This is a genomic window from Bacillus sp. CH_48 (assembly GCF_038008465.1).
Classification (GTDB): Bacteria; Bacillota; Bacilli; order Bacillales; family Bacillaceae_G; genus Bacillus_A; species Bacillus_A thuringiensis_S.
On sequence record NZ_JBBOZF010000001.1, the window covers coordinates 2,512,829 to 2,628,171 of the forward strand.

Genomic DNA, 115,343 nt, shown 5'->3' on the forward strand with positions numbered 1-115,343 from the left:
ATTTGAAACAGGGCTTGGTGGACGTTTTGATTCTACTAATGTTATACACCCTGTTCTCACGATTATTACGAATATCGGTCACGATCATATGCATATTTTAGGGAATACACTAGGAGAAATTGCATATGAAAAGGCGGGGATTATTAAATCTGGTGTGCCGGTAATTACTGGTGTGCAGGACGAAGAAGCTTTGGAAGTCATTCAAAATGTTGCAAAGGAAAACCATGCAAACCTATACGAACTTGACAAGCATTTTACAGCGTTACATAAGCAGTCTAAAGAAGATGGGGAAGAGTTTGATTTTACTTGTCCTTTTGCCGCATTTGAAGATTTGCAAATCTCAATGAAAGGCATTCATCAAGTAGGAAATGCAGCGCTAGCACTTATGGCAGTCATGTATGTAAAAACATATCTATCATTTTTAATTGAGGAAGAGGAAATAAGAACGGGATTACGGGAAGCGTATTGGATTGGGCGCTTTGAAAAGCTGCAAAGTAACCCGGATATTATTATAGATGGTGCCCATAATCCAGAAGGTATTGAAAGCCTTGTGAAAACAGTAGAAGCGCATTACAAAGATAAAAATGTAATAGTTTTATTTACTGCCCTTGGTGATAAACAATTGCATAACATGGTAGGCCAATTAGAAACCATTGCAGATGAAATTATTTTTACAACATTCGCCTTTGATCGTGCTATCTCTGCTGATAAACTTGCATCATATTCACAAAAAGAATCAAAATTAGTTTTTGAAAATTGGAAAGAGGCAATTGATACAAAAGTTGAAATGATAGGAGAAAATGATGTTTTCATCATAACAGGTTCTCTTTATTTCATTTCTGAAGTTCGAAAATATATTCGCGAGAAAAACTAGATAGTCTTTGCTATCTAGTTTTTTGTTCTACAAATGAAGTCAAAAGCATACATATAAGATAAATATATAGGGTTATTTGGCGAATTTCTCTGACAAATATCTCGTTTTTTTGTGAAAGGAATATGATATGATGCGGACAACGATAAGAGGTGAGGTGTGAGTGTATGGACAAGCAATCACGAACGATCTCAGTGAAAGTGAATGGAACAGAAGCGAAGTATGAGGAAAAGAAGAAAGATGAATTTGAATGGATGGTAGTAGAAGGTGAACGACCGAGAAATGTTGTTCCGTTTCAAAAAGCGAAATCGATGTCTGTGGAAAAATACCGAAAGAAGTGGAGTAATACATTAATTGCAATCGTTGCAACCGCAATTATTATCGGTACGGCGTTTGGAATGGGGATGCTTCATTTACTCACCGGACAAGGAACGACAGGAGGAAGTGAAGTAACAGCTTCCAAGCCGACTGGGAATGGAGAATCAAAGGTGGGTGGAACGGCAGGACAAACATCAGAACCAAAAGAAGAAAAACAAAAAGCACAGGTAGGAGTGTCATTGGATCCGATGAAATTATTTTTTGTTCAAGGGGGGCTTTATTCTTCTGAAGAAAAGGGACGAGCAGCTCTTGAAGAATGGAAAGGCAATGGGGGCATTGGAGCTTTGAGACCGAGCGGGGATAAGTATGCAATAGTTGTTGGTATTGCTAGCGATGAACAGGCTATAAATCAATTAATGACTCAGTATAAAAATGATGGTGTCTCCGTTTTAAAAAAGAACTGGGATATAACAGATAAAGCGTTGCTGAAAGATGATAAAGAAGTAGGAACATTTTTAACAAAAGTGCAGCCATTATACACTCATTTAGCAAAATATGCTTCTAGTGTACAAGTTGGTGGAAAAAGCAGCGCAAAAGATATAGAAGCGATTGAAAAAGAATGGAAAGCGATTGAAAAAGAGGGGGAAAGTATGAAGCAAGAAGAAGCAAAGAAACTGTATATGTATACGTCGGTAGCTGTACAAACAGTAAAAGATGGGAAAATGGATAAGGAATCTTTGGTGAAATTAAATCAAGTTATTATTGATGGCCTACTTTCGTATGAAAAAATTGTTTCGTAGAAAGTGAAATGATAGGATAATAAAATGAGTAAGAAAGAAGTACATGTACTTCTTTCTTTTCTTTTGAATTTAGAGCAAAGTGCTTTCTCTATGACAGGAATATAATCGTATGCAATAAAGAATTGTTATTTTAGTTAGAGAAATTAATATTTCTTTCATTTGTGGACAAACTATTCCTTTGATACGATTGATATAAATTGTTCTGCTTCATGTGAGAAAGGAAGGAGAAAATATGAAAAAAATAATTTTAGCTTCAGGATCACCTCGGAGGAAGGAATTGCTTGAGTTAGCTAGCATACCATTTGAAATCGTTGTAAGTGAAGTAGAAGAAACAATTGGTGCATATTCATCGCCTTCTGATATTGTAATGTCGCTTGCCTTGCAAAAAGCATCAGCGGTGGCAGAAAATAATAGTGATCACATTGTGTTAGGTGCAGATACAATTGTTACATATGAGTCGCGTATTCTTGGTAAGCCTTCTAATGAGGATGAGGCGAAAGAGATGTTACAATTACTATCAGGGAAAACACATGAAGTGTATACAGGTGTTGCGATTATATCAAAAGAAAAAACGGTTACTTTTTATGAGCGTACAGAAGTTACGTTTTGGGAGCTAACAGAAGAGGAAATTGATACATACGTCACGTCGAAAGAACCTCTTGATAAAGCCGGTAGTTATGGGATTCAAGGTAAAGGATCTATTTTCGTTCAAAATATTCAAGGGGACTACTATAGTGTAGTTGGCTTACCAATTGCACGTCTCGTTAGGGAATTAAAACAATTTGATATTGATGTAACCCATGCGTAAAATTGCATGGGGTTTTCTTTGAGAGAACAAATAAAGGAGTGGAGAGATGAACGGTATTCGTGATGTTGTAAGAGAAGAACAGCCACGGGAGCGTTTATTGTTAGAAGGTGCCGGAAGTTTATCAAATCGAGAGCTTCTCGCAGTATTACTCAGAACAGGTTCTAAAGAAGAAACAGTGTTAAAGTTATCAGATAAAATTTTACACCAATTTGATGGCTTACGTATGTTGAAAGATGCAACATTAGAAGAGCTAATTAGTATACATGGTATTGGGATTTCAAAGGCATCGCAACTTATGGCAGCCTTTGAACTAGGCAGAAGAATGGTGCGTTTAGAATATCAAAATAGATATAGTATTCGAAGTCCAGAAGATTGTGCGAAATACATGATGGAAGAAATGCGTTTTTTACAACAAGAGCATTTTGTTTGTTTATATTTAAATACAAAAAATCAAGTTCTACATAGGCAAACGATTTTTATTGGAAGTTTAAACACGTCAATTGTACACCCCAGGGAAGTTTTTAAAGAAGCCTTCCGTCGTGCAGCAGCCTCTATTATATGTCTTCATAACCATCCCTCAGGAGATCCCACGCCGAGCCGTGAAGATATTGAAGTAACAAAACGTTTAGTAGAATGCGGCCAGATTATCGGAATTGAAGTGCTAGATCATATTATAATAGGTGACCATAAATTCGTGAGTTTAAAGGAAAAAGGTCATATTTAAGACTATGCTTTTTACTTATTTTGTTTTATAATGTGATTTATGAGTTTTTTGTAGAAATTTATCTACAAAAAGGATAAAGATATAAAAAACGTACTGTTTTTATAATATAAAGTAAGAAAAAATGAGTCCGTGAAAACAAGAAAGGAAGATAAATAATATGTTTGGATTTGGTGGATTTACTCGCGATCTTGGAATAGACTTAGGAACTGCGAACACGCTTGTATATGTAAAAGGAAAAGGTGTAGTTTTACGTGAACCTTCAGTAGTTGCGTTACAAACTGATACGAAACAAATCGTTGCTGTAGGTAGCGACGCAAAACAAATGATTGGTCGTACACCAGGGAACGTTGTGGCACTTCGCCCGATGAAAGACGGTGTAATTGCTGATTATGAAACAACTGCAACAATGATGAAATATTACATTCAACAAGCTCAAAAATCAAACGGTTTCTTCTCACGTAAGCCGTATGTAATGGTATGTGTACCATCTGGTATTACAGCTGTAGAAAGACGTGCAGTAATCGATGCGACTCGTCAAGCGGGTGCTCGTGATGCTTATCCTATCGAAGAGCCATTTGCAGCAGCAATTGGTGCAAACTTACCTGTTTGGGAACCAACTGGTAGTATGGTAGTTGATATCGGTGGTGGTACAACAGAAGTTGCAATTATTTCTTTAGGAGGTATTGTAACAAGTCAGTCAGTTCGTGTTGCTGGTGATGATATGGACGATTCAATCATTCAGTACATTAAGAAAAGCTATAACTTAATGATCGGTGAAAGAACAGCTGAAGCATTAAAATTAGAAATCGGTTCTGCAGGCGAGCCAGAAGGTATCGAGCCTATGGAAATTCGCGGTCGTGATTTAGTAAGTGGTTTACCAAAAACAGTACTAATTCAGCCAGAAGAAATTGCAGATGCATTAAAAGATACAGTAGATGCGATTGTAGAATCAGTTAAAAATACACTAGAAAAAACTCCACCTGAATTAGCAGCTGATATTATGGACCGCGGTATTGTATTAACAGGTGGCGGGGCATTACTACGTAATTTAGATAAAGTAATTAGTGAAGAAACAAAAATGCCAGTTCTTGTTGCAGAAGACCCATTAGATTGCGTAGCAATTGGAACAGGTAAAGCATTAGACAATATCGATCTTTTCAAAACTGCTGCTCGATAATATTGCAAAATAAAAATCAGTGAAATTAAGAGGGTGTGAACGTGCCACAGTTTTTCTTAAACAAAAGATTAATTGTTTTGTTAGTTAGTATTATTCTTCTCGTGGCATTGATTGGAATCTCATTGAAAGAACGGAACAGTTTAACATGGCCAGAGCAGTTTGTTAAAGACACTGTCGGTGTTGTAGAACGTGTATTCCAAAAGCCAGCGAAATACGTAGCTGGATTCTTCGAAAATGTAGAGGATGTAAAGCGCACGTATGAAGAGAATAAAGAATTAAAAGCAAAATTAGATAATTATGCAGGTCTATCAGGGAAAGTAAAACAATTAGAAGATGATAACAAGAAGTTACAAGAGTTAACTGGAAAAAAGGAGTTGCTGAGCGATTATACTGAGATTCCAGCTACTGTTGTTTCTCGTAGTTCAGATAAATGGTACGATTTAATTGGAATTGATAAAGGGGCACAGCAAGGAATTAAAAAAGATATGGCTGTTATGACTTCACAAGGTTTAGTTGGACGTGTGAAAAGTGTATCTCAGTTTACATCATCAGTAGAGTTATTAAGCTCTATGAGCCGAACAAATCGTGTATCTGCTATTGTACAAGGGCAAGAAAATATCTTTGGTTTAATTGAAGGTTACGACAAAGAAAAACACTTACTTCTTTTCACAAAGATTGGTTCTGATGCAAAAGTAGAAAAAGATCAAATGGTTGTAACATCTGGACTAGGTGATATTTTCCCGAAAGGTCTTGTAATTGGGAAAATCGTTGATGTACAACCAGATGCATACGGCTTAACAAAAACAGCTTATGTAAAACCTGCCGCTGATTTAAATGACGTAGAGCATATTATGGTTGCTAAACGTAAAAAGCCTTCAGCGCCATTAGAATAGGAGGGAGAGAAGAGATGATGAAGATTTTAAAAAGAGCAGCTCTTCCTCTTTTGCTCCTTTTTGTGTTTCTATTTGAAAATATGTTTGCTACCATTGTTCCAACAAATGTGTTTTGGAAAGAGAGTATAGCAGCACCGCATTTCTTTATAATCGTCTTATGTTTTATTACAGTGTATTATAGTCCGGTCCAAGGGATTTATTACGGACTATTATTTGGTTTCTTATTTGATACCGTATACACAGAACTTGTCGGTATATATATTTTTGCTTATCCGATTTTAGCTTATTTAGTTTATAGTGTGATGAAAGTACTGCAATTGAATTTATTTATTGTTGTTTCCATCATATTAGCTAGCGTTGTAGCACTAGAGTATTATGTGTATGGATTTTTAACTTTGTTGGGACGTACTCATATGCCAGCGTATGTCTTTTTCACAGATCGTCTCCTTGCTACTTTATTGTTAAATGCTATTTTCTTGTTGATAGTTTGTTTCCCACTGAGACGATATATATTGCGTCTTTCAAAAGCGATGGAAGAAAAAGAAAAAAGGATTTTCTAATTTTATGTCGAATTGAATCGGTGGGGTGAACTTTAGTGGAAGAAAAAAAGCAACAAAATGTAACGATAAAAGGGACAAAAGATGGGATAACGCTTCATTTAGATGATTGTTGTTCATTCTCTGAATTGTTGATAGAATTAGACGAAAAACTTTCTACACATTACTACGATGGTGATGGACGCTCTTTAATTGAAGTGCATGTGAAAGTAGGAAATCGTTATTTAACAGAAGTCCAACAAGAAGAGATTCGTACGTTAATTCGTAATAAAAAGAATCTTGTTGTGGATTCAATTAAAAGTGATGTTATCACTAAAGCAGAAGCAATAGCTTGGAAAGAAGAAACAGAAATTGTCCCTATTTCCAAAATTGTTCGCTCTGGACAAGTTTTACATGTAAAAGGAAATTTGTTGTTAATTGGAGATGTTAATCCAGGCGGAACGGTTATCGCTGGGGGGAATATTTTTGTTGTAGGATCATTAAGAGGAATTGCACATGCTGGGTATTATGGGGATTCGGATGCTGTAATCGCTGCATCTGTTATGAACCCGATGCAACTTCGAATTAGTGATGTGGCAATGCGGGCTCCGGAAGAGAAAGAAGACGGAGCGGAGGCGGCAGAATGTGCGTATATTAATGAGAACAATCACATTGTTGTCGATCGCCTGCAACTTCTCACTCATCTTAGACCTAATTTAACAAAGTTAGAAAGGGGAATTGTATAGCTGTGGGAGAGGCAATAGTAATTACATCTGGAAAAGGCGGAGTAGGTAAAACTACAACGTCTGCGAACATTGGTACGGCCCTAGCGTTATCTGGAAAGAAAGTGTGCTTAATTGACACAGATATCGGTCTTCGAAATTTAGACGTAGTAATGGGGCTGGAAAATCGTATTGTATTTGATCTTGTTGATGTCGTTGAAGGGCGTTGCCGTTTACCTCAGGCTCTTATTAAAGATAAACGTTTTGATGATCTTTATTTATTACCTGCAGCACAAACGAGTGATAAATCAGCGGTAACACCTGAACAAATGGATGAATTAATACAAGTATTACGTCAAGATTATGATTACATATTAATTGATTGTCCTGCGGGGATTGAGCAGGGATTTAAAAATGCGGTAGCTGGTGCGGATAAAGCAATCGTTGTTACGACGCCAGAAGTATCCTCAATGCGCGATGCGGATCGTATTATTGGGCTTTTAGAAAAAGAGGATATTGAACCACCAAAACTTGTTATTAACCGTGTACGTAGTCATATGCTTCATGAACAGGATATGTTAGATGTTGATGAAATTGTACGTACATTGTCAATCGAGCTTCTTGGTGTTGTCGAAGATGACGATGAAGTTATTCGAGCTACAAATACAGGTGAACCTGTGGCGTTGCAACCAAGCGGAAAAGCAGCGTTGGCTTATCGTAATATCGCAAGACGCTTGTTGGGTGAGAATGTACCATTACAAGCATTTGAACAAGAAAAGGTATCGGTATTTGCAAAGGTAAAAAACTTCTTTGGAATCCGTTAAAAGCACTTCGCACATATGCGAAGTGCTTTCTTTTTTCTTCACACGAATATCTTTCTTTCTTAGCTCATACACATGTACAAACTGTATACAACTGTTTCTATTGAAATTAGCTTACGGAAAGAAAGGAGACAGTATGAAGAATAGACGCGTAGAAGAAATTAAAAAGCGGATTGCGAAAAGGAAGGCCGAGCAAGAAAGGATGGAGGAAGAGCAGTATTTTACCGGAGGGAATTTTGGTAGCGAAACAGTATTTATTGAAGAAGGAGAAAAGGAAATTCACCCTTTATTTCGAAAGGAAGTCTTTTTCTTCAAAGTTTTATTATCAGCAATATTAGTTCTTTCGGTTGCTATTTTATATAAGAATGCCCCGTCTTCGTTCGATGGTGCTAAAGCTGTTACAGAAAAAGTGATGAAAGAGGAATTTCAGTTTGCTACTGTAGCGAAATGGTATGAAAAGCAATTTGGAAAACCGCTTGTATTTTATTCACCGAATGAGAAAAAAGAAGGAAGTATTCAGCAAAAAAATTATGCAATTCCTGCTTCTGGAAAAGTAATGCAAGGGTTTCAAAAAAATGGCCAAGGTGTATTTGTCCAAACAGCTACAAATGCAACGGTTGAGTCAGTGAATGAAGGATTAGTTGTTTTTGCGGGTAAGAAAGAGGAACTTGGAAATACAGTTCAAATTCAACATGCAGATGGTACGGAGTCATGGTATGCAAATTTAAACGATATGTCAGTGAAATTATATGATTACGTTTCAAAGAAACAAAAAATTGGAACGGTGAGTAATGATACAAATGATAAAAATGGAAAGTTTTATTTCGCGATAAAAAAGAATGAAAAATTTATTGATCCGATCCAGGTGATATCATTTGATTAAATATAGGGACGTCTTAACGAAAATTTCCGTGCATCCATTATTTTGGGTTATCATTGTCATTGGTATTTTTACTGCACGTTTTAAAGAATTAATACTGTTATTTTGTATTGTTCTTATTCATGAACTTGGGCATGCTCTTGCAGCAGCGCACTATAATTGGCGTATAAAAAAAATTCAGCTTTTGCCGTTTGGTGGCGTGGCTGAGCTTGAGGAACATGGTAATAAGTCGTTGAAAGAGGAACTTGTTGTCGTAATTGCAGGACCGATTCAACATGTTTGGATGATGCTAGTAGGTTATATATTATTTGAAGCCGGTTGGCTGAACGCGGATTTATATTATTTCTTTATGTGGAATAATATAATTATTTTAGCGTTTAATTTACTCCCTATTTGGCCGTTAGATGGCGGGAAAGTATTGTTTAATATACTATCATATCGTTTTCCTTATTTACAAGCACATGGAAAGATGATGAAATTGTCATGTGTTTTTTTTGGTGTAATATTAGGATGGCAGTTACTCTGGAATAGCAATAATATTATGATGTGGGTACTACTCATGTTTTTGGCAGTGTCGTTATATCAAGAGTGGAAACAAAGACGGTATGCCTTTATGCGTTTTTTATTAGAACGTTATTATGGGAACAAAAGAGGAATTGAAAAGATTGCACCTATTGAAGTGCAATCAGAAGATCATTTATATAAGATATTCACAAAATTTCGTAGAGGATATAAGCACTCTATTATCGTCCATGGAAAATATAAAGAACATTACACATTAGATGAAAATGAACTGCTCTATGCATATTTTACTGAAAAACGAACAACTTCATCAGTTGAAGAATTAATCGGTTAGTGTTGACGATAGCACTAACCTTTTATTATTGTAAAAGCAAAGAAGATTATAAAGTGAGGAAATAATTTTGAAAACGTTATATGTGAATTACGCTGGATCGGAAAAGCGCGTTGCAATTGAAGAGAAGAAAAAAATTGTTGAGTTTTTATGGAAACGTAATGAAGAGCAAGAGATTGTTGGGCATATTTATGCCGGACGTATCGTAAGAACAATCGCTGGAATGAACGCAGCATTTGTAAACATCGGTTTAGAAAAACATGCGTATCTTTCATACGATGATGTACCATCTTGTTATCGTATACATGAAGGGCAAGCGATTCTCGTACAAGTTGTAAAAGAGGCAATTGATACGAAAGGGCCTAAATTGACAGCGAATATAGAATTTACCGGGAAATATGTCGTTTATATGCCGTTTGATGAGATGCGCGCTGTTTCTCGGAAAATAAAAAATAATAAAAAAAGACAACAGTTACTCCAAATTGAGGTAGAAGGAACAGGGGGTTACATTTTCCGCTCTGCTTCTGAAAAAGGAGCGATTGAAGAAATACAAGCTGAAATGCAAATGTTACAGCAGTTATATGAAGAGCTAAAAAGAAAAGAGGGCCAAGGAAAGGCGCCGTTATTACTTCATCGACCGGCCACCTTTTTAGATCGTGTATTCCAAGAGAATCCGATTGAAACAATTGAAAAAGTAGTTGTAGATACAAGAAGTATAGTAAAAGAATTAGAGGGGAAGATTGGAAAAGAAAAAGTATCTTTTTATAATGAAAAATCTTCAATGTTTAACCATTTTGGAATAGAGCGTGAAATCGAGAAAGCACTTCAAAAAATTGTATGGCTCCCGAATGGTGCTTATTTAATTGTGGAACAAATGGAGACGATGACTGTAATTGATGTGAATACGGGCAAGTTTACTGGAAAACAGAATTTACAAGATACAGTCCTTCGTACAAATGAAGTGGCAGCTGAAGAGATTGCACGTCAATTAAGACTGCGTGATATCGGTGGTATGATATTAATTGATTTTATTAATATGAAAAGAAGAGAAGATAAAGAAATGGTAAGAGAATGTCTCATGGCTGCTATGCAAAATGATCGCACATATACAAGAGTGCTTGGGTTTACAGAGTTAGGGATTTTAGAGATGACACGTAAACGTAAGAAACATTCTTTACGCGACGTATTACTAGAAGAATGTGTACCGTGCAAAGCGACGGGGTATATGATGTCATATGAGACAATTGCGTATGAGTTAGAGAGAGAGCTAATTACATATGGCAATATAGAGGATGAGGCAGTATTAATCGCTGCACCTAAAGACTTGCAAAAACAATTTTTGCAAAAAGAATTACAAAAAAATATTCCATTTGAAATTTATTTCAAAGATGATATGATCGAAAAGTATGCAATTGTCCGTTTTGGAAGTAAAACAGAAATTGTAGAGCGGAAAAAATAGTTAGCAGAACATTTATTGACAACCGTCTATGATTCATGATAACATCTTTATGTTATAGTTTATAGCACCTAAACGGCTATATGCTACAACCGCACAAGACAGGTTCCCTAAAGGCATATATGTCTACCTCGTTTTTGGCGAGTCTTAGTAATTAAGAGGAGGTGCAAGTATGTACGCAATTATCGAAACAGGTGGAAAACAAATTAAAGTTGAAGCTGGTCAAGCAATCTACATTGAAAAATTAGATGTTGAAGCTGGTGAAACTGTTACTTTTGACAAAGTTCTTTTCGTTGGTGGCGAAAACGTTAAAGTTGGTAGCCCAGTTGTAGAAGGTGCAACAGTTACTGCGAAAGTTGAAAAACAAGGTCGCGCTAAGAAAATTATCGTTTTCAAATACAAAGCGAAAAAGAACAATCGTAAGAAACAAGGTCATCGTCAACCTTACACTAAGCTAGTTGTTGAAGCTATCAACGCTTAATCCAGGTTAACATGATTAAAATTACGATAAGTCGCACGAAATTAGGAAGTATCCAATCATTTAAAATGACTGGACATGCCGATTATGCGCCACATGGACAAGACCTTGTCTGTGCTGGAACTACAGCGGTTGTGTTTGGTTCTATAAATGCAGTGGAAGAACTTTGTAATGTGCAGGCAACTATTGAACTCGGAAGTGATGGCGGATTCTTAACGTATGAATTGCCTAATGATTTAGACGTTCATACAGTAGAAAAAGCACAGATACTTTTGGAAGGATTGGTTGTTTCGCTTAAGACGATCGAACTTGATTACGGAAAGTATATCCGTTTAATAGAAAAAGTGCAGGAGGTGTAACGTATGTTAAGATTAGATCTTCAGTTTTTCGCATCTAAGAAAGGTGTAGGTAGTACAAAGAACGGTCGTGACTCTCAGTCAAAACGTCTTGGTGCTAAACGCGCAGATGGTCAAACGGTTTCAGGTGGTTCAATTCTTTACCGTCAACGCGGTACAAAAATTTATCCAGGTGTTAACGTTGGTCGTGGTGGCGATGACACTTTATACGCGAAAGTTGACGGCGTAGTACGCTTTGAGCGTCTTGGCCGTGACCGCAAACAAGTGAGCGTATATCCTGTTGCTCAAGAAGCATAAGAACTCACGGAAAACTCTAACCTGAGTGCAGGTTAGAGTTTTTCTATATTAAGGGGTATCTAAATGAATGAAAAATGGACAATTATAGATGCATTGCGCCATTCAAGACATGATTGGCTCAATCGTATGCAGATGGTGAAAGGAAACCTTTCCCTTGGAAAAGTGGAAGAAATTCATAGTCTCATCGATCGTTTTGTCCAAGAAGCGAGACAAGAATCCAATCTGATGGGGCTATCAATGCCTTTATTTTCAGAGTGGATTTTAACATATAATTGGAAACAGCAGCCGTGCTTATTGGAGTACGAAGTATTAGGGGAATTACATAACTTATCTCACTTAGATGAGACTGTATGTACATGGACGAATCAATTTTTCTCGATGCTTCAGCATAGTTTAGACGTATATGTTGAAAATTATGTTTGTATCACAATTGAATGTGACGCGGATAATGCTCGTTTCTTTTTTGATTTTCGTGGTAAGCTAACGAGTGTAGAAGAACTACAGAATTGGCTTGCGACCCAAAACAATAAATGGTATTCCATTTCTTATACAGTGCGAGACGAAGAAGTCTCAGTTATATTACAACCAATTGAAAAAGTGTGGTGAAATAATGTTTGTAGATCAGGTCAAGATATATGTAAAAGGCGGCGACGGTGGTAACGGTATGGTTGCGTATCGTCGTGAGAAGTATGTTCCTAAAGGTGGCCCAGCAGGTGGCGACGGCGGTAAAGGTGCAGATGTTGTTTTCGTAGTTGAGGAAGGCTTACGTACATTAATGGACTTCCGCTACCAACGTCATTTCAAAGCTGATCGCGGTCAGCACGGAATGAGTAAAGGTCAGCACGGACGTAAATCTGAAGATTTAATCGTAAAGGTTCCACCAGGAACAATAGTAAAAGATGAAAAAACTGGTCAAATTCTTGCCGATTTAGTAACGCATGAACAAACTGCTGTAATCGCAAGAGGTGGCCGTGGTGGCCGTGGTAACTCACGTTTCGCAACAGCTACGAACCCAGCACCAGAAATCGCTGAAAACGGAGAACCAGGTCAAGAACGTGATGTCATTCTAGAACTTAAAGTACTAGCAGATGTTGGACTTGTTGGATTCCCAAGTGTAGGTAAATCTACATTATTATCTGTTGTATCATCAGCACGTCCGAAAATTGCAGAGTATCACTTTACAACAATCGTTCCGAATCTTGGTGTTGTTGAAACTGGTGATAACCGCAGCTTCGTGATGGCTGACCTTCCTGGACTAATTGAAGGCGCACATGCTGGCGTTGGACTTGGACACCAATTCTTACGTCATATCGAGCGTACACGTGTAATTGTACATGTTATTGATATGTCTGGTTTAGAAGGCCGTGAGCCATATGAAGATTATGTTACAATTAATAATGAATTAAAAGAATACAATATGCGTTTAACAGAGCGTCCGCAAGTTGTTGTAGCAAACAAAATGGATATGCCAGATGCAGAAGAGAACTTACAAGCATTTAAAGAGAAAGTGGGAGACGAAGTAAAAATCTTCCCAATTTCAGCTGTAACGAAACAAGGTGTTCGTGATTTACTATTTGAAGTAGCGAACTTATTAGAAACAACACCAGAATTCCCAATGTACGATGTTGTCGAAGAGTCTGAAGCAAGTGTAATGTATAAATTTGATGCTGAAAGTCTTAAATTTGAAATTACACGTGAAAGTGACGGCACATTTGTTATTTCTGGTTACGATATCGAGAAGACATTCAAAATGACAGACTTCTCACGTGATGAATCTATACGTCGTTTCGCTCGCCAAATGCGCGGAATGGGTATTGATGAAGCGCTTCGTGCACGTGGTGCAAAAGACGGAGATATTGTAAAAATTCTTGAATATGAATTTGAATTTATCGATTAAGACTGCCGAAATATGGCAGTCTTTTTTTTATCCCACTATTTGCCCGTAGAACCTCCACTGATTAAAGTATCACTTTATATTGCAATAGTTAGATTATTATAGGGAAAAATCCCCACTAATTAAATTTTCAATTTATAATGGAAAAAGGAGTAAATGTAGAAGAATTCTTTTATGGGGAGAAAAAGAACATGTATAAAATATTAATTGTAGAAGATGATGAGAAAATTGCGGGAATATTAGAGGAGCATTTAGAAAGGTATGGCTATCAATCATTTAGAGCAAGTGATTTACGTCATATAAAAGATGAGTTTGTAAAAATAAATCCTCATCTTGTGTTACTTGATATTAACTTACCGTACTTTGACGGTTTTTATTGGTGTCGTCAAATTCGTACTGTATCGAATGCGCCGATTATTTTTGTTTCTGCAAGAACAGGGGAAATGGATCAAGTGATGGCGATTGAAAATGGCGGCGATGATTATATTACGAAGCCATTCCATTTAGATATCGTAATGGCAAAGGTGAAGAGTGCGCTTCGCCGTGGCTATGGAGAGTATGCCTCTGCTGCTGAGATTGATTGTTTAGGTGTAAATGGACTGTTGTTATTCCCGTCCCAGCATATCGTTGAGTGGCAGGGACAACAAACTGAACTGACAAAAAATGAGTTTTACTTATTAGAGTGTTTAATGAAACAGGTGAATCAATATGTAACGCGTGAAGAACTGTTAGAAGCTCTATGGGATGAAGTAGCATTTGTGGATGATAATACATTAACCGTAAATGTAAAACGTGTAAGGAAGAAACTAGAAGAGCTAGGCATTAAAAATGCAATTGTAACGAAACGTGGATATGGTTATGCGCTTCTTACGGAGTGGGGCGAAGGGCATGAAGGTTAAAAATTACCTCGTGGATCGCTTTCCTTTAATTCTTTCTTATATTGTTAGCCTTTGTTTATTTGGGCTCGTTTTGCAGTTGCAAAGTCTTTTAGAAAAGAAATCCATTGATTGGAGTACGTGGTTATATGGACTTTTATTAGGAACAGTTGTGTTTACTGTATACCTCATTTACGATTATCGAAAACGGAGTGTGTTTTTAAAGAGGATCGAAAAGTACGTTACTGGCGGAAATACATTACATGACTCTTTACTTATTGATGAATCTTATACATCAGAGCAAGAAATGGTCGTTGAATCTTTTACGTTATTAAGACAGCAATATATGAATGAAATTCATAAACAGCATGCGAAAGAGCAACAGCAAATGATATTTATGAACCAATGGATTCACCAAATGAAAACACCAGTATCTGTTATTGAATTATTGTTGCAGAAGTTTGGCAAAGAGCATCGTGAGGCAAGAGTAACAGTTGAAAGTATCCGTGAAGAAAATAACCGTATACTAAATGGGTTAGATTTAGCGTTACATATGGCAAGACTAGAGCAGTTTGCGAAAGATTATAAGGTAGAAGTAGTAAATGTTATAGATATCGTGCGAGGTATTATTAATGAAAACCGAAAATCCTTCATTCAATCGTCTGTATTCCCGAAAGTGATGTTTGAAGAAGATACTTGTATGGTTGCATCTGATAGAAAATGGCTGAGCATTGCTATAGGTCAAATTGTTGTAAACGCAATCAAGTATACCAAAATTTCAGCGGTAGAGAAAAAAGAAATTCAATTTCAAATTGAAGAGAAAAATCAAAAGGTGTTATTACATATTAAGGACAATGGAATTGGTATTCCAGAGCAAGACGTAAAGCGCATATTTGACCCATTCTTTACGGGAATAAATGGACGTAAAACGAGAGAAGCGACTGGGATGGGCTTATATATTACGAAGGAAATTTGCGATAATTTACATCATGGAATGTATGTTCAATCGGCTGAAGGAGAAGGGACAACATTCACGTTCCAATTTGCAAAAGATGAAGAATATCATACATTGATGAGAAAAATGACAAAACTGTAAGATAACAAAACGTTTTGTAAGGGAAATCACTCGTTTCTTTTTCTTATTTTTCTTATAGTAAATGTAAGAAGAAAACACATAGGGGGATTAGAAATGAGTGTTCTTGAAGTAAAAGGATTAACGAAGGTGTACCAATCAAAAGGTTCAGTAGCGACGACTGCTTTAAACGATATAAATTTTAAAATAGAAGAAGGCGAATTTGTAGGGATTATGGGTCCTTCGGGAAGCGGGAAAACAACGCTTTTAAATTTATTGGCGACAATTGATAAGCAAACTTCAGGTCATGTGCTTGTAAATGGGGAAGAAATTAATCAAATGCGTGCTGCAAAATTAGCGGAGTTTCGCCGTACACATTTAGGGTTCATCTTCCAAGATTTTAACTTACTTGATACGTTATCTATTAAAGAAAACATTATTTTACCACTTGTAATGGCGAAGAAATCTGTAAATGAAATCAATGCGAAAGTACTGGAAATTGCGAAGTTTTTAAACATCGAAGAAATTTTAAATAAAAAAGTATACGAAGTATCAGGCGGACAACAGCAACGTGCAGCAGCTGCGAGAGCGATTATTCATGAGCCTACGTTAATTTTAGCAGATGAGCCGACTGGAAACTTAGATTCGAAGTCAGCAAAATCATTAATGAGCGCGTTGCAAGACTTACATGAACAAAAGAAAGTGACAATTGCAATGGTAACGCATGATCCAGTAGCAGCGAGTTATTGCGAACGTATTCTATTCATTCGCGACGGAGAAATTTTCTCAGAAATACATAAAGGAAGAACGAAACAAGCCTTTTTCCAAGAAATTCTGGACGTACTTGCGATGCTAGGAGGAGAATATCATGAACTTTCGCCAGCTCGCGCTTAATAACGTAAAAGGGAATTGGCGTAACTATAAAGCGTTTCTTATAAGTAGTTGTTTATCGATTGTCGTATTTTTCATGTATGCTTCTTTTATTTATCATCCAGATGTCGTAAGCGGTAATATTAGTATGAGAAAGATGATTACAAAAGGATTAGAATCGATGAATTATATTGTGGTCATCTTCTCGGCACTCTTTATTTTATATGCAAATTCAACGTTTTTACGAGCAAGAAAAAAAGAGTTTGGTCTACTAACATTAATAGGCGGAACGAAATCGCAGCTCGGCCGAATGATTATATTAGAACAACTGATGTTAGGTGGTATTGCAATTGTAGTTGGTATTGGGGTTGGAATGCTTTGTTCAAAATTATTTTTCCAAGCGTTAAGCGTATTATTGAAAATAGATAAGACACTTCCACTCGTTTGGAATAGTAAAGCAGTTCTTATTACAGCTGGTGTATACTTTATTCTATTTTTAATCCTATCATTATTTAGTGTTTGGACAGTAGGACGCTTGCAAATTATTGATTTATTAAGAGAAGCAAGAAAGCAAAAAGTAGAGCCGTTTGCATTTACATGGTTAAGTGTAGTTGGTATAGGATGTATTATTGCTGCATATGTACTTAGCTTCCAAGTAACGTTTCTGAATTTCATCATCCTCTTTTTACCGGTGGTAGGACTGACAATTGGCGGAACGTATTTACTATTTACACAAGGTAGTACAGTTGTATTAAAAGCATTACAAAAAAGAAAGCAATCTTTCTATACGTATCCAAATATGTTTGTTCTTAGCAACCTTATTTATAAAATGAAAGATAATGCTCGTTTTCTATTTGTAATTTCTATTATTACGGCGATTGTATCCTCGGCAGTTGGCACGCTTTACGTATATTTTGAAAATTTGAGTGCGAAAACGGTAGAACTTACACCACATGCTATCTCATATGAGGAAAAGGGGTTAAATACATATAGCCTTATTAATGAAGAAAAGGTACAGGAGCTTGTGAAGAGACACGGGTTTGAAGATGCGCGAAAAGTAACATACATAAAACTACCAGTAACACAGAAAATAACGTTGTTTAATAGTGAACATGAAGTACCGATGACGATTATTTCAGAAAAAGAATATAATGCGGAAGTGCGTAAACAAAAGAGAGAGCAACCTTCAGAAATTCATAATGCAATGGGTAGTGCAACGATGGTTATGGTTGATATGTCAAATGAACTGATGAAGATAGATCGTACGAAACCGTATGAATTTACAATTAACGGACAAAAGCAGTCTGTTCAATTAAATGCCCCAACGCAGTATTCTGTTTTTAATGATAGTGAATATCTCGTTGTAAATGATCAAGATTTTGAGAAATATGCAAAACTCGTACCAGATGAAGAAAAGAGGAAATATTACGGTTATTATATTGAGGATTGGAAAAGTACAGAAGATCTTGTATTAGATTTGAAAAATGAAATTGCACCAGAAAAGCAAGGAGAATTGAGAAATTCAGTGTTTGCGTATAAGGATATAAGAGAAGGTGGAGCAATTACAATGTTCATCGGTTTCTTCGTAGCAGTACTGTTCTTCTTCTTCGCTTGTAGTATGACATACTTTAAATGGTTTAACGATAAAGAACAAGATCGTATTCAATTTAAATCGTTAAAGAGAATCGGTATGACAGATAAAGAAATTCGCAAAATTGCGATTCGACAAATGGGAGTTATCTTCTTTATCCCAATTTTAATCGGTTCCATTCATAGTGGAGTTGCTCTTCATACGTTAGGGAAAATGCTTTATATTGATTTGTGGAAATCAGGTGCGCTTGTAATTGGAGCATACATTTTAGCTTCTGCCATTTACTTTATGATCGCGCAAAGAGGATATTTAAAACACGTAAAAAGCTAGGGGAATCTCTAGCTTTTTGCCTATGTAGTAAGTTACAGGAGGACGATAGATGAACATTCGGCAACTAGCGCTGCAAAATATAAAAGGAAATTGGCGTAATTATAAAGTGTTTTTCTTAAGTAGTTGTTTTGCAATATTTGCTTCTTACGCATATATGTCTGTCATTGTGCATCCATATATGCAAGAGACGATGTGGTATCAAAACGTACGCTGGGGACTTATCATATGTAATGTTATAATCATTTCTTTTTTCGTCATATTTATTTTGTACTCTACTTCTATTTTCATAGAAGCACGTAAGAAAGAATTAGGGTTATATATGTTAATGGGAGCAACGAAGTCTAACGTAATAGGAGTGATTATGACCGAGCAAATTTTAATTGGGGTCTTCGCGAATATTTTCGGTATTGGGCTTGGTATGATATTTTTAAAACTCTTTTTTATGGTATTTAGTATGTTACTGGGGCTTCCGAAAGAACTGCCTGTCATATTTGACGTAAGGGCGATTGGTGTAACATTTATTACATATATAGTCGTTTTTATTCTATTATCTTTTATAAGTGCTTTACGTATATGGAATATAAAAATCATTCGGTTATTGAAAGAATTTCGAACAGATAAAAAAGAGAAGAAAACATCAAAGTGGCTCTGTTTATTCGGTTTTGCTTGTTTAGTGGGCGGGTATGCGTTGGCGCTACAAGTGACGATGGCTACGATAGCGATATACTTTTTCCCTGTGTCTATACTTGTCTTTTTTGGAACGTACTTTTCTTTCGCGCATGGTGCTACCCAAGTGTTAGAAATGATAAAGCGAAATAAAAAGATTATGTATACATATCCGTATTTATTTATAGTGAATCAATTGTCACATCGAATGAAGGAAAATGGTCGCTTTTTCTTTCTGATGTCTATGGCAACGACGTTTGTAGTTACAGCAACAGGTACGGTGTTCTTATATTTTTCTAGCATGCAAGATATGTGGCGAACTGGAGGGATACACTCGTTTTCGTACATAGAAAAAGGTATTTCTACTCATGAAGTCTTTGAAGAAGGTGCGGTTGAAAAATTACTGCATCAATATGAGTATGATGATTTTCAATATATGAGTTTTATTGGAGTGTATGCATCCTTTCAGTCTAATAAGGGAGAAACAACAATAGCACCGCTTATAAAAGAAAGTGAATATAACCAAGAAGCGAGGAAACAAAAACAGAAAACGTATCGTCCTAAAAAAGGTACAGTGACACTCGTTTATTATAATAAATACAATAATTCGAATGTATATAATCAAAAAGAGATTCAATTGCGAGTAATGAATCAACCATATCAATTCGTATTTAACGGTCAGAAAGAAGGTGTTCAATTTAACCATCATCCCTCGTACATTAATGGTCTGTTCTTCGTTATGAATGATGAAGATTTTGACAGTATAGCAAATCAGGTTCCTGATTCTGAAAAAATGATATATAGAGGCTACACATTACCAAATATCGAAAAGACGAAGAAATTAAATGAAGATTTACGGAAACATATGAAACAAGATAATAATGCATTTCGAAGCAATATGGAGTTATATGTAAATATGAAAGAAGGCGGCGATATTACTCTATTTGTAGGCTCATTTATTAGTATATTATTTTTTCTTACTTCATGTAGTATCGTGTATTTTAAATGGTTCCATAATATTGCATCGGACCGAAAGCAGTATGGTGCACTCTCTAAACTTGGAATGACGAAGGAAGAAGTATGGAAAATTTCTCGTTGGCAATTATGTATGCTATTTTTTGCGCCAATTATAGTAGGGAGTATGCATAGTGCAGTTGCGTTATATACGTTTCATAATACGCTTTTTATGGATGGATCATTAAGAAAAGTAGGTTTGTTCATTCTGTTTTATATCGCAGCATGTATCATTTATTTCTTCTTCGCTCAAAGAGAATATAAGAAACATTTAGACTAGCGAAAGCTAGTCTTTTTTTAATATTCGAAATTTGCATAGAAGAATATAAAAAAGTATGGTATAACAGTAAGAAAACGAAAAAGAGGGGAAAAGACGATGATTCGAGTAGGATATTTAGGACCAGAAGCAACATTTACAAATATGGCGGTGAGTCGTTTTTTTCCGGAAGCAGAGCATGTACCGTATCGAACGATTCCAGATTGTATAGATGCAGCTGCAAATGAAAATGTAGACTTCGCAGTTGTACCGTTAGAAAATGCAATAGAAGGTTCAGTGAATATAACGGTTGATTACCTTGTACATGAGCAGCCGCTTTCCATTGTAGGAGAAATTACAGTACCAATTCAGCAGCATTTACTTGTACATCCGCAGTATGCAGAAGTGTGGGATGAAGTATATGCGGTGCATTCTCATCCGCATGCCATTGCACAGTGCCATAAATTTTTAAATGAAGAATTAAAAGGAGTAACTGTTCGAGATATGACATCCACAAGTGCCGCTGCGCAATATGTGAAAGAACATCCTGAAGAGAAAATTGCCGCTATTGCAAATGAAGCAGCTGCAGAAAAATATGGATTAACAATTGTGAGGCGTAGCATTCATACGCATAAAAATAATCACACACGTTTCCTAGTACTCCATAAGAAAAAGAAAGCAGTACTCCCGAATAACGGAGAGAACCGCGGAGAGAAAACGACGCTTATGATAACGTTACCTGCAGATTATGCAGGTGCCCTATATCAAGTGTTATCAGCTTTCGCATGGAGAAAATTAAACTTATCAAAAATCGAATCGCGTCCGATGAAAACAGGTCTTGGAAATTACTTTTTCTTAATCGATGTCGATAAAGCGTATGATGACGTATTATTGCCAGGCGTAACGATGGAACTTGAAGCACTCGGTTTTTCTGTTACTGTGCTGGGGAGTTATTCTTCTTATTGGTTGTAAAGGGAGCTGTTGTTAAACTTGTTTGAAATGAAAAGTTGTTTATCGGTTTGAGGCAGAGTAAGCTATCGATTCTATTGGAGTAAGTGATGTAATTAAGCTAGCAAAATAAAGAAGCCGTCCTAAAAGATATTTTAGGACGGCTTTCTGTTAGGAATAGGTCACTCTTTTGTCGTGTTTTTAGTACGCATCATTACAACTATTATAATAATAGGATTCATCATTGTTCGAATTACCGCAGCAAATACAATTCGTTTGTTGTATTAATAGATTAAGTGTAGATGGAGCTACAGTATCTGAGAAAGTAATACTCAAAACATCTTCTACTAAAAATGTTTTAATATCTCCTGGTGTTAAGGTAAATGTAAGTGGAGAGCGATGGTTTAATCTTGCAATTGTTAATCTAATCGTTGTTGCAAATGCAGGACTGAAACTAAATTTAATAAGTGTCTTATTATGATTTTTAGTGAAGTTTTCAAATACAGTTCGAGGAATTCCAGTTGTTATATCAAGATCTTGAGGGGTATCTTCCGTACCGAAAATAGTATAGTTCTGTATAAAACAGTTAGTTGAATCTGAATTTGAAGAATTACATGGATGATCATTTTTCTTATAATATTTTTTTCCATTTTTTAAGAAGTAATCTGCCATAACTAATCACTCCCTTCATATATAAGGGTTAAAGGTTGTCCATATATAATATGAAATATATTTTTATATGTTTGGACGTGAAGGAAGAGAAAATAAAAATACTCCCATTAGATAAACAGATTTTTATTTTTTATCTGTCTACCTAATGGGGAGCATATCAGAACTTAATACTGTTTTACCTGGTGGGATTCTTTATTTTAACTTCACAAGACGCTCTTCTAACTGACCACGCCAAATATCAGCTAGTTCTGGAACAGCAAGAATTTTTTCTATGCCATCTTTATCTTTTCTATTATGAAAATAGATTTCGTTAGAGAACAACACAGAAATATTGCTCGGTTGACGTTCTAGTAATGTAATTTTAGAATCTTTACGTACAGTACCTTCTTGAAGAACACGGCATAGGTAGCCAGTAAATCCAGTTGCTACAATGCGCGGCAAAATGCCAGGAATACCGAGGCGTTTTGAAATAGTGCTACAAGGTACTCTTGCTTGTGTCACTTGAATGATTGCTTCACCTAGTTGATATGTATCTCCGATGCAAACATCACGCTCTAACATATTTGTTACGGTAATGTTTTCGCCAAATGTGGAAGCTGGAAGCGTAGTTTGAAATTCCTCTTCCCATAGTGCGTAATGCTCGTGTGGGTATACACAAACAGCTCGATCAGGACCGCCATGATGTTTTAAATCTGCTACGTCATCGCCGAGGAATCCATCTTTTGAGAGGAAAGCTTCTTCTGTAAGTTCCTTACATATACCAGTAATCATTTCTTTATCTTCGCTATATTTCATTTGTTTCGGTTTGCCAATGCTAAAGTGAACGAGTTTAATTCCCATAAGTGATCTCCTTTACGATTGATTACAATATTATAGCATTAAAAAAGCACAGAGAATTATAAAAACTCTGTGCTTTACATTAATAAACGAGAAATCCTGCTTTATCCAGTGCCTTGCAAGCAGCATCTAACTTTTCTTTAGAATCGGCCTCAATTGTATGTAAGTGAATACCATCTGTTAGTTGCGAAAGGTAAGAAGCATTTGTGTTTTCTATTTTTTGTAAATATTGTTCTACATCAAAGCGATTACTTACCATAATAGATGCTGTTAAATCGCCGTATACAGGATGCTCAACTTTTACGTCTTTAATCGTAACACCGTGATCAACAAGCATTGTAAGTTCTTGACGTACTTCTGCTGGTTTGTGCTGGCATACGATTACGCGTTCAAAAGCTTGTTGTTTCTCTTGTGGCTTTAAATATAAATAGCCTTGAGCAGTCGCAATAATTGGTTCGTTTCGTGCTTTAAGTAAGGAAATATCTTGCACGATAACTTGCCTACTTACGTTTGTCTTCTTCGATAGTTCATTTCCAGATAACGGCTCATTTGCAGCGAGAAGCCACTGGAGGATAAGCTGTCGTCTTTCTTCACCTAAAATCTTTTTTTGTTCATTTTGTTTCATTATGATTTAACACCTCTATAAAATTGATTTCCAATTGTGTGTAGTGCATGAATAGTAGTATCAATTTGATCTTTCGTTGTTTGTTGTCCGAAAGAGAAGCGGACATATTGTTTGGCCTCTTCATACGTTTTTCCAATTGCAAGCATGGTTTTCGAAGGTTCTTGTTTACCGACTTGGCAAGCACTTCCGGTGGAAATGGCAATACCATGACGATTACATTCTAGCATAGTATATTGACCTTCTATTCCTTTTATTGTAACCCCAACAATATGTGGTAAACAAGAAGTAGAATGACCTTCTACTTCAATTTCTAGCGGAAGTGTTTGTATTTGCTCTAAAAAGTAGGATCGTAACTCTTTAAAACGTAAACTTTCTTCCCATTGAGTTTTTAATATATTTTCAGCAGCTGTTAAAAAAGATGCGATGCCGGGAACGTTAACTGTACCTGGGCGAAATCCTTTTTCGTGAGAAGTTCCTGGAAATACTTGTTCCCAGCGAGATTGCGGATTTATGTAGCAAGCGCCGACACCTTTTGGTCCGTATATTTTATGTGCTGAAACAGAAAGACTATCAATCCCCATCTCAAAAACATGGATAGGCAGTTTACCAAACGTTTGCACACAATCCGTATGAAATAAAACATTATATTTTTTCAAAATTGCCCCGATTTCTGTAATGTTTTGAACGGTTCCGATTTCAGAGTTTCCATGCTGTATACTTGCTAGCACAGTATCTTCTGTAATAGATGCCTCTAAATCTACTAAACAAATGAGTCCGCTTTTATCAACAGGAATTTCAGTGATCGTATAGCCTTTTGATTTTAGAGATTGAAAATAACTTCGAATGGATGCATGTTCCATAGGTGTCGTAATAATATGCTTCTTATTTCGGGCATTTAGAAGTGATTGGATCGCAAGATAGTTTGATTCTGAGCCACCGCTTGTGAAGAATACTCCTTGTTCTTTTCCACCAATCATTTCCGCGAATGTTTTTCGGCAAACTTGTAATAAAGAAGAAGCCGTTCCTCCAATGTCATGTAAACTTTGTTCATTTCCGAAGTATTGAGAAGCTGCTTTCATATATGTTTGTAACGCTTCCTCGCTCATAGGTGTAGTAGCTGCATAGTCAAGATATATCATCATGTAAGTTCCTCTCTCTAGTAAGAGTTACATTTCTTTTACTTTTTAAATGGTAGTGAAAATAAGAATTATAAAAAAACTCTTGTCATTATTTTAAAACTATGTAAATATAGGTGTCAAGACAGTTGAAAAGTGTAAAGTAGGAGGCAACAATTATGCCAAGTGCAGATGTCTTAATTATTGGAAGTGGCGTTGCGGCACTTCGTGTTGCAAAAGAGATTTGTCACGAAAAGAATGTGATTATTATCACAAAGGAGACGAAACGTAATAATAATACACATTTAGCTCAAGGTGGAATTGCCGCAGCGGTAGCTACATATGACAATCCTAATGATCATTTTGAAGATACGTTAGTAGCAGGGTGTCATTATAATAATGAAGAAGTGGTCCGTTATTTAGTCGAGGAAGGGCCGAAAGAAATTAATAACCTTATTGAAAGAGGAATGAAATTTGATGGAGATGAAACAGGTCCTCATCTTGGAAAAGAAGGAGCGCATCGAAAACGTCGTATTTTACATGCAGGTGGCGATGCAACAGGAAAGAATTTATTAGAGCATCTTATTCAAGAAGTAGCTCCATACGTTACGGTAGTGGAACAGGAAATGGTGCTCGATTTTATTATAGAAAAAGATAAATGTGTTGGGGCTTTAACTCGTAACAATAAAGGAGAACTGAAACGTTACAATGCAGATTATACGGTGTTAGCTTCAGGCGGTATTGGCGGTTTATACGCCTTTACTTCTAATGATGAGACAATTACAGGCGATGGACTTGCAATGGTGTACCGTGCAGGCGGAGAGCTTGTAGATTTAGAGTTTATACAATTTCATCCGACGATGTTATACGCGGGTGGGCGTTGTTCCGGCCTCGTGTCCGAAGCTGTTCGCGGAGAAGGAGCTGTTCTTATAAATGGAAAAGGGCAGCGTTTTATGATGGATATACATTCCGAACAGGATCTAGCGCCTCGTGATGTAGTCGCAAGGGCTATTCATGAACAGCTACTTGCGGGTGAAAAAGTGTACTTAAACATCGAAATGATTCAAAACTTTGAACAACGCTTTCCGACCGTGTCATCGATATGTAAAACAAATGGAGTCGATATAAATAAAAAACTTATTCCAGTCGTGCCCGGTACTCATTTTCACATGGGCGGCGTGAAAACGAACTGTGATGGAGAGACGTCTATTCCGAACCTATACGCAGTCGGTGAAGTAGCTTGTAATGGGGTTCATGGTGCAAATAGATTAGCGAGTAATTCATTATTAGAAGGTCTTGTGTTTGGAAAAAGAATCGGACGACACATTTTATCTAGAGAGACAAAAGAAAAGGTGAGCATGCTAGCCGAAAAGGAAGCGAAGTTTATCGTTCTGAATCATTTACCGACGAAAGAAGAAATACAAAAATGCATGATGAAATATGTTGGGATTGTGCGAACAGAGCAAAGTTTATCTTATGCGAAGAGATGGCTTAGTAAGTACGGTGTTCGAAATATGATATTACAACATGATGTTCTTACGAATGAAGAGATAACACTTATTAATATGTTAACGGTTTGTGAGCTTATAGTTGTGTCAGCTCTGCAAAGAGAAGAAAGTATTGGTGGGCATTACCGGAGTGATTATCCAGATAGAAATGTAGGAAAGAAAGAGATTGTTCGAGTAAAGAGAAAACTACAACTTGTGTGATGAGGGGAAGAGGGGCTTTATGAACACGATAAAAGTGAAAGAAGCATTAAATCGATTTTTTTTAGAAGATATAGGAGAAAGAGATGTAACATCTCAGCTTATTTTTCCAGATAACTTGCTTTCAAAAGGAACGTTTCTTTCGAAGGATACAGGGGTCTTTGCAGGACGTTTAGTAATTGAATCGGGATTTAAATTAATAGATGAGAGAATTGAAGTAGAGCTTCATAAAAAAGATGGGGATCTTGTAGAAAAAGGCGAAATCATTGCAACTGTGCAAGGTCCAATTGCATCGTTATTAACAGCAGAGCGCGTTATATTAAATGTTATCCAGCGTATGAGCGGAATAGCGACGATGACGCGTAAAGCGGTTCTTGCTTTAGATAGCAGCCATACACGTATTTGTGATACGCGAAAAACAATGCCGGGGCTACGTATGTTTGATAAGTATGCAGTCGTGTGCGGAGGAGGATTTAATCACCGTTTCGGTTTATATGATGGTGTCATGATCAAAGACAATCATATTGCCTTTGCGGGTTCTATTACGAAAGCTGTTACATCGCTGAAAGAAAAATTAGGACATATGGTGAAAGTAGAAGTGGAAACAGAAACGGAGGAGCAAGTGAGAGAGGCTGTAGCGGCTGGTGCGGATATTATTATGTTTGATAACCGTACGCCAGATGAGATTAGAGAGTTTTCAAAGATTGTACCAAGTGCCATCGTTACGGAAGCATCAGGAGGCATTACAATTGAAGATTTATCGAAATACGGAAAAACAGGGGTAGATTATATTTCACTTGGAGCGTTAACACATTCAGTGAAAGCACTTGATATTAGTTTCAATATTGAAGGATAAGGAAAGTGGCTTAGAGGGGGGAGAAAGGAATATGAGTATTTTAGAAAAAGTGCAACCAATTGAAACGATGTTACCGGAGCGTTATCACAAGATGTCAAAAGAAGATATGGAAAAGCGTGTTCATGAAATTAAAGAAAAAATGGGAAAAATGTTATTCATTCCAGGACATCATTACCAAAAAGATGAAGTGGTACAATTTTCAGATGCAGCAGGGGATTCACTTCAGCTTGCGCAAGTTGCAGCGAGCAATAAAGACGCAAAGTATATTGTGTTTTGCGGGGTGCACTTTATGGCGGAAACAGCAGATATGTTAACGACAGATGATCAAATCGTTATTTTGCCAGATATGCGTGCAGGATGTTCGATGGCAGATATGGCAGATATTGAACAAACAGAAAGAGCGTGGAAAGAGCTCACGAAATTATTTGGAGATACGATGATTCCGTTAACGTATGTGAACTCTACAGCTGCAATTAAAGCGTTTTGTGGTCGTAACGGAGGAGCAACAGTAACTTCTTCTAATGCAAAGCAAATGGTATCTTGGGCGTTTACTCAAAAAGAACGTCTCGTCTTTTTACCGGATCAACATTTAGGAAGAAATACAGCGTACGACTTAGGTATCCCGTTAGATAAAATGGCAGTATGGGATCCGCATACTGATTCTTTAGAGTACGATGGAGATATAGAAGAAATTCAAGTGATTTTATGGAAAGGTCATTGTTCAGTTCATCAAAACTTTACAGTGAAAAACATAGAGAATGTACGAAAAAATCATCCGGATATGAATATTATTGTACATCCAGAATGTTGCTATGAAGTTGTAGCTGCTTCAGATTATGCAGGGTCAACGAAATATATTATTGATATGATTGAATCAGCGCCATCTGGTAGCAAATGGGCGATTGGTACAGAAATGAATTTAGTGAATCGAATTATTCAGCAACATCCAGATAAAGAAATTGTTTCGCTTAATCCATTTATGTGTCCATGTTTAACGATGAACCGAATTGATCTGCCTCACTTATTATGGGCACTTGAAACGATAGAAAGAGGAGAAGAAATTAATGTTATTAGTGTAGATAAACAAGTAACGGCAGAAGCGGTTCTTGCATTAAATCGTATGTTAGAGCGTGTGTAAAGCAACGGTATTCCCGTTGCTTTTTTTCATGCACATAATCATAACGAGAACGAAATGGGCATACATTGTTGTGAAGAAATCATTGCGATTTTTTTATGCTTATTCCACTTCAAATGATATTGAAAATCGAAGAAGTGATGAAAGTGAAAAGAAGTTAACGTTATTTAGAAAGAGTTACTTCATGAGATTTGTTACTTATAGATAAGTTATACAGGAGGGGGAAAATTTGAAAATTCATATCGTGCAAAAAGGGGATACCCTTTGGAAAATTGCGAAAAAGTACGGAGTGGATTTTGATACGCTGAAACAAACAAATACACAACTTAGTAATCCTGATCTAATCATGCCAGGTATGAAAATTAAAGTGCCATCAAAGAGTGTTCATATGAAACAACAGGCTGGAGCAGGCTCAGCGCCTCCAAAGCAATACGTAAAAGAAGTGCAGCAAAAAGAATTTGCAGCAACACCAACTCCGCTTGGAATAGAAGATGAAGAAGAAGTTACGTATCAATCAGCACCAATTACACAGCAGCCAGCTATGCAACAAACACAAAAAGAAGTGCAAGTAAAACCGCAGAAGGAGATGCAAGTAAAGCCGCAAAAAGAAGTACAGGTGAAACCACAGAAGGAGATGCAGGTAAAGCCGCAAAAAGAGATGCAAAAAGAACAGCCAATTCAAAAAGAAAAACCAGTTGAAAAACCGTCTGTTATTCAAAAACCACCTGTGATAGAAAAACAAAAACCGGCGGAAAAAGAAAACACGAAGTTTTCGGTAAATGTATTACCGCAGCCGCCACAACCACCAATAAAACCAAAAAAGGAATATAAAATTTCAGATGTAATAAAAAAAGGAAGCGAGTTAATTGCTCCTCAAATTAGTAAAATGAAACCTAACAATATCATTTCTCCGCAAACGAAAAAAAACAATATAGTATCGCCGCAAGTGAAGAAAGAGAATGTAGGGAATATAATATCGCCGCAAGTGAAAAAAGAAAATGTAGGGAATATAATATCACCGCAAGTGAAGAAAGAAAATGTAGGGAATATAGTGTCACCGCAAGTGAAAAAAGAAAATGTAGGGAATATAGTGTCACCACAAGTGAAGAAAGAGAATGTAGGGAATATAATATCGCCGCAAGTGAAGAAAGAGAATGTAGGGAATATAGTGTCACCACAAGTGAAGAAAGAAAACGTAGGGAATATAGTATCACCAAATGTATCGAAAGAAAATGTAGTTATTCCACAAGTCATACCGCCAAATATTCAAATGCCAAATATAATGCCAATTATGGATAACAACCAACCACCAAATATGATGCCGATTATGGATAACAACCAACCACCGAATATGATGCCAATTATGGATAATAATCAAATGCCGAATATGATGCCAATTATGGATAATAATCAAATGCCGAATATGATGCCAATTATGGATAATAATCAAATGCCGAATATGATGCCAATTATGGATAATAATCAAATGCCGAATATAATGCCAATTATGGATAACAACCAACCACCGAATATGATGCCAATTATGGATAATAATCAAATGCCGAATATGATGCCAATCATGGATAACAATCAACCACCAAATATGATGCCAATTATGGATAATAATCAAATGCCGAATATGATGCCAATTATGGATAATAATCAAATGCCGAATATGATGCCAATCATGGATAACAATCAAATGCCGAATATGATGCCAATTATGGATAACAATCAACCACCGAATATGATGCCATATCAAATGCCGTATCAACAGCCTATGATGCCGCCGAATCCATATTATCAACAACCAAATCCATATCAAATGCCATATCAGCAAGGGGCGCCGTTTGGACCGCAATATACGTCTATGCCAAACACGAATATGATGCCAATGGATAATAATATGCCGCCGCTTGTGCAGGGTGAGGAAGATTGTGGATGCGGAGGAGAAAGTAGACTATATAGTCCACAACCAGGCGGTCCGCAATATGCGAATCCTTTATATTATCAACCAACTCAATCTGCATATGCACCACAGCCAGGAACGATGTATTATCAACCAGATCCACCAAATGTATTTGGAGAGCCCATTTCAGAAGAAGAGGCCGAAGAAGAAGTTTAAAAAGGCGGGAGTATTTCCGCCTTTTTTGCATGCGTGTTAATTAAGGAAATGAAGGGTTTTTATGAAGTGCTAGAAAATTCCCAGTGAAATATTAACAGTGTAAAAACCCTCTCTGTTACTCATCATAAGAGGGAGCTTTTCAGAAGAGAAGCTCATTCTAACAGAGGGGGTTTTTGTATTGAATACGAAAGTAAAAGTGATTGCTGCTTCTTTGTTAGTTACCAGTGCATTAGCTGCATGTGGTACACCAAAAGATAACAACGCAATGGATGGACGTAACTACAATTACGAGCGTACATCTTATAATGATACACACCAGTATCGTGATAATGTAACGCGTAATGATCGCTATACAGATTATGTAACATATAGAAATGGTCGTAACGATACAGGATATAACAATTATTACCGAGATGTAAATTACAACGGTCAAATTGCTAATCCACATCCAACACGTAATATTACAATGAATAATTCATACATTAACAATGATGGTAAAACAGCAGAAAAAATTACAAATCGTGTGAAACGTATGAATAACGTGGACCGTGTGTCTACAGTTGTATATGGAAACGATGTGGCGATTGCGGTAAAACCGCGTAATACAGTGACAAATGAAACGGCGATGGCGAACGAAATTCGTCAAGCTGTTGTAAATGAAGTTGGAAACAGAAATGTCTATGTTTCTGTAAGAAATGATATGTTTACTCGTGTCGATGCAATGAGCACACGCCTACGTAACGGTACAGTTACAAACGATTTTAATCGTGATATAGGAAATATGTTCCGAGACATTCGTTACGGTTTAACTGGTACTATGCGATAGCAAAACAAAAGAGGAAGGGATAGCCCTTCCTCTTCATTCATCGTTGTCTTGTAAACGACGTTTTTTAATAAAATAACTAACGGAGTAAGAAACTAAAAAGCATATGAGGAAAACACTACCTGTTAGAATAGCTTTAAATAGAGGTCTTTCAGGAATGAAAATGAGATAAATAATAGTAATAATAATTCCAATAAGAAGAGAGCGTAAAACAAGCTTGTAATAAGGGGTTAATTTTATTTCCTTTTCGCCTTCTTCTACATCGATTGAAACACTTAACTGTAAATAAGCAAGTAAAATACTCGTAAGCATAAATAATAGCCATAATGGAGATTTCGTAATTTGATCAATTCCTTCAGTGAATCCGATATAGCCTAAAATCTCAACTACCCCAATGTATTGAAAAAGAAAGGCCATACGTATGTTTTTTAACGTTTGAAGAATGAGACGTTCATCCTTTATTTTTTCACAATATTCATCCCCTACTTATTATGATTTCGCTTTTATATCTATTGTAATATATATTACAATTATCAATTTATAATTTACATAAAATAATTTGGATGAAAGAGGAAATAAGATATTTTTATAAACATGTTGCACTTATACTTTATTAATGTTATATTAACAAAGCGATGAGCTAATTTACGTAAGACGAGAGATATGCTTAAGTGCTAAACACGCGAATGTGGTCGCCTGGTCTCTCGCCGTAAACGCATCAAGACGCCTGCTTTGCAGGCGTCTTTCATTTTATATAAAAGTAAATGATACATGCAGATGAGGTAAATGCCTATCTGCATTTTTTATTTTTTCGAAAGAAATGTAATATGGATAAAACCCCCATTTCCGGAAAAACTACTAATGAAAGTTTGATTTTGCCTAGAAGAGGTGAACGGAAATGAAATGGATACTGATTGCGGTGCAAGCTTTCGTTATGATGTTTTGTTTCGTTTATGAAACGAATGTGAAGGCGGAAGGGCCAGTACCAGAAGTAACGAAAAAAGAACCCGAAGTTACAATTTTATTAGAGCGTATGTATGTTGATGGAGAAGTAAGTGAGGAAATACTTACAGAAAAAGTGGTGGATTTAGAAAAGTTTTTACAGCAGTATAAAGAATGGCAGCTCGTTGATCGTGATGATGTACAAATTGTATTGCAAAAGAAAGTTGATGATATTTCTCCGTTATTAAAAACGAGCGGTTATTTTGGCGTGTCAGAGGAAGGGATATTACAAATTTTCAAAGGTGTACCGAAAAGTGATAATGCGATTCACTCCTTCTTCCAAATTGATATGAAAAAGCTTGAGAGTTATGAGCGTGCGAAATTGAAGCGTGGTATTCGGATTAAATCAAAAGAAGGTTTTGTGAGAACGATTGAAAAAATGAAGCAATACGCAGTGCAAAATAAGAAAAAAAGCAGCTCATGGTGAGCTGCTTTTTCTTACTTATTCTTAGCTAAAATTTCTTTTGCGATTTCATCGATTAGCATATCTTTTCCGATTGGATTGAATGCTTTCGTATTGAAGATTTCGTTTGATACTTCATATACATGATTGTTTTTCACAGCTTTATTGTCTTTCCAAACGGCACTGTTTTTGTAGTCTTCGTAAACTTTATCAGCTTCGCCGCCAAAGTTTACAATAAACATTTGATCAGGTTGGAATGCAACAAGACCTTCTAGCGATACTTGCGCCATTGTTTGTTTTAAATCTGTACCTTTTGTTGCTGGAAGTTTTAAGTCATTAAAGATGATGTCACCGTATCCGAAGCTGCCGTATACGCGGAAGTTTTGTGGTGTAACTGCAACGAACATAAAGTTCTCATCTTTTGTTTTCTCTTTAATTTTTTTAGATAAAGAGTCTGCTTTCTTATCGTAGTCTGCAATCCATTTGTCTGCTTTCTTCTCTTCGCCAAATAGCTTACCTACTTCTTTAAATTTACCACGCCAGTCTTCTAAGTTTGTTTCTAGAACAACTGTAGGTGCAACCTTTTCTAGTTGATCATAAATTTTTAATTGACGGTTGTTTAAAATAATTAAGTCTGGTTTTAAAGCAGTAACAGCTTCTAAATCAACTTTAGGTGCCCAGTACCAACCTACTGCTTTTACTCCATCTAACTTATCTGTTAAGTGATTTTGGATTTTATCTTTATATGTATTTGCTGTACCAACAGGTTTGTGTCCAAGAAGTAATAGTTCTTCTGTTGATCCAGATAAGTCAACAATTCTCTTTGGATTTACTGGAATTGTTGCTTCACCTTTAGCATGTTTTACAACTTTTGTTTTCGGTTGTTCTTTTGCTTTCGATTCTTCTTTTTGAGAAGAGCAGCCAACGATAGAAAGAACAACAAGCATAATAGTAAATAAAATAAATAGCTTACGTTTCATCCTGATGTAACCCCTTTAATTAGTATTGATAATCATTATCGACCTCTGTATATTAAGGTGCTTTAACCTTTCTGTCAATGGAAAATAACAGAAGTTTCAAGTGGAGAACATTTGTTGGGGCAGTCTCGCTTTTCTATCATTAAATATGTTAAAATGGAATACATGATTTAAGAGGGAGAGATCGTATTTTGTTTGAATATGTTACAGGTTACGTGGAGTATGTAGGGCCGGAATATGTCGTAATTGATCATAATGGAATTGGTTATCAAATTTTCACACCGAATCCGTATGTATTTCAAAGAAGTAAGCAAGAAATCCGTGTCTATACATATCATTATGTGAGAGAAGATATTATGGCACTTTACGGGTTTAAAACACGTGAAGAGCGTTTATTATTTACAAAGTTGTTAGGCGTGTCTGGCATTGGGCCAAAAGGCGCTCTTGCAATTTTAGCTTCTGGTCAAACAGGACAGGTCGTTCAAGCGATTGAGCATGAAGATGAGAAGTTTTTAGTGAAATTCCCAGGCGTCGGAAAGAAAACAGCACGCCAAATGATTTTAGATTTAAAAGGAAAACTAGCAGATGTCGTACCAGATGCATTTGTTGATTTATTCTCAGACACAGAACGTTTTGATGAGAAGAAAGGTACATCAGCTGAGCTTGATGAGGCACTGGAAGCTCTGCGCGCACTTGGATACGCAGAACGCGAAGTTTCTCGCGTTGTACCAGAGTTATTAAAAGAATCATTAACGACGGATCAGTATATTAAAAAGGCACTTAGTCTTTTACTAAATGGTAAGAGGTGAGTATAATGGACGAACGTCTCCTTTCAGGGGAATCTGCATATGAAGATTCGGATTTAGAATATTCATTACGGCCACAGACGCTCCGTCAGTATATTGGCCAAGATAAAGCGAAACATAATTTAGAAGTATTTATTGAAGCGGCGAAAATGCGTGAAGAAACGTTAGATCATGTGCTTTTATATGGACCACCAGGTCTTGGTAAAACGACGCTTGCGAATATTATTGCTAATGAAATGGGCGTTAATGTTAGAACAACTTCAGGTCCGGCAATTGAAAGACCAGGAGATTTAGCTGCTGTATTAACAGCGCTTCAGCCAGGAGATGTATTATTTATTGATGAAATTCATCGTTTGCATAGATCAATTGAAGAAGTATTGTATCCTGCAATGGAAGACTTTTGCCTTGATATCGTAATTGGAAAAGGGCCTTCAGCACGTTCTGTACGCCTAGATTTACCGCCATTTACATTAGTTGGAGCAACGACACGCGCCGGAGCATTATCAGCGCCGCTTCGTGACCGATTCGGTGTACTTTCAAGGTTAGAGTATTACACAGTAGATCAGCTTTCTGCGATTGTTGAACGTACAGCAGAAGTATTCGAAGTTGAAATTGATTCGTTAGCTGCACTAGAAATTGCAAGGCGTGCTCGTGGTACACCTCGTATTGCAAATCGTCTTTTAAGACGTGTACGTGATTTCGCGCAAGTTCGTGGTAACGGAACGGTTACGATGGAAATTACACAAATGGCATTAGAGCTACTGCAAGTAGATAAATTAGGTTTAGATCATATTGATCATAAATTACTGCTTGGTATTATTGAGAAATTCCGTGGTGGTCCAGTTGGATTAGAAACGGTTTCAGCAACAATTGGAGAAGAATCTCATACGATTGAAGATGTGTATGAGCCGTATTTATTACAAATTGGCTTTTTACAACGAACGCCAAGGGGCCGAATTGTAACGCCGCTTGCGTATGAACATTTCGGAATGGAGATACCAAAAGTATGACGGAGATGCCAAAGCTGCTTATTACAGCGGGGATCTTACTCATTGTTGTTGGATTAGCTTGGAAGTTCATTGGAAGGCTTCCAGGCGATATTTTTGTTAAAAAAGGAAACGTTACCTTTTATTTTCCTATCATTACATGTATTGTGTTAAGTATTGTATTATCTTTTATTATGTATATAATAAATCGATTCAAATAAGAAATAGGTGGATATAGCTATGGATATAAATCTGTTTGATTTTCATTTACCAGAAGAACTTATTGCACAAGTCCCGTTAGAAGATCGTGAAACATCAAGATTAATGGTGTTAGACCGTGAAACAGGTGATATTGAGCATAAACATTTTACGGACATTCTTTCCTACTTACATGAGGGGGATTGTTTAGTTTTAAATGAAACGAAAGTTATGCCTGCTCGTTTGCATGGTGTGAAAGAAGATACAGGCGCACACATTGAAGTACTTCTTTTAAAACAAGAAGAGGGCGATAAGTGGGAAACGCTTGTAAAGCCAGCGAAACGTGTAAAAGAAGGAACTGTTATCTCTTTTGGCGAAGGAAAATTAAAAGCAACTTGCACAGGAACTGCAGATCAAGGTGGACGTCAGCTTGAATTTTCATATGACGGCATCTTCTATGAAATTTTAGATGAACTTGGGGAAATGCCACTTCCTCCATATATTAAAGAGACGCTAGAAGATCGCGATCGCTATCAAACAGTATATGCGAAAGAAATTGGTTCAGCAGCAGCGCCGACTGCGGGACTTCACTTTACAGAAGAGTTACTTGAGAAGTTAAAGCAAAAAGGCGTTCAGTTAGCATTCATTACACTTCACGTAGGACTTGGAACATTTAGACCAGTTTCTGCAGATACGATTGAAGAACACCATATGCACGCAGAATATTACCATATGTCTGAAGAGACAGCGGCATTATTAAATCGTGTAAAAGAGAATGGTGGACGTATTATTACTGTAGGTACGACATCAACTCGTACGTTAGAAACAATTGCAACAGATCATAACGGTAAGCTTTGCGCCGCTTCTGGATGGACAGATATTTTCATGTATCCGGGATATGAATTTAAAGCAATTGATGGTTTAATTACAAACTTCCACTTGCCGAAATCAACATTAATCATGCTTGTAAGTGCATTTGCAAATAGAGATAATGTACTTCATGCTTACAATGAAGCAGTAAAAGAAAAATATCGTTTCTTTAGCTTCGGTGATGCAATGTTCGTTGCATCTCACGCTAAAATGAGAAACAAATAAAAGGAGTAAGTTATGACAGCAATTCGTTATGAATTTATTAAGACATGTAAACAAACGGGTGCCCGTTTAGGTCGTGTGCATACACCGCACGGTTCATTTGATACACCAACATTTATGCCAGTTGGTACACTTGCGACAGTTAAGACAATGTCACCAGAAGAATTAAAAGCAATGGATTCTGGCATTATTTTAAGTAATACGTATCATTTATGGCTACGTCCAGGTCATGAAATTATTCGTGAAGCAGGCGGCTTGCATAAATTTATGAACTGGGATCGTGCAATCTTAACAGACTCTGGTGGTTTCCAAGTATTCAGTTTAAGTGACTTCCGTCGTATTGAAGAGGAAGGCGTTCACTTCCGTAACCACTTAAATGGAGATAAATTATTCTTATCACCAGAAAAAGCGATGGAAATTCAAAATGCATTAGGTTCAGATATTATGATGGCATTTGATGAGTGTCCACCATTCCCAGCTACTTTTGAATATATGAAGAAGTCTGTAGAACGTACAAGCCGTTGGGCAGAACGTTGCTTAAAAGCGCATGAACGTCCACAAGATCAAGGTTTATTCGGTATTGTACAGGGCGGGGAGTACGAAGAGCTTCGTCGTCAAAGTGCAAAAGACCTTGTTTCAATGGACTTCCCTGGTTACGCTGTAGGTGGTTTATCTGTAGGTGAGCCGAAAGATATTATGAACCGTGTACTTGAGTTTACAACACCACTTCTTCCAGATAATAAGCCACGTTACTTAATGGGAGTAGGTTCTCCTGACTCATTAATCGATGGTGCAATTCGTGGTATTGATATGTTTGACTGCGTACTTCCAACTCGTATCGCTCGAAATGGTACATGTATGACAAGTGAAGGTCGTCTAGTTGTAAAAAATGCGAAATTTGCAAGAGACTTCGGTCCGCTTGATCCAAATTGTGATTGCTATACATGTAAAAATTACTCTCGTGCGTACATTCGTCACTTAATGAAATGTGATGAAACGTTCGGAATTCGTTTAACGTCTTATCACAACCTTCATTTTCTGTTAAACTTAATGGAGCAGGTGAGACAAGCTATTCGTGAAGACCGTCTTGGCGATTTCCGCGAAGAATTCTTTGAACAGTATGGCTTTAATAAACCGAATGCTAAAAACTTCTAATACATAATTTAAAAGGAGGAACAAAAGATGAATGCAGGTATGATGAATATCGTTATGATTGTTGCGATGTTTGCGATTTTCTATTTCTTATTAATTCGCCCGCAACAAAAGCGTCAAAAAGCAGTTGCTCAAATGCAAAACGAATTAGCAAAAGGTGATGCTATCATAACAATTGGTGGCTTACACGGTACAATCGAATCAGTAGATGACACGAAAATTGTTATTAAATCTGGTGGTTCACACTTAACTTTCGATCGCAATGCGATTCGTGAAGTTGTGAAAAACTAATGTGGAAGGCCCTGCATGAAATGTGCAGGGCCTTTTTTAGTTACTTTGCTTTGACATATTTACACCGAAAATACCACCGAGTGTACTCGCCCCCATTAATGCTAATTGATAAAGTAATTGTGAGTTCGATAAAGTTTGAGAAAAGCCTAAATAGTTAACTAGAAAAACGAGTATAGTGAACGTGAGACCTGTTGTGAGACCTACTAGCCACCCTTTCCCCTGTGCTTTGTTGCCAGCAATAAAACCAGACATAAGCATAGATAAAAGAGCGAGTATAAAAATAGTAACGGCTAATGTCCCTTCGTTTATATTCGTAAACTTTAATAAAAGAGCCATAATCATGCTAGTAAGAGATGCGAGAATTAATAGTGTAGTAATACCGAATCCGATTGCAGTGGATAATTTTTTCGTTCCATCCATTTATACATTCCCCCTTTTTAATACAAGCATATTTTCCTTTTGTCTAAGTTAGACTAGTTTCTTTTTTATAGGGGAGTCTATACGTAAAAAAGGAGATGTAGAAATGGAATGGATATCAATAATTGGACGGACAATGCTTTTGTATACCATCATCTTAATTATTTTTCGTCTTATGGGTAAACGTGAGATAGGAGAGCTAAGTGTATTAGATTTAGTCGTATTTATTATGCTTGGAGAAATGGCTGTAGTAGCAATTGAAAATACCGATAAATCACTTTGGCATCAATTAATTCCGATGACTTTTCTTATGTGCATCCAAATTATTTTGTCAGTCATTTCCCTAAAGTATCAACGCTTTCGGCATTTAATAGAAGGTGAGCCGGCTATTCTTGTAAACGCGGGGAAGATTGATGAAAAGAAGATGAGAAAGCAACGTTATAATATAGATGATTTAATGATGCAATTAAGGGAGCAAGGAGTTGGAGATATTCGGGATGTAGAATATGCTATTTTGGAACCGTCTGGGAAGTTATCTGTCTTTCAAAAACAAAAAAATAAACAGGATGTATTGCAGTTTACTCTTCCTCTTATTATTGATGGAGAAATTCAATCTAGTCATTTACAAATGATTGAACATACAGATGAATGGCTTATTGAGAAATTAAAAAACTTAGGTTATAACGATGTGACACAAATTTTATACTGTAGTTTTCAAAACGGAAAATTTTTTGTTGATGTAAAAGAAAATTAGAGATTTATTCTTTGAAAGAGTAAGAATGATTAGTTTAACTAATAATCAGTGGAGATTACCCCACTGATTAAAGTTTCAACTTATTTCAAAAATGAAAGTTTACGAATGATAGGGAGACGACTTAACTCTTCTTTTCGAATGAGTTTGAAGGTGAAGAGAAGTACGATATAAACAATTGTTGTTAAAGTGATTTCCCATAATGTTTGTATGCCGAGGGAATGAGAGAAAATAATATATTTATGAATATAAAAACCGAAGGCGCCTGCGATACCGATGGCAAGTCCGCCGAAAATATAGTCTTTTGCGTAAATGGTAAATGTAATCTTTTTTAAAACAGTAGCGTAGTGAAGAAATGTTACTGTTACAATATTTGCAGCGATAGCGAGAGCAACTCCCATCATTTGAAATTCTGGCCTTGAGGCTAGTACAAAAATAACAATTAATTTCACGGTGGCGCCAATAAATGTATTCATCATTGCAGCTCTTGCTAAGTTTAAAGCTTGCAAAACAGAGGTCAGTGGACTTTGGAAATAATGAAATAAAAAGCAAGGTGCAAGAAGTTGAATGAATGCTGTTGCGCTGTCTGATCCGTACATAAGAGTTAAAACAGGAGAAGCGAATACATATAATATAACGACAGACCATCCCCCGGTAATTAATGAAATTCGAAGTGCTTGTTGTAAGCGGTGCTCCACTAATTTATGTTGTCTTTTTGCCATCGCTTCACTAATAGAAGGGACGAGCGCTGTAGAAAGAGCGTATGTAATAAAGGCGGGTAGTGATAGGAGCGGGAATGCATAACCGTTTAACATGCCGTATTGCTGGGTTGCAACAGAAGCAGCGACACCAGCGATTGCTAAGCTTTGCATAACGACAATAGGTTCAAAAAAATATGAAACGGAGCCGATTAAACGACTTCCTGTAGTGGGAAGAGCTATATCCATAAGGGAATAAAATGTTCCTTTGCTCTCCTTTACAGTAGTGAAAAATCCAGAGCGTATTGATAAATGTTTTTCGCGCTGAAATAACGTGAGTAAAAATAATAAGGATGCAACTTCACCGAGAACAGCTGATAACATAGCACCGGCTGCAGCATATTCTACGCCGTAAGGTAAAAATAATTGAATGCATATAGCGATGATGGTAATGCGGACAACTTGTTCTAGAACTTGTGCATAAGCGCTAGGTTTCATATTTTGTTTCCCTTGAAAGTAACCGCGCAAAACAGAAGAAATGGCAATAACAGGAACGACGGGCAAAATGGCTATTAATGGATAGTACGTTCTTTCGTCGGTTAATAATGTTTTTGCTAAAATAGGTGTGAGGAACATAATTCCGATTGTTAATATGATACTAATAACGGATGTAACAGCTAGTGATACAGTTAATATTTTTTTAACTCTTTGTTTATCGTTCACAGCTTCCGCTTCTGCTACAAATTTTGCGATTGCGACAGGAAGACCGATTTGTGTTAATGTAATTGCTAAAATGAATGTAGGAACGGCCATCATATAAAGACCAACGCCTTCTTCACCTAAAATACGTGCCATTACTATACGATTGATGAAACCGAGTATTTTTGTAATAAATCCGGCTATCATTAAAATAAATGCGCCTTTTAAAAAGCTTTGTCTCGTCATGTTCTTCTCCTACCTTCTCAAAATCAATGGAATGATTTACAATAATTTATATGCACGTACGAGACAAGAATGACAAGCATTTAAGAGAGTGAACTATGATAGCGCTCTTGAAAGTAGTTATTGCTGTCCATTAGAGCGGGATTAAAGCGACTTTTTCGTGCTGAAATAAGAAGGAGATGTTATAGATGTTAGATAAAGAGGCTTTGGTAGAATCATACCGCGGACAGTTACAAGTCGTTTTAGAAAGTAAAGTAGAAGAGTTTCACATGTTCGGTTACGACCGAGTGACAGATGATGATATTTGGAAGTTTCTCAAAGTGAAAAAGTGGAAAAAGATAGACAGTGATGTTAGATTATATGAATTGGTAAATGATGTATTAAGAGTAAGTGCTAATGAGTATATGACATATTTAACTGTTGAAGCGTACCAAGCGCCACTTTGGTCATTTGATGAGTACGAAAATAAATAACCGACTGCAATTGGTTTGTTCTTCCTTTTGCAGTATAATGATATGTATTGATAAAGAGGAAATAATTATGTCTAAGATTATATATAAAGGAGGTAGTGAAGAGGAAAATAAATGATGAAAGTCTAGGTAGTGTAAAAGCTTACCTATACAGCTAGTGATGAACTAGCAAAAATTATAGAAAGGAAGTCTACTAACTAGGCGTATGCACACGTATAAAAGTGAATCGTAAGAGATTTATTTAAAGTGTTAGTAGCAGAAAGAGGGTACATATGGCAAAGCGTGGTACGAGAATTGCCGCCTTTTTCCTCATCGTCTTATTAATCGGTGGAGTAATTGGTGCGGCGGGAAAAGACATAGCAAAAGGAATTAGTCTAGGACTAGACCTTCGCGGTGGTTTTGAAATTCTGTATGAAGTAAAACCAGCCAAAAAAGGTGATAAAATCGATCGAGACGTACTTGTAAGTACAGTAGGTGCTCTTGAAAATCGTGTCAATGTTCTCGGTGTAAGTGAGCCGAACATTCAAATCGAAGGGCAAGATCGAATTCGTGTACAGCTTGCTGGTGTACAAGATCAGCAAAAAGCACGTGAAATGTTATCAACACAAGCGAAATTAACATTCCGTGATGTGGATGATAACCTTCTTATGGATGGAACGGATTTAAAAGGCGGCGGAGCGAAGCAAACATTTGATGAGCAAGGCCGTGCGAGCGTAGGTCTTACACTGAAAAGCGCTGAAAAATTCCGTGCAGTAACTGAAAAAATTTCTAAAATGCCACCACCAACGAATTTAATGGTGATTTGGCTGGACTTTGAAGAAGGAAAAGATTCATATAAAGCAGAATCTGCAAAACCGAATCCGAAGTTCTTATCAGCAGCAACAGTAAGCCAAGTATTTAACCAAGCTGAAGTATCTATCGTAGGTGGAAACTTCACAGTTGAAAGTGCGAAACAACTTTCATCTTTATTAAATGCAGGTGCACTTCCTGTTGATTTAAAAGAAATGTATTCAACATCTGTTGGAGCGAAATTTGGTCAACAAGCATTAGATCAAACAATTTTCGCTAGTGCGATTGGTATCGCTCTTATTTTCTTATTTATGCTTGTGTATTACCGTTTACCAGGGCTTGTAGCTGTAATTATGTTAGGTCTATACATTTTCGTTACATTACTTGTCTTTAACTGGATGCATGCAGTTCTTACGTTGCCAGGTATTGCGGCGTTAGTGCTCGGGGTAGGTATCGCAGTTGATGCGAATATTATTACTTACGAGAGATTGAAAGAAGAGCTGAAAATTGGTAAGTCCATGATGTCAGCATTCCGAGCTGGTAACCATCGTTCATTAGCAACAATTCTAGATGCGAACGTTACGACTCTTGCAGCTGCAGGTGTGTTATTTGTATATGGTACAAGCTCAGTCCAAGGGTTTGCAACAAGTTTAATTGTAAGTATTTTAGTCGGTTTCATTACGAACGTATTCGGTACTCGTTTCTTACTAGGTTTACTTGTAAAGAGCCGTTACTTTGATAAAAAACCAGGATATTTTGGTGTGAAACAAAAGGATATTATTCCTTTAACAAAAGGTGTAGTACATCCACCAACGAAATTTGATCGTATTAACTTCGTAAATATCGGTCATAAATTCCTTATCTTCTCAATTGTAGTTGTAATTGCAGGTGCAATTATCCTGCCAATTTTCAAGTTGAATCTTGGTATTGACTTTGCAAGTGGTACACGTATGGACTTGCAATCAAAACAAGCAGTTACTGTGGCTGATGTTCATAAAGATTTTAAAGAGTTGAACATTGATGTGAAGGAAGAAAATATTGTACCGACTGGGGATGACAATAAAGGTTTCGCAGTTCGTACATTAGGTGTTTTATCAAAAGATGAAATTGCGAAAACAAAAACATTCTTCCATGATAAATATGGTACGGATCCAAACATAAGTACAGTTTCACCGACAATCGGTAAAGAGATTGCACGAAATGCATTTATCGCTGTACTAATTGCTTCTGCAGTTATCATTTTATACGTAAGTATTCGATTCCGATTTACGTATGCGTTATCTGCAGTGCTTGCGTTACTACATGACGCATTCGTTATGGTTGTTATGTTTAGTATTTTCCAATTGGAGGTAGACTTAACGTTTATCGCTGCAGTACTAACAATCATCGGTTATTCTATTAATGACTCGATTGTTACATTTGATAGAAACCGTGAATTATACAAACAGAAAAAACGAGTGCGCGATATAAAAGACCTAGAAGAAATCGTAAATGCAAGTATTCGCCAAACGCTTGGTCGTTCGATTAACACCGTATTAACAGTGTTACTCCCAGTAATTGCACTGCTTATCTTCGGTAGTGAGTCATTACGTAACTTCTCGTTTGCGTTACTTGTTGGATTAATTGTAGGTACGTACTCTTCTGTTTTCGTTGCTTCTCAAATTTGGTTAATGCTTGAAAACCGTCGTTTGAAAAGAGGTAAAAACAAGAAGAAGGTTGAGAAAGTAGAATCTGAACCGCAAGTATAGAAAAGATGATGTCTCTTTATGAGGCATCTCTTTTTTCGTTTGTGGATACAATAAGATAGCAACTTTTTAATGGGAATAATATGGAAGAAAGTGGTGGTTTTATCGCTGTTTTTGTTAAAATAAAATGATAGGTTAAGAAAAGAAGGGATTTTAATTATGGAAAAAGATGAACGTTTTAAACAGGCCGAGTTTGGTGCTATTGTCGGGATCGTTGGTAATATTATATTAGCAATTGTAAAGGCGGTAATTGGTTATATTGGGAACAGTAAAGCACTGTTAGCAGATGCGGTGCATTCTGCATCAGATGTAATTGGTTCGCTAGCTGTACTTTTTGGATTGCGAGCGGCAAAGCAGCCACCTGATGAAGATCATCCGTATGGTCATGGTAAAGCGGAATCGATTTCAGCGATTATTGTTGCGGTATTATTATTTATTGTGGGACTCGAGATAGCGATTTCGTCTATAAAAGCTTTTTCGCAGGAACTAGAACCACCGAAAGGAATTACGATTTTTGCTGTTGTTCTTTCGATTATCGTGAAAGAAGGAATGTTCCAATATAAATTCCGATTAGGGAAGAGGGTAAATAGTGATGCAATTATTGCAAATGCATATGAGCACCGTTCGGATGTATTTTCTTCAATTGCAGCTTTAATCGGTATTTGTGCAGCTATAATCGGTGGTAAGCTTGGTGTAGACTGGCTTGTATACGCTGATCCGATTGCAGGATTAGCTGTTTCACTTCTTGTTGTAAAAATGGCATGGAGCATTGGAGCGGAAGCAATTCATGCAACGCTTGACCATGTTCTTCATGAGGAGGATGTTATTCCGCTTAGAGAAGCAGTTCTTCAAGTAGATGGTGTGAAAAAAATTGGTTCTTTATATGCACGGGAGCATGGTCATTATGTTATTGTCGATATTAAAGTGTCTGTAGATCCATACATTACTGTAGAAGAAGGACACCGCATTGGAAAACATGTGAAAGAAATACTTATGAAACAAGAGAATGTACAAAATGTATTCGTACATATAAATCCGTATTCTCCAAATTAAACATCATTAACATTTTTGTATATAGATATTGCATCGTAGTTTGCATTATATTGTCACCCCTTAATCTGTCTTGTATAATAAACAGGTTAAGGGGTGATTTCGTGTTACAACCGAAGACGCGTTGGAAAGAAAAAGAATATAATGACGAGCGAGTGAGTGAATTAGCAAGTAAATTACAGTTATCGCCACTTGTCGTTTCATTATTCCTCGGTAGAGGACTAGATACAGAAGATAAGATTTTAGATTTTTTAAATACAGAAAATCAAGAATTTCATGATCCATTTTTATTAGAAGGAATGGATAGAACGGTAGAACGTGTAAATAAGGCGATTCAAAATGGAGAGCAAATATTAATATTTGGTGATTACGATGCGGACGGAGTAAGTAGTACGACGGTTTTATATCTTGCTCTTCAAGAATTAGGTGCAGAAGTAGAATTTTACATTCCAAATCGTTTTACAGAAGGGTATGGACCGAACGAAGAAGCGTTTCGTTGGGCGCATAGCGCAGGGTTCTCACTGATTATTACTGTCGACACTGGCATCGCAGCAGTACATGAAGCGAATGTAGCAAAGGAGCTTGGAATAGATCTAATTATTACAGATCACCATGAGCCACCGCCAGAATTGCCAGAAGCACTTGCGATTATACATCCGAAATTAGATGGCGGTGTATATCCGTTTCACTATTTAGCTGGTGTAGGTGTTGCGTTTAAAGTTGCGCATGCACTATTAGGCCGTGTACCAGAACATTTATTAGAGATTGCAGTAATCGGTACAGTAGCCGATTTAGTATCACTTCATGGTGAAAATAGGTTGCTAGTGAAACGCGGTTTAAAACATATGCGTATGACGAAAAATATCGGTTTGAAGGCATTGTTTAAAGTTGCTAACGTTTCGCAAAGTGAAATTACAGAAGAGAGTATTGGCTTCTCAATTGCACCGCGTATTAATGCGGTCGGGCGTTTAGAAGATGCAACGCCGGCTGTACACCTTTTATTATCAGATGATCCTGAGGAAGCGAAAGAGTTGGCCGAAGAAATTGATGAGCTGAACAAACTGCGAAAAGATATTGTAAAGCAAATTACCGAAGAGGCTATCGCTGAAGTTGAAAATAACTTTCCGCCAGAAGAAAACAAAGTATTAGTACTTGCAAAAGAAGGTTGGAATCCAGGTGTAATTGGGATTGTCGCTTCTAAATTAGTTGAACGTTTTTATCGTCCGACTATTGTATTATGCATTGATCCTATAAAAGAAACAGCAAAAGGCTCAGCGCGTAGTATTGCAGGATTTGATTTGTTTGCAAATTTATCAGATTGTAGAGAGTTATTGCCACACTTCGGAGGGCATCCGATGGCAGCTGGGATGACGCTACATATGAATGATGTAGATGAATTACGCCGTCGCTTAAATGAACAGGCAGATGCAATTTTAACAGAAGAAGATTTTATTCCAATTACAGCAGTTGATGTTTTTTGTAAAGTGGAGGATGTAACGCTAGCGGCAATTGAAGATATGCAGAAGTTAGCACCATTTGGTGTTGGAAATCCGAAACCACGTATTGCAGTGAAAGATGCAGAGTTAGAAAGTATTCGCGCAATCGGATCAGATGGCTCTCATTTAAAAATGGCTCTTCGTGATGGACAAGCAACACTGGATACAATTGGATTCGGTTTCGGTGCATATGCGAAAGAAATCTCTCCAGTTGCAAAAGTATCTGTAATAGGAGAAGCATCTATCAATGAATGGAATAATTTTAAGAAGCCGCAATTAATGGTACAAGATATTGCTGTAGAGGCGTGGCAACTATTTGATTGGCGTAGTATGCGTAATGCAGAAGCAAATTTAGCAGAACTTCCGAAAGAAAAAATAACAATGGTGTATTTTTCTGAAGAGGTATTGAATAAATTTTCTTTAGAGGACTATAAAGAAAAGCTTATGCATGCGTCAGAAGTAACGCATTTAGATGATCAATACATCGTGTTACTCGATTTGCCAAACGGAACAGATGAATTACGTGAGTTATTTAAAGTAGGATTCCCAGCGCGAATTTATACGCTGTTTTATCAAGAAAATAACCATCTATTTAGTACAGTTCCTACGAGAGAACACTTTAAATGGTACTATTCTTTCTTAAGCCAAAAAACACCATTTTCTTTAAGACAATATGGAGAACAACTATGTCGTCATAAAGGTTGGTCAAAAGATACAGTAAATTTCATGACACAGGTGTTTTTTGAGTTAGAATTTGTTACAATAAAAGATGGCGTCATTTTTATGGCAGACAAAAAACAAAAGCGTGATTTAATTGAATCGAACACATATCGTGAGAAAATGAACCACTTACAATTAGAAAAAGAATTGGTTTATAGCACATATCAGCAACTATATACATGGTTTGAAACGATTCGTAATCATAAAGAAGTAGAACAGTTAGGGTAAAGGATTTGTATTTACAAACCTTTTAGATCTGAGGAGGATTCAGAAATATGGATTTCAAGCAACATATCGCAATTGTACCGGATTATCCGAAAGAAGGTATTGTGTTCAAAGACATTACACCTTTAATGAATGACGGTAAAGCATACAAAGCAGCAACAGATGCAATCGTTGAGTACGCAAAAGAAAGAGATATCGATGTTGTAGTAGGACCAGAAGCTCGTGGTTTCATTATCGGTTGCCCAGTTTCTTATGCGTTAGAAGTAGGATTTGCACCAGTTCGTAAATTAGGGAAATTACCACGTGAAGTAATTACAGTTGACTACGGTAAAGAATATGGTAAAGATGTTTTAACAATCCATAAAGATGCAATTAAGCCAGGTCAACGCGTATTAATTACAGATGATCTATTAGCTACAGGTGGAACAATCGAAGCGACAATTAAGTTAGTTGAAGAGCTAGGCGGAGTTGTAGCAGGAATTGCATTCTTAGTAGAGCTTACTTACTTAGATGGTCGTAAAATGTTAGATGGTTACGATGTATTAGTATTAGAAAAATACTAATCACTATATAGGTAAAACTACGGTGATAAAAAGTACCCGTGAATCTCTTGGAGAGGAGCGGGTACTTTTGTATAATTGAACAAAAAATCATGGTGAAATGTCAGTAAAATCTTTTCCTTTTCACAATTCACAATCATTGGGTTATAATGATAGAATATAATTTATTCTATTAAATAAAGATAAAGTCAATTTTCAATAAAAGGTGATTCGATGGCAAATGAGCAGGTACTAACAGCTGAACAGGTACTCGAGAAAGCAAGTCAATATTTAGCGGATGAAGATATTGAGCTAGTGGCACGTGCCTATGAATATGCACGTGATGCGCATAGCGAACAATATAGAAAATCGGGTGAACCGTATATTATTCATCCGATTCAAGTTGCAGGTATTTTAGTTGATTTACACATGGATCCAGCTACGGTATCAGCAGGTTTCTTACATGATGTAGTGGAAGATACAGAGATTACGTTAGAAGATATTGAACGGGAATTTAACAAAGAAATTGCTATGCTTGTTGATGGTGTTACAAAGCTTGGGAAAATCAAATATAAATCTCACGAACAACAACAAGCAGAAAACCATCGCAAAATGTTTATTGCAATGGCTCAAGATATTAGAGTTATTTTAATTAAACTAGCTGATCGTCTTCATAACATGCGTACATTGAAACATTTGCCTCAAGAGAAGCAGCGTCGCATAGCGAATGAAACGTTAGAAATCTTTGCACCTTTAGCACATAGACTCGGAATTAGTACTATTAAATGGGAGCTAGAGGATACGTCACTTCGCTATTTAAATCCACAGCAATATTATCGTATTGTAAATTTAATGAAGCGTAAACGTGCAGAACGTGAAGAATATTTAGACGAAGTAATGACTGGTATTCGTGAGAAATTAAAAGAAGTTGCAATTCAACCTGAGATTTCTGGAAGACCGAAACATATTTACAGTATTTATCGTAAAATGGCACTGCAAAATAAGCAGTTCAATGAAATTTACGATTTATTAGCTGTACGTGTTGTTGTAAATAGTATTAAAGATTGTTATGCGGTGCTTGGAATTATTCATACGTGCTGGAAGCCGATGCCAGGTCGTTTTAAAGATTATATTGCAATGCCAAAAGCAAATCTATATCAATCTCTTCATACGACCGTAATTGGACCGAAAGGTGACCCACTTGAAGTGCAAATTCGTACGAAAGAAATGCACGAAATTGCAGAATTCGGGATCGCGGCACACTGGGCGTATAAAGAAGGAAAAACAGCAGAAACAACAGGTACATTAGAGAAGAAACTCACATGGTTCCGTCAAATATTAGAATGGCAAAATGAAGCTTCTAATGCAGAAGAATTTATGGAGTCATTAAAAATTGATTTATTCTCTGACATGGTATTCGTCTTTACACCGAAAGGCGATGTAATGGAATTACCACTTGGATCGGTTCCAATTGATTTCGCGTATCGTGTCCATTCGGAAATTGGGAATAAAACAATTGGTGCAAAAGTAAACGGTAAAATGGTGACGCTGGATTATAAATTAAAAACAGGCGACATCATTGAAATTTTAACGTCGAAACATTCCTATGGCCCAAGTCAAGATTGGGTAAAACTTGCTCAAACATCTCATGCAAAAAATAAAATTCGTCAATTCTTTAAGAAACAACGTAGAGACGAAAATATTGAAAAAGGCCGTGAACTTGTTGAAAAGGAAGTACGTGGTCTAGAGTATGAGATGAAAGAAGTATTAGCGCCTGATAACTTAAAACGCGTCGCTGAGAAATTTAACTTTGCAAATGAAGAAGATATGTTTGCAGCAGTTGGATATAGCGGAATTACAGCTTCGCAAATTGTTACGCGACTAACGGACAAGTTCCGCAAACAACGCGAAGAAGAAGAGATTGTTGAAGTTAAAGAAGTTCGTAAACCGATGAAAATTCGAAAATGGGATTCTGGTGTAAAAGTAAGCGGTGCTGATAATTTATTAATCCGTTTATCGAAATGCTGTAACCCAGTTCCGGGCGATGATATCGTTGGATATATTACAAAAGGCCGAGGCGTATCGATTCACCGCCGTGATTGTGTAAATGTTCATACAGAAGAAGCTGTAGAAAGATTATTAGAAGTAGAGTGGGAAGGTAGCCCTGAAAAAGAAATTGAGTATAACGTTGATATTGAAATTTCAGGTTACGATCGCCGTGGTTTATTAAATGAAGTACTGCAAGCTGTTACAGAGACGAAAACGTACATTTCAGCTGTTTCTGGTAGAAGTGACCGTAATAAGATGGCGACAATTAATATGTCAATCTCAATTCGTAACTTACAACATTTGAAAAAAGTAGTAGAACGCATTAAACGTGTTCCGGAAATTTATGCAGTACGACGCATGATGCATTAATAGGGAGTGTAGAAAGATGAGAGTTGTTTTACAACGATCAAAGAAAGCGTCTGTCACGGTAGACGGTGAGATCGTAGGACAAATTCCGTTCGGTTTAACATTACTAGTTGGCATTACGCACGAAGATACAGAAAAAGATGCAACTTACATTGCGGAAAAAATTTCAAACTTACGTATTTTTGAAGATGAGAGCGGAAAGATGAATCATTCTGTACTTGATGTAGAAGGACAAGTTCTATCTATTTCGCAATTCACATTATACGGAGATTGTCGCAAGGGGAGACGTCCAAACTTTATGGATGCTGCGAAACCTGACTATGCAGAGCGTTTATACGATTTCTTTAATGAAGAAGTTCGCAAACAAGGATTGCATGTAGAAACAGGGAAATTCGGAGCAATGATGGACGTTTCTTTAATCAATGATGGTCCGGTGACCTTAATTGTAGAAAGTAAATAGTGTTGATAAAAAAGAGAGGGTTATATAATCCTCTCTTTTTTATACATTGTTGTATGTTTTGTTCATTTATCATACGATTAATTTGAAGGGGAATAAAAGGAAAAGAAGGTGTAGTATGCTTCAAGAATTTAATATAGCTTTACGTTTTATGCTAGAGTTATGTATTCTTGGGATTGTTGGATACTGGGGGTTTCGAGTAGGAACAACAACAGCTATAAAAATTACACTTGCTATTATTATTCCGATTGTTGTTACTGCCATTTGGGGGTTATTTGGAGCTCCACATGCAGAATGGGAAGTAAAAGGTATATTACATGTATTATTAGAAATTATCGTATTTGGAGTAGGTGTTGCAGCATTATATCATTTGAAGCATCATATGCTAGCAAGTGGACTGGCTATTGTTATTGTTATAAATCGAATACTAATGTTTATTTGGAATCAATAGCAGTTTCGGTTATGTATAACTCTCTCATCAATATGGAACAATAAAAAGTAAAACATCCATATTGAATGTGAGGGATATACGTATGCGCATGAATGAAAAAGGGCATTCTGTTACAAATGGTGCAAATCAACTATTTAACGTGAATTTTCATGATTTTATTTCAAAAGAGCAAAACAATACTTCAATGGAGCTTGCTTCCGAGTTTGGGATTTCTCTTCAAGATGTAAAGCGTCTAAAGAAGCAGATTGAACGTTCTTAGAGCACTTGACAATCCTACTTAACAAACGTATAGTAATTTTATATTTACATATGAATATAACCGTTGATAGAGAAGAGTAAATGAGACACACATGGAAAGAGAAGGAATGTCTTAGGCTGAAAACATTTCTGCATGATGACTGATTGAATGACACTCTAGAGGTTTCAACTTGAACGGCATATATGCTTAGTAGGGATGAACGCATATTTAAGCGTTATTAAAAAAGTGGAAGCATACGTGCTTCAATTAGGGTGGCACCACGGGTATAATACTCTCGTCCCTACTGTTTAAACAGTAGAGGCGGGAGTTTTTTTATTTTTATTAAGATTAAAACAATTTGAGGAGGAACTGAATATGTCTATTCAAATCCCACGCGGAACGCAAGATATTCTTCCAGGCACTGTTGAGTTATGGCAGTATATCGAAGGGCAAGCACGCGAAATTTGCCGTCGTTACAATTATAAAGAAATTCGTACACCAATTTTTGAGCACACGGAGCTATTTTTACGTGGTGTTGGTGATACGACAGATATCGTACAAAAAGAAATGTACTCATTCCAAGATCGTGGAGAGCGCAGCTTAACATTACGTCCAGAAGGTACTGCACCTGTTGTACGTTCTTACGTTGAAAATAAAATGTTTGGTGATGCAACACAACCAACGAAATTATACTATATCGGTCAAATGTTCCGTTATGAAAGACCACAAGCAGGTCGCTATCGTCAATTCGTACAATTCGGTATCGAAGCAATCGGCAGTAATGATCCTGCAATTGATGCAGAAGTAATTGCACTTGCTGTTGAATTTTACCGCGGCATGGGCTTAAAAAATATTAAAGTTGTATTAAACAGTTTAGGTGATGCAGCGAGCCGTCAAGCACACCGTGATGCATTAATCGCACACTTTGAGCCACGTATCGGCGAATTCTGCTCTGACTGTCAATCTCGCTTAGAAAAGAACCCACTTCGAATTTTAGACTGTAAGAAAGACCGTAACCATGAATTAATGGGAACAGCACCATCTATTACAGAATACTTAAACGAAGATTCAGCAGTATACTACGACAAAGTTCAAGAACTATTAACGATGATGGATGTTCCATTTGAAAAAGATCCGAACTTAGTACGTGGTTTAGACTACTATCAACACACTGTTTTTGAAATTATGAGTGAGGCAGAAGGTTTCGGTGCGATCACTACATTAAGCGGTGGTGGCCGTTATAACGGACTTGTACAAGAAATCGGTGGACCAGAAATGCCAGGTATCGGTTTTGCAATGAGTATTGAACGTTTAATTATGGCGCTAAAAGCTGAAAATATTGAATTACCACTTGAACATAGCATTGATTGTTACGTTGTAGCGCTCGGTGAAAAAGCGAAAGACCATGCTGCAAAAGTTGCGTTCAATCTTCGTAAAGCTGGATTGTCAGTTGAAAAAGATTATTTAGATCGCAAAATGAAAGCACAATTTAAATCAGCAGATCGTCTAAAGGCGAAATTTGTAGCTGTATTAGGAGAAGATGAGCTGGATAAAGGTATCATTAACTTAAAAGATATGGCAACAGGTGAACAAGAAGAAGTAGCGTTAGATGTATTTGCTTCATACGTAGCAGAGAAATTAATATAGGGGGAACTTACAGTGGCTGAAAGAACACATGCATGTGGAAAAGTAACAGTAGAAGCTGTTGGACAAACAGTTCAATTAAAAGGTTGGGTACAAAAACGCCGTGACTTAGGTGGATTAATCTTTATCGATTTACGTGACCGCACAGGTATCGTACAAGTTGTATTTAACCCAGAAACATCAAAAGAAGCGTTAGAAGTAGCAGAAACAATTCGTAGTGAATACGTATTACACGTAGAAGGTACAGTTGTTGAACGTGGTGAAGGCGCAATTAATGACAATATGGCAACTGGTCGTATTGAAGTACAAGCAACAAAAGTAAATGTACTAAATGCAGCGAAAACAACGCCAATTATCATTGCTGATGATACAGATGCATCAGAAGATGTGCGTTTAAAATATCGTTATTTAGACTTACGTCGTCCTGTAATGTTCAACACATTCAAAATGCGTCACGACGTAACAAAAACAATTCGTAATTTCTTAGATACAGAAGAGTTTTTAGAAGTCGAAACACCAATTTTAACGAAAAGCACGCCAGAAGGAGCTCGTGACTATTTAGTACCAAGTCGTGTACATGATGGTGAATTCTATGCATTACCACAGTCACCACAGTTATTTAAACAGCTTCTTATGGTCGGCGGATTTGAGCGTTACTATCAAGTAGCACGTTGTTTCCGTGACGAAGATTTACGTGCGGATCGTCAACCAGAATTCACGCAAATCGATATCGAAGCTTCATTCTTAACACAAGATGAAATTTTAGATATGATGGAGCGTATGATGACGAAAGTTATGAAGGATGCAAAAGGTGTAGAAGTTAGTGCACCATTCCCTCGTATGAAATATGCTGATGCAATGGCTCGCTACGGTTCTGATAAGCCAGATACACGCTTTGAAATGGAACTAACAGACTTATCTGAGTTTGCAGCAGGTTGTGGATTTAAAGTGTTTACAAGTGCTGTAGAAAGCGGCGGACAAGTAAAAGCAATTAATGCAAAAGGTGCTGCAAGTAAATACTCTCGTAAAGACATCGATGCATTAACTGAATTTGTGAAAGTATACGGTGCAAAAGGTCTAGCTTGGCTTAAAGTTGAAGAAGACGGCCTAAAAGGACCGATTGCGAAATTCTTCGGTGAAGAAGATGCAAACGTGTTAATGACTACATTAGAAGCTACTGCTGGCGACTTATTACTATTTGTAGCAGATAAGAAGAGCGTTGTTGCAGATAGCTTAGGCGCACTTCGTTTACGTCTAGGTAAAGAGCTTGAGTTAATTGACGAAAGTAAATTTAACTTCCTATGGGTAACTGATTGGCCACTTCTTGAGTACGATGAAGATGCAGATCGTTACTTCGCAGCTCACCACCCATTCACAATGCCATTCCGTGAAGATGTTGAGCTACTAGAAACAGCACCAGAAAAAGCACGTGCACAAGCATATGACCTTGTATTAAACGGTTATGAGCTTGGTGGCGGATCACTTCGTATTTACGAGCGTGACGTACAAGAAAAAATGTTCAAAGCACTTGGATTCTCACAAGAAGAAGCGCAAGAGCAATTCGGATTCTTATTAGAAGCATTCGAATACGGTACACCACCACACGGCGGAATCGCATTAGGTTTAGACCGTCTTGTTATGTTACTTGCCGGCCGTACGAACCTTCGTGATACAATTGCATTCCCGAAAACAGCAAGCGCAAGCTGCTTATTAACAGAAGCTCCAAGCCCAGTTGCAGAAGCACAGCTTGAAGAATTGAACTTAAAATTAAGCTTGAAAGAAGAGAAGTAAGAATAGGGTCTAGATGGTTATACTATAACCGTCTAGACTTTTTTTGAGAGGAAGTTTAAAAAAGTCCGGTTCAGATGGAGGTCGCATCTCGTCGTTACTTCGCCAGTCCGGTGCTCGAGTAGTTAAAGCTACACTGCGCTCCTCTTGGCATAAGCGCCTCGAGCTGCTCGTCCCTCTGAATCCTCCTTTTTAAACATGTATTGAAAGGGAAGTTTAAAAAGTCCGGTGTACACTATGTTTTCATTTTCGAAATATGTATTTTTAGGAATTCTATAACTTTTTCTATACAAATAGTCGGAAAAACGCTAGAATACATGGTAGACCATTTTTGTAATAGGAGTGTAGAGCTGAATGTTACATCAATTTTCACGTAATGAATTAGCCTTCGGTAAAGAAGGACTTGAAATATTAAAAAATAGTACAGTCGGTATTTTAGGAATTGGTGGCGTAGGGTCATTTTCGGCAGAAGCGTTAGCACGTTCTGGCGTAGGACGTCTCGTATTAGTTGATAAAGACGTTGTAGATATTACAAACGTAAACCGTCAAATTCATGCTTTAGTATCTACTGTAGGACGTTCAAAAGTAGAATTAATGAAAGAGCGTATTGCAGACATTAATCCGGAATGTGAAGTAATTGGACTAGAAATGTTTTATACAGATGAAACATATGAAGAGTTCTTTAAACACGGTTTAGATTTCGTAGTGGATGCATCTGATACAATTACGTTCAAAATCCATTTAATTAAACAATGTTTACGTCGTAAAATTAAAATTATCTCATGTATGGGTGCAGCAAATAAAATGGACCCAACTCGTTTCCGTATTGCGGATATCTCTAAAACACATACAGATCCAATTGCGAAAGTAATTCGTACGAAGCTTCGTAAAGAGGGTATTAAAAAAGGTGTAAAAGTTGTCTTCTCTGACGAGAATCCAATCGTAATTCGTGAAGAAGTACGTAAAGAGATCGTACCAGACGAAAATGCAAAAATTCGTAAAGCGAAATTACCACCTTCATCAAATGCATTCGTACCATCTGTGGCAGGCTTAATTATGGCAAGTCACGTTGTACGTGAACGTATTAAAAACGTAGAAGTGAAACGTGTGGGGCAAGAATAAAGTGAAAGCATATATCCATTTTGGATATATGCTTTTTTATATGTATTAAAGAAATAAAAATATTTGCATTACTACTAGTTCAAATGTGAGCAAGGCTAGTAAGTAATGATTATATTTACCCAATCTATTTTGGGCGTTTCTTTGTATGACACGGAGGAATGTTATTGTCAATCTTTGTCGTTAAATCGATATCCTTTGTCGAATCGTTGATATATTGCAAGTTGTGATAGATATATTTGAAAAATCGTTGATATATTGCAAGTTACGATAGATATATTTGAAAAATCGTTGATATAATTTCAATTACCGATATATATGGTTCACCGAAAACAAACAAGGATGTCACTTTTTTAACTAAGTGACATCCTTGTTTTTAATTCTCTGCAGAATAAATAATATCTAAATTCCCGTTTTGATCGGTTTTGAAAATCGGGGCAATTTGATCTTCTTGCTCTTCGACTGAAACAAGTTTTCGAGCACGATCCATAATTCTAACAAGCATCGCGTAATCTTCTTCGATTGCTTGTTGTTTTTTTGTGAGTACCGCTAATTTTGCTTCAAGTTCATTATTCGTTTTTTGTAGGGAAGTGAGCTGATTTTGTAATACATCATTTTCAGTTTGCAACTTTGCGATTGAAGGGTTATTATGTTCCATGTTTTGCAAAAATGAGATGACATTTTGCATTGTAAGTTCCTGTTTACTTGGCGTAATATCTTCTGAAAACTCAGCATCGATTACGAGTTGTTTCGTTTTCGTGAACTGATCTTTTTCTATTTTAGCTTCAGAACGTTTTAATTCTTTACGTTGTTTTTTTGCAATCTGCACTGCATCTTCGTAATTCGCTCGTACTTCAGCATTCCATCTAAAGCCACAAGCTGCTGAAGTGCGGTTCAACGCATCGCCGACTTCATCAAATGCTTTTATTTGTGTACTTCCGCTGCGAATATGTCGTAAAACAGTTTCTGCTAAAAGGAGATCATCTTCTTTTGTCCATGCATCTTGACGTGTTTTCATAAGCGAAGCCTCCATAATGGTGACGTTTTCGTTTATGTTACCCTTTATTTTTCGTTTTATTCGAAGTTTGTAATCTTTCATAAACAGTAGAAAGTGCTTGCTCAAATTTCCCTGTCGTTTTCGGTTTATAATATTGCTTGTTTTTTATTTTATCAGGTAAGTATTGTTGCCTTACCCAGCCGTTTGGATGGTCGTGTGGATATAAATATCCAATGCCTCTTCCAAGTGATTCTGCGCCTTTGTAATGACTATCTTTTAAATGGCTTGGAATATCACCTGTTTGATCGTTACGTAAATCATGTAGTGCTGCATCGAGTGCTTTATAAGCTGAATTTGATTTTGGTGATAAGCATAGCTCGATAACGGCATTTGCAAGTGGGATGCGTGCTTCTGGGAATCCGACTCGTTCAGCTGATTCAATTGCAGCTAGTGTACGCGGTCCAGCTTGTGGGCTAGCAAGTCCAATATCTTCATAAGCCATAATAAGAAGGCGTCTGCCAATACTTTGTAAATCACCTGCTTCAATAAGGCGTGCTAAATAATGGAGCGCTGCATTTACATCACTTCCGCGCACTGATTTTTGAAATGCTGATAATACGTCATAATGAGCATCGCCGCCTTTGTCGTGAACGAAGCTCTTCTTTTGTAAGCATTCTTCTGCAATCTCGAGTGTGATTTCAGCCGCTTGATCGTCTGTAGTAAAGCTGGATAATACAGCAAGCTCAAGTGCGTTATAAGCGGAACGCATATCACCACCAGAGGCGTTTGCAAAGTGATGTAGTGCTTCATCTGTTATCGTTACAGCATATTCTCCAAGGCCTTTTTCTTTATCTTCTAAAGCTCTTTTTAACCCAATTAAAATATCATCTTCTGTTAGTGCGTGTAATTCGAAAATTTGACATCTGCTTCGAATAGCGGAGTTTATTGCATGGAATGGATTACTTGTCGTTGCACCAATTAAAGTAAGAAGTCCGCTTTCTAAATGAGGTAATAGAAAGTCTTGCTTTGCTTTATCTAGACGGTGAACTTCATCTAAAATTAAAACGAGGTGTCGATGCATCTTCGCTTCTTGTACGACAACTTCCATATCTTTTTTATTGTGAGTAACAGCGTTTAATAGACGAAACGGGGTACCGGTACTTCCTGCAATTGCACTGGCAATGGATGTTTTTCCTGTACCTGGAGGACCGTATAAAATCATAGATTGAAAATGATTTGCTTGGACCATTCGCCATAAAATCTTTCCTTCACCAACTAAATGCTGTTGCCCAATAATTTCTTGAATATTTGTAGGGCGCATTCGATGTGCGAGTGGTTGTTTCATTTAGACCGTCTCCCTTAACATATAATCTCGTTCTATCGTATCATTTTTTTCTATGGAATTTGAAATAGTATGCTGTTTTATGGGAAAAATGAAGATGAATATTTTCATTTTTCTTTCAATTGTAATAATTCCCGAGTTTTTCAATGTGATTTTATGTTATCATTTTGATACACAAGTTGAAATTTCTTATAATACTATATTATGCTATAATTTCATAGGATTTTAAATTGTGTTCTTTTTATAAATAAGATATAACCAATAGAAGTGAAAATTTGAAAAGAGGTGCAAAATAGATGAAGATTTCAACAAAGGGCCGCTATGGCTTAACAATTATGATCGATCTTGCAAAAAAGTTTGGTGAAGGTCCGATTTCATTAAAATCAATTGCGCAGGCGCATGACTTATCGGAGCATTACTTAGAGCAATTAATTTCACCACTTCGTAACGCTCGTCTTGTGAAGAGTACGCGAGGTGCATATGGCGGATATGTATTATCTGATCAACCAGCTAACATTACAGCTGGGGATGTGATCCGTGTATTAGAGGGACCGATTAGTGTTGTAGAAATGATAGAAGAAGAAGAGCCAGCACAGCGCCAGTTATGGATGCGTGTTCGTGATGCGGTGCAAGAAGTGTTAGATAGTACAACGTTAGAAGATTTAGTACGTTATGAGGAAGAAAATCACGGGGGCTATATGTTTTACATTTAATTCCTTGTGAAACGATTTGGAAAGAAGGAGATTTAATGGAACGCATTTACTTAGATCATGCTGCGACATCTCCGACTCACCCAGAAGTGGTCGAAAAGATGATTCCATATATGACAGAAATATTCGGGAACCCGTCTAGTATTCACTTTTATGGACGTCAAACTCGTCACACAGTAGATGAGGCGAGACGAGTGTGTGCACGCAGTATTCATGCGAATCCGAATGAAATTATATTTACGAGCGGTGGTACAGAAGCTGATAATTTAGCGCTTATAGGTGTAGCACGTGCGAACCGTCATAAAGGTAATCACATTATAACGACGCAAATTGAACATCATGCGATTTTGCATACGTGCGAATTGTTAGAGCGTGAAGGGTTTGAAGTGACATATTTACCTGTCGATGAAACAGGGCGCATTCGAGTTTCTGACATACAAAAGGCATTAACCGAAGAGACGATTCTTGTATCTGTTATGTTTGGGAATAATGAAGTAGGGACAATGCAACCAATTGTAGAAATAGGAAAGCTACTAAAGGAGCATCAAGCTTATTTCCATACAGATGCGGTACAAGCTTATGGTTTGGTAGAAATTGATGTGAAAGAGTTTGGTATTGATTTATTATCCATTTCAGCCCATAAAATTAACGGACCAAAAGGTGTAGGGTTCTTATACGCTGGTGCAAATGTGAAATTTGAGCCGTTATTAATAGGCGGAGAGCAAGAAAGAAAACGCCGTGCTGGTACGGAAAATGTGCCTAGTATTGCTGGGCTTCAGCATGCAATTCTTATTGCTGAAAAAACTCGTGAGCAAAAAAATGCCCAATATGAAGAGTTTAAAGATATAATGGTATCTGTCTTCAAAAATGAAGGCATTACTTTCGAGGTAAACGGAAACTTAGAACATCGCTTACCGCATGTGCTTAATGTAAGTTTTACAGGAATGAACATTGAACCGTTTCTTGTGAACTTAGACCTAGCTGGCATTGCAGTATCAAGTGGTTCTGCTTGTACAGCTGGTTCGATTGATCCATCACATGTATTAGTAGGGATGTTTGGAAAAGACTCCGATCAAATACGTTCATCCGTACGCTTTAGTTTTGGACTTGGAAATACGAAAGAGCAAATTGAAAAAGCGGCGTACGAAACAGTGAAAATCGTGAAGCGATTAACACAAAATTAGCATGGGAGGTGACATGATGAACAAACTACCTCACGAAACACGCGTTGTCATCGGAATGTCCGGTGGCGTCGATTCATCTGTAGCAGCACTTTTATTAAAAGAGCAAGGTTATGATGTAATCGGAATTTTTATGAAAAACTGGGATGATACAGATGAGAATGGTGTCTGCACAGCAACTGAAGATTACAATGATGTAATTGAAGTGTGTAACCAAATCGGTATTCCGTATTATGCAGTAAACTTTGAAAAACAATACTGGGATAAAGTATTTACGTACTTCTTAGATGAGTACCGAGCTGGTCGTACACCAAATCCAGATGTAATGTGTAATAAAGAAATTAAATTTAAAGCATTTTTAGAGCATGCAATTGCGCTTGGTGCTGATTATGTAGCAACAGGCCATTATGCACGCGTTGCTTATATGGACGGCGAATATAAAATGCTTCGCGGCGTTGATGACAATAAAGATCAAACATACTTCTTAAATCAATTAAGCCAAGAGCAATTATCAAAAACAATGTTCCCGTTAGGTGAATTAAAGAAACCGCAAATTCGTGAAATGGCGAAAGAAGCTGGCTTAGCGACAGCGGCGAAAAAAGATAGTACAGGTATTTGCTTCATTGGTGAGCGTAACTTTAAAGATTTCTTAAGTAACTACTTACCAGCGCAACCAGGTGTAATGCAAACATTATCTGGTGAAGTGAAAGGAAAGCATGACGGTTTAATGTACTATACAATTGGACAACGTCATGGACTTGGAATTGGTGGTAACGGTGATCCGTGGTTTGCTGTTGGGAAAAACTTGAAAGAAAACATTTTATATGTTGATCAAGGATTCCATAACGAACTTCTATATGGTGATGAAGTTATTGCTACGAATGTAGGATGGGTAAGTAACAAAGTAAAAGAAACAGAATTTAAGTGCACGGCGAAATTCCGTTATCGTCAAGAAGACAATAAAGTAACGGTTCAAATCGTTGATGAAAATACAGTTCGTATTCTTTGTGATGAGCCAATTCGTGCAATTACACCAGGACAAGCAGTTGTGTTCTATGATGGAGATGAGTGCTTAGGCGGTGCTACAATTGATGAAGTATACCGTAGTGGTAAGAAATTGGATTATTTAGGATAAATGAGAAGCCTCTGCCGATTAGCGGTTAGAGGTTTCTTTTACATAAAGCGAATTTTCGTTCGCTTGGAAAATACATTCTTTGTTATAATTTGTTGTAGAGGTGAAGGACATGTCAAACAAACTTGAAACAGGTATTCAATATATGCAAGAAGGAAATTGGGAAGAAGCAGCTAAAAATTTTACAGAAGCAATCGAAGAAAATCCAAAAGATGCGCTTGGATACATTAATTTTGCAAATTTATTAGACGTATTAGGTGATAGCGAACGAGCGATTTTATTTTATAAACGTGCACTAGAGTTAGATGATAAATCTGCAGCTGCCTATTATGGTTTAGGAAATGTATATTATGGCCAAGAGCAATTTACTGAGGCGAAAGCTGTATTTGAACAAGCAATGCAAGCTGGATTACAATCAGCTGATGTAACATTTATGTTAGGTATCACACATGTACAGCTTGGAAATGATCGTCTTGCACTACCATTCTTACAAAGAGCAACAGAATTAGATGAAAACGATGTGGAAGCTGTATTCCAGTGCGGACTTTGCTTCGCTCGACTAGAACACATTCAAGAGGCGAAACCTTATTTTGAAAAGGTATTAGAAATGGATGAAGAGCATGCAGATGCGTATTACAATTTAGGTGTTGCGTACGTATTTGAGGAAAATAATGAGAAGGCTCTCGCTTTATTTAAGAAAGCAACTGAAATTCAGCCAGATCACTTTTTAGCGGGTAATGGCGTTCGTTTATTAGAGCAAGAAGCTGAATAAGATAAAAATATAGTTTAATGGGTAGTTATCCCTCATCTAAAGAGGTGGGGGATGTACTGCTCATTAAAGTGAAAATATCGGAAAGGAGAGGAAAGATGGGAAATCAACATGCAATGGATTTGTTTGAGGAAGAGAAAAAGTTTATAAAAGCGCAAGTTCTTCATACCATTTTCCACAACGAAGAAAACCTCTATTCCGTTGTCAGTATGAAAGTCATTGAAACGAATGAAACATATGACGAAAAGAAAGTAATGATAAACGGTCATTTTCCCCGCATGCATGAAGATGAAGTGTTTACATTGACAGGTCACTTTAAGGACCATCCAAAGTATGGAAAACAATATATGGTTGAAACATTTAAAAAAGAATTGCCGCAAACAAAAGCAGGTATGGTGCAATATTTAGCGAGTGATTTATTTAAAGGGATAGGAAAGCGTACAGCGGAAAAAATTGTGGATCATCTCGGGGAACATGCTATTTCTAAAATTATGGATGACCCTGAGGCGTTAAATGGTGTTGTTAACAAACAAAAGGCTCAGGAAATATATGAGACAATTGTTGAACATCAAGGATTAGAGAAAGTAATGAGCTTTTTAAATGGTTACGGTTTTGGAACGAAACTTTCTATTAAGATTTACCAGCAATATAAAGAGATGACATTAGAAGTGATTCGTAATAATCCGTATCAACTTATTGAAGAAGTGGACGGGATTGGTTTTGGACGAGCGGATGATATAGGGCGTGCGTTAGGAATATCGGGTAATCACGACGACCGTGTACGAGCGGGATGTTTTTACACATTAGAGAATGTCTCATTGCAACTTGGTCACGTTTATATGAGGAAAGATCAACTTGTAAGAGAAACGATGTCACTTTTAAACAATCAAGAAGGAAGAGTGACTGAGGAAGATATTATAGGTTGTATTGAAACGATGCAAAGTGAAGGGAAAGTCATCATAGAAGAAGAACGAGTGTATTTAGCAACTTTATTCTACTCTGAAAAAGGTGTTGTAAAGTCTATTCGTCGATTGATGAATCAAGAGGAAACACCTTCATTTCCTGAAGCAGAAGTGTTAAAAACATTAGGTGAAATTGAAGAACAGTTAAACGTGCAGTATGCACCGTTTCAGCAAGAAGCGATTCAAACGGCACTTCATAAGCCAATGATGTTATTAACAGGTGGACCAGGAACGGGGAAAACAACTGTTATTAAAGGGATTGTTGAAATGTATGCGTCACTTCACGGATTATCGTTAAATCCGAATGAATACAGTGATGATAATCCATTTCCAATACTATTAACAGCTCCAACAGGAAGAGCAGCGAAGCGGATGAGTGAATCGACAGGACTTCCAGCTTGCACAATTCACCGTTTGCTTGGCTGGACGCCAGAAGGATCTTTCCAGCGTAATGAAACGGATCCTGTCCAAGGTAAGCTCCTTATTATTGATGAATTTTCAATGGTTGATATTTGGCTTGCGAATCAGCTATTTAAGTCGCTACCGACGAACATTCAAGTTATCGTTGTAGGTGATGAAGATCAGTTGCCATCTGTAGGACCTGGACAAGTATTAAAAGATTTATTAAATGCAGGCGCAGTTCCGACAGTGAAGCTTACTGAAATTTATCGTCAAGCAGAAGGCTCATCTGTTATTCAACTTGCCCATGCAATCAAAGACGGCACGCTCCCGCCAGATTTAGCACAAAATAAAAAAGATCGTTCATTTATCAGCTGTACAGGGGCTCAAATTGTTGAGGTTGTGAAAAAAGTTTGCGAAAATGCTAAAACAAAAGGATTTAGTGCAAGGGATGTCCAAGTATTAGCGCCGATGTACCGCGGGCCTGCTGGTATTAATGTATTAAACGAAGCATTGCAACAAGTATTTAATCCGAAGAGGGAAAAGAGTAAAGAAATTGCTTACGGTGATGTTGTATACCGAAGAGGCGATAAAGTACTGCAACTCGTTAATCAGCCAGAGAGCCAGGTGTTTAATGGTGATATTGGAGAAATTGTTTCGGTGTTTTATGCGAAAGAAAACGTTGAGCAACAAGATATGATTATCGTTTCATTTGATGGAATTGAGGTAACGTATACAAAGCCCGATTTAAATCAAATTACGCATGCATATTGTTGTTCCATTCATAAATCACAAGGTAGTGAATTTCCGATTGTTATTATGCCGATCGTGAAAAGTTACAACCGTATGTTACGTCGTAATTTAATTTACACGGGCATTACAAGAAGTAAGAAGTTCCTTATTATTTGCGGGGAGGAAGCAGCTTTCAAATCCGGTGTAAATCGCCTTGATGATGCAATGCGTCAAACAACTTTGGCTAGTCGCTTGCAGGAATCACAAGGAGAAGTACAGATGGTCACAGTTAATGGCGAAGAAATGGACGTGGAAAACATTTCACCGTATGATTTCATGTAACAAGGTGAAATTATATAGTGAAACTTTCAAACGCATAGCGTTGAAAGGCTCCAGCGATGTATAAACGAATGCAGTTTGGACATAATGGCGAATAGAATCTGGGAGACTGTAAGGAGATGAAAGCCATATGTTCATTTGTCCAAATTGCAAAGGGAAAGACATTGGAAAAATAGGTGTCAACCAATTTTATTGCTGGAATTGTTATATCGAATTATCGGTTTCAAAGGGGAAAATCCATACGCATCAAGTTGAGGAAGATGGTTCATTAAGCTCTCTTGATGATTTATTTGATGAGAATGAAAGAACGATCGGATAACGAAAAGGGGGATTTACTTTGAATCTACGCAATTCATTAATCGCATTAGGTGTTGGAGCTGCAGCATATCAATATGCTCGTAAGCAAGATGTATTTTCAAAACGCAATATGAAAAAAGCACGTAAGATGATTAAATCTTACTTATAATCATTTCGATAAAGTGAAAAACTCCCTTATTGACGAGGGAGTTTTTTTATGCGCTCATATGCAAATAAAAAAGTCCGATTTCTGAGAAAAGATAAGATAGACCGTAGCAGCCAACGCCGAGTATTCCATACTGCCATAATTGCTTCGCTTTTTCTTTACGTGAGGAACGAATAAAGAACCCCTTCCAAATACCAAACCCGATACAAATCCATTCAAGAATCATAAAAAGTGCTGATAATCCAAGCATAAACAAAACCATAATTAGCCCTCCTGATTATATTAATTCATGCTGTATTCTCAGGGGTGGTTGTCCTTGTTATGTTATTTATATGTACGTCTTTAAAAAACAGTATGGTCCGTATGAAAAGATTTTAAAAGTTTCGCACATAACCTACCCCATTTATTTTCAAAATAAAGGTGGAGGAGGTTTTTCATGTGAAGAATCTTAAAATCATTTGGATATATCGTTTAGGATTATTATTACTTGTTTTTCTTTGTTTGCTCGTCTTTTTAAAAATTAAGCCACTATGGGCACCGATTATTTTTGTATTTAAAGTAGCAATCACGCCATTTCTTATCGCTTGTTTTATTGCGTATTTATTGCACCCTTTAATTGAAAAAATCCATAAGGAAGGGATGCCCCGTACACTTGCCATTTTGCTTATTTATATCCTTTTCTTTGGCGGAATTGGTTATGGGATTTATAAAGGAACGCCAGTCGTTATTAAACAGTTACAAGAGATTAATGAACAATTTCCGCAGTTTACAAAGATGTACGATTCGTGGATGGATGGCGTTACAGAACAAACAGCGAATTTCCCTTCGTTCATTCATGAAAAGGTGAAACAACTTTTTGTGGGTGTGGAAACGAAGATTCAAGCGCTTTTAAATAAAGTGATGAGTACAGCTCGTGGTGTACTCGATTCATTGCTCATTATTTTCTTAATACCGTTCATTGTATTTTACATATTAAAAGATTATGGTGAGTTTTATCATATCTTTTGGAAACTAGTCCCAAGTAAATGGCGAGGTACGGGGCAAATGCTTGCGAAAGAAATTGATAAGTCACTTGGAAGTTATATTCGAGGACAGTTATTTGTTTGTTTGGTATTAGGGGGAGTATCAGCTCTTTCTTTTTGGTTTATCGGTATGAAATATCCATTATTGCTTGGTATTATTATTGGGGTAACGGATATAATCCCGTACTTCGGCCCTATTTTAGGAGCGATCCCGACGTTAATGATTGCAGCAACAGTATCAACGAGCTTACTTATTAAGGCGGGTATTACGATTGCTATTTTGCAATTTGTGGAAAGTAACATTTTATCGCCTTACATTGTTGGTAAGTCACTTCGTATGCATCCCGTTATTATTATGCTTGCATTACTAGTTGGAGGGGAAGTAGCTGGTATTGTAGGGTTACTAATATCGGTTCCCATCTTAGCAGTTATTCGCACCGTCATTGTTCATGTGAAGCCTCTCTTGAAAAAAGAAGATGTGTAAGTATAGAAGCCCTCTATGTAAGAAATAGAGGGCTAATCGTATATTTATTTAGAAATCTGCTCGTGTATCTTTTGAACGAGGGAGCTCACATCATTTGTTTGAATATGTTTTATTTTTTTCCATTCGTTATCATACATAAATACAATTTGATTGTTGAAAAGACGCTTTTGTTCTTTTAGATTAGAAATTTTTGCGAAAGAGTACTCTTCAAATATTGGATTGTTACTTACATCTGGTCCATAAAAGAATAGCCTTTTGTTCGTTAAAATCAATAGGCCTGGTCTCGCGACGGAACGATAAATAAATATGTCTAATGAACATGCTGCGTAAAGTAATATTGTTTCGTTAGTCGCTAATATGTTTTTAGCTTTGCTAAGTAAGGTTGTCATTGTGATCGCTCCTTTATTTTATTAACAACAATTTAATTATAGCAAAAAAGGTAATATTTATAATTTTTTATAAATTATTCTTGTAAGGAGATTCCGATTTGTTAATAAACGCATAATATATGAAAAGGCTGTTAAGAATGAATAGTAGAATACCTATGATAAATAAGCAATTAATACAATATAAATGATTATCTACATTGACAAACTTAAGAGAATTCTATTATATTTAGTCATATAATACATTAAATCAATGACGGAACAAGTACGTTACAGTCCATTTATAGAGAGAAGCTTCCATATGGCTGAAAGAAGCTTTAAATGAAGGGTAACAGAAAGCTAATCCTGAGAGCAGCTAATCACTGCCGTCTTGCCACGTTACGGCACCATGAGGTGATGAATTGATTGTTATTGTAATCAATTCATAATTAGGGTGGTATCGCGAGTTAACTCTCGTCCCTTTTATAGGGACGGGAGTTTTTTATATTTAAGGAGGAAAATACAATGAAACAACTAACAGGCGCACAAATTCGTCAAATGTTTTTAGACTTTTTCCAAGAAAAAGGACATGCAGTAGAACCTAGTGCATCACTAGTTCCACATGAAGATCCATCTCTTCTATGGATTAATAGTGGTGTAGCTACATTAAAAAAATATTTTGATGGACGTGTAATCCCACAAAATCCACGTATTACAAATGCTCAAAAATCAATTCGTACAAACGATATTGAAAACGTAGGGAAAACAGCTCGTCACCATACATTCTTTGAAATGTTAGGAAACTTCTCAATCGGTGATTACTTCAAAGAAGAAGCAATTACATGGGCTTGGGAATTCTTAACGAGCGACAAATGGATCGGATTCGATAAAGAATTACTATCAGTTACAATCCATCCAGAAGATGAAGAAGCATTCACAATTTGGAATGAAAAAATGGGCGTTCCAAAAGAGCGTATTATCCGCTTAGAAGAAAACTTCTGGGATATTGGTGAAGGACCAAGTGGACCGAATACAGAGATTTTCTATGACCGCGGGGAAGCTTACGGTAATGACTTTAGTGACCCAGAATTATATCCAGGCGGAGAAAACGAGCGTTACTTAGAAGTATGGAACCTTGTATTCTCTCAATTTAACCATAATCCAGACGGTTCATATACACCACTTCCTAAGAAAAACATTGATACAGGGATGGGTCTAGAACGTATGACATCTATCGTTCAAGATGTGCCTACAAACTTTGATACAGACCTATTCATGCCGATGATTGGTGCAACAGAATCAATTTCTGGTGAGAAATATCGTAATGGCGATTTAGAAAAAGATATGGCATTCAAAGTAATTGCTGACCATATCCGTACAGTAACATTCGCTGTTGGTGACGGTGCTCTTCCATCTAACGAAGGTCGTGGTTATGTATTACGTCGCTTATTACGCCGCGCTGTTCGTTATTCGAAGAAATTAAACATTAACCGTCCATTCATGTTTGAATTGGTACCGGTTGTTGGAGAAGTAATGAAAGACTTCTATCCAGAAGTACTTGAAAAGAAAGATTTCATTGCGAAAGTTGTGAAAAATGAAGAAGAGCGTTTCCATGAAACACTTCATGATGGTGAAGCAATTTTAGCTGAAGTTATTGCAAAAGCAAAAGAAGAAAAAACAACTGTTATTTCTGGAGTAGATGCGTTCCGTCTATATGACACATACGGTTTCCCAATCGAATTAACAGAAGAATATGCAGAAGAAGCTGGTATGACAGTTGACCAAGAAGGCTTCGAAAATGAAATGGAAAAACAACGTGAGCGTGCACGTGCTGCTCGTCAAGACGTTGACTCAATGCAAGTTCAAGGCGGTGTACTTGGAGAAGTTAAAGTAGCGAGTGAGTTCGTTGGTTACGGTACAGTTGCAACGGAAAGTAACGTTGTTGCACTTGTGAAAAACGGTGAGTACACAGATAGCTTACAAGCAGGGGAAGAAGGACAGTTAATTCTTGACGTAACACCATTCTACGCTGAGAGCGGTGGACAAATTGCTGACCGTGGTTACCTTCTTGCTGACGGCGTGAAAGTTCTTGTAAAAGACGTACAAAAAGCACCAAATGGTCAAAACTTACACAAAGTAGCTGTGGAAGAAGGCACGTTAACGAAAGATGCAGCTGTGAAAGCTGTTATCGATACGAAAAACCGTAGTAGCGTTGTGAAAAATCATACAGCAACTCACTTACTACACCAAGCATTAAAAGACGTACTTGGAACGCATGTTAATCAAGCAGGTTCTCTTGTAACTTCTGAACGTCTACGCTTTGACTTCTCTCACTTCGGTCAAGTGCAAGCTGACGAATTAGAAAAAATTGAGCGTATGGTAAACGAGAAAATTTGGGAAAGTATTAACGTTGAGATTTCTCAAAAATCAATCGGAGAAGCAAAAGAAATGGGCGCAATGGCATTATTCGGTGAAAAATACGGAGATGTTGTACGCGTTGTACAAGTTGGCGATTACAGCTTAGAGCTTTGCGGTGGTTGTCACGTTGATAATACAGCTTCTATCGGTATTTTCAAAATCGTTGCTGAGTCTGGTATCGGTGCAGGAACTCGTCGTATTGAGGCGGTAACTGGTAAGTCTGCATACGAATTAATGAACGATCAAGTAGGTTTATTAAAAGAAGCAGCAGGAAAAATGAAAACAAATCCGAAAGATATTTTAACAAGAGTTGATGGTCTATTTGCTGAAGTGAAACAACTTCAAAAAGAAAACGAATCTCTTGCTGCGAAATTAAGCAATATTGAAGCTGGAAACTTAACTGATTCTGTAATGACAGTTGATGGTGTGAATGTATTAGCAGCGAAAGTAAATGTTGCAGATATGAACAACTTACGTACGATGATGGATGATCTAAAAAATAAATTAGAGTCAGCAGTTGTTGTATTAGCGTCTGTTAATGACGATAAAGTAAACATCCTAGCAGGTGTAACGAAAGACTTAATTAGCCAAGGTTACCATGCTGGTAAACTTGTGAAAGAAGTAGCTTCTCGTTGCGGCGGTGGCGGTGGTGGCCGTCCTGATATGGCACAAGCAGGTGGTAAAAACCCAGCTCAAGTCGAAGAAGCTTTAGCATTTGTACAAGAGTACGTTAAATCTGTTTCAAAATAAAGAGATAGTAGTGTACAATGGTAGGGAGAGGAGAAGTTCTTCTCCCTATACTTACTATATAAGTGAGGTGCTTGAAATGGACGGTTTTGATAAAACAATGAAGTTTAGCATTCAAGATGAAAAACAGAGTGTCCATGTAAATGATGTACTTTTAACTGTGTATGATGCACTTCAAGAAAAAGGCTATAATCCGATTAACCAAATCGTCGGTTATTTATTAAGTGGAGACCCAGCATACATACCTCGCCATAAAGATGCACGAAGCATCGTTCGTAAGCTTGAACGTGATGAGATCATTGAAGAGCTTGTGAAGTCTTACTTGAAACATCATCGTGAGGAGTAGTTTATGCGGATATTAGGTTTAGATGTAGGTACAAAAACAGTCGGAGTTGCAATGAGCGACGAAATGGGCTGGACAGCACAAGGATTAGAAACAATTAAGATTAACGAAGAACGAGGTCACTTTGGTTTTGATCGTATTTCTGAGTTAGTAAAGCAGTACAATGTGGACAAAATAGTAGTAGGTTTACCTAAAAATATGAATGGTACAATTGGCCCACGTGGTGAAGCGTGCCAACAATTTGCAGAAAACCTACGAGAGCTGTTACAATTAGACGTTGTAATGTGGGACGAGCGTTTGTCGACGATGGCAGCGGAACGTCTACTCATTTCAGCGGATGTAAGCCGTAAGAAGCGAAAACAAGTAATCGATAAGATGGCTGCAGTCGTAATCTTACAAGGATTTTTAGATAGTAAATAAGAGGTGACCAAAATGGAAGAAAATCAAATTACAATTGTAGACGAAAAAGGTAACGAACATTTATGTGAAATTATTTTCACTTTTGATGCTGAAAAATTTGGTAAAAAATCATACGTAGTCTTCTCTCCAATCGGTGAAGTAGACGAAGATGGAGACCAAATTTATGATGCAATGGCTTATGAGCAAAATGAAGAAGAGGGCGGAAGTTTACTTCCAATCGAATCTGAAGAAGAGTGGGAAATGGTACAAGAAATGTTCAACACTCTTGCTGATGAGCAAGAAGCTGAATAATAAGTACTGAAAAGATGGACGACATACAGTCCATCTTTTTTTTGTATTTATATGTAAAATGAAAGATTTTTTGTCGAAACTGTGTAATCCTTTGTAGTATAATGAGACGGATTGTAGAAAAATAAAATGGATACTAAAAAAGATAGGCGAATTTGTTGTGGCTTTCCATCATGCTGTATAGAAACATATACATATGGTCTACAATTGAATAAGGAGGAAGAGTTTTGATAGAGAATCAAGTGAAAAAGAAGCGTAGACGCATCTTTTTATTTTCGATTATTGCACTGCTTTTAGTTTGTGGTTCAGTCTATGCGTATATTTCATCCGCATTAGGACCAGTTGATAGCGGGAATAAAAAAGAGATTGAAGTAGAAATTCCGAAAGGATCATCTACAAGTAAAATTGGAGAAATTTTAGAAGAAAAAGGCGCTGTGAAAAACGGTACAGTTTTTAGTTTTTATACAAAGGCTAAATCGAAAAATTTACAAGCAGGTACATATTTATTAAATCCTTCGATGAATGCTAAAGATGTTATCGAACAAATGTCATCTGGCAACGTGCATCGTCCAGCTCTTTATAAAGTGACGATCAAAGAAGGAGCTCAAGTAACTGAAATTGCAGAAACGATTGCGGCAGAACTAAAGTGGAATAAAGATGATGTTACGCGTCAATTAAACGATAAAGCATTTATTCAAAAAATGCAGCAAAAGTATCCGAAGTTATTAACGGATAAAATCTTTGATAGTAATATTAAATACCCATTAGAAGGTTATTTATATCCTGCGACGTATTCATTTTATAAGAAAGATACGACGTTAGAAGAAATCGTAATTCCGATGCTTGAGAAAACAAATGCAATCATTGTTCAAAATGAGGCAAAAATGAAAGCAAAGAACTGGGATGTTCATCAGCTTTTAACATTATCTTCACTTATTGAAGAAGAGGCAACTGGTTTTACAGATCGTCAAAAGATCTCTAGTGTCTTTTATAATCGTTTAGAGAAAGGTATGCCGCTTCAAACGGATCCAACGGTATTATATGCACTTGGAAAGCATAAACAACGTGTATTATACGAAGATTTAAAGGTCAACTCACCGTACAATACGTATGTTGTAAAAGGATTGCCGGTAGGGCCGATCGCAAACTCTGGTAAACATTCAGTGGAAGCTGCGTTAGAACCTGCGCAAACAGATTATTATTATTTCTTAGCTGCACCAAGTGGTGAAGTGTACTATGCGAAAACATTAGAAGAGCATAATGCATTAAAGCAAAAATACATTACGAAAAAACAGTGAAATGGGGAGGGATAGCGAAAAAAGTCGCACATCCCTCTTTTTTGTGGTAAAATATATCGGGTTAAAAACTGGCAGAAGAATCGTTTTTAATATCAAAACGGGACGTACAAGCTAAGGGTAAAACTGGCTTGTATTTTTATTGCATTCTATGTGGGAAAAGACGTCATAGAGGCACTTCTCCATGTAAATAAGGAGGACCATTTATGGAGGATGCAGTTAACGAGTACCTATTATCATTTATTGATCCGAAAGATAAATTAATTCTTGAAATGGAAGAATATGCAACAGAAAATCATGTGCCGATTATGGATCGACTTGGAATGGAATTTATGCTGCAATTTTTACGTTTAATTGGACCGAAAAGCATTTTAGAACTTGGAACAGCAATCGGTTATTCTAGTATTCGTATGATGCAAGCTATTTCAAATTCACGTATTGTGACAGTTGAGCGCAATCGTGAGCGATATGAAAAAGCACTTGAATATATAGAACGTTCCCCAGTAACAGATCGTATTTCAGTTATTTACGGTGATGCGTTAGAGACAGGTGAACAAGTAAAAGAACACGGGACATTTGACGTTATTTTTATTGATGCAGCAAAAGGACAGTATCGTCGCTTTTTTGACTTATATGAACCGTTATTAAATCCTGGTGGCGTAATTATTTCAGATAATGTTATGTACCATGGTCTTGTAACGACAAAAGAGAAAATTGAAAACAGACGTACACGTGGTTTAATCCGTCGTATTAAGACGTACAATGAGTGGCTTATGAACCATGAAGGATACGATACAACGATTTTCCCAATTGGTGATGGAGTAGCTGTTAGTAAAAAGAGAGGGTGACCAAGGTATGAAGAAACCTGAATTGTTAGTAACGCCAAGAGCGGTGGCGGATATCGAACTTCTTGCGAAAGCAGGAGCAGATGCGGTAATGATCGGTGAGCAAAAGTTTGGTTTACGTTTAGCAGGGGAGTTTTCACGTGAAGATGTAAAACAAACTGTGAAGATTGCACATGAAAATGGTGTGAAAGTATACGTAGCCATGAACGCTATGTTCCACAACGATAAAGTAGAAGAATTAACAGATTACGTTTCATTTTTAAATGAAGTAAATGTAGATGCAATTGTTTTCGGAGATCCAGCAGTATTAATGGCTGTTCGCGAAGTAGCGCCAAATATGCAGTTGCACTGGAATACAGAAACGACAGCAACAAACTGGTTCACTTGTAATTACTGGGGACAAAGAGGAGCGAAGCGCGCTGTATTAGCTCGTGAGCTGAGCTTAGATGAAATTGTTGATTTAAAAGAAAATGCTGAAGTGGAACTAGAAGTACAAATTCACGGTATGACTTGTATGTTCCAATCGAAGCGTTCATTAGTAGGAAATTACTTTGAGTATCAAGGACGTAATCTTGACATTGAAAAGAAAAAATATGAAGAGAATATGTTCTTATATGACCCAGAGCGTAACAATAAATATCCAATTTATGAAGATGAAAATGGTACTCATATTATGAGTCCGAACGATATTTGTTTCATCGATGAATTAGAGGAACTAATCGAAGCTGAAGTTGACAGCTTAAAAATCGATGGTGTACTAAAAAGCTCTGAATACATTATTGAAGTAACGAAGAAATATCGTCAAGCGATTGATTTATGTGTGGAAGATCGTGATGCATATTATGACTTGAAAGATGCTCTATATAAAGAAATAGAAGAAATGCAACCAGTAAATCGTCCGTTAGACACAGGATTCTTCTTTAAAGAAACGGTTTACTAAACGAGGAGGGTGTAGGAAATGACTGTACAAGAAATTTCACGAGTGATCGATGGCAAACGTGTTATTGTGAAGAAACCTGAACTGTTAATCCCTGCGGGTAACTTAGAAAAATTAAAAGTAGCTATCCATTACGGGGCAGATGCTGTATATTTAGGTGGACAAGAATTTGGTCTTCGTTCGAATGCAGGTAATTTTACGCTAGAAGAAATGGCAGAAGGCGTTGAGTTTGCAAAGAAGTATGGAGCAAAAATATACGTAACAACAAATATCTTTGCACATAATGAAAATATGGACGGGCTAGAGGAATATTTAAAAGGGATTGAAAAAGCTGGCGTAACGGGGATTATCGTTGCTGATCCGCTTATCATTGAGACTTGTAAACGTGTAGCGCCTTCTGTTGAGGTGCATTTAAGCACACAGCAATCACTATCCAACTGGAAAGCAGCACAGTATTGGAAAGAAGAGGGTTTACATCGTCTTGTATTAGCTCGTGAAGCAAGCTATGAAGAAATGAAAGAAATCAAAGAAAAAGTGGATATTGAAATTGAAGCATTCGTCCATGGTGCAATGTGTATCGCATATTCAGGAAGATGTACATTAAGTAACCATATGACAGCGCGTGACTCTAATCGTGGCGGTTGTTGCCAATCTTGCCGCTGGGATTATGATTTAGTTCAAACAGTATCACAACATAAAGATGCAAAAGAGCTTCCTCTATTCCAAGAAGAAGATGCTCACTTTGCGATGAGTCCAAAAGATCTAAATTTAATTTTATCAATTCCGAAAATGATTGAAATTGGAATCGATAGCTTAAAGGTAGAAGGACGTATGAAATCAATCCATTACGTAGCGACTGTAGCAACTGTATATCGTAAAGTAATTGATGCTTATTGTGCGGATCCAGATAACTTTGAGTTTAAACAAGAATGGTTAGATGAGCTTGATAAATGTGCAAATCGTGATACAGCTCCTGCATTCTTTGAAGGGGTTCCAGGACATCAAGAGCAAATGTTTGGAAATCATAGTAAGAAAACAACGTATGATTTTGCTGGTTTAGTGTTAGATTATAATGAAGAAACGGGCATCGTAACGATTGAGCAACGTAATCATTTCAAACCAGGACATGAAGTGGAGTTCTTTGGACCAGAAATAGAAAACTTTACGCAAACGGTGGAGAAAATTTGGGATGAGGATGGAAACGAATTAGATGCAGCGAGACATCCGTTGCAAATCGTGAAATTCAAAGTGGATCAACGAGTGTATGTGAATAATATGATGCGCAAAAGCATACTTCAATAAGAAAGAGTGATAGTCGAATGGGGACGAATAAGCCTGTTGTAATTGGAATTGCTGGTGGTTCGGGATCAGGTAAAACGAGTGTAACGAAAGCGATTTTTGACCATTTTAAAGGTCATTCTATTTTAATCTTAGAGCAAGATTATTATTACAAAGATCAAAGCCATTTACCAATGGAAGAGCGTTTAAAAACAAATTATGATCATCCGCTTGCGTTTGATAATGATCTGTTAATTGAACATTTGCAGCAGTTGCTTGCATATGAGCAAATTGATAAGCCTGTATATGACTATACATTGCATACACGTTCAGAAGAAATTATTCCAGTTGAGCCGAAAGATGTAATTATTTTAGAAGGAATTCTTATTTTAGAAGACCCACGTCTTTGCGAGTTAATGGACATTAAATTATTCGTTGATACGGATGCTGACCTTCGTATTCTGCGCCGCATGCAGCGTGATATTAAAGAGCGCGGTCGTACGATGGATTCAGTTATTGATCAGTACGTAACTGTTGTACGTCCAATGCACAATCAATTTATTGAGCCTTCTAAGAAATTTGCGGATATTATTATCCCTGAAGGTGGACAAAACCATGTTGCAATTGATATTATGGTGACAAAAATTGCAACAATTCTTGAACAAAAAGTAAATTTGTAATAGCATAGTAAAAGATATACGGTAGGAAGGGATTTTTTCCCTTCCCATCGAATACAATGAAACATGCAACCTCATCTATATATAGGTGAGGGCATATTTATATCAACTTTCCATACATATCTTCTTTATATAAAGAAGAATTGGAAATACGGGGTTGTATGTGACAACTCCGCTAGTGCAAGGGTACTAGAAACCTCCGCTAACAATGGAAGCGGAGGAGTTTTCATATGGAACTCCTCTTTTTTTCGGGGGATTGGTATATAAAAGGAGTGGAAAATATGTCAACAGAAAAAACATACCCTATGACGCAAGAGGGTAAGCAAAAACTAGAGAACGAACTTGAGCAATTAAAAACAGTAAGACGTAAAGAAGTAGTAGAACGTATTAAAATCGCACGTAGCTTCGGGGACCTTTCTGAGAACTCTGAGTACGATGCAGCAAAAGATGAGCAAGCGTTCGTAGAAGGACGTATTACACAATTAGAAAATATGATTCGTAACGCAGTTATCATTAAAGATAATGGCGAAGTATCTACTGTTGTTACATTAGGTAAAACAGTAACATTTAAAGAATTACCAAACGGAGATGAAGAAGCGTACACAATCGTAGGTAGCGCGGAAGCTGACCCATTTGAAGGAAGAATTTCTAACGATTCTCCAATCGCAAAAAGCTTATTAGGTAAGCAAATTGGTGAGAAAGTAACAATCCAAACACCAGGCGGAGAAATGCAAGTAGAGATTGTCTCTGTAAAATAAAAAAAAGATTCTCCTATCGGGAGAATCTTTTTTTTTGTAGAATGAAAAAAATTGTGTAAACCTTAGAGTAATTCGACAAAAAATGTCAAAAAAACACTTTAAGCTTTGATATCATAATTGGAGAATATAGGTTTTAAAAGGGAAAAGGGGCTAATTATGAAACATAAAATCTTTACAGGATTGGTGTGTAGTATATCCATATTAGGACTTGCTGCATGCGGAACGAATGAAGAAACTACATCATCAAAGGGAGAAAAAGTAAAGCAAGAAGAAAAAAAGGATATTAAAGCAACTGAGAGTTCAAAAGCCTTAGAAAATCCACAAGATAAAAAGGAATTTAATGATTTTGATGTAGCGTATCAATTAGCTATTGTCATGAAAATATTTCAAGATGTAACGATTAAGTATGATTACGCAATTGGAAATCCAGATTATTTATTGCGAGATTCGATGGATCAAAAAACAATAGATGATATGAAGAATATGTTACAAGAACAGGCGAAGAATAATGATAAAATTTTAAAAGATGAAGTGAATCAAGCGTATACATATTTAAAACAATCGAAAGTAAGTAATAAAGATGATATTCAAAAAATAATAGATGCACAAAATAATTATTTACATATTGTAGATAAGATGATTACTTGTATTGATTCTGTAACAGTTGAGAATGCAAAAGAAAAAAGAAATGAAATGGATAATCTTAGTAAGGATTATTTAAAAATAGCGGCTAATGTAACAACCACTGTAATTGAAGTTGCTAAAAACACTGGAGTGAATGAAACTGAATTTAGATCGCTTCTTATGAAATTTTTAGAGAAGCCAAAGAAACAATAATAACCTTATATAATATCTGTTTTTGTTTTGGGGATTGTATAAATAAAATAGTACCTCGTCTAAACTATAATAGACGAGGTGTTTTTTTATGAAAATAAAACGGAGAATTGCAATTGTTTTAATTTGTTTTATGGGCATTATGTTTTTATTGCTTTGTCGTTTAATTCAAATCCAAATTATAGATACAGAATCATTTACTAATCGCAAAATAAATTTAATTGAAAAAAGTGTTACGCAACGTACGCAATCCATTGCAGTAGACGATGGACGTGGGCAGTTTATAGATCGTAATGGTAAAGAAATAGGGGAGGAAAAGTATCCTGTTTTAATTGTTTTTCCATTTTTACAAATAAAAAATGACATGTTAGAGAAAATCGCGCATATCATTGGTGTGTCGAGACAAGAGATCAGAAGACAAATGAAAAATAAAAAAAATGCATTTATACTGCAAGGGGAAACTGCTCCATTTCGAGTGACACGAGAGCAGATGGAGAAGGTGAATCAATTACATGTATTAGGTATTGTAGCAGCTGAAGTGCGATTAAAACAAACTGGGGAGATAAATCATTTAATTGGTGATGTAGGGGAGAACGAAAGAGAATTTCAAAAGCGATATGGAGAAGTGAAAAAAATTTCAAAACAAACGCCGATAGGTATTTCAGGATTACAGCAATCATTTGATGAATTTTTATTGACTGATGGAGAGGCAAAAGTATTGTATCAAGTAGATCGGCAAGGAGAACCAATTTTCGGAAAGCAAGCGAAATATACTTCACCAGGAAATCCATTTTACCCAGTTAGGATTCAAACTACTTTACATAAAGGGTTGCAGCAAAAAGCAGAAGAAGTGATTGAAGCAAATGAAATAAAGAAGGGGGGATTAGTATTACTTGATGTAAAGACAAATGAAATATTAGCGATGGTCAGTAAGCCGTCTTTACAAGTAAGAGATAAGAATTTATATGAGACTACACTTGAAAATCAAATGTTAACGCCACATTTTCCAGGCTCTGTTTTTAAAACAGTAGTTGCAGCTGCAGTCATTGATCAAAAAGTAAATTTGTTTAATCGGACATTTAATTGTAATAAAGATTTATATGGTGAAAACGACCCACAAGTTATGATGGGTACACTTAACTTCAAAGAGAGCTTTGCTAGGAGCTGTAACAGGACATTTTCCGAGTTAGGTAACGAGCTATTACAAAAGGATAGGACGGTGCTAGAAACATACGTAGCAGCTTTAGGAGCAAATGAAAAGGTCGGATGGAAAGGTTCTGTATTTCATACACCTCATTTCGAGCAAATGCCAGAAGAAAAAGGCTCTACTATTTGGGGGAATGAAGAAAACAAAAATAGTAAAAAAGCGGTAGAGCAAACAGCGATTGGACAGAAAGATGTACGTATATCACCTCTAGCAATTGCTAATATGATGGCGACGATTGCGAGGAATGGAAAAAAGATGGAAGTGAAAGCTGTTGAAAAAATAGTATATAAAAATGGAGCGGATTTTTTTACATTTGAGAACCATACGTTACATGGAAAACAGCTTTCGTATGAAACAGTGAAAACATTACAAGAGTTATTAAGAGGCGTTGTAACAAGGGAGAAAGGAACAGGAACGGCATTCCGCTCGTTGCCGCTCAGTGTCGCTGGAAAATCCGGGACAGCGCAAACAGGGAAAGGGACGAGGGTGAATCGCTGGTTTGCAGGTTATTTTCCGTATGAGAATCCAAGATATGCTTTAGTTGTTGTTGATCTAGAGACTGATAACAAAGTGAATAAAGTCACACCTATTTTTAAAGATATGGTAGGAGCAATCTATCAATTGGAGAATGAAAAGTAATCTTGCAATTTATAGTGAATTGTTTTCATTTCATGAAAATATCATTGTAAATGTTCAACCTTTCTAGATTTAATGTTACAATAGCAATTAGGAAAAACTGCATGGAGGTTTGGAGAATGGCAGGAGGATCAAGATTCCAACAGAAACAACAAAAACGTCGTCAAAACGGTGTTTTAAATATTGCAATCGCTATTGTATTACTATTAGTAGCTATTGTAGCATATCAATTGTTCGTTCCTAGTACGAAAGAGCAAGCATCTTCTACTGATAAGAAAGTCTCTCAACAAACAACAAAGAATGAGAAAGCTGGAAAATCAGAAGATAAAGAATCTGCTAAGAAAAAAGAAAAAGAAAAAGAGCAAGCAGAAGCTAAGCAAAAAGCTGAAGAAGAGAAGTTAAAGGCTGAGGAAGAAAAGAAAAAAGCTGAAGAAGAAGCGAAAGCTAACGAGAAAGTATCAGCTGAAAAAACTGTATCCAAGGCAAAAGAGGCTTATACAAAACCTTCTTGGAAAGCTGTAGGAACAGAACAAGGTTCATCACCAGCGATGACGTTTAAACAGGGGTCATCAGATTGGAATGAGATGCAAAGTGCAATTGCTGCAGGTATTGAAGTACCGAAGGAGCAATTAGTATTCCATTTTGTTGGAAGAGACAAAACTGGAAAGAGTAAAGCTTATGGTGACGTTCAAGATAAGCAAAGTGGAAAAAGATATTACGTAAATATTGATTGGGTAGATAATGAGGGCTGGAAACCAGTACTTGTTCAAACTCTAAACTAAAAAAGAGAAGCTCCTTAGGAGCTTCTCTTTTTTAGTTAACGCAATTTCTTTAATTTAAAATGAACAACCGCGCTATAATACGGTCTTTTGCTTTCAGGATCCATAACCATTTGATGTGAGATGTGATGAACTTCAAGCATAAGTGCTTTATTATTATCGATTTGTTCACTAATTTTTCGTTCTAAAGAAGCTAAGTCTCCCGCTTCAAAAAATTCTACTTTATCTTCTAACATTTCAAAGGTAAATGACATGAAGACGGCCCCTCTCCTATGTAATCAACTATAGTGTAACAAAGAAAAGAAGGAAATACCATGTACATTTCAATTGACATTTTTAGAAAGAGGGAATATCATACTGATAAAACCGATAAGAAAAAGGGGAATTTTTATGGGCACAGAATTTAATGGTTTATTTGATGAGTGGGCTCATACGTACGACTCATTCGTACAAGGCGAAGATATACAATATAAAGAAGTTTTCGCCCATTATGAGGATATTCTAGAGGATGTAGTTAACAAGTCATTTGGTAATGTATTAGAATTTGGTGTCGGTACAGGTAATTTAACAAATAAATTATTACTTGCTGGCCGCACAGTTTACGGTATAGAACCGTCGCGTGAAATGCGTATGATTGCAAAAGAGAAATTGCCAAAAGAATTTTCGATTACAGAAGGTGATTTTCTTTCGTTTGAAGTCCCAAATTCAATTGATACCATTGTAAGCACCTATGCATTTCATCATTTAACAGATGATGAAAAAAATGTAGCGGTTGCGAAGTATAGTCAATTGCTAAACAAAGGTGGTAAAATAGTGTTTGCTGATACGATATTTGCAGATCAAGATGCATATGATAAAACTGTTGAAACAGCAAAACAAAGAGGTTTTCACCAGTTAGCAAACGATTTGCAAACGGAATACTATACACGTATTCCAGTTATGCAGACTATTTTTGAAAACAATGGCTTCCATGTAACGTTTACGAGATTAAATCATTTCGTTTGGGTAATGGAGGCAACTAAGCAATAGAAAGAGGGATTAGATTGAGAATTGCTGTAATTGGAGCAATGGAAGAAGAAGTACGTATTTTACGTGACAAATTAGAACAAGCAGAGACAGAAACGGTTGCAGGTTGTGAATTTACGAAAGGACTATTAGCAGGACATGAAGTAATCTTGTTAAAGTCTGGTATTGGTAAAGTAAACGCAGCGATGTCAACGACAATTTTATTAGAAAAATATAAGCCTGAAAAAGTAATTAATACTGGTTCAGCTGGTGGATTCCATCATTCTCTAAACGTTGGTGATGTAGTTATTTCCACTGAAGTTCGTCACCATGACGTAGATGTAACAGCATTTAACTATGAATATGGTCAAGTACCAGGAATGCCGCCTGGATTTAAAGCTGATGAGGCGTTAGTTGCATTAGCTGAGAAATGTATGCAAACTGAAGAAAATATTCAAGTTGTAAAAGGCATGATTGCAACAGGCGATTCATTTATGAGTGATCCGAACCGCGTTGCAGCCATCCGTGATAAATTTGAAAATCTTTATGCGGTAGAAATGGAAGCAGCAGCTGTCGCACAAGTATGCCACCAATATGAAGTTCCGTTTGTTATCATTCGCGCACTTTCTGATATTGCTGGTAAAGAATCAAATGTTTCATTTGATCAGTTTTTAGATCAAGCAGCTCTTCATTCTACAAACTTTATCGTAAAAGTGTTAGAAGAGTTAAAGTAATGTAACAAAAAGGCAACTGTCTCATATAAAGAAAATACATACAGTTGCCTTTTCTTTATTGGCAAACAAGGGGGAGAACACGATGAATGTATATCGTGGAGTTCATGAGTTAATTGGTCATACACCAATTGTAGAAATTACTCGTTTTTCACTTCCGAAAGGGGTCCGCTTATTTGCAAAGCTTGAATTTTATAACCCAGGCGGAAGCGTTAAGGATCGTTTAGGAAGAGAATTAATCGAAGATGCGCTAGAAAAAGGGCTTGTTACCCAAGGTGGAACAATTATTGAACCGACTGCTGGGAATACTGGTATTGGACTGGCACTTGCAGCATTAGAACATGATTTACGTGTTATCGTTTGTGTACCAGAGAAATTTAGTATTGAAAAACAAGAATTAATGAAAGCACTAGGTGCAACGGTCGTGCATACACCGACTGAGCAAGGAATGACCGGTGCAATTGCAAAAGCAAAAGAATTAGTAAATGAAATACCGAATTCATACTCTCCAAGTCAGTTTGCGAATGAAGCAAACCCGCGTGCTTATTTCAAAACACTAGGTCCTGAACTTTGGGATGCACTGAATGGAGAGATTAACATATTTGTTGCTGGAGCAGGGACTGGCGGTACGTTTATGGGGACTGCATCTTATTTGAAAGAAAAAAATATAGATATTAAAACAGTTATCGTAGAGCCAGAAGGATCTATTTTAAATGGTGGTAAGGCTGGTTCACATGAGACCGAAGGAATTGGACTGGAATTTATCCCGCCATTTTTGAAGACATCTTATTTTGATGAAATTCATACGATTTCTGATCGAAATGCATTTTTACGAGTGAAAGAATTAGCGCAAAAAGAAGGACTTCTCGTTGGGAGCTCTTCAGGAGCAGCATTTCATGCGAGCTTACTTGAGGCAGAGAAGGCAGCACCAGGTACAAATATTGTAACCATTTTTCCTGATAGTAGTGAGCGCTATTTAAGTAAAGACATATACAAAGGATGGGAATAAAAAATGAGAGCAAAGACAAAGTTAATTCATGGTATTCGCATAGGAGAACCTTCAACTGGATCTGTAAACGTACCGATCTATCAAACAAGTACGTACAAACAAGAAGCGGTTGGTAAGCATCAAGGATATGAATATTCACGTACAGGTAACCCAACACGTGCAGCTTTAGAAGAAATGATTGCCGTATTAGAAAATGGTCATGCTGGATTTGCATTCGGTTCTGGAATGGCTGCTATTACAGCGACAATTATGTTGTTCTCAAAAGGTGACCACGTTATTTTAACAGATGATGTTTATGGTGGAACGTATCGTGTTATTACGAAAGTATTAAACCGCTTCGGTATTGAACATACATTTGTAGACACAACAAACTTAGAGGAAGTTGTAGAAGCAATTCGTCCAAATACGAAAGCGATCTATGTGGAAACACCAACGAACCCATTACTAAAAATTACTGATATTAAGAAAATATCTACTCTTGCTAAAGAGAAAGATTTATTAACAATTATTGATAATACATTCATGACGCCATATTGGCAGTCGCCGATTTCTTTAGGAGCAGACATTGTACTTCATAGTGCAACGAAATATTTAGGAGGTCATAGTGACGTAGTTGCAGGTCTAGTAGTGGTAAATAGCCCACAACTAGCAGAAGACCTTCACTTTGTACAAAACTCAACAGGAGGTATTCTTGGACCACAAGATAGCTTCTTACTACTTCGCGGTTTAAAAACATTGGGAATTCGTATGGAAGAACATGAAACGAATTCACGCGCTATTGCTGAATTTTTAAATAATCATCCAAAAGTAAATAAAGTATATTACCCAGGTCTTGAATCACATCAAAACCACGAATTAGCAACAGAACAAGCAAATGGATTTGGTGCTATTATTTCGTTTGATGTAGATAGTGAGGAAACATTAAATAAAGTACTTGAGAAACTGCAATACTTTACACTTGCTGAAAGCCTAGGAGCAGTAGAAAGTTTAATTTCTATCCCATCTCAAATGACACATGCATCAATCCCAGCAGATCGCCGTAAAGAATTAGGAATTACAGATACATTAATTCGTATTTCTGTCGGTATTGAAGATGGTGAAGATTTAATTGAAGATTTAGCACAAGCGCTAGCATAATAAAAATGCACTGCTAATGTGGAGCAGTGCATTTTTATTATGTTAATTTGTGAAATGTTTCACAAATTAGACATACACAAATGAAATGAATTCATGTATATTGAATTCATGAAATGTTATTCATAAATAAACTTGTGAAATACTTCACAAACAATGGGATTCATGTAGGACGGTAACTCTATTTTTTTCGCTAATCGGGACTTATTATGACCTATAGGGACTTATAAAGACCGTGATAACAGAATAGGAGGAAATTTACATGGTAGTCAAAGAGAAAGTTGTAAATGAAATGCAAGAGGTAAAAGAGATGATTGATACGTTAGTAAATAACGGTCAACAAGCTTTACAAACATTAGAAAGTTTTACACAAGAGCAGATTGACAACATTGTTCATGAAATGGCATTAGCAGGTGTTGATCAACATATGCCACTTGCAAAATTGGCTGTTGAAGAAACAGGCCGTGGTGTCTATGAAGACAAATGCATTAAAAATATTTTTGCCACTGAATATATTTGGCATAGTATAAAGCAAGATAAAACGGTAGGAATTATTCACGAAGATCCTCATGAAGAAATAATAGAAATTGCAGAACCTGTCGGTGTAGTAGCTGGGGTAACACCAGTAACGAATCCAACGTCGACAACAATGTTTAAAGCGTTGATTGCGATAAAAACGAGAAATCCAATTATTTTCGCATTTCATCCTTCTGCACAAAATTGTTCGGTGGCAGCAGCGAAAACCGTATATGATGCAGCAATGAAAGCTGGTGCACCAAAACATTGTATTCAATGGATTGAAAGACCGTCTGTCGAAGCGACGAAACAATTAATGAACCATGATGGTGTGGCACTCGTTCTAGCAACTGGAGGCGCTGGTATGGTGAAATCAGCTTACTCTACTGGAAAACCAGCGCTAGGTGTAGGTCCTGGTAATGTACCGTGTTATATAGAAAAATCAGCACATGTAAAACGAGCTGTTAATGATTTAATTTTATCGAAAACATTTGATAACGGTATGATTTGTGCATCGGAACAAGCAATCATTGTCGATAAAGAAATCTATGATGATGTTAAAACAGAAATGATCGAAAACAATTGTTACTTTGTAACAGAAGAAGAAAGAAAAAAATTAGAAAAGCTCGTTATTAATGAAAATACATGTGCAGTAAATAGTGATATTGTAGGAAAATCAGCACAGTATATTGCCGAATTAGTTGGGATTACTGTTCCTGAACATACAAAAATGCTTGTAGCTGAAATTCAAGGTATCGGAGCAGCATACCCGTTATCTCGTGAGAAACTGAGCCCAGTATTAGCCTGTGTGAAGGCGAATTCATTAGAAAAAGGATTTACATATTGCGAAGAAATGTTGAACCTCGGTGGTTTAGGACATTCAGCAGTTATTCATTCTACAAATAAAGAAGTGCAAAAGCAATTTGGATTACGTATGAAAGCTTGCCGTCTCATTGTAAATGCACCTTCATCACAAGGTGGAATAGGGGATATATATAACGGATTTATTCCATCACTTACACTTGGTTGTGGTTCTTACGGAAAAAATTCAGTTTCCCAAAATGTAACAGCGACTCATTTATTAAATATAAAAAGGCTGGCAAATAGAAAAAAGAATATGCAGTGGTTCAAATTGCCACCAAAAATTTATTTTGAAAAACATGCTACAGCGTATTTAGCAAATATGCCTAACATTTCACGTGCATTTATTGTAACGGATCCTGGAATGGTTGAACATGGCTATGTGGATACAGTCACGCACTATTTAAACAAGCATGCAAATGATGTGAAAATTGAAGTTTTCTTTGAGGTCGAACCAGATCCATCAGATGAAACTGTCTTTAAAGGTGCGGAAATGATGAGAAGCTTTAAGCCAGATGTAATTATCGCACTTGGTGGTGGTTCAGCTATGGATGCAGCAAAAGGAATGTGGTTATTCTATGAGCATCCAGAAACGACATTCTATGGCATTAAACAGAAGTTTTTAGATATAAGAAAACGTACATGTAAATATCCGGAATTAGGAAATAAGGCACAGTTTGTTGCGATTCCAACAACATCAGGAACAGGATCAGAAGTGACACCATTTGCGGTTATTACAGATAAGAAAAATAATATAAAGTATCCGCTCGCAGATTATGAATTAACACCAGATGTAGCAATTGTTGATCCGCAATTTGTAATGACAGTACCACCACATGTAACAGCAGATACTGGTATGGATGTTTTAACACATGCAATTGAGGCGTATGTGTCTGTTATGGCAAATGACTATACAGATGGATTAGCATTAAAAGCTATTGATCTCGTATTCAAATATTTACCGAGAGCATATAAAGATGGAAATGATGAAGAAGCACGGGAAAAAATGCATAACGCTTCTGCAATTGCAGGGATGGCATTTGCAAATGCTTTTCTAGGTATTAATCACAGCTTAGCACATAAAATTGGTCCAGAATTCCATATTCCGCACGGACGTGCAAATGCAATTCTTATGCCGCATGTAGTCCGCTATAATGCTATTAAGCCAAGAAAACACGCATTGTTCCCAAAATATGAGCACTTTGTAGCAGATGAACGCTATGCACATATTGCGAGAATGCTCGGGCTTCCAGCAAGCTCAGTAGCAGAAGGTGTGGAATCACTCGTCAAAGCAATTATTGAGCTTGGAAAAAGCTTAAATATTAATATGAGTATTGCAGGACAAGGGGTAGATAAAGAGCAATTTGAAGAGGTTGTTGGAGTATTAGCAGAAAGAGCTTTTGAAGATCAATGTACAACTGCTAATCCAAAGTTACCGCTTATTTCAGAGCTGAAAGAAATTTATATGGAAGCATATAAAGGTGAATAATGATTAAAAAAGAGCCGCAGTAAAGCGGCTCTTTTTTTGTTGGAAAACATCTCCCAGAATGGCTGTATTTACTGGTCTTTCAGTTTCATAGAATATGATAAAGTGAAATGGAGGAGTGAGAATATAATGAAAGAATTACAAGGGAAAATAGAAGATTATACTAGGTTCGGACAAATTCTTCTCGCTGTAAGTACATTGTTAATGGTTGGCTTGTTGATTCCGGATGGAGCAAAAGAGACAATCCAATTTTTTGTTATGATGGGGAGTATCGTTATATTTTTAAGTTTATCGTTCTTTTTCTTTCAGCGTGTGAAAGTGATGCGTGACCAGTTAGAGGAAAATGAATGTGAATAATATTGTTAACTAGAACGCGGCGAAAAGAAAGAATCTTTTTGTCGCGCTTTTTGTTTTTTGTAGAAAAATGTATGCGTTTCATGTTGACAATGATAATCCTTATCAATTAAAGTAGAATAGTAGTTAATGATTATCATTATCAATTAGAGGTGAAGGAATGAAAAAATCTATTACGCTATTTACAGCGATTTTATCTATTTTTTTCTTGTTAATAGGTTGCAGTACCAAAGGGGACGAAAAAGCGTCTGCAACCAAAACAGAAAAAGGAAAAGAAAAAATCGAAATTACCGACCTGTCAGGGAGAAAGGTAACATTCGATAAAGTACCAGAAAGTTTTGCAACATTAAGTATGGGGGACATGGATATTATTCATGCTTTAGGTGGAAAAGTAGTAGGTCGTCCGGATACGAAATTAACTCTTCCAGAGGAGTTAAAGAAGGCAAAAGTAATCGGGAATGCACATCAACCGAATTTTGAGCAAATTGCTAGTTTAAAGCCCGATGTACTTGTTGCTAACAATGGATTCCAAAAGAACGTGCCAACGGTTGAAGGACAAGGAACGAAAGTAATCATTTCTTCTGCGAATTCTGTACAAGATATTCAAAAGAATATTGAATTATATGGAACGGCAATGAAGAAAGAAGATAAAGCAAAAGAACTTAATCAAAAAATCAATAATCAAATGAAGAAATATGAGAAAAAGAGCGATGTGAAAGCATTGCTAGTGTATGGCGCACCAGGTACTTATTTAGCGGCATTACCAACATCTTTATCAGGTGATATTTTAGAAAAAACAGGCGGAAAAAATATTGCTTCTGATTTTCCAGAAATGAAAGAATATCCGCAATATGCACAGCTAAGTGTAGAACGTATTATTGAGGCGAATCCAGATGTCATTTATTTAATTACACACGGAGATCCAACAAGTGTGAAAAAAGCATTCGAAGGCGAAATGATGAAAAATGAAGCGTGGAAAAATTTAGATGCAGTAAAACAAAACCGCGTAGTTATTTTGCCATCTGATTTATTTGGATCTAATCCTGGGACAAAAGTTACAGAAGCGATGGACTTTATGTATAAAAGTATACAAGATGTAAGGAAATGATACGTATGGAAAGTAGTGAAGTAGTAAGAGAAAAGGAACATCCTTTTGCGAAAAAAAGATGGATAATAGCAGTTACTTTAGTTGTATTAACAATTCTAGGCCTCTTTTACGGTCTTTTCGCAGGAAGTTTATCCTTTTCTGTACGAGACATTCTAACAGGTATACAAGATGAGGGTTCGACAGTACATCGAATTGTATGGGATCTTCGCATACCGAGAGTGCTCGTTGGGTTTATAGTAGGAACATGTTTAGCTGCATCTGGTACACTGCTGCAAGGGGTTATGAGAAACCCTCTTGCAGATCCTGGTATTATCGGAGTTTCATCTGGGGCAGGTCTTGTAGCAATTGTCATCATGATTTTATTCCCACAGCATCTAGCTTTTTTACCACTAGGGGCGTTTTTAGGAGCTTTCATAACAGCGATGGTTATTTATGCTTTATCATGGCAAAAAGGGGCACCACCTTCAAGAATCGTCTTAGTAGGGGTGTCGATCAATGCATTAATTGGTGCAGCAACGTCAGCATTAATGTTATTACATAGTGACAAAGTACAATCCGTGTTACCGTGGCTAGCGGGTGGTATTGGTGGTGTAAGTTGGGCACATTTAAACATGATTATTTATTATGCAATATTCGCCATTATATTAGCTTTCTTTGGCATTAAGCATATTCGAGTGTTAATGCTTGGAGATGAAATGGCAAAGTTATTAGGACATAACGTGGAAAAAAGTCGGTTTTATTTAATCGTAGTAAGTACATTATTAGCTGGAATTGCAGTAAGTGTATCTGGTCTTATTGGATTTGTCGGTCTTGTCGTACCACATATGCTACGTTTATTAGTTGGAAATGATTATAGATATTTGCTACCTTTATCATGCCTTGGCGGCGGTGTATTACTTGTTTTTGCGGATGCAATAGCTCGAAGTTGGTTCGATCCAATCGAATTGCCTGTTGGTATTTTACTGTCCTTCTTAGGTGGTCCGTTCTTCTTATATTTAATTCATAGAGGAGGAAAACAACGTGATTTCCGTTAACAAAGTGTTTTATGCACACTCTGAAAGATTTCAAATGCAAAATATGAATGTACATATTAAGGCTGGAGAAATCGTTAGTTTAATTGGTCCGAATGGATCGGGAAAATCTACTTTGCTTCGTTTAATAGCAAGGCTACTGAAACAAAGCGAAGGGGACATCATTTTAGATGGGAAAAACATTCATATGATGAAGAGTGCTGATGTAGCGAAGCAATTAGCAATGTTACCACAAATGCATGATCATCAATTAGATTTAACAGTGAAAGAACTAATTGAGTTCGGAAGAGGTCCACATAAATCATGGAGTAGCCGCTTAAATAAAGAAGATGAAGAAATTGTTGATTGGGCATTGTCTGTTACAAATCTTGAAGGGTATGAATATCGTCTTTTACATTCTTTATCAGGAGGGGAACGGCAACGTGCTTGGATTGCCATGACGCTAGCGCAACGTACAAATGTCTTATTATTGGATGAACCAACAACCTTTTTAGATATCGTTCACCAGTTGGAAGTAATGGAACTTGTGAAACGATTAAATGAGGAGTATGGAATGACAATTATAATGGTTTTACATGACATTAACCAAGCTGCTCAATATAGCGATCGTTTACTCGTATTAAAGCGAGGAAAGATTCAGTATGATGGTATACCAGAAGAAGTGCTATGCCATGAAATGTTTCAACATGTATTTGGCATAGATGTAGATATCTTTCAAGGAAGTGACAAGCCGTTTTTTACACCGAAACGAATTTCTAAAAGGGGAGAAGAGCGATGCAAACAGAAGAGCGTATTACCACTGAATTAGTAAGAGAATTTGTTATGGCAGCTCACGGGGATTTAGAGAAAGTACAAGAGCTATTGGTTGAATCGCCAAGCTTACTTCACGCCTCTTATAATTGGGGTGGATCAGATTGGGAAAGTGCGTTAGGGGCATCGGCACATGTAGGTCGTAAAGATATTGCTCTTTATTTACTAGAAAAGGGTGCTCGGATGGATATTTTTGCAGCAGCTATGCTTGGTGAATTAGAAGTTGTACAAGCTATTTTAGTAGCTCAACCAGAAGCATTGCGTGCATCTGGTCCTCATGGCATTTCTCTTCTTCAGCATGCACGAATGGGTGGAGAGAAATCTAAGCGTGTATATGATTATTTAGCAATACTATCTTAATGAACGAAGGAAGTTCTTATGTGCGGTAAACTTTTCACTTGAAACAATTGGAAAGTTTACCGCCCGTTAGAACGGGATAAGTATCTAGTATATTTGAAAATCCTACACCCCCTCAACTGTAGTTTTCTTAATACTAGTTATGATATGGATGCAGTAGACGAAATTTGTCTACTGCTTTTTTTAGTCGTTAAGAATGAATATTCTGTATTTTATTGTGGGTTCATTTATCCCGCTATTTGCGGGCAGTAAGTCTCCCGCCTCAAAATTCAGCTAGAGCAAAGAAGTTAGATGGGAGATCCACTGCCCGTAAACGCTCGATTGGTGAGGGCTGATAATCAGTGGGGGTGAACAAAATTCCCCACTGATTAAAGTTTCACTTTATAATTAATAGTAACATTTCGTATGCATACAAAACATGATCGTGAAATTAAGAATAAATTAGTGGAAAGGAGTGCAGGCATGTTTCATACAGATCGTTTACAAATTCGCAAATATACAATGGATGATTTACAGTTCTATGCTTCACTATGGGGGAACGAGAAGGTAATGCGCTATATTGGAAATGGGACGTTAAAAACATATATACAGTGTAAAAAAAGTTTGGAGGAGTGGGTCATTCCTAGCTATAAAAACGGTCTCGGTTTATTTGTATTGATTGAAAAGGAAACGGGAACAAGAATTGGTCATGCAGGGCTGGTAAAGCAGCAGATTGATGGAAAAGAGGAAATTGAAATTGGTTATTGGTTACTTCCTCAGTATTGGGGAAAAGGGTATGCAAAAGAAGCGGCGGCAGCATTTCGAGACTACGGTTTCCAAGCATTACGAATGAATAAATTAATTTCTCTCATTAACCCGAATCATCCCGCCTCAATATTTGTTGCTAGAAAGACAGGGCTCAGCTATGAGAAAACAACTTTATTTCATGGGATGGATGTTCTTGTTTATTCCATTAAACGTGTTGGATGAAAAATTACTTTTTTAAAGGTAAATTGCATTTTTTGAAGAATGGTATATGAAAATAAAGGGGGGATTACATGTACATTTATCATAATGGACTTATTATTCGTGAGGGAACGAGTAGCGTACCAGCATATGCAATTAAAGCATTGTTTGAAGATGCCGGTTGGAGTAATGATAATATCCCTTCTTGGCAAATTGAAAAATTTACGATAGCATTCGAAAATTCAACATGGGCTTTCACAATTTGGGATGAGGAAGAGATGGTTGCGATGGTTAGAGTCATTTCTGATGGAATTATGATTGCGAACATAGTAAATTTAGTTGTGAAGTGTGAATATAGAGGGAAGGGATTAGGTAAGAAGCTTGTAGCTCTTTGCCTGCAAAAACTTCCCCACGGTGATTGGTTTGCGCATACATCAGCGAACAATTTTGATTTTTATAGAAGTTGTGGATTTGAAGTTAGAGAGCTATCGAGAAATGGAACATGTGCGTATTATGGATACCAAGTCGCGAAAAGAGATGGTCACCGATAAATGAATGGAAAGTAAAAAAGTATAGCGAGGTAATTTTGAGACTTTTGATAATAGAGAATGGATTGAGGCTCGTTTTATGATAAAATAAAAGAAAATTCTGTTTATTATTAGGGGGATAAAAATGAGTGTAAAAGCTGGGGATGTATTTAAATATGAAAGAAGATTTACTGAGGAAGAAGTTTTTGAATTTGCAAATATTACCGGTGATAAAGGTAGACACCATATGGAATACGATGAAAATGGAAGATTAATGGTTCATGGTTTATTGACTGCTAGCATTGGGACGAAAGTGGGAGAAGAGTTACATTACATAGCAAGAGAATTAGTAAGTGAGTTTATTAGACCAGTTTTCACAGGAGATACGATCACTTGTGAACTAACTTTAACAAATGTTGAGCAAATGGAAGGCTATAAAAAAGTTTCAATCGAGTCAGTTTATCGCAATCAGCATGAAAAGACTGTACTAGTTGGGACAAGTTATGGAATTATAAGGGGATAAAAAAGAAGCCTGTTTAACAGGCTTCTTTTTTATTATTTAATAAACACGTTTTCGATTTTCCGCATAACTCGAGATGAGTAATAATGCAGTTTCTTCTCCTATATTACGAACAATATGAGGAACGCATGCATTCCATGAGAAAGAATCACCTTCTTCTACAATTGCAATATCTTCACCGTGCTGAACTTCTAGTTTTCCGCGTAATACAAGGTGACATTCTTCCCCTTCATGGGCATTTGGTGAGTTTTCTTTCGGGAATCCAGTAGGGATTTCTACTAAAGATAGGCGAAGGCCCCCTTGCTCCGCAACATGTTCAATTCTTTGCTCATCTTTGCCGTATACACTGTATTTCCGTTCTTCTTTTTTGACAATTTTTAATCGATCTTTTTGCTCTAACAATAAATAGGGAAGGGGAACGTTTAAAAAATTGGAGATCGTTTCTAAAGTTGAGATAGATGGTGATGTTTTATTATTTTCAACCTGACTCATAAATCCTTTAGAAAGACCTGTTCCCTCGCAAATTTGTGCAATTGTTATGCCTCTACGTTGACGAATTTCACGTATTGCAGAACCAATATTCATAAAATCAAGCTCCTTTTTGTAAACAACTATTTGTATCATAGCAAAAAAAATATATTTTTTCCCAGTGAAAATGAATTGACGAATAAAAAAAATTAGTGTATGTTTTGTAATGTGAATAAAAGTTTTGTATAAGAAAACTATAAAGGAGAGAATGAAATGAATCAACATATTGGTAACTTAATTATTCGTATCGTGTTAGGGGTAACATTCTTCATGCACGGTTTAACAAAATTCCAATCAGGAATTGACAATATTGCAGGATGGTTTACAAGTATTGGTTTACCAGGAGGACTTGCATACGGTGTAGCAACGTTTGAATTAGTTGGAGGTCTATTATTAATTCTAGGTTTAGGTGTAAGATATATTGGATTATTATTTGCACTTGTTATGGTTGGAGCAATCGTAAAAGTGAAATGGTCAGCTGGTTTATTGGGAGATGGAAAAAATCCTGGTTTCGAATTAGAACTTGCATTATTAGCAATGGGTGCATACTTATTTGTTGCAAAAGCTGATGGTTTTGTAGATAATTTCTTAAAAGAAAAAATGTCAAAGAAGAACTAATTTAAATGGGGGGGCTAACAAGATGAGTTTTCAACTTCATCCCGATACAACACTTGATGTTGTTCATTTATACGTATCTAATGTAAAGAAATCACTAGAGTTTTATACGGAAGTACTAAGTATGAAGGTGCTAAAAGAAGAAGAAGCAGTCGTTACATTTGGGAATGAAAATGATGAACCACTTCTTATCATTGAAGAAAAGAAAGAAGCTTTTCCGAAGCAAAGAGGAAGAACAGGGTTATATCATTACGCAATTTTATTACCAAGTAGACAGGATTTAGCGAATGTTCTTCGTCATCTTGTAGAGATGGTATATCCACTACATGGCGGAGCCGATCATTACTTTAGTGAAGCTCTTTATTTAGCTGATCCAGATGGAAACGGGATTGAAATTTATCATGATCGACAAAAAGAAGTTTGGCGTGATGAGAATGGAGAACTCCCATTTGTTAGTAACCCGTTAGCTGGTGAAGAATTATTACAGCAAGGAAGTACATGGAATGGCTTTCCAGCTGGTACTGTGATGGGGCATATTCATTTTCATGTAGCTGATTTAGAGGAAGCGAAACGTTTCTATGTTGATGGTCTTGGTTTTGAAGTAACGATTCCAGCTCGTAATGGAGCATTGTTCGTATCTGCAGGTGGTTATCATCATCATATCGGTTTAAATACATGGCAAGGTGAAGGGGTACCACCGCAAATGCCAGGTTCTGTTGGTTTGAAATATTTCACAGTTGTACTAGCGAATGAAAAACAAAAAGAGCAAGTATGTGAAAGCTTAAAAAATATTGGCAAGATTGCTACGTACAAAGATGGAATATTACAAGCCCAAGATCCATTTGGACATTGTATCCATTTCAAAATAAAAGGAGAAGCCTAAAAAGGCTTCTCCTTTTATTTTCTTATAATTGCTTTTTCGTTTTGTAAAAATAGTTCATCAAATTGTTTTGCAAGCTCAAAATCTAGTTTCGTTAAACCTTTTGCATTCCAAGATGACAAAGTAATAATAACTGCTTTATACTGGATAAGGATAAATGGATGGTGATTATGTTCTTCTGATAGTTTGGCGGCTTCAGAGACAAATTCGACTCCTTTTAAGTAGTCGGAAAACATATATTTTCGTTCAATCCATTTCTCATCTTTTACCATCCATTTATCTACCTTCAATAATTCTTCGTGAACTTCTTCTTCAGTTAATCTTAGCATCATTTTTCACATCCTTTACTGGAAGTAACGCAAGACCATTGTTAATAAGGCGTGTTACAGCTTCGTCAGTTGTGAAGGCAGAAAGTTGATGTAGTAATGCTGCCGATGTTTCATGCCCTTTGTTATGCTCTAAAAGTAACTCTAATACTTCAAGGCGCAGCAACCATTCTTTCGCATAAAATTTATTTAATACTTCTTGAATTGCTACTAATTGATCGATATGCGCGTCGTGTAAAATCCCCTCACTTCGAATATCTCGCACTGTTTGATACATACGTTCAAGTTCATTCAGTACAAGTGGAGCAGGAATTTCGTGAACTTCTTCATCCATTGGGAAAAATGCTGCGGCATCTGCGGCACCTGGGAATACTGAAGTGATTTGTGAGCCAACAGCCATATCAAATGCGCCCCATGAAGCATCAAATAAAACGCGGGCGTTATAAGTAACTGTGCAATCGATAAAGGAAATAAGAGCAATTTTCTTATCGTTTTTTACAATATCTGTTACTGTTCCTTTTACATGAATACCACTTGCAAAAGTAAACTCAGCGATAGTTCCAATTGTAATTCCTAATGATTGTAGTTGTTCGTCTGTACAATTTTCTAATGCAATATTTTCAGTGAGTAATCCAATCGGTGTTCCAAATCCGTCACTGTGTACAGAAGTAGAATGATTTGCTAACTGTTTATTATGAAGCGCTAATGCCGTTGGCGAATTTGTTCGCATGTAAATTAATTCACCTGCATCGTTTTCAATTGTCTCGCTAAATGTACCTGTAATTTGTAATCCACTATTTAGCTCAGCTGTTGCATAGTTCTCAGAGCGAATTGCTTTTTCTAAACCTTCTTTTCCACCTGTTTTAAAGGCCATTGTTTTAGAAAATGTTTCAAGCGCATCTGTTAATTCTTCAAAGGATTCACAAACAAATAGTTGTGGTTGCATTTTTGTTACGTCATAAGTTGTCCCTGTACATGCTTCGATAGAAAATGGAACCTTTTCTACAGCGTCTGTTAAGCAATGTTTGCTTTCGCCAACAGAAGAAAGGAGACCAGCACCATATATTTTTGGATCATCTATATTTCCGATTAATCCATATTCTACTGTCCACCAGAAAAGACGTGAAATTTGTTCAGCTTCTGATAAACCAGAAACTAAGTTTTGTTTTTCAATTACAGCATTTTCAGCAGCCTTAACTTCATCAGGAGTAGAAGTAGGGCTTTCTTTTACTATCGTTAATGTACGAACAGCTTCAAATGCATCATGTTCTTCTTTTGTAGAGAAAGCTTTTGCACCAATTTGCCCAAAACGTTTCACATATTTTGCATATGTAGGATCAAGTAAAATCGGTGCGTGTCCTGCGGCTTCGTGTACGATATCTGGAGCTGGTGTGTACTCGATATTTTCTACTTTCCGAATATCTGTTGCGATCGGTAGTAATCCGTGTCCTTGAAAATCGAAGAATGCTACGCCGGGAATAAGTCCGTCAATCGTTACAGCGCCCCAGCCACTTGGTGCCAAACACTCATTCATTTCTTCTACTTTTGGAATTGCATCTATATTAATACCAGATGATTGTAGTCCGTTCACATAGGCTGGATGAGCAACGTCTTTTAAGAAGCTATGATTTTGTCTCATAATATAACGCCACACAGCGTGATTCACCGGTGTGTATTGATCATAATGTTGTGTGGATACGAATGGTTTTAAATGCGATGGAATTTCTGTTTTCTTTGTCATTTAGACATCCTCCTTTTTTTCTATAAAATTGAATATCGATTTCGTATAGCTTGTATCACCTCCCTTCATTATTTGTAAGCGCTTATAAAATTTTATCATAAGATTCGGAATTATTTAACATCTGTTTCTGTGAGAAATAGAAAAAGCCCCTATCGGAAAATCCGATAGGGGCGAAAGAATCGCGGTACCACCCTATTTGTAAGTGAAAATATACTTACATCTCAATTAATGATAACGGAAAAATTCCGTCTTTTCCTTCATGCATAAAAGCACTACGAAAAAGAAGCTCCAGAATTGTAATTCATACTTATATATGTGCTAATTTCCACCGACCATTAGCTCTCTGTAACAGGGATATAAGATACTACTGCGATTCTTTCAACGCGTATATATGAAATTGTGTAAGAGGATGGACGCAAAAAAGTCCCTATCGGAAAATCCGATAGGGACGATAAAAATCGCGGTACCACCCTATTTGTAAACAACTAATTGTTTACCACTCACTTTACGATAACGGAAAGATCCGTCTTTCTCTTCATGCATAAAAAGCATTACGGGAAAGAAGCTCCAGAATTGTAATTCACGCTTATATATGTACTGATTCGCACCAACCATCAGTTCTCTGAGACAGTGATATAAGTCGCTACTAGTATTCCTTCAAAGCCGATATATAATTCGTTTAACTAAACTATGTTTTGTATTATAAAACTATATTAAAAAAATTGTCAACAAAAATTTTTTATCCCGTGTTAATGAGCAGTAAAATTCCTACCTCAAAATTCGGTTGGAGCAAAGAAGTGAGATGGGAGATTAACTGCCCGTAACTCCCGATTGGTGAAGGGTAATAATCAGTGGGGATGAACGAAATCTCTACTGATTAAAGTTTCACTTTATTTCACTTCTAAATTAACAGTTAAATTAGAGGTATTGCCAGCTGCATCAGTTGCTACAATGTGAATAGTATTTTTTCCTTCTTGTAATTGAGTACGGTCGAAATAAATGTCATAGCTTTTCTCCCAAGGGTTCAGGAATGCCTGGTCCCATACACCATTTCCGTTAATTTCATATTGCATTCTCACTGGAATACCAGGTGCTATCCAACCAGATTCTGACATCCAATCTAGTAGAATATCATCAACTTTTCCTCTAATTACGAGATTTTCTTGGTCAACTTCGTATGTTAACTTAGGTGCAGTTCGATCAAGAAATACAGTAGCTGTTTGTTTTGTTTCTCCGCCAGAATTAGAAGCAACTGCTTCGATTTGATATAGCCCGTCAGCTAAAGGAGTGCCATCTGCTTTTGTACCATTCCATTTGAAAGGTTTGTATCCAGGAGTTGCATTTTTAGCTTGATGGATAATCCCTTGATACGTTACACGTTCTTTCGTAACTAAATTTGCATGCAATGTTACATCATCCACAGGCGCAACTAAATAGTAGTTGATGAGATTATCATCTAGTACGTGGTCGCCATTTGGGCTAAAAGTAGAATTAATAATTTCAAGTCCATCGATACGTTTATAATCTTTAGGCTCGATACTAAATGTGAATGGAATTCGAATTTCTTCTTTTGCCCCTTGTTCTTTTACATATACATTTCCAGTATACACACCTTGTGGTAGTGAGCTATCTACAGTGATAGTAAATGGTTTTTCGGTACTACTATTCGGTTGAATGCTAATCGATGAAGGGACAGAAGCTTTTACTTTTGTGTTTGTGTTTGCATCTAGTAACTCCACACGAGTTGAAAAACTTTTCTTTTTACTAGAAAGGTTTTGTAATGTAACATTTTGCGTCAGTTTTACTTTTCCGCTATTTGGCTTAATAAGACCAAAGCTGACATTGTTAGGTTTTACTAATACATTTGTTTGAGCTGCTTTCGGAATGTTAATTAAACCAGATCCTTGTGCCATAACAGGGTATGTATTTTCATTGACATCATGTAATGTTTTTGCATTGTTAGCAAGAGCCGCTTTCAATTGTTCTGTCGTCCAATCAGGATGCATTTGACGCAAGAGGGCAACCGCTCCAGCTACTTGCGGAGCAGCCATACTTGTTCCGTTATGCGATTCATAGCCGCCTCGCGGTACTGTACTAGTAATTTGTACTCTAGGTGCAACAACATCAGGCTTTATTAGCCAACTTCCTTGTGATGGTCCTCTTGAACTAAAGTTACCGATAAGTTCTGTTTGCTTTGGTTGTCCAATTTTTATATTTTTCTTTCGTTTTGTAATTAAAGTTTTTAATTCTTCCCCATTTGTATTTGATAATTGCATTACTGGGACAGCTAGATGTTCACGTGAAAAATATTCCGGCATCATATTAATTTCTTTTTCGCTAGAGATTAATAACACACCAAGTGCACCAGCTTGTTTCGCTTGTTCTGCCTTTACTAATGTACTAGAAGTACCTTGTAAAATAAGTGCGAATTTCCCTTTCACATCTTGTTTTGCATAATCACTTGGATTGCCATAACCAACGTATACAAGAGGGGAATCATTTCCTATTGGAAAATCGGATTTTGATAACGGTAACCCTTGATATGTTTTGCTGGAACCAGCTACTTGGAATGTTGGAAACGGGATAGAAACCGTAGATGCTCCAACAGAAATGACACTACTTGCGTTACCGGGAGCATCAACAGACCAAGGTTTTGGTCCGTCATTTCCATTTGAAACGACAGTAGTAACACCAAGTTTCGCTGCTCGTTCTAACGTTAATGTTACAGGCTGATCAGGTACATTTAAATCCTGCCCAAGGGAGAGGTTTAACACATCCGCACCATCTTGAATCGCTCGCTCAATCCCTTGGATAATATCATCTGTTGTACCAGTTCCACCGTCATTCATTACACGATAGGCTAGAATAGAAGCGTTTGGAGCAACGCCTTTAATTTTTCCATTACCCGCAATAATTCCAGCTACATGAGTACCATGTACGTTACCATCCATTGGATCGCTATCTTCATCAACCGTGTCATATCCACCGATATAATTTGCCTTTAAGTCAGGGTGTGTATAGTCTACGCCAGAGTCGATAATGGCTACTTTCATGCCTTTTCCATCAAGCGGTTTGCCAGATGGATCTTTTAAATTCCACGCGTCAGGTGCACCAATTGTCGGTCCACCGATATTTGGTGCTTCTTCGTTAGTAGTACTTTTTGATGTTTCATGCAATTTATATGTTAAGTTCGGATAGACTGCTTTTACTTCAGGTAAAGAGGCAAGAGAGGTAATTTGATCTCCAGGAACTGAAATAGAGAATCCGGAAAATAACGTATTATACACTTCTTTAATTTTTGCACCAGGTGCTTTTTCTTTTATTTTCTTAGTCGTATCTTCTTGTGCTTTTTTTAGCTCAGCATGATAAGACTGCGCATTACTATTTTGTAAATCTGGAGCATGCTGAATATTACTTTGAGCAGCGAGAGGTGCATGTTGCAATTCTACAATTACTGATATTTCTTTTGTTGTTTTCGTTTCAACATTTTGAGCAATTTTATGTTCTCCCCACTGTTCAATCGTTGTTTTTAATTGTGGACTAAATTGCTTCTCCTTTTGTAGTGATTCAGCATGAGCGCTTAAAGCTCCAAAACTAGAAAAGACAAGCGCCATGCTTAATAGTGTAGATGTAGTTTTTTTCATTGATACTCCCCCTAATAAAAAAGTGCCAATATTCAGAAATGTAATCTTACATTTTAGTTAGAACTTATAAATATAAATGTTGGCTAAACTATACTTTCGACATAATTCATACCAATCCTCTATGAATTGAAAATTTCTTGGGGAATTTTTTCTGATTATGTCGAATCGATATTTTTCACATATTGTAGGAAGAAAGTGAGGAATGCTATGAGGGAAATGGAGTGATGGTATGAAAAGGCTAATGGTAAGTGGTAGTGTAGTGTTGTTTATGTTTTTATGTTCTATCACTATTACTAGTGCAGAAAATAATAGTGTGAAAGTTGCTTTTATTCGTCATCATAACCTTTGGATTAAAGTTGATGGGAAAGAAATACAGATTACAAAAGGAGAGTACATAACAGGGCCGAAGTGGTCATATGACGGGGAGTGGCTAGCATATGTAAAAGGGAAGAAACAAAGTATTCTTGAGTTATATCGGCTGAAAGATGGAAAAAAAGTTACGCCGTTTCACTCAGAAGCATCGAATTATCAATGGTCACCAACAGAAAATATAATTGCATTTATATTTACAGGTACATTAAATACATTTGATGTAGAAAAAAAGAATGCAGATTTTGAAAATGTATCGGCTGGTGTAGGGGATTATGCATGGTACCCTGATGGAAAGAACTTTCTTGTATCCTCTGAAGCGAACTTACTTCCAACAGGATGGACAGGGGCTCAGCTATATGAAGTGCAAAAAGATGCACATATGAATCCTCACAAAATGAAGCATTTGTATGCATTGCCAAATGAACATGATGATTTTCTAGCGCTAGTAGCAAGTGGCTTTAAGTGGTCACCAGATCAAAAGTGGATTTCATTTTTAGCGGTACCGACAGCTTCATGGTCAGCTGATAGTAATACGCTTTGCTTAGTTCGTGCAGATGGAAGTCGGTTTGAAAAAGTAGATCAAATGTTATTAAACGAACAATGGTTTCAATGGGCACCATCAAAAAATATATTAGCTTATATTGAAGGGAGCGGAAGAGTTACATTAGAAAATAAACATTTAAAAGTAAAGGAATTGCCAGCACTTCAGCAGAACATATTTACGCCGAAAGGATATGTTGATTGGGATTTTGTATGGAAGAACGATAGAGTAATTATCGTTTCACGAGCAAAAGAGGCAGGAATAGAAACTCCACCAGAAAAAAGGCCACTACCATCTTTATATGAGGTCGATAGTACAAGTAATGCACAGCATCAAATCACAAAGAAAACGAACAAGCAAGGGGATTACCACCCGATCTTCATGAAGAAGAGTAATCAATTAATTTGGATACGTTCAGACCGTAAGAAAGCGGATGTATGGCTTGCTCATAAAGATGGGAAACAGGAAAAGAAGTGGATTGAAAATATAGATGTACCAGCGTGGTATTATGAGAAATGGAATTGGGGAAATGTTATCTCGGTGAAATAACAATAAAAAACTGCCTAAAAAATCATTTTAGGCAGTTTTTTATTGTTATTTATGTGTTTTATTTGGCTTTTTTTTCGCTGGGTTTCCGTTCCCTTGTCGCTTTCTATTTTGTTCATCTTTTGCTTGTTTTTCATGTAGTGTATCTAAAAATTCATTCGAGTTACTCATGTTTATATCTCTCCTTTCATTTTGTCATGATTACTATAACCATTTAGGAGGATAATCATGAGTTAGAAATTAGGCACTTAATTTTCTTCGATAATGTAAGTAAAATATTCCATACATAACAAATAGCATGAGTAAAACTTGTATCTCTACATTTTCTTTTAAAAAAGCTGCGATAGGGTCTGGTAAGTACGGTGATTTATCGTTTGTGCTTAAACCTAACCATTTATTTAAGAGGCTAATGGTACAAAACATAAAAACACCGGACCAGCTTGCCGTAATTGCTTTTTGTTTAATTTTTGTTTCACGTTCATCATCTGCAATCCAAGGATTAGCAGTTTTATCACTACTAAAGAAGCCGTTTATATATCCCCATACAATCATTCCAATAAAGACAATTATCCATTTCATATATGTAATTCTCCTTTCGGTGTAAAAAGTATTTTACATGTAATATTGTAATATTTTACAAACCTTCGTGTCAAACCTTTTTTACATATCGGTTTTTATACAGCAGGAATAAAGAATGCAATAGGGAAGAAATATGTGTGAGGATTTTATAGTAAGAGGAGACTGAATATGAAAATCGTTTTTGTTCGGCATGGTGAAGGTGAACATACAACGGATTTACCAGAAAGTTTACAAGTGTTTGACCCACCATTGACGAGAGTAGGAAAGGCTCAAGCTAAGTTACTTCAACGTGATGTATCATTACAAGAAGCGGATATATTAATTGTTAGTCCTACACTTAGAACTTTACAAACGGCGACAATATGGAGTGCGAAAGTAGCTTGTCAAAAAATAGTCCATCCATATGTATCTCCACGTATTTTTCCTTATCGAGAAGGAGCGAAAACATTACCGTGCGATTATATAGTAGATCAGGGAATGATAACAAAGTTATTTCCGCATTTTTCGATAGAGAAAAGCTCAAATAATCAGTTATGGAAGGAAGGTATAAACACTATTTCAGAGAATAGTTTTCAGCAAATAGTAGATGAATTTCTTCTTTGGTGTTATGAACTGGGTGCGGAAAGAATTTGCATTGTATCTCACGATGGAACAATTACAGCATATAGGCAATATTTACATAAAGTCGTTTTAACTAGATCAGATTTTTTGAAAGAAACAGGTATATATGAAATGGATTTATCCCATAAAAGTCTGATTGATAAGGGCTGATTATAGGATGGAGGTTGTTTGTTGAATATTGCATTAGTAGTTGGTTTTAATTCGGATTTAGAGGCGCAATCAATACGAGCATCTCTTGAGTATTTTGGTGCAAGAGTTGTGACATATTGGATTGGTAGACCGAAAGATTTTGTGGAAGTTCTTTCTGGAAAGAACTTATTTAACGATATTAATTATATTATTTTTTGCTTTCATGGTGAAGAAGGGAAGTTTGTCATGGAAGAGTTAGGCGAAGAAGTATATGAACAAGATGAACCGAGAGGGTATTTTGGTAAAGCAGAAATTTATAAATATGCAAAATTGCATAATACACATATTGTAAATAGCGGGTGCACATTAGGGGAGCAAAAACTTGCAAAATCTTTTTTACATAGTGGTGCAAAATCATATATGGGATCGATTGATTATGTAGATGGAAATGCAGCACTTATGTTTACTATACGCTTATTTTATGGGGTTATTAACCATGGGAAAACGTTAGAAGAAGCGTTTCAAGAAGCGAGTTTAATTGATGAGGAGACACATACATTTCGATTCTATAATTAGTGTGAAACACGTTTATTCTATATTCGAATAAACGTGTTTCACATTTAACTCACAATTTTTTTGCATTTTTTTCAATGAAAATGATTATCACCTGTGGTATGATATGTTCAAGTTTTTACAGGTAATAAAAGTTACTATATAAACGTTAGTTTTTAATGTTTCATACACATGTCATGAATTATTCATAATTAACGTTTGAAAAATGAGTAACTAATGTTATTATATTAACTGTAACTAACTTAATTACAACTTTAGGAGGAAGATATGGTTATTCAATTTTTAAGAGAAAACAAAGCAGTTTCTTTTGTATTAGCAGTAATTCGAGTATATCTTGGTTACACATGGTTAATGGCTGGAATCGGTAAACTACAAGGAAAAGGATTCGATGCAACAGGTTATTTGCAAGGCGCAATTGAAAAATCTAAAGGTGCACAACCGGCTGTTCAATCTTGGTGGGCATCATTCTTACAAGAATTTGCAATTCCAAATGTAGATTTGTTTAATACGCTTGTAACATGGGGAGAAATTTTAGTCGGAATTGGTTTAATTGTAGGCTGTTTAACAAAAACAGCGGTCTTTTTTGGTCTTGTAATGAACTTTTCCTATATGTTTAGTGGGTCAATTGGTGTGAACCCTGAGATGGTTATCTTATCTATGTTTGTTCTTGTTGCCGGTATGAACGCTGGGAAATTTGGAATGGATGGCTTCGTTATCCCGAAAGTATTAGGATCAAAAACTCAAAAACGCCAAAAGCAAGCTGCTTAATATATGAAAATGGGTATCTCACAATGAGATACCCGTTTATGTTATTTTTCAATTTTGATCGGATTGTTCTTAAAGAAGTCTTGTACATACCCGACAAATTCTTGTGGTTCTTGGCGAAATGGTGCATGATAACCTTTTTCAATAATATGTAAAGTGCTATTTTTTAAGAATTGATGATACGTTTCTCCTTCTTTCCAAGAAACGCTACTATCATTTCTGCCCCATATAATTAAAGTTGGCTGTTTCATTTCATTCGCATTAATTTTAAGACGTCTAGGCCATAGTTTCATTTTGTTATAATGTTCTTCATCATTACGTTTGAATTTCACTTTGCTCTCATCATAATCTGTAATAGAAGAAACGGCATTTAAATCAGTCGACAATTGTGGTTTTGGTGAGCCTTGTTTATTAACGAATGTATGAGGGCCACCTGTAGCATCAGTTAAAATAAGGTGAGTAACTGCTTCAGGATATAAATATGTTAAATTTAGAGAAATTTCTCCCCCCATGGAATGCCCCAGTATTGCGAATGAATCATATCCTAGTTTTTTCATTAATTTATAATACAAATTTGCATGAGTTGGAAAAGAATAATAAAAATCCATTGGCTTAGATGAGCGCCCGAATCCCAAAGCATCTACAGAAATAATTGTATGATCTTTTGCTAAATCGGAGTAGATCTTTTGAAAACCATCTGATGACCCTCCAAAGCCATGAATCATAAGTAAAGGTGGTTTTTCATTACCAATCTTTTTAAAGTAAATGGTTTGACCATCTATTTCTACCATTTTTTCCTCGGTAGCTAGTTTCGCTGTAATTGTATTTTTAACTTGCTTTACTTGTTCTACTGGCTTTTCTGCTGCACTACATCCTACTAATAGTGTAAGAGTAAGACAACCTACCATAAAATAGCTAAATCGCTTCAATTAGGTGTCTCCTTTCTAACATAACGCTGTATCTATCATAGCAAATAGCATATTACGATTTCCAGGAAGTTGGCTACCATTTTTTATCATAAGAGGTGAAAGGAGCGTTTCTTGGAAATTTTCTGTTTGAAGAAATTGACGAAATGTAAATTGTGAGTGTGGGACATCAATTCGTACTATACCATTCCAACATTCACATATCTTTTTTAATAATTGAATAGAATCTTCTTCTTGCTTGGCGATAAGTGGATTGATACATAATATATTGCCCTTTCGTATGCATAATGAAAAAGCTTCTATACAGTTATTTCTTTCAATTTTAAAAGAGTGTACGGCCCTTGGTAATAGCAAAGAGTAAAGTAGAGAACGATTCATACCAGTTGCAATTTGATCGAGAGAAGTAAGAGATATAAGGTCTTCTTCTTGTACTTGTTGTAAGTGAGAAGGGGACGTCTTAATAGTTTGCTTTTCAAAACGATGAATCGTTGTTGCTGTTTGAAATCCGCATGATGTGTATAGAGGTTCGCCAGCTTTTGTCGCAATAAGTGCAATGGGTTGTTTTGGATGAATTTGTTCCAAGCAATGATTTAGCAACATGCGCCCGATTCCGCGTCCTTGAAAATTAGGGTGAACGATTAACATACCAATGGAAGTGAAGTTACTTGTAAAGGGAAATACTCCTCCAGTCGCAATGAGTTTGTTTTCATGAATGTAACCTACAAGTGTGCCGATAGAAAGATACATTTCGAATTGTTTTTTCATAAAAATTTCATCGTGTAACCATCCAACAGATTTGCAAAGATTAAGTAATTCAAAAATAAAAGATTCATTTAGCTTTACTATTTTCATAAAGGCTCACCGCATTTCTATTTATTTTCATAAACATAGAGTCAAAATGTAAAAAAAGAGATTTACGTTAAATGAAATCCAACTTGTTTATATTTAAATTGTAAAGGGCAGGATAGTTGATACGAAGAGACAAAGTTATACAAATTATAACTGATATTTACATAAGTTAACAAAAAATTTACATACAGCTAATTTTCTCTTAATAGTCTTCCATTAAATTTGATAGTGGGAAATGAATAACCTAATTAGGGGGACAAGACAGTGAAAAAGTTTGTGAAAAAAGCATGGCCATTTGCAGTTGTGGCATCATTAGCAGTTACTTCGGTAGCAACATGGAATTTTACTCGTTCTAGTGAGGTTAATGCAGATGAGAACGGAAGCAATGCAAAGATTAAAAATGTTATCGTATTAATTGGGGATGGTATGGGCCCTTCATATATGACGGCTCACCGTTATATGAAAGATAATCCAAAAACCTTTGAAATGGAATCTACAGAATTTGATAAGCATCTTGTAGGAACACAAAAAACATACCCAGAAGATGAGCATGAAAATATTACAGACTCTGCATCAGCAGCAACAGCTATGTCAGCAGGGATTAAAACATATAATGCTGCAATTGCAGTTGATAATGATAAAGCGGAAGTGAAAACGGTTCTTGAGCAAGCGAAAGAAAAAGGGAAATCAACGGGACTTGTTGCAACTTCTGAAATTACACATGCAACACCAGCTGCTTTCGGTGCGCATGACATTAGCCGTAAAAATATGGACGCAATTGCAAATGATTATTTTGATGAGAAAATTAAAGGGAAGCATAAAGTAGATGTTATGCTTGGCGGCGGCGTAAAGAACTTTGTTAGAAAAGATCGTAATCTTACAGAAGAGTTTAAGAAATCTGGTTATAGCTATGTAACGGATCGAGATCAATTGTTAAATGATAAAAATGATCAAATTCTTGGTTTATTTGCACCAGGTGGATTAGATAAAATGATTGACCGTAATGATAAAACACCTTCATTAGAAGAAATGACTAATGCAGCAATTGAGCGTTTGAACAAAAATAAAAATGGTTTCTTCTTAATGGTGGAAGGAAGTCAAATCGACTGGGCTGGACATGATAATGATATCGTTGGTGCAATGAGTGAAATGGAAGACTTCGAAAAAGCTTTCAAAGCAGCGATTGAGTTTGCGAAAAAAGATAAAAATACGTTAGTTGTTGCAACGGCAGACCACGCTACAGGTGGATTATCTTTAGGTGCCAATGGCGAGTATAACTTTAAAGTAGATCCAATTAAAGCTGCAAAACGCACACCAGACTTTATGGCAAATGAGATTGCAAAAGGTGCAAATGTAGAAGAAACATTGAAAAAGTATATTGATTTACAATTAACTCCAGAAGAAATTCAAGCTGTAAATGATATAGCTCCGTCAAAAGATGTAACAAAGATTGATAATGCAATTGAAGATATTTTCAATAAGCGCTCGGTTACAGGCTGGACAACTGGTGGACATACAGGGGAAGATGTGAACGTGTATGCATTTGGTCCAGGTAAATACTTATTCTCAGGCGTTCAGGAGAATACAAATATAGCGAAACGTGTCTTTGATATTGTTGGCGGCGGCGATCCGAATAAAGGAAGACGTTAATTAAGAGCGAAAGTGAGGCGAAATGCCTCACTTTTCTTTTTAGGAGTTGGGAATATGGGGAAGTTATTTAGAAAATTAAGATTCCTTCTAGTATTTGTAGTATTAATAGTTGGATGTCAACAAGAAGAGAATAACGTAGAACAAAAATCTACTACTAAAAAATCTGAGGAAAAGGTACAAATAACAAAAGAAGAAGAGAGATCTATTCAAGATGTTATTACTACATTTGTGCGAACGACAAATGAAAAAAATCTTGCAGAACATATGGAGTTATTTTCAAAGAAGATGCCTAGTGCTGAAGACTTAAAAACACAAAAAGAAGCCGCATTTCAAAAGGGAAATAAGAAGATTGAATTGGAACATATAGATATGAAAGCTAGTAAAGTAGGGTATGTTATTGTTGAAACGAAAGAAAAGGAAGTAGACGATAGTGTCACTCTTCAAAAGAAAGTACGGTACGCTCTTGGAAAAGAAGATGAGAAATGGAAGATTGAAGAGGTTCGCACGATAGAGAAAAAATAACGTGAAACTTTAATAAGTGTGGGAGTCACACCTCCAAAAAATGGTATAAAAAAAGGTTCTCATTGGCGAGAACCTTTTTTTATAGTGGTAGCATAATTTGATTTGAGCATGCCTCAATATCATCAATATCTTGACGAATTGTGGCCATTTTATTATCAAGATCTTCAGCTTTCATTGCTGCATCATGTAGTTCATCTTTTAAATACTCCGGTATTTTCCCTTCATATTTATAATAAAGTTTGTGTTCTAAACTTGCCCAAAAGTCCATTGCCAGTGTACGTAACTGAATTTCTGCAAATACATCTTTTGTACCAGAATTCAGTGATAAAGGATATTTAATAATCATGTGTAAACTTTTATATCCGTTTCGTTTTGGGTTAGCGATATAATCTTTTACTTCAATGACTTCCATATCTTCGCGTTTTTGAATGACTTCTTTCAAATGATAAATATCTTCTACGAAGCAACATGTAATACGAATACCAATAATATCTTGTAAATGTGTTTGAGCGTTTTCAACTGTTGGTAATAAGCTTTTGCGTTCTAGCTTTTTAATAATACTTTCAGGTTGTTTTAGTCTTGTTTTTATATGTTCAAACGGGTTGTAATCCTCTAGAAATTGAGCTTCCCGGTTCATAATTTCAAATTTAGTTTTTAACTCTTCTAAAGCAAATGTATATGGTAATACAAAAGCTTTCCAGTAGTTAACTGTTGATTGATTATATTCCATTTATATACACACCTTTTCCTATTTACAAGTGAGGTTGTTATTATACTAAATACCAAATCATATAAGCACAAGCAGCAAATGATGAGATCATAAAGCGATATTTAGTTTTCATACTTTCAACTCCTTTCGAGTAAGATTCTATATAAATAAACGTGATTGTTAATAAGTTCACTATGTACAATTTCTATAGTAATAGATTCGTGTGAATTTCGTATGAACTAATTGTTTCAGCTTTTTGTCTTTTTTGCTGTTAATCATAATTATTATTCGGATTTAAAGTGTTTTCATTTGATTTATCCATTTGTATAAATTAATGTATATTTAAATTTATAGTTATTAAGGAGGATATATGGTGAACTTTGAAGAATTAGCAATTGCTAGACGTTCTGCAATGAAATTTATACAAGGTATAGAAATCCCTGATGAGGATTTTAAAAAAATATTTGAGTTAACTAAGCTTTCTCCATCTTGCTATAATTTGCAGCACACACATTATGTTGTAATTCGTGATCAAGAGCGAAAAGAAAGATTAAAAGAATTAGCGTTCGGTCAATATAAAGTATCGAGTGCATCAGCGGTAGTGCTCGTTTGTGGTGATAAAAGAGCATACCAAAATGTTGAAAATATTTACTTCGGTATGAAAGTTTTAAAAATGATTGATGAATGCGAATATGAAGATACCATTAGGCAAACGAAAGGTTTATATGAAGGAAAAGGAGAGCGTTTCATGGAGGATGAAGCGATTAGAAATGCTTCGTTAAGTGCGATGACTTTTATGTACGCAGCTAAATATTATGGCTATGATACATGTCCAATGATTGGTTTCGATGAAAAAGCAGTACAAAGTGAATTAAATATGCCAGAGCATGTAATACCTGTTTTAATGATTACGATAGGGAAAAGTGATACGACTAAAGTTCGTCCAAGAGGATATCGAAAGCCAATTAGTGAGTTTGTTACATACGAATCGTTTTAATAAAATTTATTTAACTATAAAAACAAGGGGATTCTAAATAGAATCTTCTTGTTTTTGCAATTGACAAATAGAATGAAGTTTTATAATATATAAATCGTAATCATTACGTTTTAGTTTGCAATCTTTGAAAGAAAGGAGAATTACCTATGCGTGTAAATATTACATTAGCTTGTACGGAGTGCGGTGATCGTAATTATATTTCTAAAAAAAATAAACGAAACAATCCAGAACGTATCGAATTAAAAAAATATTGTCCACGATTAAAGCGAGTAACGTTACATCGTGAGACGAAGTAGAAGACTAGAGATATCTCTAGTCTTCTTTTGTTAATAAGTTTTGGTTTTCTTTGTTATAATTACCTTAAATTGTAACGAAGGAGAGGGTATGGTGAATCAAAAAGATAAAGAAAGAAAAGAGCACGTAGCTCATATTATTGAAATTCCAGATGAATATAGGCTTGTTGTAGATGATCAAGAAGGGGTTGATGACCCGTATCATCTATTATGGTGGGGACATAAAGGTGATGAGGAGAAACAGATACAAATTACATTAAATAGACATACTGGTAATTTAATTGAATTTAGGATAGATGATGGAAATTCTTTTTCGAGTGATAAGGGAGCGATAGAGGAGAATAAAGCAAGAGAGGTTGCAAATACATTCTTAAAAAAATATACAAAAGAAGGATATGAATTCTATACATATGTAACGGTTAAGGACGACAGGCGCGGTTGGAAAGAAGTAAATTATATGCAAGAAGTGAATAGCTATCCATTGCCGAATACTGGGTGTGTTGTGCGAGTGCACCCTTCAGGTAATGTTTTGCATTTTCATTACAATGGACAAAAAGCCATAGAGAAAAAAACGTTATGGCCAAGTGAAATTGTTGGGGAGAATATCGTTTTAGAAAATTTGAAAGCTAGACAAGATATGAGACTTGTATTTGTAGATTTAACATACTCTTCATGTGAGTATGAAAACGGGGAAGAAGTAAAAGGGTACCATCTTGTATATGAACCAGAGCCTAGTCATGCGTTTATTGATGCAAGTACAGGTAAAGATTTATATGGGCCAGAACACTATAAATTACCTTCTACAGTACTTGTTGATAAACCGCTAAAGAGTAGTCAAAAAAAAGATGTGTTTGATTTATTTGATTGGGACAAGGGGAAGTTTGTCAAAATAGATGAAAAAGTAGATGAGGATGAAGTCCGGATAAAATTTGTATTAAAAGAAGAATTACAAAAAGAAATAGAAGAGAAGGATTCATATTCAATGGATGAGTTTTATAAAAAACATTTTCCAATGTTGAAACATAATGAATTCGTTGTAATTACTCTAGATAAAGAAACAAATCAATTGCTTTCTTTTTTTATGTGGAAGGATGAGAAAAAAAGGAAAACAATCTTATCAAGAGAGCAATGTTTAAGCAAGGCACTTCAATTTTTAGAGCATATTATCCCAGATGCGACAAAGTATGTTCAACTTTGGGATAATTATGAGGAGGAAGAGGGGATAGAGAGGTTTTCCTTTTCAATCTATGTAAATGACATTCACGTAGAGCGGAAATATATTATGATCAACATCAATGCAGAAAATGGAGCTGTGATGCACTACTCTGGAGAGTCTGGCAACTTTATAAAAGAATTACTTACATATGAAACAACACCAAAAGTAACAAAAGAAAAAGCGTTAGAAATATACAGAGAGGCTATCCGAGTTAAATTAGAATGGTTTTTAGATCATGATGCAGAGGAAACCCAGTACAAACTACTGTACAAACAAACGACAGATGAAAAACATAAAGAACCTTTTGATTGTAGTCGGGAAATTCGTTATATTGATGCTCAAACTGGGAGAAAGATTTGGAGTAAGTAAAATAAAAAGAGTTATTTTTCAAAGAATATAAAAATAACTCTTTTTATTTTTATAATTTGCCTGTTCGTTTTTCAAAAGTAAATGTGATAGGAAGATCGGAATGAGAACTATCGTTTTTAAATGTTACTTTCCATTCTTTAGTATGGGCTTTAATTTCAAAATTAAGAAGATTCATTGCTCTACGTTTATCTATTTCTAAAAACATATTATGAATTTCCGGTTCTTGCTGTAAATTAAGAGCCTTTAGTGTGACTGTAAATGTGAAAAAATTCTGCCCTTCATATACTATCCTTGCTATTTTTGTTTTTGGTGTATTTAACACTACATAAAAACGGTCTGATTGAGTTAATTGTACAGAGTCATCGGTAATTTCATTCTCGTTAGTTTGAAGTTCAACTAAGAAAGATGTACTACGGGAAGAATCTGTTTTGCTTGTAATATGTAATTCAGTAGGAATCATGGGTATTTCATAAAACTCATTTTTTATTATAGTATTGTAGTCTTCTGAAAATTTACGAACTTCTTTTGGAAAAGAGTCTTCTTCTTGTGTATTTAAAAAGGTTTTATGTTGCTTTGGAAATTTTTTATTAAACTTTAATGTTTCTTTAAAGTAATAATTGGATCCAGTCAAAAATAAACAACTACAAATTAATAAAAAAATTCGATACGGATTTTGAAAGTGAAAGAAAAATAGTATACATGTAATAATTCCAATTACATAGAGAATAAAGATAAGTAGTTCTAGTTTTGAGTGAAAGGAAAAACCATAGTTATGAAAAAATTTCATTCCAGTTATAATTTGAGCTCCAAAAAATAAAGAAATTCCAAATTGAAAAAATAATAAATCAGGCCCTCTTTTAATAACAAAAGTAATGAACGAAATGAAAAGTAAAAATCCCCCTAAATAAATTGTTACATTTAATAATCGATCTAATGTAATCATGAATAGTGTCCCCTTTAATAGCATATTCATATATAAATAACAATTTCTTTTAATTATAATATAACAATAAAATATTTTAAATGTTAGAAGTGTTGAGTTTTATAAATAAACTGTACAGACACAAACAACCTCACGCCTACATACACATAATAAAGACCACTATTTTGGCGGAGGTGAAAGGTTTGAGTCTATTCGCCGCAATTGGATATATGGTTCGAGAAGTGTTTGTCTTTGTTTCTTATGTAAAGAATAATGCGTTCCCGCAGCCGTTATCATCAGATGATGAGAGAAAGTACTTAGAGTTAATGGAGCAAGGTGATGCTCAAGCGAGAAATCTTTTGATTGAACATAATTTACGGCTTGTAGCTCATATCGTTAAAAAATTTGAGAACACAGGAGAAGATGCAGAAGATTTAATTTCAATTGGTACGATCGGGCTCATTAAAGCGATCGAGAGCTATTCTGCAGGAAAGGGAACAAAGCTTGCGACGTATGCAGCACGCTGTATTGAAAATGAAATTTTGATGCATTTACGTGTACTAAAGAAAACGAAAAAAGATGTTTCACTTCATGATCCGATTGGGCAAGATAAAGAGGGCAATGAAATATCGCTTATTGATATATTAAAATCAGAGTCTGAAGATGTAATTGATATGATTCAGCTTAGTATGGAGTTAGAAAAAATTAAAGAGTATATCGATATTTTAGACGAAAGAGAAAAAGAAGTGATTGTGAAACGTTTTGGACTTGGGCTAGATAAGGAGAAAACACAGCGGGAAATCGCTAAGGCGCTTGGTATTTCTAGAAGCTACGTATCAAGGATTGAAAAGCGTGCTTTAATGAAGATGTTCCACGAGTTTGTAAGGGCAGAGAAAGAGAAAAAAGCGAAAGAGTAAAGTGTATTAGAAGCAGCCATATTTTAAAAGGGGCTGCTTTTCTTATTGTAAATAAGAAAAGAAAACGCGTTATGCTAAGAAGAAATACATGTTCACTGTTGAAAATGACGGATTCTATCTGTAATATTAGAAGGTGCTAAATAATTTAAGAATAATACCATACTTAGTTTTCTGTATGTATAATAAGGCTGCTTTATATGATATGTGGGAATAAGAACCAATTTTACATATGATATAGAAAGAAAAGAAGGGAAAACTAAAGTTATAGACTGATTAGGGGGTTTCGCAATTTGCGACGTACATTATATCGACTTATGATAGAACTTACAAATGGTCGCTTTACTTCTTATATATTACGTAAATTTGCACAATCTCGTTTGAGCTCTATCATTATTCCATCGTATGCGAAAGTTTTTCAAATTAATCAAGATGAGATGGAAAAGGGCTTGAAGGAATATAGAACATTGCATGAATTATTTACGCGTAAGCTAAAAGAAGGAAAGCGTAGTATTGATACAGATGCATCGAGTATCGTTAGTCCTGTTGATGGTGTTTTTGCAGATCATGGTCCTATTGAGGATACAAAAACATTTGATATTAAAGGAAAGCGCTATTCAATTGTGGATATGCTAGGTAATGAAGAACGTGCAACGCGATATGCAGGCGGTACATATATGGTAATTTATTTGAGTCCAAGTCACTATCATCGCATTCATAGTCCGCTTTCTGGTTCTGTGACTGAAAGATTTGTACTCGGTAGAAAATCATATCCGGTAAATGCAGCTGGTATGGAATACGGGAAAGAACCGCTGTCAAAAAATTATCGTTCTGTTACAGAAATAAGCAGTGATGGTGAGCATATGGCTCTTGTAAAAGTAGGTGCCATGTTTGTTAATAGTATCGAGCTTTTGCATGAGAGAGATACTGTTCAAAAAGGTGAAGAAATGGCATACTTTACATTTGGTTCAACAGTTGTGTTATTGTTTGAAAAAGATATGATAGAAGTAGTGCAGGAATTAAAGAGTGGACAAGAGCTTCGTCTTGGTGAAAAAATAGCTACTCGATTAGCTCATAAATAAAGAAAAGCTTTTATAACCGT

117 protein-coding genes, 1 pseudogene and 5 other annotated features (1 of these 123 cut by a window edge) are annotated in these 115,343 nt (G+C 36.4%); of the genes and pseudogenes, 95 read left to right on the forward strand and 23 right to left on the reverse strand.

All coding sequences use genetic code 11. The features are described 5' to 3' along the window. The 23 genes from N2V92_RS12600 to pheA all read left to right on the forward strand — a co-directional run. A protein-coding gene (locus N2V92_RS12600) for a bifunctional folylpolyglutamate synthase/dihydrofolate synthase (RefSeq protein ID WP_000582079.1) crosses the window boundary here: on the forward strand, nucleotides 1–874 show its 3' portion. 428 nt of this gene lie to the left of the window's left edge; 874 of the gene's 1,302 nt are visible here — the last part of the coding sequence; its start codon lies beyond the left edge, outside the window; it ends in the stop codon at nucleotides 872–874. A gap of 164 nt (nucleotides 875–1,038) precedes the next feature. After that, entirely contained in the window at nucleotides 1,039–1,989 is a 951-nt protein-coding gene (locus tag N2V92_RS12605; RefSeq protein ID WP_042595877.1) for a hypothetical protein, read from the forward strand. 232 nt (nucleotides 1,990–2,221) lie between these two features. After that, nucleotides 2,222–2,797 carry a Maf family protein gene (locus N2V92_RS12610; RefSeq protein ID WP_000720491.1) on the forward strand — a complete coding sequence of 192 codons (576 nt, stop codon included), beginning with the start codon at nucleotides 2,222–2,224 and terminating at the stop codon, nucleotides 2,795–2,797. A 46-nt stretch (nucleotides 2,798–2,843) separates the two neighbouring features. After that, nucleotides 2,844–3,521 carry a RadC family protein gene (gene radC / locus N2V92_RS12615; protein WP_001013396.1) on the forward strand — a complete coding sequence of 226 codons (678 nt, stop codon included), beginning with the start codon at nucleotides 2,844–2,846 and terminating at the stop codon, nucleotides 3,519–3,521. A 157-nt stretch (nucleotides 3,522–3,678) separates the two neighbouring features. Continuing rightward, nucleotides 3,679–4,698, forward strand: a complete 1,020-nt coding sequence (gene mreB / locus N2V92_RS12620) for a cell shape-determining protein MreB (protein WP_000466736.1) — start codon at nucleotides 3,679–3,681, stop codon at nucleotides 4,696–4,698. A gap of 41 nt (nucleotides 4,699–4,739) precedes the next feature. Then, nucleotides 4,740–5,591: a rod shape-determining protein MreC gene (mreC, locus tag N2V92_RS12625; RefSeq protein ID WP_001135484.1), complete on the forward strand. Its 852-nt coding sequence runs from the start codon at nucleotides 4,740–4,742 to the stop codon at nucleotides 5,589–5,591. A 14-nt stretch (nucleotides 5,592–5,605) separates the two neighbouring features. Then, a complete protein-coding gene (mreD, locus tag N2V92_RS12630; RefSeq protein ID WP_000975762.1) occupies nucleotides 5,606–6,151 on the forward strand; it encodes a rod shape-determining protein MreD in 546 nt (181 codons plus the stop codon). A 35-nt stretch (nucleotides 6,152–6,186) separates the two neighbouring features. After that, on the forward strand, nucleotides 6,187–6,873 hold the full coding sequence (minC, locus tag N2V92_RS12635; protein WP_000391514.1) for a septum site-determining protein MinC: 687 nt from the start codon (nucleotides 6,187–6,189) through the stop codon (nucleotides 6,871–6,873). 2 nt (nucleotides 6,874–6,875) lie between these two features. Continuing rightward, nucleotides 6,876–7,673: a septum site-determining protein MinD gene (minD, locus tag N2V92_RS12640; protein ID WP_000503309.1), complete on the forward strand. Its 798-nt coding sequence runs from the start codon at nucleotides 6,876–6,878 to the stop codon at nucleotides 7,671–7,673. Between the two features lie 133 nt (nucleotides 7,674–7,806). Next, nucleotides 7,807–8,553: a stage IV sporulation protein SpoIVFA gene (gene spoIVFA, locus N2V92_RS12645; protein WP_000797477.1), complete on the forward strand. Its 747-nt coding sequence runs from the start codon at nucleotides 7,807–7,809 to the stop codon at nucleotides 8,551–8,553. Next, nucleotides 8,546–9,406: a M50 family metallopeptidase gene (locus N2V92_RS12650; RefSeq protein WP_000599047.1), complete on the forward strand. Its 861-nt coding sequence runs from the start codon at nucleotides 8,546–8,548 to the stop codon at nucleotides 9,404–9,406. Before spoIVFA ends, N2V92_RS12650 begins: the two co-directional genes overlap by 8 nt. 67 nt (nucleotides 9,407–9,473) lie before the next feature. Then, on the forward strand, nucleotides 9,474–10,862 hold the full coding sequence (locus N2V92_RS12655) for an Rne/Rng family ribonuclease (RefSeq protein WP_000855476.1): 1,389 nt from the start codon (nucleotides 9,474–9,476) through the stop codon (nucleotides 10,860–10,862). 77 nt (nucleotides 10,863–10,939) lie between these two features. Beyond that, nucleotides 10,940–11,017, forward strand: a sequence feature (ribosomal protein L21 leader region). Between the two features lie 14 nt (nucleotides 11,018–11,031). Then, nucleotides 11,032–11,340, forward strand: a complete 309-nt coding sequence (rplU, locus tag N2V92_RS12660) for a 50S ribosomal protein L21 (RefSeq protein WP_000270907.1) — start codon at nucleotides 11,032–11,034, stop codon at nucleotides 11,338–11,340. An 11-nt stretch (nucleotides 11,341–11,351) separates the two neighbouring features. Continuing rightward, nucleotides 11,352–11,696: a ribosomal-processing cysteine protease Prp gene (locus N2V92_RS12665; protein WP_002082112.1), complete on the forward strand. Its 345-nt coding sequence runs from the start codon at nucleotides 11,352–11,354 to the stop codon at nucleotides 11,694–11,696. A 3-nt stretch (nucleotides 11,697–11,699) separates the two neighbouring features. After that, the gene (gene rpmA / locus N2V92_RS12670; protein WP_000944957.1) at nucleotides 11,700–11,990 is read left to right on the forward strand and encodes a 50S ribosomal protein L27; all 291 of its coding nucleotides are present in this window, start codon (nucleotides 11,700–11,702) and stop codon (nucleotides 11,988–11,990) included. Between the two features lie 63 nt (nucleotides 11,991–12,053). Beyond that, nucleotides 12,054–12,596, forward strand: coding sequence for a sporulation initiation phosphotransferase B (locus tag N2V92_RS12675; protein ID WP_001003580.1), 543 nt, complete (start codon nucleotides 12,054–12,056; stop codon nucleotides 12,594–12,596). A gap of 4 nt (nucleotides 12,597–12,600) precedes the next feature. Next, nucleotides 12,601–13,887 (forward strand): GTPase ObgE, encoded by a 1,287-nt coding sequence (gene obgE, locus N2V92_RS12680; protein WP_000497121.1) that lies wholly within the window; start codon nucleotides 12,601–12,603, stop codon nucleotides 13,885–13,887. A 188-nt stretch (nucleotides 13,888–14,075) separates the two neighbouring features. Continuing rightward, on the forward strand, nucleotides 14,076–14,783 hold the full coding sequence (locus tag N2V92_RS12685; protein WP_042598461.1) for a response regulator transcription factor: 708 nt from the start codon (nucleotides 14,076–14,078) through the stop codon (nucleotides 14,781–14,783). Next, the gene (locus N2V92_RS12690) at nucleotides 14,773–15,855 is read left to right on the forward strand and encodes a HAMP domain-containing histidine kinase (protein ID WP_000865417.1); all 1,083 of its coding nucleotides are present in this window, start codon (nucleotides 14,773–14,775) and stop codon (nucleotides 15,853–15,855) included. The genes N2V92_RS12685 and N2V92_RS12690 overlap by 11 nt, the downstream gene beginning before the upstream one ends. A gap of 93 nt (nucleotides 15,856–15,948) precedes the next feature. Next, nucleotides 15,949–16,725, forward strand: a complete 777-nt coding sequence (locus tag N2V92_RS12695; protein WP_016077240.1) for an ABC transporter ATP-binding protein — start codon at nucleotides 15,949–15,951, stop codon at nucleotides 16,723–16,725. Next, nucleotides 16,700–18,622 (forward strand): ABC transporter permease, encoded by a 1,923-nt coding sequence (locus tag N2V92_RS12700; RefSeq protein WP_016077241.1) that lies wholly within the window; start codon nucleotides 16,700–16,702, stop codon nucleotides 18,620–18,622. Before N2V92_RS12695 ends, N2V92_RS12700 begins: the two co-directional genes overlap by 26 nt. A 49-nt stretch (nucleotides 18,623–18,671) precedes the next feature. Beyond that, nucleotides 18,672–20,582, forward strand: coding sequence for an ABC transporter permease (locus N2V92_RS12705; protein WP_001026364.1), 1,911 nt, complete (start codon nucleotides 18,672–18,674; stop codon nucleotides 20,580–20,582). A 96-nt stretch (nucleotides 20,583–20,678) separates the two neighbouring features. After that, on the forward strand, nucleotides 20,679–21,530 hold the full coding sequence (gene pheA / locus N2V92_RS12710; protein ID WP_000621701.1) for a prephenate dehydratase: 852 nt from the start codon (nucleotides 20,679–20,681) through the stop codon (nucleotides 21,528–21,530). 177 nt (nucleotides 21,531–21,707) lie between these two features. Here the strand turns inward: pheA and N2V92_RS12715 are convergent, their stop codons facing one another. The 4 genes from N2V92_RS12715 to N2V92_RS12730 form a co-directional block, all read right to left on the reverse strand. Further along, a complete protein-coding gene (locus tag N2V92_RS12715) occupies nucleotides 21,708–22,178 on the reverse strand; it encodes a hypothetical protein (RefSeq protein WP_000796366.1) in 471 nt (156 codons plus the stop codon). Nucleotides 22,179–22,370: 192 nt separating this feature from the next. Beyond that, nucleotides 22,371–23,018, reverse strand: a complete 648-nt coding sequence (locus N2V92_RS12720) for an MOSC domain-containing protein (protein ID WP_000511662.1) — start codon at nucleotides 23,016–23,018, stop codon at nucleotides 22,371–22,373. A gap of 79 nt (nucleotides 23,019–23,097) precedes the next feature. Then, a complete protein-coding gene (locus N2V92_RS12725; protein WP_000812273.1) occupies nucleotides 23,098–23,640 on the reverse strand; it encodes a transcription repressor NadR in 543 nt (180 codons plus the stop codon). Next, nucleotides 23,640–24,782: an IscS subfamily cysteine desulfurase gene (locus N2V92_RS12730; RefSeq protein ID WP_000973781.1), complete on the reverse strand. Its 1,143-nt coding sequence runs from the start codon at nucleotides 24,780–24,782 to the stop codon at nucleotides 23,640–23,642. The genes N2V92_RS12725 and N2V92_RS12730 overlap by 1 nt, the downstream gene beginning before the upstream one ends. A 152-nt stretch (nucleotides 24,783–24,934) precedes the next feature. Between N2V92_RS12730 and nadB the strand changes: the two genes are divergently transcribed. The 5 genes and pseudogenes from nadB to N2V92_RS12755 all read left to right on the forward strand — a co-directional run bounded on the left by nadB (nucleotide 24,935) and on the right by N2V92_RS12755 (nucleotide 31,403). Then, the gene (nadB, locus tag N2V92_RS12735; protein WP_001138541.1) at nucleotides 24,935–26,464 is read left to right on the forward strand and encodes an L-aspartate oxidase; all 1,530 of its coding nucleotides are present in this window, start codon (nucleotides 24,935–24,937) and stop codon (nucleotides 26,462–26,464) included. 19 nt (nucleotides 26,465–26,483) lie between these two features. Next, nucleotides 26,484–27,317 (forward strand): carboxylating nicotinate-nucleotide diphosphorylase, encoded by an 834-nt coding sequence (nadC, locus tag N2V92_RS12740; protein ID WP_001092241.1) that lies wholly within the window; start codon nucleotides 26,484–26,486, stop codon nucleotides 27,315–27,317. A 31-nt stretch (nucleotides 27,318–27,348) separates the two neighbouring features. Continuing rightward, nucleotides 27,349–28,455, forward strand: coding sequence for a quinolinate synthase NadA (nadA, locus tag N2V92_RS12745; protein WP_000025283.1), 1,107 nt, complete (start codon nucleotides 27,349–27,351; stop codon nucleotides 28,453–28,455). 226 nt (nucleotides 28,456–28,681) lie between these two features. Then, nucleotides 28,682–28,838: pseudogene (gene safA, locus N2V92_RS30030) on the forward strand (SafA/ExsA family spore coat assembly protein); the annotation flags it as partial. 1,917 nt (nucleotides 28,839–30,755) lie between these two features. Beyond that, a complete protein-coding gene (locus N2V92_RS12755) occupies nucleotides 30,756–31,403 on the forward strand; it encodes a YhcN/YlaJ family sporulation lipoprotein (RefSeq protein WP_001093530.1) in 648 nt (215 codons plus the stop codon). A 33-nt stretch (nucleotides 31,404–31,436) separates the two neighbouring features. Here the strand turns inward: N2V92_RS12755 and N2V92_RS12760 are convergent, their stop codons facing one another. Continuing rightward, on the reverse strand, nucleotides 31,437–31,817 hold the full coding sequence (locus N2V92_RS12760) for a hypothetical protein (RefSeq protein WP_000874881.1): 381 nt from the start codon (nucleotides 31,815–31,817) through the stop codon (nucleotides 31,437–31,439). Nucleotides 31,818–32,298: 481 nt separating this feature from the next. Between N2V92_RS12760 and N2V92_RS12765 the strand changes: the two genes are divergently transcribed. Further along, nucleotides 32,299–32,829, forward strand: coding sequence for a BofC C-terminal domain-containing protein (locus N2V92_RS12765; protein WP_000871202.1), 531 nt, complete (start codon nucleotides 32,299–32,301; stop codon nucleotides 32,827–32,829). Nucleotides 32,830–32,840: 11 nt separating this feature from the next. On the opposite strand, the gene N2V92_RS12770 is transcribed toward N2V92_RS12765, so the two are convergent. Beyond that, the gene (locus N2V92_RS12770; protein ID WP_000823610.1) at nucleotides 32,841–33,785 is read right to left on the reverse strand and encodes an iron-hydroxamate ABC transporter substrate-binding protein; all 945 of its coding nucleotides are present in this window, start codon (nucleotides 33,783–33,785) and stop codon (nucleotides 32,841–32,843) included. 188 nt (nucleotides 33,786–33,973) lie between these two features. On the opposite strand from N2V92_RS12770, the gene ruvA reads away from it, so the two are divergent. From ruvA to yajC, 6 genes are read left to right on the forward strand one after another with little or no spacing between them, the layout of a single operon-like run. Next, a complete protein-coding gene (ruvA, locus tag N2V92_RS12775) occupies nucleotides 33,974–34,591 on the forward strand; it encodes a Holliday junction DNA helicase RuvA (protein WP_000464512.1) in 618 nt (205 codons plus the stop codon). 5 nt (nucleotides 34,592–34,596) lie between these two features. Continuing rightward, nucleotides 34,597–35,598 (forward strand): Holliday junction branch migration DNA helicase RuvB, encoded by a 1,002-nt coding sequence (gene ruvB, locus N2V92_RS12780; RefSeq protein WP_000344464.1) that lies wholly within the window; start codon nucleotides 34,597–34,599, stop codon nucleotides 35,596–35,598. Beyond that, the gene (locus N2V92_RS12785; protein ID WP_000138162.1) at nucleotides 35,595–35,795 is read left to right on the forward strand and encodes a DUF2905 domain-containing protein; all 201 of its coding nucleotides are present in this window, start codon (nucleotides 35,595–35,597) and stop codon (nucleotides 35,793–35,795) included. Before ruvB ends, N2V92_RS12785 begins: the two co-directional genes overlap by 4 nt. Before the next feature lie 19 nt (nucleotides 35,796–35,814). Then, nucleotides 35,815–36,867 carry a tRNA preQ1(34) S-adenosylmethionine ribosyltransferase-isomerase QueA gene (gene queA / locus N2V92_RS12790; RefSeq protein WP_000354016.1) on the forward strand — a complete coding sequence of 351 codons (1,053 nt, stop codon included), beginning with the start codon at nucleotides 35,815–35,817 and terminating at the stop codon, nucleotides 36,865–36,867. Nucleotides 36,868–36,879: 12 nt separating this feature from the next. Beyond that, the gene (gene tgt / locus N2V92_RS12795) at nucleotides 36,880–38,019 is read left to right on the forward strand and encodes a tRNA guanosine(34) transglycosylase Tgt (RefSeq protein WP_000125365.1); all 1,140 of its coding nucleotides are present in this window, start codon (nucleotides 36,880–36,882) and stop codon (nucleotides 38,017–38,019) included. Nucleotides 38,020–38,046: 27 nt separating this feature from the next. Further along, nucleotides 38,047–38,307 carry a preprotein translocase subunit YajC gene (yajC, locus tag N2V92_RS12800; RefSeq protein WP_000991113.1) on the forward strand — a complete coding sequence of 87 codons (261 nt, stop codon included), beginning with the start codon at nucleotides 38,047–38,049 and terminating at the stop codon, nucleotides 38,305–38,307. 36 nt (nucleotides 38,308–38,343) lie between these two features. On the opposite strand, the gene N2V92_RS12805 is transcribed toward yajC, so the two are convergent. Beyond that, a complete protein-coding gene (locus N2V92_RS12805) occupies nucleotides 38,344–38,727 on the reverse strand; it encodes a TIGR04086 family membrane protein (protein WP_000349145.1) in 384 nt (127 codons plus the stop codon). 103 nt (nucleotides 38,728–38,830) lie between these two features. On the opposite strand from N2V92_RS12805, the gene N2V92_RS12810 reads away from it, so the two are divergent. Beyond that, entirely contained in the window at nucleotides 38,831–39,478 is a 648-nt protein-coding gene (locus N2V92_RS12810; RefSeq protein WP_000454822.1) for a DUF421 domain-containing protein, read from the forward strand. 80 nt (nucleotides 39,479–39,558) lie between these two features. Here the strand turns inward: N2V92_RS12810 and spoVB are convergent, their stop codons facing one another. After that, the gene (gene spoVB, locus N2V92_RS12815; RefSeq protein WP_000198293.1) at nucleotides 39,559–41,118 is read right to left on the reverse strand and encodes a stage V sporulation protein B; all 1,560 of its coding nucleotides are present in this window, start codon (nucleotides 41,116–41,118) and stop codon (nucleotides 39,559–39,561) included. A 185-nt stretch (nucleotides 41,119–41,303) separates the two neighbouring features. Here spoVB and N2V92_RS12820 point away from each other — a divergent pair, with 185 nt between their 5' ends. From N2V92_RS12820 to N2V92_RS12875, 12 genes are all read left to right on the forward strand, one after another. Continuing rightward, nucleotides 41,304–41,588, forward strand: a complete 285-nt coding sequence (locus tag N2V92_RS12820) for a post-transcriptional regulator (RefSeq protein WP_000884549.1) — start codon at nucleotides 41,304–41,306, stop codon at nucleotides 41,586–41,588. 269 nt (nucleotides 41,589–41,857) lie between these two features. Next, on the forward strand, nucleotides 41,858–44,122 hold the full coding sequence (gene secDF / locus N2V92_RS12825) for a protein translocase subunit SecDF (protein WP_016077245.1): 2,265 nt from the start codon (nucleotides 41,858–41,860) through the stop codon (nucleotides 44,120–44,122). A 156-nt stretch (nucleotides 44,123–44,278) separates the two neighbouring features. Beyond that, a complete protein-coding gene (locus tag N2V92_RS12830; protein WP_000409739.1) occupies nucleotides 44,279–45,172 on the forward strand; it encodes a cation diffusion facilitator family transporter in 894 nt (297 codons plus the stop codon). Between the two features lie 101 nt (nucleotides 45,173–45,273). Continuing rightward, nucleotides 45,274–47,613, forward strand: coding sequence for a single-stranded-DNA-specific exonuclease RecJ (recJ, locus tag N2V92_RS12835; RefSeq protein WP_016077246.1), 2,340 nt, complete (start codon nucleotides 45,274–45,276; stop codon nucleotides 47,611–47,613). A 47-nt stretch (nucleotides 47,614–47,660) separates the two neighbouring features. Then, a complete protein-coding gene (locus N2V92_RS12840; RefSeq protein ID WP_000346215.1) occupies nucleotides 47,661–48,173 on the forward strand; it encodes an adenine phosphoribosyltransferase in 513 nt (170 codons plus the stop codon). A gap of 210 nt (nucleotides 48,174–48,383) precedes the next feature. Further along, complete coding sequence (relA, locus tag N2V92_RS12845; protein WP_001262795.1) at nucleotides 48,384–50,567, forward strand: GTP diphosphokinase; 2,184 nt, start codon at nucleotides 48,384–48,386, stop codon at nucleotides 50,565–50,567. Nucleotides 50,568–50,583: 16 nt separating this feature from the next. Next, nucleotides 50,584–51,024 carry a D-tyrosyl-tRNA(Tyr) deacylase gene (locus N2V92_RS12850; RefSeq protein ID WP_001266969.1) on the forward strand — a complete coding sequence of 147 codons (441 nt, stop codon included), beginning with the start codon at nucleotides 50,584–50,586 and terminating at the stop codon, nucleotides 51,022–51,024. Between the two features lie 115 nt (nucleotides 51,025–51,139). Beyond that, on the forward strand, nucleotides 51,140–51,472 hold the full coding sequence (locus tag N2V92_RS12855; protein WP_000938751.1) for a YrdB family protein: 333 nt from the start codon (nucleotides 51,140–51,142) through the stop codon (nucleotides 51,470–51,472). An 82-nt stretch (nucleotides 51,473–51,554) separates the two neighbouring features. Next, complete coding sequence (locus N2V92_RS12860) at nucleotides 51,555–51,731, forward strand: hypothetical protein (RefSeq protein ID WP_001242605.1); 177 nt, start codon at nucleotides 51,555–51,557, stop codon at nucleotides 51,729–51,731. Between the two features lie 54 nt (nucleotides 51,732–51,785). Then, nucleotides 51,786–52,016: a binding site (T-box leader), on the forward strand. A gap of 69 nt (nucleotides 52,017–52,085) precedes the next feature. After that, on the forward strand, nucleotides 52,086–53,357 hold the full coding sequence (hisS, locus tag N2V92_RS12865; RefSeq protein WP_000027086.1) for a histidine--tRNA ligase: 1,272 nt from the start codon (nucleotides 52,086–52,088) through the stop codon (nucleotides 53,355–53,357). A 12-nt stretch (nucleotides 53,358–53,369) separates the two neighbouring features. After that, nucleotides 53,370–55,145 carry an aspartate--tRNA ligase gene (gene aspS, locus N2V92_RS12870; RefSeq protein WP_000840901.1) on the forward strand — a complete coding sequence of 592 codons (1,776 nt, stop codon included), beginning with the start codon at nucleotides 53,370–53,372 and terminating at the stop codon, nucleotides 55,143–55,145. A 351-nt stretch (nucleotides 55,146–55,496) separates the two neighbouring features. Next, nucleotides 55,497–56,264, forward strand: a complete 768-nt coding sequence (locus N2V92_RS12875) for a tRNA threonylcarbamoyladenosine dehydratase (protein ID WP_000903182.1) — start codon at nucleotides 55,497–55,499, stop codon at nucleotides 56,262–56,264. A 373-nt stretch (nucleotides 56,265–56,637) separates the two neighbouring features. On the opposite strand, the gene N2V92_RS12880 is transcribed toward N2V92_RS12875, so the two are convergent. Beyond that, on the reverse strand, nucleotides 56,638–57,279 hold the full coding sequence (locus N2V92_RS12880) for an RsfA family transcriptional regulator (protein ID WP_000857697.1): 642 nt from the start codon (nucleotides 57,277–57,279) through the stop codon (nucleotides 56,638–56,640). Nucleotides 57,280–57,316: 37 nt separating this feature from the next. Beyond that, nucleotides 57,317–58,603, reverse strand: a complete 1,287-nt coding sequence (locus N2V92_RS12885; RefSeq protein WP_000812912.1) for a replication-associated recombination protein A — start codon at nucleotides 58,601–58,603, stop codon at nucleotides 57,317–57,319. A 293-nt stretch (nucleotides 58,604–58,896) separates the two neighbouring features. Here N2V92_RS12885 and cymR point away from each other — a divergent pair, with 293 nt between their 5' ends. From cymR to N2V92_RS12920, 7 genes are all read left to right on the forward strand, one after another. After that, nucleotides 58,897–59,313 (forward strand): cysteine metabolism transcriptional regulator CymR, encoded by a 417-nt coding sequence (gene cymR, locus N2V92_RS12890; RefSeq protein ID WP_000704116.1) that lies wholly within the window; start codon nucleotides 58,897–58,899, stop codon nucleotides 59,311–59,313. Nucleotides 59,314–59,348: 35 nt separating this feature from the next. Next, nucleotides 59,349–60,494 carry a cysteine desulfurase family protein gene (locus tag N2V92_RS12895; protein WP_000439896.1) on the forward strand — a complete coding sequence of 382 codons (1,146 nt, stop codon included), beginning with the start codon at nucleotides 59,349–59,351 and terminating at the stop codon, nucleotides 60,492–60,494. 16 nt (nucleotides 60,495–60,510) lie between these two features. Further along, the gene (gene mnmA / locus N2V92_RS12900) at nucleotides 60,511–61,626 is read left to right on the forward strand and encodes a tRNA 2-thiouridine(34) synthase MnmA (RefSeq protein WP_001038011.1); all 1,116 of its coding nucleotides are present in this window, start codon (nucleotides 60,511–60,513) and stop codon (nucleotides 61,624–61,626) included. Nucleotides 61,627–61,735: 109 nt separating this feature from the next. Beyond that, nucleotides 61,736–62,395 carry a tetratricopeptide repeat protein gene (locus N2V92_RS12905; RefSeq protein ID WP_000066406.1) on the forward strand — a complete coding sequence of 220 codons (660 nt, stop codon included), beginning with the start codon at nucleotides 61,736–61,738 and terminating at the stop codon, nucleotides 62,393–62,395. A 95-nt stretch (nucleotides 62,396–62,490) separates the two neighbouring features. Continuing rightward, entirely contained in the window at nucleotides 62,491–64,827 is a 2,337-nt protein-coding gene (recD2, locus tag N2V92_RS12910; protein WP_000528079.1) for an SF1B family DNA helicase RecD2, read from the forward strand. A 127-nt stretch (nucleotides 64,828–64,954) separates the two neighbouring features. After that, nucleotides 64,955–65,143 (forward strand): hypothetical protein, encoded by a 189-nt coding sequence (locus N2V92_RS12915; RefSeq protein ID WP_000469281.1) that lies wholly within the window; start codon nucleotides 64,955–64,957, stop codon nucleotides 65,141–65,143. An 18-nt stretch (nucleotides 65,144–65,161) separates the two neighbouring features. After that, nucleotides 65,162–65,290, forward strand: coding sequence for a YrzQ family protein (locus N2V92_RS12920; protein WP_001053553.1), 129 nt, complete (start codon nucleotides 65,162–65,164; stop codon nucleotides 65,288–65,290). 46 nt (nucleotides 65,291–65,336) lie between these two features. Here N2V92_RS12920 and N2V92_RS12925 read toward each other — a convergent pair whose 3' ends face one another. Continuing rightward, nucleotides 65,337–65,549 carry a hypothetical protein gene (locus N2V92_RS12925; RefSeq protein ID WP_000242539.1) on the reverse strand — a complete coding sequence of 71 codons (213 nt, stop codon included), beginning with the start codon at nucleotides 65,547–65,549 and terminating at the stop codon, nucleotides 65,337–65,339. 176 nt (nucleotides 65,550–65,725) lie between these two features. On the opposite strand from N2V92_RS12925, the gene N2V92_RS12930 reads away from it, so the two are divergent. Continuing rightward, nucleotides 65,726–66,793 (forward strand): AI-2E family transporter, encoded by a 1,068-nt coding sequence (locus N2V92_RS12930; RefSeq protein ID WP_000793127.1) that lies wholly within the window; start codon nucleotides 65,726–65,728, stop codon nucleotides 66,791–66,793. A gap of 44 nt (nucleotides 66,794–66,837) precedes the next feature. Here the strand turns inward: N2V92_RS12930 and N2V92_RS12935 are convergent, their stop codons facing one another. Beyond that, nucleotides 66,838–67,182 carry a PH domain-containing protein gene (locus tag N2V92_RS12935; RefSeq protein WP_000209589.1) on the reverse strand — a complete coding sequence of 115 codons (345 nt, stop codon included), beginning with the start codon at nucleotides 67,180–67,182 and terminating at the stop codon, nucleotides 66,838–66,840. A gap of 241 nt (nucleotides 67,183–67,423) precedes the next feature. Beyond that, nucleotides 67,424–67,643 (forward strand) — a binding site (T-box leader). Between the two features lie 40 nt (nucleotides 67,644–67,683). On the opposite strand from N2V92_RS12935, the gene alaS reads away from it, so the two are divergent. The 13 genes from alaS (at nucleotide 67,684) to N2V92_RS13000 (ending at nucleotide 80,623) form a co-directional block, all read left to right on the forward strand. Beyond that, complete coding sequence (alaS, locus tag N2V92_RS12940; protein WP_000811809.1) at nucleotides 67,684–70,326, forward strand: alanine--tRNA ligase; 2,643 nt, start codon at nucleotides 67,684–67,686, stop codon at nucleotides 70,324–70,326. Between the two features lie 76 nt (nucleotides 70,327–70,402). Continuing rightward, nucleotides 70,403–70,669: an IreB family regulatory phosphoprotein gene (locus tag N2V92_RS12945; RefSeq protein ID WP_000348591.1), complete on the forward strand. Its 267-nt coding sequence runs from the start codon at nucleotides 70,403–70,405 to the stop codon at nucleotides 70,667–70,669. Between the two features lie 3 nt (nucleotides 70,670–70,672). Continuing rightward, nucleotides 70,673–71,086 (forward strand): Holliday junction resolvase RuvX, encoded by a 414-nt coding sequence (ruvX, locus tag N2V92_RS12950; RefSeq protein WP_001221202.1) that lies wholly within the window; start codon nucleotides 70,673–70,675, stop codon nucleotides 71,084–71,086. Nucleotides 71,087–71,098: 12 nt separating this feature from the next. Then, nucleotides 71,099–71,377: a DUF1292 domain-containing protein gene (locus N2V92_RS12955; protein WP_000392246.1), complete on the forward strand. Its 279-nt coding sequence runs from the start codon at nucleotides 71,099–71,101 to the stop codon at nucleotides 71,375–71,377. A 224-nt stretch (nucleotides 71,378–71,601) separates the two neighbouring features. Continuing rightward, entirely contained in the window at nucleotides 71,602–72,672 is a 1,071-nt protein-coding gene (gene mltG / locus N2V92_RS12960) for an endolytic transglycosylase MltG (protein ID WP_000572127.1), read from the forward strand. A gap of 203 nt (nucleotides 72,673–72,875) precedes the next feature. Beyond that, nucleotides 72,876–73,517, forward strand: coding sequence for an O-methyltransferase (locus N2V92_RS12965; RefSeq protein ID WP_000389103.1), 642 nt, complete (start codon nucleotides 72,876–72,878; stop codon nucleotides 73,515–73,517). Between the two features lie 7 nt (nucleotides 73,518–73,524). Further along, nucleotides 73,525–74,454 (forward strand): peptidase U32 family protein, encoded by a 930-nt coding sequence (locus N2V92_RS12970; protein WP_000742792.1) that lies wholly within the window; start codon nucleotides 73,525–73,527, stop codon nucleotides 74,452–74,454. An 18-nt stretch (nucleotides 74,455–74,472) separates the two neighbouring features. Next, the gene (locus N2V92_RS12975) at nucleotides 74,473–75,753 is read left to right on the forward strand and encodes a peptidase U32 family protein (RefSeq protein ID WP_000217970.1); all 1,281 of its coding nucleotides are present in this window, start codon (nucleotides 74,473–74,475) and stop codon (nucleotides 75,751–75,753) included. A gap of 17 nt (nucleotides 75,754–75,770) precedes the next feature. Further along, nucleotides 75,771–76,409: a uridine kinase gene (udk, locus tag N2V92_RS12980; protein ID WP_000537080.1), complete on the forward strand. Its 639-nt coding sequence runs from the start codon at nucleotides 75,771–75,773 to the stop codon at nucleotides 76,407–76,409. A gap of 278 nt (nucleotides 76,410–76,687) precedes the next feature. Next, a complete protein-coding gene (greA, locus tag N2V92_RS12985) occupies nucleotides 76,688–77,164 on the forward strand; it encodes a transcription elongation factor GreA (protein WP_014894880.1) in 477 nt (158 codons plus the stop codon). 156 nt (nucleotides 77,165–77,320) lie between these two features. Further along, the gene (locus N2V92_RS12990; RefSeq protein WP_000680878.1) at nucleotides 77,321–78,001 is read left to right on the forward strand and encodes a hypothetical protein; all 681 of its coding nucleotides are present in this window, start codon (nucleotides 77,321–77,323) and stop codon (nucleotides 77,999–78,001) included. 88 nt (nucleotides 78,002–78,089) lie between these two features. Beyond that, nucleotides 78,090–79,844 carry a peptidoglycan D,D-transpeptidase FtsI family protein gene (locus N2V92_RS12995; RefSeq protein ID WP_016077247.1) on the forward strand — a complete coding sequence of 585 codons (1,755 nt, stop codon included), beginning with the start codon at nucleotides 78,090–78,092 and terminating at the stop codon, nucleotides 79,842–79,844. A gap of 116 nt (nucleotides 79,845–79,960) precedes the next feature. Next, on the forward strand, nucleotides 79,961–80,623 hold the full coding sequence (locus N2V92_RS13000; protein WP_000897094.1) for a YrrS family protein: 663 nt from the start codon (nucleotides 79,961–79,963) through the stop codon (nucleotides 80,621–80,623). 35 nt (nucleotides 80,624–80,658) lie between these two features. On the opposite strand, the gene N2V92_RS13005 is transcribed toward N2V92_RS13000, so the two are convergent. Then, nucleotides 80,659–80,874: a YrzA family protein gene (locus N2V92_RS13005; RefSeq protein ID WP_000010984.1), complete on the reverse strand. Its 216-nt coding sequence runs from the start codon at nucleotides 80,872–80,874 to the stop codon at nucleotides 80,659–80,661. Nucleotides 80,875–81,010: 136 nt separating this feature from the next. Between N2V92_RS13005 and N2V92_RS13010 the strand changes: the two genes are divergently transcribed. The 13 genes from N2V92_RS13010 (at nucleotide 81,011) to N2V92_RS13070 (ending at nucleotide 93,017) form a co-directional block, all read left to right on the forward strand. Then, nucleotides 81,011–81,649, forward strand: a complete 639-nt coding sequence (locus N2V92_RS13010; RefSeq protein ID WP_000536323.1) for a class I SAM-dependent DNA methyltransferase — start codon at nucleotides 81,011–81,013, stop codon at nucleotides 81,647–81,649. 14 nt (nucleotides 81,650–81,663) lie between these two features. Further along, nucleotides 81,664–82,359: a 5'-methylthioadenosine/S-adenosylhomocysteine nucleosidase gene (gene mtnN, locus N2V92_RS13015; protein WP_001217027.1), complete on the forward strand. Its 696-nt coding sequence runs from the start codon at nucleotides 81,664–81,666 to the stop codon at nucleotides 82,357–82,359. 82 nt (nucleotides 82,360–82,441) lie between these two features. Next, nucleotides 82,442–83,365, forward strand: coding sequence for an O-acetylserine dependent cystathionine beta-synthase (locus N2V92_RS13020; protein WP_001103877.1), 924 nt, complete (start codon nucleotides 82,442–82,444; stop codon nucleotides 83,363–83,365). Between the two features lie 3 nt (nucleotides 83,366–83,368). Beyond that, the gene (locus N2V92_RS13025) at nucleotides 83,369–84,502 is read left to right on the forward strand and encodes a bifunctional cystathionine gamma-lyase/homocysteine desulfhydrase (protein WP_001201921.1); all 1,134 of its coding nucleotides are present in this window, start codon (nucleotides 83,369–83,371) and stop codon (nucleotides 84,500–84,502) included. A gap of 259 nt (nucleotides 84,503–84,761) precedes the next feature. After that, a complete protein-coding gene (gene adhE, locus N2V92_RS13030; RefSeq protein WP_016077248.1) occupies nucleotides 84,762–87,365 on the forward strand; it encodes a bifunctional acetaldehyde-CoA/alcohol dehydrogenase in 2,604 nt (867 codons plus the stop codon). 126 nt (nucleotides 87,366–87,491) lie between these two features. Next, entirely contained in the window at nucleotides 87,492–87,719 is a 228-nt protein-coding gene (locus tag N2V92_RS13035) for a YrhC family protein (RefSeq protein ID WP_000661454.1), read from the forward strand. Between the two features lie 157 nt (nucleotides 87,720–87,876). Next, nucleotides 87,877–88,824 (forward strand): ABC transporter substrate-binding protein, encoded by a 948-nt coding sequence (locus tag N2V92_RS13040; RefSeq protein WP_016077249.1) that lies wholly within the window; start codon nucleotides 87,877–87,879, stop codon nucleotides 88,822–88,824. 5 nt (nucleotides 88,825–88,829) lie between these two features. Beyond that, the gene (locus tag N2V92_RS13045; RefSeq protein WP_002082127.1) at nucleotides 88,830–89,858 is read left to right on the forward strand and encodes a FecCD family ABC transporter permease; all 1,029 of its coding nucleotides are present in this window, start codon (nucleotides 88,830–88,832) and stop codon (nucleotides 89,856–89,858) included. Then, nucleotides 89,845–90,663, forward strand: a complete 819-nt coding sequence (locus N2V92_RS13050) for an ABC transporter ATP-binding protein (protein ID WP_000626531.1) — start codon at nucleotides 89,845–89,847, stop codon at nucleotides 90,661–90,663. The genes N2V92_RS13045 and N2V92_RS13050 overlap by 14 nt, the downstream gene beginning before the upstream one ends. Beyond that, the gene (locus N2V92_RS13055) at nucleotides 90,630–91,025 is read left to right on the forward strand and encodes an ankyrin repeat domain-containing protein (protein WP_001192766.1); all 396 of its coding nucleotides are present in this window, start codon (nucleotides 90,630–90,632) and stop codon (nucleotides 91,023–91,025) included. The genes N2V92_RS13050 and N2V92_RS13055 overlap by 34 nt, the downstream gene beginning before the upstream one ends. Before the next feature lie 402 nt (nucleotides 91,026–91,427). After that, nucleotides 91,428–91,991 (forward strand): GNAT family N-acetyltransferase, encoded by a 564-nt coding sequence (locus N2V92_RS13060; protein ID WP_003263049.1) that lies wholly within the window; start codon nucleotides 91,428–91,430, stop codon nucleotides 91,989–91,991. 68 nt (nucleotides 91,992–92,059) lie between these two features. Next, nucleotides 92,060–92,518, forward strand: coding sequence for a GNAT family N-acetyltransferase (locus N2V92_RS13065; RefSeq protein WP_000276127.1), 459 nt, complete (start codon nucleotides 92,060–92,062; stop codon nucleotides 92,516–92,518). Between the two features lie 121 nt (nucleotides 92,519–92,639). Continuing rightward, entirely contained in the window at nucleotides 92,640–93,017 is a 378-nt protein-coding gene (locus N2V92_RS13070) for a MaoC/PaaZ C-terminal domain-containing protein (RefSeq protein ID WP_000111562.1), read from the forward strand. 36 nt (nucleotides 93,018–93,053) lie between these two features. Here the strand turns inward: N2V92_RS13070 and N2V92_RS13075 are convergent, their stop codons facing one another. Then, nucleotides 93,054–93,599: a helix-turn-helix domain-containing protein gene (locus N2V92_RS13075; protein ID WP_001020693.1), complete on the reverse strand. Its 546-nt coding sequence runs from the start codon at nucleotides 93,597–93,599 to the stop codon at nucleotides 93,054–93,056. Nucleotides 93,600–93,755: 156 nt separating this feature from the next. On the opposite strand from N2V92_RS13075, the gene N2V92_RS13080 reads away from it, so the two are divergent. Together N2V92_RS13080 and N2V92_RS13085 are read left to right on the forward strand one after the other, a co-directional pair. Next, on the forward strand, nucleotides 93,756–94,160 hold the full coding sequence (locus N2V92_RS13080) for a DoxX family protein (protein WP_001071553.1): 405 nt from the start codon (nucleotides 93,756–93,758) through the stop codon (nucleotides 94,158–94,160). Nucleotides 94,161–94,182: 22 nt separating this feature from the next. Further along, nucleotides 94,183–95,040: a VOC family protein gene (locus N2V92_RS13085; protein ID WP_000009841.1), complete on the forward strand. Its 858-nt coding sequence runs from the start codon at nucleotides 94,183–94,185 to the stop codon at nucleotides 95,038–95,040. Between the two features lie 14 nt (nucleotides 95,041–95,054). Here the strand turns inward: N2V92_RS13085 and N2V92_RS13090 are convergent, their stop codons facing one another. The 3 genes from N2V92_RS13090 to N2V92_RS13100 form a co-directional block, all read right to left on the reverse strand. Then, the gene (locus N2V92_RS13090) at nucleotides 95,055–95,369 is read right to left on the reverse strand and encodes a 4a-hydroxytetrahydrobiopterin dehydratase (protein WP_000979537.1); all 315 of its coding nucleotides are present in this window, start codon (nucleotides 95,367–95,369) and stop codon (nucleotides 95,055–95,057) included. Then, nucleotides 95,350–97,104, reverse strand: a complete 1,755-nt coding sequence (locus tag N2V92_RS13095; protein WP_000163192.1) for an aromatic amino acid hydroxylase — start codon at nucleotides 97,102–97,104, stop codon at nucleotides 95,350–95,352. Before N2V92_RS13095 ends, N2V92_RS13090 begins: the two co-directional genes overlap by 20 nt. A 163-nt stretch (nucleotides 97,105–97,267) precedes the next feature. Further along, nucleotides 97,268–97,495: a binding site (T-box leader), on the reverse strand. 50 nt (nucleotides 97,496–97,545) lie between these two features. Then, nucleotides 97,546–97,774 (reverse strand) — a binding site (T-box leader). A 220-nt stretch (nucleotides 97,775–97,994) separates the two neighbouring features. After that, nucleotides 97,995–100,748 carry a S8 family peptidase gene (locus N2V92_RS13100; RefSeq protein ID WP_170264795.1) on the reverse strand — a complete coding sequence of 918 codons (2,754 nt, stop codon included), beginning with the start codon at nucleotides 100,746–100,748 and terminating at the stop codon, nucleotides 97,995–97,997. 229 nt (nucleotides 100,749–100,977) lie between these two features. Between N2V92_RS13100 and N2V92_RS13105 the strand changes: the two genes are divergently transcribed. Next, on the forward strand, nucleotides 100,978–102,210 hold the full coding sequence (locus tag N2V92_RS13105) for a TolB family protein (protein ID WP_000826290.1): 1,233 nt from the start codon (nucleotides 100,978–100,980) through the stop codon (nucleotides 102,208–102,210). 45 nt (nucleotides 102,211–102,255) lie between these two features. Here N2V92_RS13105 and N2V92_RS13110 read toward each other — a convergent pair whose 3' ends face one another. Together N2V92_RS13110 and N2V92_RS13115 are read right to left on the reverse strand one after the other, a co-directional pair. Further along, a complete protein-coding gene (locus N2V92_RS13110) occupies nucleotides 102,256–102,378 on the reverse strand; it encodes a DUF4023 domain-containing protein (RefSeq protein WP_000071866.1) in 123 nt (40 codons plus the stop codon). A 69-nt stretch (nucleotides 102,379–102,447) separates the two neighbouring features. Then, nucleotides 102,448–102,786 (reverse strand): hypothetical protein, encoded by a 339-nt coding sequence (locus N2V92_RS13115; protein ID WP_000871144.1) that lies wholly within the window; start codon nucleotides 102,784–102,786, stop codon nucleotides 102,448–102,450. 168 nt (nucleotides 102,787–102,954) lie between these two features. Between N2V92_RS13115 and N2V92_RS13120 the strand changes: the two genes are divergently transcribed. The 3 genes from N2V92_RS13120 (at nucleotide 102,955) to N2V92_RS13130 (ending at nucleotide 104,877) form a co-directional block, all read left to right on the forward strand. After that, on the forward strand, nucleotides 102,955–103,557 hold the full coding sequence (locus tag N2V92_RS13120; RefSeq protein WP_000706247.1) for a histidine phosphatase family protein: 603 nt from the start codon (nucleotides 102,955–102,957) through the stop codon (nucleotides 103,555–103,557). Between the two features lie 18 nt (nucleotides 103,558–103,575). Further along, complete coding sequence (locus N2V92_RS13125) at nucleotides 103,576–104,112, forward strand: hypothetical protein (RefSeq protein WP_014894881.1); 537 nt, start codon at nucleotides 103,576–103,578, stop codon at nucleotides 104,110–104,112. A 264-nt stretch (nucleotides 104,113–104,376) separates the two neighbouring features. Next, nucleotides 104,377–104,877, forward strand: coding sequence for a DoxX family protein (locus N2V92_RS13130; RefSeq protein ID WP_000236608.1), 501 nt, complete (start codon nucleotides 104,377–104,379; stop codon nucleotides 104,875–104,877). A gap of 41 nt (nucleotides 104,878–104,918) precedes the next feature. Here N2V92_RS13130 and N2V92_RS13135 read toward each other — a convergent pair whose 3' ends face one another. Further along, a complete protein-coding gene (locus tag N2V92_RS13135; protein WP_000819811.1) occupies nucleotides 104,919–105,803 on the reverse strand; it encodes an alpha/beta fold hydrolase in 885 nt (294 codons plus the stop codon). Nucleotides 105,804–105,818: 15 nt separating this feature from the next. Beyond that, entirely contained in the window at nucleotides 105,819–106,652 is an 834-nt protein-coding gene (locus N2V92_RS13140; protein ID WP_000706699.1) for a GNAT family N-acetyltransferase, read from the reverse strand. A gap of 261 nt (nucleotides 106,653–106,913) precedes the next feature. On the opposite strand from N2V92_RS13140, the gene N2V92_RS13145 reads away from it, so the two are divergent. Both N2V92_RS13145 and N2V92_RS13150 read left to right on the forward strand, forming a co-directional pair. Further along, nucleotides 106,914–108,299 (forward strand): alkaline phosphatase, encoded by a 1,386-nt coding sequence (locus N2V92_RS13145; RefSeq protein WP_000714908.1) that lies wholly within the window; start codon nucleotides 106,914–106,916, stop codon nucleotides 108,297–108,299. A gap of 54 nt (nucleotides 108,300–108,353) precedes the next feature. Further along, nucleotides 108,354–108,821, forward strand: coding sequence for a hypothetical protein (locus tag N2V92_RS13150; protein ID WP_000517093.1), 468 nt, complete (start codon nucleotides 108,354–108,356; stop codon nucleotides 108,819–108,821). Nucleotides 108,822–108,900: 79 nt separating this feature from the next. Here N2V92_RS13150 and N2V92_RS13155 read toward each other — a convergent pair whose 3' ends face one another. Beyond that, nucleotides 108,901–109,551, reverse strand: coding sequence for a GTP pyrophosphokinase (locus tag N2V92_RS13155; RefSeq protein WP_000456230.1), 651 nt, complete (start codon nucleotides 109,549–109,551; stop codon nucleotides 108,901–108,903). 349 nt (nucleotides 109,552–109,900) lie between these two features. Here N2V92_RS13155 and N2V92_RS13160 point away from each other — a divergent pair, with 349 nt between their 5' ends. From N2V92_RS13160 to N2V92_RS13170, 3 genes are all read left to right on the forward strand, one after another. Next, complete coding sequence (locus N2V92_RS13160; RefSeq protein ID WP_000245980.1) at nucleotides 109,901–110,527, forward strand: nitroreductase family protein; 627 nt, start codon at nucleotides 109,901–109,903, stop codon at nucleotides 110,525–110,527. Between the two features lie 146 nt (nucleotides 110,528–110,673). Beyond that, entirely contained in the window at nucleotides 110,674–110,823 is a 150-nt protein-coding gene (rpmG, locus tag N2V92_RS13165; RefSeq protein WP_001265617.1) for a 50S ribosomal protein L33, read from the forward strand. Nucleotides 110,824–110,911: 88 nt separating this feature from the next. Further along, nucleotides 110,912–112,405: a YcdB/YcdC domain-containing protein gene (locus N2V92_RS13170; protein ID WP_003280061.1), complete on the forward strand. Its 1,494-nt coding sequence runs from the start codon at nucleotides 110,912–110,914 to the stop codon at nucleotides 112,403–112,405. Between the two features lie 49 nt (nucleotides 112,406–112,454). On the opposite strand, the gene N2V92_RS13175 is transcribed toward N2V92_RS13170, so the two are convergent. Further along, nucleotides 112,455–113,348 carry a hypothetical protein gene (locus N2V92_RS13175; protein WP_000631114.1) on the reverse strand — a complete coding sequence of 298 codons (894 nt, stop codon included), beginning with the start codon at nucleotides 113,346–113,348 and terminating at the stop codon, nucleotides 112,455–112,457. A 182-nt stretch (nucleotides 113,349–113,530) separates the two neighbouring features. Between N2V92_RS13175 and sigK the strand changes: the two genes are divergently transcribed. Further along, nucleotides 113,531–114,244 (forward strand): RNA polymerase sporulation sigma factor SigK, encoded by a 714-nt coding sequence (sigK, locus tag N2V92_RS13180; protein WP_000051382.1) that lies wholly within the window; start codon nucleotides 113,531–113,533, stop codon nucleotides 114,242–114,244. Nucleotides 114,245–114,534: 290 nt separating this feature from the next. Further along, entirely contained in the window at nucleotides 114,535–115,323 is a 789-nt protein-coding gene (locus N2V92_RS13185; protein ID WP_001254999.1) for a phosphatidylserine decarboxylase, read from the forward strand. Nucleotides 115,324–115,343: the final 20 nt, after the last annotated feature.

Coding starts and splice junctions, on each gene's coding strand:
- N2V92_RS12605 (WP_042595877.1), top strand. CDS start 1,039: ATGGACAAGCAATCACGAACGATCTCAGTGAAAGTGAATGGAACAGAA.
- N2V92_RS12610 (WP_000720491.1), top strand. CDS start 2,222: ATGAAAAAAATAATTTTAGCTTCAGGATCACCTCGGAGGAAGGAATTG.
- radC (WP_001013396.1), top strand. CDS start 2,844: ATGAACGGTATTCGTGATGTTGTAAGAGAAGAACAGCCACGGGAGCGT.
- mreB (WP_000466736.1), top strand. CDS start 3,679: ATGTTTGGATTTGGTGGATTTACTCGCGATCTTGGAATAGACTTAGGA.
- mreD (WP_000975762.1), top strand. CDS start 5,606: ATGATGAAGATTTTAAAAAGAGCAGCTCTTCCTCTTTTGCTCCTTTTT.
- spoIVFA (WP_000797477.1), top strand. CDS start 7,807: ATGAAGAATAGACGCGTAGAAGAAATTAAAAAGCGGATTGCGAAAAGG.
- rplU (WP_000270907.1), top strand. CDS start 11,032: ATGTACGCAATTATCGAAACAGGTGGAAAACAAATTAAAGTTGAAGCT.
- N2V92_RS12665 (WP_002082112.1), top strand. CDS start 11,352: ATGATTAAAATTACGATAAGTCGCACGAAATTAGGAAGTATCCAATCA.
- rpmA (WP_000944957.1), top strand. CDS start 11,700: ATGTTAAGATTAGATCTTCAGTTTTTCGCATCTAAGAAAGGTGTAGGT.
- N2V92_RS12675 (WP_001003580.1), top strand. CDS start 12,054: ATGAATGAAAAATGGACAATTATAGATGCATTGCGCCATTCAAGACAT.
- obgE (WP_000497121.1), top strand. CDS start 12,601: ATGTTTGTAGATCAGGTCAAGATATATGTAAAAGGCGGCGACGGTGGT.
- N2V92_RS12685 (WP_042598461.1), top strand. CDS start 14,076: ATGTATAAAATATTAATTGTAGAAGATGATGAGAAAATTGCGGGAATA.
- N2V92_RS12690 (WP_000865417.1), top strand. CDS start 14,773: ATGAAGGTTAAAAATTACCTCGTGGATCGCTTTCCTTTAATTCTTTCT.
- N2V92_RS12695 (WP_016077240.1), top strand. CDS start 15,949: ATGAGTGTTCTTGAAGTAAAAGGATTAACGAAGGTGTACCAATCAAAA.
- N2V92_RS12700 (WP_016077241.1), top strand. CDS start 16,700: ATGAACTTTCGCCAGCTCGCGCTTAATAACGTAAAAGGGAATTGGCGT.
- N2V92_RS12705 (WP_001026364.1), top strand. CDS start 18,672: ATGAACATTCGGCAACTAGCGCTGCAAAATATAAAAGGAAATTGGCGT.
- pheA (WP_000621701.1), top strand. CDS start 20,679: ATGATTCGAGTAGGATATTTAGGACCAGAAGCAACATTTACAAATATG.
- N2V92_RS12715 (WP_000796366.1), bottom strand. CDS start 22,178: ATGGCAGATTACTTCTTAAAAAATGGAAAAAAATATTATAAGAAAAAT.
- N2V92_RS12720 (WP_000511662.1), bottom strand. CDS start 23,018: ATGGGAATTAAACTCGTTCACTTTAGCATTGGCAAACCGAAACAAATG.
- N2V92_RS12725 (WP_000812273.1), bottom strand. CDS start 23,640: ATGAAACAAAATGAACAAAAAAAGATTTTAGGTGAAGAAAGACGACAG.
- N2V92_RS12730 (WP_000973781.1), bottom strand. CDS start 24,782: ATGATGATATATCTTGACTATGCAGCTACTACACCTATGAGCGAGGAA.
- nadB (WP_001138541.1), top strand. CDS start 24,935: ATGCCAAGTGCAGATGTCTTAATTATTGGAAGTGGCGTTGCGGCACTT.
- nadC (WP_001092241.1), top strand. CDS start 26,484: ATGAACACGATAAAAGTGAAAGAAGCATTAAATCGATTTTTTTTAGAA.
- nadA (WP_000025283.1), top strand. CDS start 27,349: ATGAGTATTTTAGAAAAAGTGCAACCAATTGAAACGATGTTACCGGAG.
- N2V92_RS12760 (WP_000874881.1), bottom strand. CDS start 31,817: ATGGCCTTTCTTTTTCAATACATTGGGGTAGTTGAGATTTTAGGCTAT.
- N2V92_RS12765 (WP_000871202.1), top strand. CDS start 32,299: ATGAAATGGATACTGATTGCGGTGCAAGCTTTCGTTATGATGTTTTGT.
- N2V92_RS12770 (WP_000823610.1), bottom strand. CDS start 33,785: ATGAAACGTAAGCTATTTATTTTATTTACTATTATGCTTGTTGTTCTT.
- ruvB (WP_000344464.1), top strand. CDS start 34,597: ATGGACGAACGTCTCCTTTCAGGGGAATCTGCATATGAAGATTCGGAT.
- N2V92_RS12785 (WP_000138162.1), top strand. CDS start 35,595: ATGACGGAGATGCCAAAGCTGCTTATTACAGCGGGGATCTTACTCATT.
- queA (WP_000354016.1), top strand. CDS start 35,815: ATGGATATAAATCTGTTTGATTTTCATTTACCAGAAGAACTTATTGCA.
- tgt (WP_000125365.1), top strand. CDS start 36,880: ATGACAGCAATTCGTTATGAATTTATTAAGACATGTAAACAAACGGGT.
- yajC (WP_000991113.1), top strand. CDS start 38,047: ATGAATGCAGGTATGATGAATATCGTTATGATTGTTGCGATGTTTGCG.
- N2V92_RS12805 (WP_000349145.1), bottom strand. CDS start 38,727: ATGGATGGAACGAAAAAATTATCCACTGCAATCGGATTCGGTATTACT.
- N2V92_RS12810 (WP_000454822.1), top strand. CDS start 38,831: ATGGAATGGATATCAATAATTGGACGGACAATGCTTTTGTATACCATC.
- spoVB (WP_000198293.1), bottom strand. CDS start 41,118: ATGACGAGACAAAGCTTTTTAAAAGGCGCATTTATTTTAATGATAGCC.
- N2V92_RS12820 (WP_000884549.1), top strand. CDS start 41,304: ATGTTAGATAAAGAGGCTTTGGTAGAATCATACCGCGGACAGTTACAA.
- secDF (WP_016077245.1), top strand. CDS start 41,858: ATGGCAAAGCGTGGTACGAGAATTGCCGCCTTTTTCCTCATCGTCTTA.
- N2V92_RS12830 (WP_000409739.1), top strand. CDS start 44,279: ATGGAAAAAGATGAACGTTTTAAACAGGCCGAGTTTGGTGCTATTGTC.
- N2V92_RS12840 (WP_000346215.1), top strand. CDS start 47,661: ATGGATTTCAAGCAACATATCGCAATTGTACCGGATTATCCGAAAGAA.
- relA (WP_001262795.1), top strand. CDS start 48,384: ATGGCAAATGAGCAGGTACTAACAGCTGAACAGGTACTCGAGAAAGCA.
- N2V92_RS12850 (WP_001266969.1), top strand. CDS start 50,584: ATGAGAGTTGTTTTACAACGATCAAAGAAAGCGTCTGTCACGGTAGAC.
- N2V92_RS12855 (WP_000938751.1), top strand. CDS start 51,140: ATGCTTCAAGAATTTAATATAGCTTTACGTTTTATGCTAGAGTTATGT.
- N2V92_RS12860 (WP_001242605.1), top strand. CDS start 51,555: ATGCGCATGAATGAAAAAGGGCATTCTGTTACAAATGGTGCAAATCAA.
- hisS (WP_000027086.1), top strand. CDS start 52,086: ATGTCTATTCAAATCCCACGCGGAACGCAAGATATTCTTCCAGGCACT.
- N2V92_RS12875 (WP_000903182.1), top strand. CDS start 55,497: ATGTTACATCAATTTTCACGTAATGAATTAGCCTTCGGTAAAGAAGGA.
- N2V92_RS12880 (WP_000857697.1), bottom strand. CDS start 57,279: ATGAAAACACGTCAAGATGCATGGACAAAAGAAGATGATCTCCTTTTA.
- N2V92_RS12885 (WP_000812912.1), bottom strand. CDS start 58,603: ATGAAACAACCACTCGCACATCGAATGCGCCCTACAAATATTCAAGAA.
- cymR (WP_000704116.1), top strand. CDS start 58,897: ATGAAGATTTCAACAAAGGGCCGCTATGGCTTAACAATTATGATCGAT.
- N2V92_RS12895 (WP_000439896.1), top strand. CDS start 59,349: ATGGAACGCATTTACTTAGATCATGCTGCGACATCTCCGACTCACCCA.
- mnmA (WP_001038011.1), top strand. CDS start 60,511: ATGAACAAACTACCTCACGAAACACGCGTTGTCATCGGAATGTCCGGT.
- N2V92_RS12905 (WP_000066406.1), top strand. CDS start 61,736: ATGTCAAACAAACTTGAAACAGGTATTCAATATATGCAAGAAGGAAAT.
- recD2 (WP_000528079.1), top strand. CDS start 62,491: ATGGGAAATCAACATGCAATGGATTTGTTTGAGGAAGAGAAAAAGTTT.
- N2V92_RS12915 (WP_000469281.1), top strand. CDS start 64,955: ATGTTCATTTGTCCAAATTGCAAAGGGAAAGACATTGGAAAAATAGGT.
- N2V92_RS12925 (WP_000242539.1), bottom strand. CDS start 65,549: ATGGTTTTGTTTATGCTTGGATTATCAGCACTTTTTATGATTCTTGAA.
- N2V92_RS12935 (WP_000209589.1), bottom strand. CDS start 67,182: ATGACAACCTTACTTAGCAAAGCTAAAAACATATTAGCGACTAACGAA.
- alaS (WP_000811809.1), top strand. CDS start 67,684: ATGAAACAACTAACAGGCGCACAAATTCGTCAAATGTTTTTAGACTTT.
- N2V92_RS12945 (WP_000348591.1), top strand. CDS start 70,403: ATGGACGGTTTTGATAAAACAATGAAGTTTAGCATTCAAGATGAAAAA.
- ruvX (WP_001221202.1), top strand. CDS start 70,673: ATGCGGATATTAGGTTTAGATGTAGGTACAAAAACAGTCGGAGTTGCA.
- N2V92_RS12955 (WP_000392246.1), top strand. CDS start 71,099: ATGGAAGAAAATCAAATTACAATTGTAGACGAAAAAGGTAACGAACAT.
- N2V92_RS12965 (WP_000389103.1), top strand. CDS start 72,876: ATGGAGGATGCAGTTAACGAGTACCTATTATCATTTATTGATCCGAAA.
- N2V92_RS12970 (WP_000742792.1), top strand. CDS start 73,525: ATGAAGAAACCTGAATTGTTAGTAACGCCAAGAGCGGTGGCGGATATC.
- N2V92_RS12975 (WP_000217970.1), top strand. CDS start 74,473: ATGACTGTACAAGAAATTTCACGAGTGATCGATGGCAAACGTGTTATT.
- udk (WP_000537080.1), top strand. CDS start 75,771: ATGGGGACGAATAAGCCTGTTGTAATTGGAATTGCTGGTGGTTCGGGA.
- greA (WP_014894880.1), top strand. CDS start 76,688: ATGTCAACAGAAAAAACATACCCTATGACGCAAGAGGGTAAGCAAAAA.
- N2V92_RS12990 (WP_000680878.1), top strand. CDS start 77,321: ATGAAACATAAAATCTTTACAGGATTGGTGTGTAGTATATCCATATTA.
- N2V92_RS12995 (WP_016077247.1), top strand. CDS start 78,090: ATGAAAATAAAACGGAGAATTGCAATTGTTTTAATTTGTTTTATGGGC.
- N2V92_RS13000 (WP_000897094.1), top strand. CDS start 79,961: ATGGCAGGAGGATCAAGATTCCAACAGAAACAACAAAAACGTCGTCAA.
- N2V92_RS13005 (WP_000010984.1), bottom strand. CDS start 80,874: ATGTCATTTACCTTTGAAATGTTAGAAGATAAAGTAGAATTTTTTGAA.
- N2V92_RS13010 (WP_000536323.1), top strand. CDS start 81,011: ATGGGCACAGAATTTAATGGTTTATTTGATGAGTGGGCTCATACGTAC.
- N2V92_RS13020 (WP_001103877.1), top strand. CDS start 82,442: ATGAATGTATATCGTGGAGTTCATGAGTTAATTGGTCATACACCAATT.
- N2V92_RS13025 (WP_001201921.1), top strand. CDS start 83,369: ATGAGAGCAAAGACAAAGTTAATTCATGGTATTCGCATAGGAGAACCT.
- adhE (WP_016077248.1), top strand. CDS start 84,762: ATGGTAGTCAAAGAGAAAGTTGTAAATGAAATGCAAGAGGTAAAAGAG.
- N2V92_RS13035 (WP_000661454.1), top strand. CDS start 87,492: ATGAAAGAATTACAAGGGAAAATAGAAGATTATACTAGGTTCGGACAA.
- N2V92_RS13040 (WP_016077249.1), top strand. CDS start 87,877: ATGAAAAAATCTATTACGCTATTTACAGCGATTTTATCTATTTTTTTC.
- N2V92_RS13045 (WP_002082127.1), top strand. CDS start 88,830: ATGGAAAGTAGTGAAGTAGTAAGAGAAAAGGAACATCCTTTTGCGAAA.
- N2V92_RS13055 (WP_001192766.1), top strand. CDS start 90,630: ATGCAAACAGAAGAGCGTATTACCACTGAATTAGTAAGAGAATTTGTT.
- N2V92_RS13060 (WP_003263049.1), top strand. CDS start 91,428: ATGCATACAAAACATGATCGTGAAATTAAGAATAAATTAGTGGAAAGG.
- N2V92_RS13065 (WP_000276127.1), top strand. CDS start 92,060: ATGTACATTTATCATAATGGACTTATTATTCGTGAGGGAACGAGTAGC.
- N2V92_RS13070 (WP_000111562.1), top strand. CDS start 92,640: ATGAGTGTAAAAGCTGGGGATGTATTTAAATATGAAAGAAGATTTACT.
- N2V92_RS13075 (WP_001020693.1), bottom strand. CDS start 93,599: ATGAATATTGGTTCTGCAATACGTGAAATTCGTCAACGTAGAGGCATA.
- N2V92_RS13080 (WP_001071553.1), top strand. CDS start 93,756: ATGAATCAACATATTGGTAACTTAATTATTCGTATCGTGTTAGGGGTA.
- N2V92_RS13085 (WP_000009841.1), top strand. CDS start 94,183: ATGAGTTTTCAACTTCATCCCGATACAACACTTGATGTTGTTCATTTA.
- N2V92_RS13090 (WP_000979537.1), bottom strand. CDS start 95,369: ATGATGCTAAGATTAACTGAAGAAGAAGTTCACGAAGAATTATTGAAG.
- N2V92_RS13095 (WP_000163192.1), bottom strand. CDS start 97,104: ATGACAAAGAAAACAGAAATTCCATCGCATTTAAAACCATTCGTATCC.
- N2V92_RS13100 (WP_170264795.1), bottom strand. CDS start 100,748: ATGAAAAAAACTACATCTACACTATTAAGCATGGCGCTTGTCTTTTCT.
- N2V92_RS13105 (WP_000826290.1), top strand. CDS start 100,978: ATGAAAAGGCTAATGGTAAGTGGTAGTGTAGTGTTGTTTATGTTTTTA.
- N2V92_RS13110 (WP_000071866.1), bottom strand. CDS start 102,378: ATGAGTAACTCGAATGAATTTTTAGATACACTACATGAAAAACAAGCA.
- N2V92_RS13115 (WP_000871144.1), bottom strand. CDS start 102,786: ATGAAATGGATAATTGTCTTTATTGGAATGATTGTATGGGGATATATA.
- N2V92_RS13120 (WP_000706247.1), top strand. CDS start 102,955: ATGAAAATCGTTTTTGTTCGGCATGGTGAAGGTGAACATACAACGGAT.
- N2V92_RS13130 (WP_000236608.1), top strand. CDS start 104,377: ATGGTTATTCAATTTTTAAGAGAAAACAAAGCAGTTTCTTTTGTATTA.
- N2V92_RS13140 (WP_000706699.1), bottom strand. CDS start 106,652: ATGAAAATAGTAAAGCTAAATGAATCTTTTATTTTTGAATTACTTAAT.
- N2V92_RS13150 (WP_000517093.1), top strand. CDS start 108,354: ATGGGGAAGTTATTTAGAAAATTAAGATTCCTTCTAGTATTTGTAGTA.
- N2V92_RS13155 (WP_000456230.1), bottom strand. CDS start 109,551: ATGGAATATAATCAATCAACAGTTAACTACTGGAAAGCTTTTGTATTA.
- N2V92_RS13160 (WP_000245980.1), top strand. CDS start 109,901: ATGGTGAACTTTGAAGAATTAGCAATTGCTAGACGTTCTGCAATGAAA.
- rpmG (WP_001265617.1), top strand. CDS start 110,674: ATGCGTGTAAATATTACATTAGCTTGTACGGAGTGCGGTGATCGTAAT.
- N2V92_RS13170 (WP_003280061.1), top strand. CDS start 110,912: ATGGTGAATCAAAAAGATAAAGAAAGAAAAGAGCACGTAGCTCATATT.
- N2V92_RS13175 (WP_000631114.1), bottom strand. CDS start 113,348: ATGATTACATTAGATCGATTATTAAATGTAACAATTTATTTAGGGGGA.